Here is a 113,359-nt window from a genome sequence, read left to right as displayed (position 1 = left end):
GCACCAGCCGGGGCGCGGGACCGGGGGCCAGGTGGGCCTGCAATTCCTGGAAGGCCTGAGTGTGGCGGGCATGGGTCAGGATCGGCGCGGTCAGCCCCGCCACGCCCGTGGATGGGTCGATACCGGACATGAGATCAGGCGCAGCGACCCAGGCGTAACCGTATGATCCCAAGGTGATTTCCCCCGTGGCCGCGTGCGAAAACGGCGCGTTCTGCAAGGCGAGATCCAGCGCATTGGCGGCAAGCTCCGCATCCAGGGTGCGCGACAGATCGACGGTCAGCTCGACCGTGACGCGCGGATAGTCCTGCCTGAGCGCGCGCAGGAAATCATGCAGCCATGTCGTCGCGATCAGCTCGGTGACACCAAGGCGCAGCCGATCCTCGGCCAGGTCGGGCCGGGCGGCCACGTCCAGCACGCCCTCGACCGCGCGCAGGGATTTTCGCGCCTGTTCAAGGACATCCAGCCCGCGCGGTGTCATCTCGACCGATCCGGCATCGCGCGCCATCAGGCTGAAGCCGAGCGTGGTTTCCAGCGCCGCGATCCGGGCCGAGATATTGGGCTGCGTCGTGCCGAGATGCGCCGCCGCCTTGCGGAAACTGCCGAGATCAGCGACCCAGACGAGCGCCTCGAGCTGTTTGAGGGTGAGTGTGTTGGAGATCACCGCATCGCCTCAGATCACCCCGTCGGCACGCAGATCGGCGATGTCACCGGCCTCGTATCCCAGATCGGTCAGGATCGCGTCGGTGTCCTGGCCCAGGGCGGGCGGCGCGCGGTCCACATCCGGGGCGGCCCCGTCCATCTGGTATCCGGCGCGTGCGTTGGTGACGGTTTTGTCCACGCCGGGCGTCTCGGGAAAGGCGCGCAGGAAATCGCGGCCCCGCACCTGCTCCAGCGCCAGCGCCTCGGGGACGGTCAGGATCGGTCCGGCAGGAACGCCTGCCGCGTTCAACCGCGTCACCAGCGTTTCGACATCGAACGCCGCGAACCCGGCCTCGACTTCCTCGGTCAGCGCGGCGCGATTCTCCAGCCGGTCCTGCCGCCTGGCAAATCGCGGATTGCGCACCAGATCAGGCCGGTCGATCACGTCGCACAACGCCTCGAACTGTTCCTGCTTGTTGGCGGCGAGGTTGATCGGCGCGGTGGCGGTGCGGAACGCGCCCGAGGGGGCTGCGGTGAAATTGGCGTTGCCCATCGGCACCGGCACCTGCCCCGCGATGAGGTAATTCGACACCACCCACCCCATTGTCGCCAGCACCGAGTCGAGCATCGAGACGTCGATGAAGCTGCCCGCCTCGCCCCGCCCCGCCAGCGCCGCGTTGATCGCCATCGCCGCCGTCAGCCCGCCGATCGTGTCGGCCATGGGAAAACCCGCGCGCATCGGCGCGCTGTCGCCGTCGCCGGTGATCGACATCGCGCCGGACAGCCCTTGAATGATCTGGTCATAGGCGGGCAGATCGCGCATCGGGCCGGTCTGGCCAAAGCCCGATATGGCGCAGTAGATCAGCCGGGGGTTTTCCGCGCGCAGGGTCTCATAGCCCACGCCCAACCGGTCCATCACGCCGGGGCGGAAGTTTTCCACCAGCACATCGGCCCCGGCCACAAGGCGCTTCAGGATCGCCTTGCCACGCGCGTGCTTGAGGTTCAGCGTCAGCGACCGCTTGCCCGCGTTCTGCGCCAGGAATGACACGCCCATGAGACCCGCATTCAACGCCGGGTCGGCCCCAAGCTGGCGCGCCAGATCTCCCCGGCCCGGCACCTCGACCTTGATCACCTCGGCCCCCAGATAGGCCAGTTGCGCGCAGCAGAACGGCCCCGAAAGCACGTTGGTCAGGTCCAGCACGCGGATGCCTTTGAGGGGGGATTGCATGGGCACTCTCTCTCTCCTTCTCAGCCGCCGAAGACCGACCAGCCGGTGAAGCGCGCCAGCCGCTCCGCCGCGCGGGTGCCGACCTGGGAATTGCCATAGCGGTTCAGCCCGGGCGACCAGACCGCGATCGAGGCGCGGCCGGGGGCCACCATCAAGATGCCGCCACCCACGCCGCTCTTGCCGGGCAGGCCGACGCCGAAGGCGAATTCGCCCGAGCCGTCGTAATGCCCGCAGGTCATCATCAGCGCGTTGATCCGGCGCGCCCGTTCGGTCGAGATCATGCGCGGCGCGTCGGGTAGCCCTGCAAAGACGCGGCCCGCCCGCGCCAGTTGATCCGTGGTCATCGCAATGGCGCATTGGTGGTAATAGGTGCCAAGCGTCAGTTCCGGCGGGTTGAACAGGTTCTTGTGCGAGGCCAGGTAGTTGGCCAGCGCCACGTTGCGATAGCCGGTGCGCTCCTCCGACGCGGCGACGGCGGCGTCGATATGGATATCGGCATCCTCCGACGCTGCGCGCAGGAAGCCGATGATCTCGGACAGCGCCAGGTTCGGCATCCGCCCGTCCAGCAGCGCATCGGTGGTCACGATGGCGCCCGCGTTGATGAAGGGGTTGCGCGGGCGGCCCTGCTCGCGTTCCAGCAGCACGATGGAATCGAAGGAGGTGCCCGAAGGTTCCCGCCCCACCCGCCGCCAGAGCTGATCGCCGATCCGGCCCAACACGCAGGCCAGCGTGAAAACCTTGGAGACCGACTGGATCGAAAACCGCGTGTCATGCGCGCCTGCCGAGATCACCCGCCCGCCCGCAAGCGCCACCGAGATCCCGAACTGATCGGGTGCGACATCGGCAAGCTCGGGGATGTAGCCCGCCGGCGTGCCCCAATCGGCCTCGGCGCGCAGCTCGGCGTCGAGATCGGTCAGGAAATCCTGCAAGTCGTCATGGCTCGGGCCGTCCGTCATGGGCCGCACAATCGGGCGCTGGACGGCGAAACGCAAGCCATCCGTCAGGGGGCGTGACGTGGGGTCCAACTTGGGCTAGAGGCGGAATGGGGCAGCGAAAAGGGCGCGCGCGATGGGCTATTCTCTGGGGGTCGACACGGGCGGCACCTATACCGATGCGGTGGTGATCGACGCCGAAGCGCGGGCCGTATTAGGCTCGGCCAAGGCGCTGACCACGCGCGACGACCTGGCCATCGGCATCGGCGGCGCGGTCGATGCGGCGCTGGCGGCGGCGGGTGTGGGGCCGCAGGATATCGCGCTGGTCTCGCTCTCGACCACGCTGGCGACGAATGCGCTGGTCGAGGGCCAGGGCGGGCGCGTGGCGCTGGTGGCGATCGGCTTCACGGGCGCGGACCTTGCCCGCGCGGGCCTGGCAGAGGCCATGGGCGGCGATCCGGTCATCGTGATTGCGGGCGGGCACGGGGCTTCCGGCGGGGAAGCCGCGCCGCTGGACGAGGCGTTGCTTGCCTCGGAACTGCAGCGCCTCGGCAGCAGCATCGCGGGCTTTGCCGTCACCGCCCGCTTCGCCACCCGCAACCCGGCCCACGAGATGCGCGCGCGCGACATCATCGCCGCCGCGACCGGCCTGCCCGTGACCTGCGGCCATGAGTTATCGGCCAGGCTGAACGGCCCCAAACGGGCGCTGACGGCGGTGCTGAACGCGCGGCTCATCGGCAAGATCGCCACGCTGGTCGCGGCCTGCGAACGCCACCTGGCGGCGCGCGGCATCGCGGTGCCGCTGATGGTGGTGCGCGGCGACGGGGCGTTGATCTCGGCCCAGATGGTGCGCGAGCGGCCCATCGAGACCATCCTCTCCGGCCCCGCCGCCTCGCTGGTCGGCGCGCATTGGCTGACCGGCGAGCAGACCGCGCTGGTTTCCGATATCGGCGGCACTACGACCGATGTGGCGCTGCTGAAACACGGGCTGCCCGAAATCGACGCAGAGGGCGCGCTGGTCGGCGGCCACCGCACCATGGTCGAGGCGGTGGCGATGCGCACCACCGGGCTCGGCGGCGATAGCGAGGTGCATCTGCAGGATGAGGGGCTGGCTGGCGGGATGCGGCTGGGGCCGCGCCGGGTGCTGCCGCTGTGCCTCATTGCGATTGATCACCCCGACATGGTGCATGACGCGCTGGACCGGGCGCTGGCGCGCGACCAGCCTGGCGATCACGATGGGCGCTTCGTGATCCGGATGGCGGGGGCGGGTGACGGCCTGCCGCCCCGCGATGCGGCCTTGCTGGAGCGGATCACGGGCGCCCTGCCCTTGTCGGGCCTCCTGAAATCACGGCTGGAGATGCCCGCGCTCGACCGGCTGGTGGCCCGCGGCCTGGTGATGCTGGCGGGCGTGACGCCGACCGATGCGGCGCATGTCCTGGGGCTCTCTGGCGCCTGGGATGCCAGCGCCGCGCGCAAGGGCATCGCCCTGATGAACCGCAAGCGCGCCGGAAACGGCCTGCACCGCGCCCCGGACGCGGAAGGTTTCGCCCGGCTCGTCATCGACCAGGTGACCGCGCAGACCCGGGACACGCTGCTTGAGGCCGCCTTCGCCGAGGATCCCGGCTTCAGGGGCTCCGATCCGCGTAGCCTCGCCCATCATCCGCTGACCCGCGCGGGCCTTGCCCATCACGGCGGCATCATCGAGATGACAGCCCGGATAGGCGTGCCGGTGATCGGGCTCGGTGCCTCCGCGCCTACCTATTACCCGGCGGTGGGTGCGGCACTTGGCGCCCGCATGATCCTGCCCGCCCATGCCGGTGTCGCCAACGCGATCGGCGCGGTGGTCGGCCAGATCAGCCAGCGCGCCACCGGCACCGTCACCAGCGACGGCGCGGGCCGCTACACCGCGCATCTGGCAAGCGGCCCGGCCCTCTACCCGAGCGCCGAGGCCGCGCTGGCCGCCCTTGAAACCGCCCTGCGCCTGGACGCCCACGACGCCGCCATCCGGGCCGGGGCCGCGCATGTCACGCTGGCCACGACGCAGGAGATCAAGGGCGCAGAAGTCGAGGGCCGCGAGGTGTTCGTCGAGGCCACGCTGACCGTCACCGCCTCGGGCCGCCCGCGCATGGCGCACTGACCCCACCCCATCTTCTTGGTCCAAATACTCACCGGCGCACCGGCGGCCCCGACCACCCCGCCAACCATGGCGCGTCGCCCAAAAAAGAATCCGGCAAATCCGCCAGGATTTTCAATCTGGTAACGGGCGCGACAGTTACCCCTTGCGCCGGGGTCCGCCCATTCGCGCGCCGGGGTTGGCGGCCCCGGTCCGTGCCTTGTTCTTCTTCGAGGACGGCTTGCCCTTGGGCGGCGGCGGGCCTTTTGGCTTGGCCGCAGGCTTGGCCCCGCGCGGCTTGTGCTTGGTCACCACGCCTTCGGGCCGCGCCTCGGCGCGCGCCTTGTCCTTGTTTCGCGGCTTGCGCGGTTTCTCGGCCCCCGGCTTGGGCTTTTTCGGTTTCGATGCGGGCGCGTCGTTCCAGTCGACCGGCGTGGTGGTGCCATCGGGTTTCGCGGGGGCCGGATTGCGGGCGGGACGCTCGGGCTTGGGTCCGCGACCCATCTCGGGCGCGCCGTCCCGGCGGCTCAGTTTGGCGCCCTCCACGGTCATCTCCGGCCCGATCTCGGCCTCGAAGCCCGCCACGGCGCTTTGCCGGATCTCGATGAAACTTGTCTCGTGATGAATACGGATCGCGCCGATATCCTCTTTCGAGAGCCCCCCGGCCTTGCACAGCATCGGCAGCAGCCGGCGCGGCTCGGCCCCCACGGCCTGCCCGCCCTCCAGCGCATACCAGGCCGAGGGGCCGAAGGCCGCACGCGGGGCGGGTTTGGCATCGACCTCGCTCAGATCCTCGGGCGCGGAATGGCGGGCGTGGTAGAGGCGGAGGTAGGCGGCGGCAATCTGCTCGGGCGTGAAGGCTTCCATCAGCTTGGCGACCGGCGCGGCCTCGCTTTCGGTCACGCCTTGGATCCAGCTTTCATCGGCCAGCATCCGCGCCTCGTCGCGTTCCATCACCGCCTCGGCACCGGGGGCCTCGGCCCATTCGGCCATGAGCTTGGCGAATTTCAGGATGCGCTCGGCCTTCTTGCGCACCGCAGGCGGCACAATGAGGGCACTGACCCCCTTGCGTCCGGCCCGCCCCGTCCGGCCCGAACGATGCAAGAGCGTCTCGTGGTTCGAGGGCAGTTCGGCATGGACCACCAGGTCGAGATTGGGCAGGTCGATCCCCCGCGCGGCTACATCCGTCGCCACGCAGACGCGCGCGCGCCCGTCGCGCATCGCTTGCAGGGCGTGGGTGCGTTCCGATTGGCTGAGTTCCCCCGACAGCGCCACCACCGGAAAGCCCCGGTTCGATAGCCGCGTCGTCAGCCGGTTCACCATCGCGCGGGTATTGGCGAAGACGATGGCATTCGGCGCCTCGTAGTAGCGCAGCACGTTGATGATGGCGTTTTCCGCGTCACGGGCCGAGACAGAGAGCGCGCGGTATTCGATATCGGCATGCTGCTGTTTTTCGCCAGCGGTGGAGACGCGTTCCGCATCGCGCTGGTAGCTTTGCGCCAGCCGCGCGATGGCGGCGGGGACGGTGGCGGAAAACAGCAGCGTCTGGCGCGTCTCTGGGGCCTCGCCAAGGATGAATTCGAGGTCTTCGCGAAAGCCGAGGTCCAGCATCTCGTCGGCCTCGTCCAGCACCACGGCACGGATCGCAGAAAGGTCGATGGAGCCGCGCGTGATGTGGTCGCGCAAGCGGCCCGGTGTCGCCACCACGATATGCGCGCCGCGCGCCAGCGCCCGGCGTTCGTCGCGCATGTCCATGCCGCCGACGCAGGAGGCCAATTGCGCGTTCGCGCCCGCATAGAGCCAGGACAGTTCGCGCTTGACCTGCAAGGCCAGTTCCCGCGTCGGTGCGATGATCAGGGCCAGGGGTGCCGCGGCAGGGCCGAACGCCTCCTCCTCGCCCAGGACAGTGGGCGCGATGGCGAGGCCGAAGCCAAGCGTCTTGCCCGATCCGGTCTGCGCCGAGACCAGCATGTCGCGGCCCGTCAGGTCAGGCGCGGTCACCGCTTCCTGCACCGGGGTCAGGGTTTCGTAGCCGCGCGCGGCGATGGCGTCGTATAGGGCTTGTTTCACGGAAGGACTTCGTTTCAGGTCAGGGAGGGGCCAAGGGGCCGCTCCTATCCTGTCCGAGGGCCTTTGTATAGGGGCCTCGCGCGGGGGGTCAGGCCGCGCGCAGCCGTGCCCCCTCGGCGTCGAAATGATAGGCCTGCGCATCGTCGAAATCGAGGGTGATGGCGCTCTCGGGTTCGATCCGGTGCTGCCCGAAGAGGCGCACGGTGATCAGCGTCTCATCGGGCAGATGGGCCAGCACATTGGTGTCGCCGCCCAGGTTCTCGACATGGGTGACGGTGGCCCCGATACGGCCCCCATCGGCGATTTGCAGATGTTCGGGCCGGATGCCCAGGGTCTGCCCCGCCGGTCCGCCGACCAGCGGCGCGGCGAGGAAATTCATCGAGGGCGCGCCGAGAAATCCTGCGACGAACTGGTTGGCGGGGTTGTTGTAAAGCTCCATCGGGCTGCCCACCTGTTCCACCCGGCCATCGCGCAGCACGACGATCTTGTCGGCCAGCGTCATCGCCTCGGTCTGGTCATGGGTGACGTAGATCATCGAGGCTTCCAGCGTGCGGTGCAGGCGCGCGATCTCGACCCGCGTGTTCATGCGCAGAGCGGCATCGAGATTCGACAGCGGCTCATCGAAGAGGAAGAGCTTGGGCTTGCGCACCACGGCGCGGCCGATGGCGACGCGCTGGCGCTGGCCGCCGGACAGCTCGGATGGGCGGCGGTCGAGATAGTCGCCAAGCGACAGCATCCGGGCAGCCTCGGCCACCCGCGCGGCGATCTCGTCCTTGGGCTGGCGTTCCTGTTTCAGGCCGAGCGACATGTTGTCCCTGACCGAAAGATGCGGGTAGAGCGCGTAGCTTTGAAACACCATCGCGATGCCGCGCTTGGCGGGCGGCACGCTGTTGACCACGTCGCCCGCGATCTCGACGGTGCCGGAGGTTGCATCCTCCAGCCCCGCGATGACGCGCAGAAGCGTGGACTTGCCGCAGCCCGAGGGGCCGACGAAAACGACGAACTCGCCCTCCTCGACCTCCAGGCTGATATCCTTGAGGACATGCACCTCGCCAAAGCTCTTGTTCACGTTCTTCAGGGAAAGGGCTGTCATTGGGGCTGTTCCTCGAGGTCAATGGGCCGCCCTGTGCGGATGCTTTCATCGGCGGCAAGGCAGATGGCGAGCGATTGCACCGCGTCCTGCATATGGCGGGAAAGGTCGATATCCTCGGCAATGGCGCGCAGCATATAGGCCTGTTCGGCGGCGCAGAGCGCGTCATGGCCGGGCTCGTCCTCGGCCTCGATCAGGCGGTCGCCCGAGGGGCGGTGGACGAGGATGTTGCCCACCCTGGTGTGGCCGTCGACATCCGCCGAGGCGCCCGTGTTGCCCTCGACGATGGAGACCGCGCCATTGGGGCTGACGATATCCTTCACAAAGAAGGCGGTTTCCGACATCATCGGGCCCCATCCGGCCTCGTACCAGCCGATGCTGCCATCATTGAAGACAACCTGGAACTGGCCGTAATTATACATGTCGGCAGGGATCTCGTCGGTCAGGCGCAGGCCCATCCCGTTGACACGCACCGGAAGCGCATCGGTGATCTGGCACATGACATCGACGTAATGCACGCCGCAATCGACGATGGGCGAGGTTGTCTGCATGAGCGCCTTATGCGTCTCCCACTCAGCGCCCGTGGATTGCTGGTTGAGGTTGAGGCGGAAGACGAAGGGCCCGCCAAGGGCGCGCGCCTCGGCGATGAGGCGCTGCCAGCTTGGATGGTGGCGCAGGATGTAGCCGACGACCAGCTTCCTGCCGGTCTCCTTCGCCTTGTCGGTGACGCGCCTTGCGTCGGCAACCGTCATCGCCAGTGGCTTCTCGACAAAGACATGCGCGCCTGCCTCCATTGCCGCGATGGCGTAATCGACATGGGTGTCAGTATAGGTGGCGATGACGGCAAGGTCGGGTTTGGTCTCGGACAGCGCGGCGTGGAAATCGGTGAAGACCTTGTAGCCTTGCAGATCAGGGTGGCTGACCTTGCCGGAGCGGTTAACCAACCCGACGATCTGCGCCTCGGCGTGGGCGTGATGGGCCAGCGCGTGGCTGAGGCCCATATTGCCAAGACCTGCGATGAGAACCTTGGTCATTTGACTGCCCCCGAGGTGATGCCGCGGATCAGTTGCCGCGAGAAGATCACGTAGAGCACCATCACCGGCAGGATCGCCATGCTGAGCGCCGATAGCACCGCGTTCCAATCCGTCACGAACTGCCCGATGAAGACCTGGCTGCCCAGGGTCAGCGTCTTGGTCGCCTCGGCGGGGGCCAGGATGAGCGGAAACCACAGGTCGTTCCAGATCGGGATCATGTTGAACACCGCGACCGTCGCCATTGCGGGGCGCACCAGCGGCAGCACGAGGCGGAAGAAGATGGTGTATTCCGACAGCCCGTCGATGCGCCCCGCGTTCTTCAGGTCATCGCTGACCGTGCGCATGAATTCCGACAGGATGAAGACGGCCAGCGGCAACCCTTGCGCGGTATAGACCAGGATCAGCGCCCAGAGCGTGTTCACGAGGCCGGTCGCGACCATCATCTCCAATATCGCCACAGTGCCGATGCGAATGGGGATCATGATGCCGAGCGCAAGATACAGCCCCATCAGCGTGTTGCCCTTGAACCGGTATTCGGCCAGCGCGAAGGCCGCCATCGCGCCGAAGAGAAGCACGAAGAACAGCGAGGCCACCGTCACGATCATCGAGTTCTGGAAATAGAGGAAGAAGTCGCCCTGGTTGAAAACAGTCTGGTAACCGATGGTCGAAAAGCTCTCGGCATCCGGCACCGCCAGTGGCTCGCGGAATATCGCGCGGCGGGTCTTGAAGCTGTTGATCAGGATCACGACGACCGGGAAGAGCGCGATGATCGTGTAGGCGATCAGGATGCCATGCGCGGCGATCATGTTGACCGGGTTTCTGCGGGCCTTGTTCATGTCCCTGCCCTCCTCAGAACTGGTAGCGCCGCATCCGGGTCTGGATACCGAAGAGGTAAATGCAGACCCCGATGAGGATGATGGCGAACATGGCGCTGGCGATGGCCGAACCCATATGCGGATCGCCCAGTTGCAGCTGGAAGCCGAAGAAGGTGCGATACATGAAGGTGCCGAGGATGTCGGTCGAGAAATTCGGCCCCGCCAAGGCTCCTTGCGCGGCGTAGATCAGGTCAAACGCGTTGAAATTGCCCACGAAGGTCAGGATCGAGATGATCCCGATCGAGGGCAGGATCAGCGGCAGCTTGATTTTCCAGAACGCCGCCAGCCCGGTGACGCCGTCGCATTCGCCAGCCTCAAGTATCTCGTCGGGGATGGTCAGCAGCGCGGCATAGATCAGCATCATCGGGATGCCGACGAATTGCCAGACGGAGATCAGCGCCAGCGTGGTCAGCGAGGTTTCCTCCAGCCCCAGCCACGGCTGGTAGAAATCGCCCAGGCCGACCGCGTCCATCATCTCGGGCGCGATGCCCCAGATGGGCGACAGGATCAGTTTCCAGGCAAAGCCGACGATGACGAAGCTGAGGATGGTCGGCACGAAAATCGCGGTGCGGTAGAGCGTGGCGAAGCGCAGGGACGGATGGCTGAGGATCGCGGCCAGCAGGATGCCGATGGGGTTCTGCACCAGCATATGGATGATGAAGAACCAGAAATTGTTGGCCAGCGCGTTCCAGAAACTGGCCGACCAGCGCGGATCGCCAAAGAGGGTGCGGAAGTTCTCCAGCCCCGCAAAGACCCGCTCCTGGCCCACTTCCGTGTAGAGAGACAGGCGCAGCGTGTTGAACAGCGGGATGATCATGATCGCGGTGTAGACCAGCACGGCGGGGGCCAGGAACACCAGGATATGCCAACGGATGCGGGCGTTTTTCATCGGACCCTCCGGGGGTTTTGGTGTCCGGGCGCGAGAGACGCGCGCGCCCGGACGGTGAGCAACAGGGGGGAGGTGTTACTGCTGCGGCTCGTACCAGCTGGCCAGGCCCTCTTGCAGGCGGGCGGCGGCCTCTTCCGGGGTTTCGGTGCCACGGATCACCTGTGCCGATGCGTTCCAGGTGTCGTTTTCCAGGTTCGGCGTGCCGCGCGACAGGATCTGGTAGGTGGACCGGATCGTCGAGTCACATTGGTCCCGCCAGGAGACGAATTCCTGTGCCAGCGGATCCTCCTGCGCGATGTCGAAATCCGAAAGCGAGAAGAAGCCCGGCAACGCGTTGGAATAGATCGTCGCGAATTCCTCGGAGCCGACCCATTCCAGGAAAATCCGTGTTTCTTCGGGATGTTCCGTGTTGGCGTTCATGCCGATGGCGATGTCGGTGTGATCCGAGATATAGCATTCATCGCCCGCGTTCGGGACCGGCGGCGGGAAGGCGCCCATCTCGAAATCGGCCAGGTTGTTGAAGCCCGAGATCTCCCACGAGCCCGCCGGGTAGATCGCCGCGCGACCGAGGGTAAAGAGGTTCTGGCTATCGGGGTAGGTCTGTGCCTGATGGCCCCGGCCAAGGTAATCGCCCCAACGCGCCAACTGGCGGTAGGGTTCGACCCAGGGCTCATCGGTCAGCGATTGCTCGCCCGCGATCAGGGCCAGGCGACCTTCCTCGCCGCCCCAGTAGTTGGGGCCGATATTCTGGTAGCCCATGGTCGCGGCTTCCCATTGGTCGTTGGTGCCCATCGCCATCGGGATATAGCTGCCATCCTCCTGGAAGGCGTCCAGCACGGCAAAGAATTCGTCGACCGTTTCGGGCAGGTCGACGCCGACTTCCTCGAAGGCGTCGGCATTGTAGATGAAGCCGTGGATAACGCTTGCCATCGGCACGCAGAAGGTGGCCGAGCCATCGTCGGTCTGCCACGCCGATTGCGCCACGTCCGAGAAATTCTCCATCGCGTCCAGATCGGAGAGGTCTTGCAGGTGACCGGCCTCGTAAAGCGCCAGCGAGGCATCGAAGGGACGGCAGGTGATCAGGTCACCGGCCGAGCCTGCGTCAAGCTTGGAGTTCAGGACCGCGTTGTATTCCGCCGGGGCCGAGGGGGAAAACTCGATGCTGATGCCGGGATTCTCGGCCTCGAAGGCGGGGATGATCACGTCCTGCCAGAGCACGAGGTCGTCATTGCGCCAGCTTTCGATGGTCAGGGTCACATCCTGCGCCGACGCCGCCGTCGTCAGGATCGTGGTCGCCAGCAGGCTGGCAGTGAGTTTCTTCATGGACATGTGGTTCCTCCCTTTTTGTCCTGGTCTTGTCCCCGCCGCTTTGGTCAGGCGGGGATGTTCATGGCAATAAGCGCGGCGCGGATATGGCCGCGCGTCCGGTGCAAAAGCTCCTCGGCCCGCGCCGGGGTCGCGCCCGCCGCTTGCAGGATCGCGGGTTTGACCGCGCCGCCCGTGGCCGCCAGATGTTTCCGCGCCTCGGCCTCGGAGACCTTGGCGATACGGGCCACCATGCCGGCCGCGCGGCCCATCAGCTTGGCATTGTCGGCGCGGACATTCACCATCATCCCGTCATGCACATGGCCAAGCGCCACCCCCATGATCGTGGACATCATGTTGAGCGCCACCTTCTGCGCCGTGCCCGCCCCCATCCGGGTGGAGCCCGCGATCAGTTCGGGCGGGGTCGGCAGGCAGATGGCCACGCCGGCATGGGCGAAGAGCGGCACATCCGCGTTGTTGGCGATAGCGATGACACTCGCCCCGCGCGCCCTGGCGATTTCGGCAATGCGCAGCGCGTAAGGCGTGGTGCCGGAGGCGGAGAGGACGATGACGGCGTCCCTGGCGGTGATGATCCCGGCGGCGCGTGTGGCTTCGTCCTCATCATCCTCGGTCCCGCCGGGCATGGCCGCGTCCTGCGGCAGACCGCCCGCCATCAGGATCGAGACGGCATCCGGGTCGGTCCCATAGGTTCCGGCAAGCTCACAGGCATCGGCCATCGCCATCAGGCCGGAGGATCCGGCGGCGGCATAGATCAGCCGCCCGCCGCCCGCCAGCGTGTCGGCCATGACCTGACCGGCCTGCGCAATCTGTGTGGTGGCATGGGAGACGGCGGCCAGCGCCTCGGCCTGCGCCGAAAGCAGGTGACCGGCGATCACGTCACACGGCAACGCATCCAGCCCCTTGGCCTGATCGTGCAGATGCTCGGTCACTGGTGCCGTCATGGTGATTCCCCCTCCACATCAAAAACAATACCTTTCTAATACCTATCTGCCAAGAGGTTTTCTTTCTTCGCTGAAAAATCGCCCGTTCTCACCAGTATTCGCTGGATTTCCTCCTATAGGTATCGTATTGGTATTTTCATGACGACACATGACCCGGATATACTGATCGGTATCGACGGCGGCGGCACACAATGCCGCTTTGCGCTGCTGCACGATGGCGAGCGGATCGAGCATCGCGGCGGATCGGCCAATGTTCACAGCGATTTCGACCGGGCCGTGATCACCCTGAAAGACGGGCTGGCCGCATTGGCCGACAAGGCGGGGCTGGCCGATCTTCGCTCTGCACGGGCCTATCTGGGACTGGCCGGTGTCACCGGCCCCGAAGCTGCCTCCCGCGTCGCGGAGGCGCTGCCGATCCATCGCATCGCGGTCTCGGATGACCGGATCACGGCGGTCGTGGGCGCCTTGGGCGCGCGCGACGGCGCGGTGATGGGGATCGGCACCGGATCGTTCCTGGCCCGCCGCGCCGAGGGGCGGGTTCGGCTGATCGGGGGATGGGGGTTGGTCCTGGGCGATGAGGCGTCGGGCGCCTACCTGGGCCGCCGCGCCCTGCAACGCGCGCTGCATGTGCTGGACGGGCTGGCCGAGGCGACGCCCTTCACCGACGCGATCCATGCCCGATACGATTCGTCCCCCGTGGGGCTGTTGCGCTTCGCGCGCGATGCCAGTGCCGCCGAGTTCGCCACCCTCGCGCCGATGATCCTGGACGCCGCCCGCGCGGGCGACATCATCGCCTGGGAGATCCTGCGCGAAGGGGCGGACTATATCCTGCACGGGCTGAACCGTCTGGGCTGGACCCCAGGCGAGGTGCTCTGCCCTATCGGCGGTCTGGCCCCGCATTATGCCGGGTTCCTTCCCGCCGATGTTGCCGCCAGCTTTGCCGAGCCCGCAGGCAGCGCCCTGGACGGGGCCTTGACCCTGGCGGCGGGGGTGGAGACATGAGCATCGCCGACCACCTGCGCGCCATGCCGCGAAACGAGGCCGCCGCCGGACCGCGCTACGTGCAGTTGCGCGGGCGCATTGCCGAGGCCATCGAGACCGGCCTTTTGCCCCCCGGTGCCGCCCTGCCCCCCGAACGCGACATCGCCGCGCTGACCGACCTCAGCCGTGTCACCGTGCGCAAGGCAATTCAGGCGCTGGTCGAGGAAGGCCATGTCGTACAGCGGCAGGGCTCGGGCTCGTTCGTGACCGACCGCGGCGAAAGGGTGCAGCAATCGCTGTCGCACCTGACCTCGTTCTCCGAGGACATGACCCGGCGCGGCATGACGCCCACGGTGGTCTGGCTGGAACGCTCGGTCTGCCTGCCCTCGCCCGAGGAAACCATCGCGCTGGCCCTGCCCGCCAATGCCTCGGTCGCGCGCATTGCGCGGCTCAGGCTGGCCGATGACAGGCCCATGGCGATTGAAAAGGCGTCCCTGCCCGTCGATATCCTGCCCAACCCGGTGGCGGTCACCACGTCGCTTTACGAGGTGCTGGAACACGATGGCAACCGACCGGTGCGCGCGATCCAGAAGATCTCGGCCATCAACCTGGGCGAGGAGGATGCAGGGCTGCTCGGCGTCGAGCCTGGCGCGGCGGGGCTCAGGATCGAGCGGGTCTCCTACCTGCCCTCGGGCCGGGTGGTCGAGTTCACCAAATCCATCTATCGCGGCGATGCCTACGATTTCGTGGCCGAGCTGCGGCTTTGACAAACAGGAAAGATCAGACATGACCAGCCAGATGCGGCGCGAAATCCTCGAAATTCCGGAAGCGGTGGAACGGCTGCTGTCCCAGGGCGCGGACCCCATCGCGCGGATCGCGGCCGCCGCGCGCGAGGCCGACCCGGCCTATGCCGTGACCGTGGCGCGTGGCTCGTCCGACCATGCCTGCACCTTCCTGAAATACGCCTTCGAGCTGGAGCTTGGCCTGCCCGTCGCCTCCATTGGGCCCTCGGTGGCCTCGATCTACGGCGCGAAGCTGAACCTTGGCCGCTCGATCTGCCTTGCCGTCAGCCAGTCGGGCAAGAGCCCCGACATTGTCGCGATGACGAAATCGGCAGGCGAAAGCGGCGCGATGGCGGTGGCGGTGACGAATGATGCCACCTCGCTGCTGGCCGAGGTGGCAGCGCATTGCATCGACATCCAGGCCGGTCCCGAACGCAGCGTCGCGGCGACCAAGACCTTCATCACCTCGGCGATGGCCGGGCTGATGCTGCTGGCGGATTGGAAGGACGACGAGGCGCTGCGGCAGGGGTTGCGATCTGCCCCCGAAGCGTTCGCCAAGGCGGCGGAAGGCACCTGGCCCGAGCTGCGCGCGGCGATTGCCGAGAAACATTCCCTCTTCACCTTGGGGCGCGGGCCGTCCTGGGCGATCTCCAACGAGGCCGCGCTGAAATTCAAGGAAACCTGCCAGATCCATGCCGAAAGCTATTCGGCGGCCGAGGTGCTGCACGGGCCGGTCTCGATCGTCGATGACGGCTTTCCGGTGCTGCTTTTCGCCACCAATGACGCGGCCAAGCGCGCGGTTCTGGACGTGGCCGACCAACTGGTCGCCAAGGGCGCGCGGGCCTTCATCACCTCGGACCAGCCCTGCAAGGCGGAAAGCCTGAGTTTCGTGCGCACCGATCACGCGCTGACCGATGCGGTGTCGCTGATGGTGTCGTTCTATTCCATGGTCAACGAGGTCGCCGCCGACCGGGGCATCAACCCCGACGCGCCGCGCCACCTCAAGAAAGTGACGGAGACGGTATGACGTTGCGCGCTTATCTCGGGGCCGAGATTTTCGACGGCGGGGCCCGGGTCTCTGGCCAGGCGCTGCTGGTCGAGGGGGGGCGCATCGTCGGCATCGTGCCGGATGTGCCGGAAGGCGCCGAGGTCACGCGGCTGGAGGGCGGCGTGATCGCGCCGGGTCTGGTCGATCTTCAGGTCAATGGCGGCGGCGGGGTGATGTTCAACGATGACCCCTCGGTCGACACGCTGCGGGTCATGGCGCGCGCCCATATCGGGCTTGGCGCGACCGCGATCCTGCCGACGCTGATCACCGACACCCCCCCCCATAGCCGCGCCGCCATCGACGCGGTGGAGGCCGCGATTGCTCAGGGCGTGGCGGGGATTGCCGGTCTGCATCTGGAAGGGCCGCACCTGTCGGTTGCCCGCAAGGGCGCGCATGATCCAAGCCTCATCCGGGCGATGGGGGACGGCGATCTGGAGATGCTCTGTGCGGCGGCGGCGCGCCTGCCCGTGCTGAAGATGACGCTGGCCCCCGAAGCCGTGACGTCCGAGCAGATCCGGGCGCTGACCGGGGCGGGGGTGCTGGTCTCGCTTGGCCATAGCGATGCAGGGTTTGACGCCTGCGTCGCGGCGGTGGAGGCGGGCGCGGCTTGCGCCACGCATCTCTTCAACGCGATGAGCCAGCTTGGCAACCGTGAACCCGGCCTTGTCGGCGCGGTGCTGGCCGAGGGGCGCCTGTCGGCGGGGCTGATCGCCGATGGCGTGCATGTCCACCCTGCCACGATCCGCGCCGCGATGGCGGCGAAGACCGGGCCGGGGCGGATCTTTCTTGTCAGCGACGCGATGTCGGTGGCGGGGTCCGAGCAGCAGGCGTTCACGCTGAACGGGCGCGAGATCCGGCGCGCGGGCGGTCGGCTGACGCTGGAAAACGGCACGCTGGCGGGGGCCGATCTGGACCTGCCGACGGCCATTCACAACCTCTCCGCCTGGGGTATCTGCGACAGGGATCACGCGCTGGCCATGGCGACCTCGATCCCGGCGGAGCTGATCGGGGCGGGCGATTTCGGCCACCTGCGCCCCGGCGCGCGGGCCGATTTCATCCATCTTGCGACGGACGGTCTGCGGGCGGTATGGAAAGATGGCACCCGCATCGGACCAGGCTGACCGCCCGACCAAGCCATGAGGGCCTGCCACCCATGACCCCCTACCTCCTGATCGCCGCTTTCCTGGTCCTCTTCTCGACAGTGGCCAAGCGGCTGTCCTCGACGATCCTGACCGCGCCGATGGTGTTCCTGGGTCTCGGCGTGGCGCTGAACCTCGGTGGGCTGGTCCCCGAGGCCGCCACCGAACGCGCGCTGCATCTGATGGCCGAGATCACGCTGATCGTGCTGCTTTTCCTCGATGCGGCGCGGGTCGATCATGACGGGTTGAAGCATCACAGCGCCTGGCCGGTGCGGATGCTGGTGATCGGGATTCCGCTGTGCTTTGCCTTCGGCTGGGTCGCGGGCTGGCTGCTGTTGCCGGGTTGGCCCCTTGCCATGGTGGCGCTGATCGCCGCCATTCTGGTGCCGACCGATGCAGCACTTGGCGATGCGGTGATCAGCAACAGGGACGTGCCCGAACGCCACCGCCGCGCGCTGACGGTGGAAAGCGGGCTGAATGACGGGCTGGCCTTGCCGCTGGTCCTGATGATGGCCACCCTCGCCGCGCCTGCCGGGGCCGCGCCCGAGGGCGGATGGACGATATTCGCGGCAAGACAGGTGCTGCTCGGCCCGCTGGTGGGCGTCGGCATTGGCGCGATTGGCGGCTTGCTGCTGCTGAAAGCGCAGGCCGCGCGGGCCACCGACGATGTCCATGAGGGCATCGGCACGCTGGCGCTGGCGGCATGTTGCTATCTTGCGGCGGGGGCGGTCGGCGGCAACGGCTTCGTCGCGGCCTTCACCGGCGGCTTCGCCTTCGGCGCGGTGGTGCGCGGGGCCTGCGCCTTCGTCTACGAGTTCACCGAGAGCGAGGGCAAGCTGCTATCCTGGGGCGCGTTCCTTCTGTTGGGGGCCGTGCTGGTGCCTCAGGCGGCGGCCTCGCTGACCTTGCCGCATCTTGCGCTGATCCTCGTCAGCCTCTTCATCCTGCGGCCTGTCGCGATCTGGCTGTCGCTGACCGGCACCGACGCCGATCCCCTGACACGCGGCTTTTTCGGCTGGTTCGGGCCGAGGGGGCTGGCCACCGCGCTTTTCGCGCTGCTGGTTGTCGATGATTTGCAGGCAGACTGGGCCGAGGCGGTGCTGAACCTGGCGATCAACGCGGTCTGGATCAGCGCGCTGTTGCACGGGATGACGGCGGCCCCGCTGGCGCGCTGGTTCGGGCGGCGGACGGGTTAGGCCACGTCCTGCGCCACCAGCGCCAGCAACTCGCCGCGCGTGACATGGCCCCGGCAGGTATGGGCGAGGATGAAGCCATCCTGCGCGACCCGGACGGGGAGAGAGGGGCGCTCGGGCTCCATCACGAAATGGAACTGTCCGGCGATGTCGCCCTTGCGCACATCCTGCCCCGCGCTGACGGCCCGGTCGAAGATGCCCGCGCCCGGCGCGTAGAGCGACTGATGCGGCGAGGCGATCTCGACCCGGCGCGCATCTCTCAAAGGGGCCTCGCCCGCCAACAGGCCCAGATGGGTCAGCGCGCCGATCAGCCCCGCCTCGGTCGCGTCGGTGATGGCAGGGTCGACCCCGCCGCCGCCGCCAAGCTCGGTCGCGATCATCGGGATACCAGCGGCATCGGCAGCACCGTTGAGCGAACGGGCATCGTTATGACCCCCAAGCTCCCAGATCAGCGGCAGGCCGAAGGCGCGGGCGAGGTTCAGGTTGGCGGCGCGCAAGGCGGGATCGGCGGATTGGGTGGCCAGCGCGCAGGGCGCGAAGAACGACGCCTTGCCGCCCGAATGAAGGTCGATCGCCCCGTCGCAGCGGGTCAGGAGGTCGGCGATATGGGCCGCGATGATGGCGGTCGGCCCGCCCAGGGGATCGCCCGGAAAGGCGCGGTTGAGGTTGGCCCCGTCCAGCGGCGAGACGCGGGAAGACGCTTGCAGGGCGGGCGCGTTCAGCGCGGGCATCAAGATGACCTGACCGGAAAGGCTCTCGGGCGCGAGACGCGCGGCCAGTCGCATGATCGCCGAGGGCCCCTCGAACTCATCGCCATGGGTGCCGCCGGTGATCAGCACCACGGGGCCATCGCCGCCTTTCAGCGAAATGACCGGGATCGGGTGATACCCCAGCGGGTTGGAATTGTCGGAGTGCTTCAGCATCAGGTCGCCCACGTGGCGGCCCGTGGCGTCCAGATCGACGCTGGCGTGCAGGATACCGGGCTCAGCCAATCGGGGCCTCCCTGGGGGGGACGGGACGGAAGAGCCCGCCGATCTCGGCCTGGGCCACCCGTTCGGCGATAAAAACCGCGATCAGCGCGCCCGTCGAGACCGCCGCCGCAACGCCGAACCAGACGCCGATCTCGGAGAACCCCAGGACGCCCACGAAGACCCAGATGAAGAAGGCGACGCCAAAGCCCTGCCGGTAGAGGCTGATCCAGACGGTCCAGATCGGGCGTTTCATGGCCTGCAGGAACGAGGTGATGGCGAAGAGCAGCATGTAGATGGGCAAGATCACCCCATCGACGCGCAGATAGGCCACGCCCACCCGGATCACGTCCGGGTCATCGGTGAAGAAGCCCAGGATGAAGCGGCCGAAAATCCAAAGGACAGGTGCCGCGATCAGCGTCATGATGAGCCCGACCTTGAGGCAGAAGAACACGGCATCGCGCACGCCCTGCGCGTTTCCCGCGCCGAAATGCTGCGAGGCGATGGGCAGAAGCGCGCCGGTCACGCCGAGGACGGGCAGCAGAAGGATCTGCTCCAGCCGGATCGCCACACCGTAACCCGCGATGGCGTGTTCGCCGAAATCCTTGAGCGCGAATTGCACCACGAAGGCCGAGAGGATCATGATCATGAAGGACACCGCCGAGGGCAGCGCCTGCATCGCGATATCCTTGACCCGGCGCAGGCGCGGGCGGAAGTTGCGGGCGCGCAGGTTGGTTGTGGTGTCCAGCCGCAACACCTGCCGGATCATGTAGGCCATCACGCCGGTCTGGCTGACCACGGTCGAGACCGCCAGCCCGTCGAACCCCATGCCGCCCCAGACCCCCGGAATGCCATAGATGAACAGCGGGTTCAGCCCGATATTGGCGAAGAACGCCCACATCAGGGCCCGCCGCATCGACTGCCCGTCGCCATGCGCCTGCAAGATGCCGTTGCAGGCAAAGGCCAGCAGGAAGCCCGGCAGGGCCAGCGACAGCCACAGGAAATAGCGGATGCCCGCGTCGCGATATTCGCCGGGTTCCGAGACCAGCCGGATGATCGCGGGGCCATAGACGCTGCCTGCGAGCGCCAGGATCACCGAGGCCATCAGCCCGAAGCTGATGCCCTGCGCGATCAGCCTGCGGGCGCGGCGGCGATCCTTGGCCCCCAGCGCGTTGCCCACCAGCGCGCCCATCGCAGCCGACATGCCGATCCCCACCGACATCGAGATGAAGAAAGCCTGAAACCCCAGCGCGATACCAGCCTGCGCGGCGGTGGACAGAAGCCCCGCGAAATACATGTCGACGATGTTGTAGAGCGTGTTGAACAGCATCCCGATCGCGGCGGGAACGGCCAGCGCGCGGAAATGGCCCGACACCGGTCCGCTGGTCAGGTCACTGTTCAGGGGCGTTGCCATGGCGGGGCCTTTCAGGGGCGTTCGGCCTGCACGGTCAGGAATTCGAACTCGGGTGTGATCACCTCGACGAAGCCGTGGTTCAGCTCCGCATCGACGCTGAGGCTGTCGCCCGCGCGCAAGGTGAAGTGCTGCTTGCCATAGAGGTAGACCGCCTCGCCTGCCAGCGCCTGCACGAAAACGACACCGTGGCCGACATAGTTGGGCGGCGGGCCGCTGTCACGCAACAGAGTCACCCGGCGCGCCTGGAACCGCAGATCCTTGCGCGAATGCAGGGCCAGGTTGACATATTCATGGCGATGATTGTCGGTGATCCGGGTCGATTTCAGCCCCTCGCCACAACGCACCAGCGTGTAGTCGCTGTGTTGCGGGCGCGCCTCGCGGAAGAGCGTGGCAATCGGCACCTCCAGCGTGCGGGCCAGCGCCTCAAGCGTCGTGATCGAGGGCGAGACCAGCCCGTTCTCGATCCGGCTGACCATCGCCGCGGATATTCCCGCCCGTTCCGCCACCCAGCGCGCCGATTGGCCCCGGCTTTGCCGCAGGTCGCGCAGCGCGGCACCGATGCCGTCCTCGATGCGGGGGGGATGGGGCGCGGGCGCGGCCATCTCAGGGCTGGCCGCTGGCATAGTAGCCGACGACATCGCCATCGGTCCGGACGCCCAGCCCGTTCAGGAGCCGGTTGGCGTAGCAGAAATACCCGACGATCTGGTTGATCTCGAGGATCTCGCCATCGGTCCATCCGGCCTCGCGCAGGGCGGTGACATCGGTTTCGACCATCGTGCCGGGGTAGAGCGTCAGCTTTTCGGCATAGCGCAGCGCCGCCAGTTCCGCGCCCCTGAAGGCGTCATCGGGCTTATGCGCCTTGAGGGCGGATTCGATCCGGTCGGCGCGGACATCGTCGCCGATCAGGTGGCGCGCATTGGCCCAGTGATTGGCATAGGAATAGGCGCAGTCGTTCAGCGTCGAGACATAGGAGGCGATGACCTCCTGGAACCACATCGCCACGGTGTTGGTGTCGTCATGCAGGCAGGCGCGGTAGAGCGTGACATGCCCGTGCATGGTGGCAGGGCGCAGCGAATGGACGCGCATCACGTTATCGACCGTGCCATGCGGCGTGCGGGCGCGATCCAGCGCGGCCTCCAGCGCCGGGTCCGCGTCTTCATCGGGGATCATCTTAATCCAGGCTGACATCAACTCCTCCTTGATTCACCGCGCAAATGAGCCAAGTGGCCCCTTACCTACAGATTATTCTTGACGATTGTTGCGCGATACGCAAGTTTATTCAATGAGACGCAACACCCTTTAAGGGGGACAGGGCCTTGCACGACCCGCTGCCACGAGGAACCCGGACCCGGCCGCCCCTGGCGCAAAGGCCCCGCAGCCGCGCGTCACGGACCGGAAAAGCCTTTGCCGAATCCCCGATCTACTGCGCTAAATGGTGTCTCTCCACCCTCTTACGCCGCGAGATGGACCTTTCATGACCGACCGGACGCCGATCATCGAGGCCACCAATATGGACAAGTTCTACGGGGACTTCCATGCCCTCAAGGACGTCAATATCACGGTCCACAAGGGCGAGAAGATGGTCGTCTGCGGGCCGTCTGGCTCCGGCAAGTCGACGCTGATCCGCTGTTTCAACGGGCTGGAGTTTCACAATTCCGGCACGCTGGTGGTGGACGGGATCGAGGTTTACGAAGGTGCCAAGCAGATCCGTGCCTTGCGGCAGGAAGTTGGGATGGTGTTCCAGCAGTTCAACCTGTTCCCGCATCTCACGGTGCTGGAAAACCTGATGATCGGCCCGATGAAGGTGCGCGGGCTTGGCCGGACCAAGGCCGAGGAAACGGCGCGCAAATATCTTGACCGGGTGCATATCCCGGAACAGGCCGACAAGTATCCCTCCGCCCTGTCGGGCGGCCAGCAGCAGCGCGTGGCCATCGCCCGGTCGCTCTGCATGGAAACGCGGATCATGCTGTTCGACGAGCCCACATCGGCGCTGGACCCCGAGATGATCAACGAGGTTCTGGATGTGATGGTCGAGCTGGTCGATACCGGCATGACCATGGTCGTCGTCACGCATGAGATGGGCTTTGCCCGCAAGGTCGCCGACACGATGGTCTTCATGGAGGCGGGCCGGATCGTCGAAAGCTCGCCGCCCGAACAATTCTTCACCAACCCCTCCAGCGAACGGTGCCGCCTGTTCCTGGACCAGATCCTGGAGCATTGAGCGTGAGCGCCGCGCCGGACACCCATCAACCCAGGGGCGCGGCCCTGCGCCAGCCGCCCGCGATCCAGCGCTTCTTTGGCTCGACCATCGTTTCGGTGCTGATCTATGCCGCCGTGATGGCCGCGATCATCTATGGCTCGTTCACCGGCGCGCAGAACATGGGCTATAACTGGCAATGGCACCGGGTGCCGCAATTCCTGTGGACCTTCACCGATGACGGCATCGAGATGGGCGAGATGTTCTATGGGCTCGGCGTCACGATCCAGCTGTCGCTGACCGCCTTCGCGCTGGCCACGGCCATCGGCCTGCTGATCGCGCTTCTGCGCCTGTCCGGGCTAGTCGTGGGCTCGGCTGTCGCCATCGCCTTTCTGGAATTCATCCGCAACATCCCGCTTCTGGTGCTGCTCTACCTCTTCTACTACGTGCTCGGGCCGATCTTCGGGCTTGACCGCTACACCGCGTCGGTGCTGACGCTGGCGGTGTTCCATTCCGCGCTGATCTCGGAGATCCTGCGCGCGGGCATCAACGCGGTCGCCGTGGGCCAGTGGGAAGCCGCGAAATCCATCGGCATGACCACCGGGCAGACCTATCGCTATATCATCTTGCCGCAATCGGTGCGCTTCATGCTGCCGCCGATGACCGGCGAGGTCGTCCACCTGATCAAATCCTCGGCCATCGTCAGCGTCATCGCGGTGGCCGAGCTGACCACCATCGGGCGCAACATCATTTCCGACACGTTCATGAGCTTCGAGATCTGGTTCACCGTGGCGCTGGTCTACATGGCCGTGACCCTGATCCTGTCGGTGGGCGTGTCCTTCCTGGAGAAAAGATACGCGGTCGACCAGTAACCAGAAACCAGACCAAGAAACCTGCCAACAAGGAGAGAGACGACATGACATTGACACGCAGAGTATTCGGGGCCGCCCTGGGCGCGGTCGCCGCCATGGGCCTCGCCCTGCCCGCCAGCGCGCAAAGCGCGACGCAGGCCCTGTCCAGCGAAAGCGTCATCGAAAGCATCCAGGAGGAGGGCGTGATCCGCATCGGCCTGTCGCTCTTCGTGCCGTGGTCGATGCGCGACGTGAACGGCGAGCTGATCGGCTTCGAGCTGGATGTGGGCCGTCAACTGGCCGCGGATATGGGCGTCGAGGTCGAGTTCGTGCCGACCTCCTGGGACGGCATCATCCCCGCGCTTCTGGGCGGCAATTTCGACGTCATCATTTCCGGCATGTCGGTCACGCCGGCCCGGAACCTGACGGTGAACTTCACCGACCCCTACGCCTTCTCGGGCCTGGCGATCCTGGCCAATACGGAAATGACCGAGGGCATGAGCCTGGAGGATTACAACTCGCCCGACGTGATCTTTGCCGCCCGTCGCGGGGCCACGCCCGCCACGGTCATCGCGCGGCAATTCCCCGAGGCGCAGCTGCTGCTGTTCGACGAGGACGGCGCATCGGCGCAGGAAGTGCTGAACGGCAACGCCCACGCCACGATGGCCTCGCAGCCGACCCCGAACCGGGAGGCGAACCGCTACCCGGACGTCCTGACGGTGCCCTTCGATGAGCTCTACGATCCGCGCGGCGAGGCGTTTGCCTTGCGCAAGGGCGACCCCGATGCGCTGAACTTCTTCAACAACTGGATCGCGCAGCAATGGCGCTCGGGCTGGTTGCAGGAGCGCCATGATTACTGGTTCGCCGGTGACGAATGGGCAGACCAGGTCGCGCAGTAATCACCAAGACGGGGGGCGGGCCGCCGCCCCCTGATCAACCCGAAAGGCCAGCCCGCCCGTGACCAGCTTCCTCCGCAAACTGAAATGGCCCGACTACCTGATCCTGGCCGTGCTGATCGGGTTTTTCGGCTATATCTGGTTCACTATCGAGGGCACGCTGAACTATGCGTGGCGCTGGCACCTGATCCCCTCCTATATCGTCGGCTGGCATACGGGGCGCGAGGAATGGTTCGCCAATATCCTGCTGCGCGGCCTTGTCGCCACCATCCGCATCTCGATCTATGCCAGCGTGCTGGCGCTGATCCTGGGCACCATCCTGGGCATCGCGCGCTGTTCGACCAACCTGACCGTGCGGATGCTGGCGCGCACCTACCTGGAGCTTCTGCGCAACATCCCGCCCGTCGTGGTGGTCTTCATCTTCTTCTTCTTCCTCAGCCAGCAACTGATCGACGTCCTGAACCTCGAACGGTGGGCGCGCGGCATCGCGCGGCAGGAAAACAACGGCGTGTGGGAGTTCTTCTTCGGCGAGATGCGCCGCTTTCCCTCGCTCGTCTCGGGCGTCATCGTGCTGGCCTTGTTCGAGAGCGCCTTTGTCGGCGAGATCGTGCGCGCCGGCATCCAGTCGATCCCGCGCGGCCAGCGCGAGGCGGCGAAATCCATCGGCATGAGCCGGATGCAGGAGATGCGCTATATCGTGCTGCCGCAGGCGATGAAGCGGGTGATCCCGCCGCTCGCCAACCAGTTCATCACGCTGATCAAGGACAGCTCGATCATCTCGCTGATCTCGGTCTACGAGCTGACCTTCGCCACGGTGCAGCTTGTCGCCTCGTCGCGGCTGATCTTCGAAGCCTGGATCACCACGGCGGGCTTCTACTTCATCGTCTGTTTCGGCCTCAGCCGGTTGTTCGCCCGGCTGGAGCGCGGCAAGAAACGCGCCAGCTAGGCGGGCCTTGACGACACGGTGACGAAACGCACCCGGTCGCTGAGGATCTCCGCGAAGCCATGCGCCAGCTTGGCATCGAAGCTGAGCGTATCGCCCGGTCCCAGATCGAATATATCCCCGCCGCAGCGATAGCGCGCCTGCCCCTCCAGAAGGTGAATGAAGACGTGGCCCTCATGCTGATAGGTCGGCAGCCGCCCCGCCTGATCCCGCGCGATGGTGATCTCGGCCGCCTCGAACCGGCCGCCCGGTGATCCGTGCTTGCCGAGCAGCAGGTAATCATGCGCGTGGCCCTCGGTGATCCGGCGCGAGGGCAAGCCCCCGCCCGCCTTGACATGATGCACATCGGCGGGGGTGTCGCTGGCCGCCAGCAGCGCCATCACCGGCACCTGCAAGGCGCCCGCCAGCGCGGCAAGCGTCGAGAGCGACGGGGAGACCTGCCCCTTCTCGATCCGGCTGATCATAGGCGGCGAGACCCCGGCGCCCTCGGCCAGCGCGGTCACGGTCAAGCCCCGTTCACCGCGCAGCCGGTTCAGGGCGCGGCCCACGGCGATGTCGATCTCGGATTTCTCGGCCATGGCCTGCCTCACAGGGAATCACTTGACGCGTCTTTACTGAAAGTAAAACATATAACCATCATGCAAGACTACTCCCTTCTCTCCCTGCTCCGCCACGGGCTGAACAAACACCAGGGCTGGACCCGCGCCTGGCGCGCGCCGCCCTTGAAGCCTCGCTATGAGGTGGTGATCATCGGCGCGGGCGGGCATGGGCTGGCCACTGCCTATTACCTGGCCAAGGAGCACGGGATCACAGACGTCGCGGTGCTGGAACGCGGCTGGCTTGGCGGTGGCAATATCGCGCGCAATACCGTCACCATCCGGTCGAACTACATGCGCGATGCCTCGATCCCGTTCTACGTGAAATCGGTGGAACTCTATGAGGGTCTGACCAAGGCGCTGAACTTCAACATGATGCACTCCAAGCGCAGCATGGTCGATGTCGTCCAGACCTGGGGCAAGATGCGGGAGCTGCGCCGCCGTCAACTGGTGATGGATATCTACGGCTCCACCTATCAGCCGATCTCGACCGAGGAGGTCCGCCGCCGCATCCCCGCCCTGACGGGGGGCGGGCCCGATGCGCGCCTGCCGATCCTGGGCGGCATGGTCCATACCGACGCCGCCGTGAACCGCCATGACGCGGTCGCCTGGGGCTATGCCCGCGCCGCCGACGCGATGGGGGTCGAGATCCAGCAACAGACGCCGGTGCTATCGCTGATCCGGGGGCCGGATGGCAAGATCGAGGGGGTCGAGACCAATCGCGGCACCGTGCGCGCGGGCAAGGTCGTGGTCGCCGTCTCGGGCCATACCACGACGATCACCGAAACCGCCGGGCTGCGCCTGCCCCTGCGCACGATGAACCTGACGGCCTTCGTCTCGGAGCCGGTCAAGCCGCTGGTCGACGTGATCGTGAACTGCCCCGATAGCGGCTTCTACTTCAGCCAGTCCGACAAGGGCGAGATGGTCATCGGCGGCGCACCCGATCCCGGCCAGAGCTTTCGCCGCGACATCAAGCAAAACGTGTTCGAGGATACCGTGACCGCGATGCTGTCGCTTTTCCCGTCCTTCAAGCGGCTGAAACTGATGCGGCAATGGGGCGGGCACCTGGACATCGCGCAGGATGCCTCGCCGATCATGGATGAGACCGACATTCCCGGCCTTTTCGTCACCGCCGGTTGGTGGGGCGGCTACAAGGCCATTCCTGCGGGCGGCCTCACGCTGGCGCATCTGGTCGCCACCGGACGCCCGCATCCCCTGATGGCCGATTTCACGCTGAAACGCTTCCGTCACCTCGACTATGTGATGGAAACCGGCACCACAACGGCGAGGTAACGCAGTCCATGATGCTGATCCCCTGCCCCTTCTGCGGGCCGCGCAACGAGAGCGAATTCGCCTATGGCGGCCCGGTCAAACCCGACCGCCCCGACCCAAATGCCGTGACGGATGCACAATGGGTCGATTACCTGATGCAGGTGCCCAACCCGCTCGGGCCGGTCCATGAACGCTGGCACCACGCGCGCGGTTGTGGGGTTTGGCTGACGATCTGGCGCGACACGCGCACGCATGACATCACAGAGGCGCCGGATGCGTAACCGATTGCCCGATGGCGGCCGCATCGACCGCACGCGCCGCATCTCCTTCACCTTCAACGGACGCAGCCTGTCGGGGTTTCATGGCGACACGCTGGCCTCGGCGCTATTGGCCAACGGCATCCGCCTGACCGCGCGCAGTTTCAAATACCACCGCCCGCGCGGCATCGTCGGATCGGGCGTCGAGGAGCCCGGCACGCTGGTGGAACTGGAAGGCCGCGACGCCTCGGCCAACCGCCCCGCCACCACGGTGCCCTTGCGCGACGGGCTCAAGGCGCGCTCGGTCAATTGCTGGCCCTCGCCCGCGTTCGACCTTGGCGCGATGACGCAGATCGCCGCGCGCTTCCTGCCCGCGGGCTTCTATTACAAGACGTTCAAATGGCCGAACTGGCATCTATATGAGCCGTCGATCCGCCGTGCCGCGGGGTTGGCGGGCGCACCCGCCGCGCCGCCCGAAGGCCGGTTCGAGGCGCGCTTTGCCCATGCCGACCTGCTGGTCGTCGGGGCCGGGCCCGCAGGCCTGCGCGCCGCACTGGAGGCGGGCCGCGACGGTGCGCGGGTGATGCTGGTCGATGAGGGGATCGAGCCGGGCGGCAGCCTGCTCAACCGGCGGCTGGAGGTGGACGGAAAACCGGCGCTGGACTGGGTGGCGGAGACCGTCTCGGAGCTTGCCGCCCTGCCCAATGTCACCCATCTGCAAGACGCGACCGCCTGGGCCTATCGCGAGCACAATTACCTGATGGTGAACGAAAGCAGCCCCGGCCATGGCCTTCTGGAACGCAGCTGGCGCATCCGCGCGGCTCGCGTGATCCTTGCCACCGGCGCGATCGAGCGCACACTTGTCTTCGGCAATAACGACCGCCCCGGCGTGATGCTGGCCTCGGCCGCGCAGGCCTATGTGAACCGCTATGCCGTGACGCCGGGGCGCCGCGCGGTGATCTTCACCAATAACAGCAGCGCCTATGCCGTCGCCGCCGATCTGGCCGCAGCGGGCATCACGGTCGCCGCCATCATCGACAGCCGCGCCGAGGTGCCGCAGGAGACCCGCGAGTTTGTCCCCGGTATCGAGATCCTGCCCGCCCATGTTGTCACGCGGGCGCGCGGTCATCGTCGCTTGCGCGTCGTCGAGGTCGCACCTATCCAGGGCGGCCCCACCCGGCGCATCCAATGCGACCTTCTGGCCCAATCCGGCGGCTGGAACCCGGCGGTGCATCTCTGGTCGCAATCGCGCGGCACCCTGCGCTATGACGAGAAAATCGCCAGCTTCCTCCCCGACGCGCCTGTGCAATCCGTCCGTGCCATCGGTGCTGCGGCGGGCGACCTGACCCTGCCGGGCGAGGCCCCCTACAAGGTCCAGCCCCTGTGGCGTGTCGAAGCCGCCAAGGGCAAGGCGTTTCTCGATATCCAGAATGACGTGACCGTCGATGACGTGCACCTGGCCCTGCGCGAGGGCTATGGCAATGTGGAACATGTCAAGCGCTATACCACGGGCGGCATGGGCATCGACCAGGGCAAGACCGGCAATATCAACATCATCGGCACCGTGGCCCTGCAACAGGGCGCGCGGATGGAGGAGGTTGGCACCACCACGTTTCGCTCGCCCTATACGCCGGTCTCCTTCGGGGCCATCGCGGGGCAACGCGACGGCCCGGTCACCCTGCCCTATCGCCACACGCCCCTGACCGATTGGAACAAGGCCCGGGGCGCGGTGATGTATGAGGCCGGCGCGCGCTGGCAGCGGCCTGGCTATTTCCCGCGTCCCGACGAGAGCTTTCAGGACAGCGTCAACCGCGAGGCCCGCGTGGTGCGTGAAGGCGTCGGAATCTATGACGGATCGCCGCTTGGCACGTTCGAGATCAAAGGCCGCGATGTGGGCCGCTTCCTCGACCATCTCTACACCAACATCATGTCGGGGCTGCAACCGGGGCGCGGGCGCTACGGGCTGATGCTGACCGATGACGGGCTGATCTTCGACGATGGCGTCGTGTTGCGCCTGTCGGAGCATCGCTGGATCGTCTCGGCCTCCACCGGCCACGCGGCGGCGGTTCAGTCCCATATGGAGGAACTGGCGCAGACCCAATTCCCCGACTGGCAGATCTTCCTCACCGATGTGACCAGCCAATGGGCCAATGCCACGGTTTGCGGCCCGAAGGCGCGCGAGGTGATGATGGCGCTCGGCGGCGATATCGACCTCACGCGCAAGGCGCTGCCCTTCATGGGGTTCGCAGACGGCACCGTCGCGGGCCTGCCCGCCCGTGTCGTGCGCGTCAGCTTCACCGGCGAACTCTCGTTCGAGATCAACGTCGCCCCGCGCCACCTGCCCGAATTGTGGGAAAAGATCATGGCGGCAGGCGCATCCCACGGCATCCAGCCCGTCGGCTCCGAGGCCAACCACGTCTTGCGCGTCGAAAAGGCGTTCCTGTCGCTGGCGCATGAGGTCGACGGCACGGTCGATCCGCATGACCTGGGCCTGGGATGGGCGATGTCGAAGAAGAAGGCCGACTATATCGGCAAACGCTCGATCGCGCTGCGACGCGCGGGCGGGGCAGTGCGCCGCGAACTGGTGGGGTTCCTGCCCGAACCCGACCGCCAGGTGCCCGAGGGCGCGCCGCTGACACCGGGGGGCAAGACCCGCGCGACCGAGGGGCTGGTCACCGCCTGCGTCTGGAGCGTCGTGCAGGACCGCTGGATCGGCCTCGCGCTTTTGGAGAACGGCGCGTCACAGCATGGGGAAATGGCACATGTGCGGGTCAAGGACGAGGTTCTGCCGGTGCGCATCACCGCCCCCATCCATTACGATCCCGAGGGCGAAAGGCTGCGCGCATGAGCTATGATGTGGCGATCACGGACGGTCCAGTGCGCGCGATCTTCGACCTCAAGGGGCCGCAAGCCGCGCTGGCGGATTGGGCGGGCGACACCCTGCCCGGCTTTCCCGATGCTCCGAACCGACGGGTGCGGGAAGACGGCAAGACCCTCGCCCATATCGGCCCCGATCACTGGCTGCTGATCGCCGACCTGACCCGCGAGGAGGCCCTGACCGATGCCCTCAAACCCGCCGACGCGCCGCCCGAGATCAGCATCGTGCGGGTCTCGGATGTCTATGCCTGGGTCCGCATCACCGGCCCCGATGCCGCGCATGTCACCGCCACCGGCTGCCCGCTGGACCTTGAAACCTTCCCCGATGACGGGGCCGACTTCACCGAATTCTTCACCCAGAAGGCCCTGATCACGCGCGGCGGGCACGGCTTCGAGGTCGCCATCGACCGCAGCTATGCCCCCTGGATTACCGAGATGCTGGCCCGGATCACGCCCTGACCTGCACCATGCCGTCCCGCACGCGGGCCTCGAAGACCTTCATCGGGCGTGTCGCAGGCGCGGATACCGCCCGCCCGTCGCGCACATCGAACGCGCCCTGATGCAGCGGGCATTCGATGACATGGCCGTCGAAATACCCGTCACACAGGTCCGCACCGCCGTGATTGCACAAAGCCAGCGATACATGCACCCCCGAAGGCGTGTCGTAGACGGCCAGCTTGCGGGGCCCCAGATCCACCCGCGTGACCCAGTTCTCCTCAAGCTCCGTGACCGCGATCAGGTCGCGCCAGTCCCGGCTCATGCCTGCCTCGCGAAGATCTGGCGCAGGATGTCGCGATGCGCGCCGAGATAGCCGCCCTTCTCGACGAAGATGTGATCGCGCAGCTTCTCATGCAGCACGGGCAGGCGGTGGAACGGCACCGAGGCGACATAGTGATGCTCGGCGTGATAGTTCATGTTCCAGCACAGGAACCGCAATGGCAGCGACACCAGGCTGGTGCGCGTGTTCTCGTGCATCTGCGGCACCGTGGGGCGGCCCACATGTTCCGTCATGCGGATGAAGCGCATCACCGGTTCACCAAGCAGAAGCGGAATGAACCAGAGCCAGATCAGCCCCCACCAGCCCGTCAGCGCCATGCCCAGGATCACAGCCGCATAGAAGCCCAACATCATCCGCGCGTCGCGGTAGACGGCGGCGTGCTCGACCTTGGGGATGAAGCCCTTTTCCGTCTCGGAAAGCCGCCCCATCGCGTGGCGGAACACCTCGGTGAACTTGGTTTTCCAATATGGCAGCGCCGAGAGATACAGCAGATATTGCCAGATCGTTTCCGGCATCGGCACCTGTTCGGGATCCTGCCCCGTCACCTGCGTATAGGTGTGGTGATCGCAATGCTCGTAGCGAAAGAACCGGTGCGGAAGCAGGATGATATAGCCACAGACCTGCCCCACCAGGTCGTTCAGCCAGCGGGTGCGAAAGACCGTGTAATGCACGCATTCATGTTGCAGCGAGAAATGATGCACCAGCACCACGCCCTGCACGAACATCGCGGGCCAGATCAGCCAGCTGTTCCAGGCCAGCACCACCAGCGTCGTGGTCGTGGCCAGCAGCAGAAGCCAGAGCGCCAGATGCACCAGCCCCGGTCCGTTCGACCGCTGCATGAGCTCTTTCAACTCGGCGCGGGTCAGTTTCCCCTCGGCCAAAGCCTGCGTCAGAGGCGTGACAATCGCGTTTGTCATGTGAAGTCTCGTGAATTTGTGCTGGCGGGGGCGATCAGCCCTTCCAGGACCAGCGACCGGAGACGGGAGTGCTCCGCACCATGAGGGCACGCTCATCTGCGCCCTCATTGAGGTCTGATTAGCAAGTATCAGGCGATTCGATCAAGCCGTGGCCAACATCTGCGGCGCGGGATCGGGGCGAAAGCCGATATCGCGGGCGGGATGGGCAAAGAGGGCGGCGGCACAGGGGTATTGCGCCAGGATCGCCGCGCCACCCGGCAGGCGTTCGGCATGAAACACGCCGCGATCCCAGAAGGTCACGCCGTCGATCACGATGGTCGGATCGACGATGTTCCAGCTGATCTCGCCCGGCGCATAGGCCCCGCAGGTGTGAAAATGCAGGATGCGCGGATTGCCGAAAGCCGCGCCGCCCCATTTCTCGTAATTCTCGCGCATGTCCCAGGGAAAGCCGCAGCCGGGGTGGATGCCCGCGTGCCAGGAATGGATGAAGTTGCGGTCGATCCCGAATTTTTCCGACACCCGGTCGTAATGCGCATTGGCGCGGGCGACGTCGCTGGCCCCGCCCTCGAACCCGGTCAGGCGGCCTTGTTCAAACCGGGCGAAGACCTGCGCGTCGAACTCGACATTATAGTCGTCGTAATAGCGTGACCCGGTGCCGGTCAGGAACCCCGCCAGCGCGGCGCGGCCCGAGAACGTGTAGGCCGGGACCGGCGTGAAGACCGACATCGGAAAGCGCAGGATCGAGGTGTCGCCATCGGCCTCGAGGTTCATCTCGGGCCGACCGGTGATGTCGGTGCCTGCGGGGCAGGTCAGCCGGACATGGGTGGCGCGGTCCAGCACGCCGTTCACCGCGTCCTTGATCTCCAGGAACGCGTCGTGATGCCCATTGGCGAAGCCCGAGCCGAAAAGCTCGCGGTTCAGCGCGAAGCTGACGATGATCTTCTTGCCCTGCGGCATCTCGGAAAAGCGCAGCTGATCGCCGAGACGCGCCAGGAACAGCACGATATCGGCGGCCTCGAAGCGGTGCAGCAGATGCGCGGGCAAATGCGGGTTGTCGGGGTTGAAACCGACATCGACCGTATCGACATGCAGGCCAAGCCCCTCAGCCGCCGCTGCCACGCATGGCACGGCGTCTGCGTCGAAATAGCCGTAGCCGGGCGGCTCATAGGCAATCAGCAGCCGCTCACCGGGCTTGGCCTCGGCACAGTTGAGCAGCAGGTTGCGCGCGCCGCGTTCGGGCGTCATGTCGGTCATGGTCGTTCCTATCCTTGCGCCCGCCAGACTACCGCGCCGGTTGCATCACGACTATTTGAAACCTGTAATGGTTGGCATTAGACTGGCTAATATGATCCTCAACCTCCCCTTCTCCGCCCTGCGCGCCTTCGAGGCCGTCGTCCGCCAGGGCGGGTTTTCCGCCGCCGCCGATGAACTGGGCGTCAGCCAGAGCGCCATCAGCCAGCATGTGAAGGCGCTTGAGGAATGGCTGGGGCAAGACCTGCTGGTGCGCGGCGCGCGCGGCTCCTCGCCGACGCGCGAGGGCGAGGAACTGGCCCAGGCCATCGCCGCCGGTCTTGGCCGCATCTCGGATGTCTGCGCCCGGCTGCGCGACCGCACCCGCGCCGACAAGACCATTGTGATCAGTTGCTTGCCGGGCTTTGCCTTCACCTGGCTGTTCCCGCGCCTGTTGCGCTTCGACCTGGCCCATCCCGACCTCTCGATCTCCGTTGCGACCGATACCGGGCAGGTGCCGTTCTCTGCCGTCGATGCCGATATCGGGATTCGCTACGGCCTTGGCCAGCACCCCGATGCGGAGGTCGATCTGCTGCTGAACGAGCGGCTCTTTCCCGTTTGCGCCCCCGCCCTTCTCAGCCGCCCGCATCCGCTGCGCCGCATCGAGGATCTGGCCCATCACACGCTGCTGGAGAATGAAACCCTGACCTTCGGCGACAAGAACCCGACCTGGAGCTACTGGGCTGCCAGGGTCGGCGTGAGCCTGCCTGTGGGCGCGCGCTCGCGCCGGTTCGGGCAGGCCAACATGGTCACGCAAGCCGCGATCGAGGGCGTCGGCGTGGCACTTGGGCGCGAACCGTTGGTCATCGACGCGCTCTGTGATGGACGCCTCGTGCGGCCCTTCCCGCAGATCACGGATTCGCCCTTGTCCTACTGGCTTGTCCGCCGCAAGGGCGGCGATGACAGCCCCAAGATCCGCGAGTTCCTGGCCTGGATCAAATCCGAGGCCGAGACGCAGCCCGAGATCCCCGGCCCCGTTTCCTGATTAGCCAGCCTAATGCCACGCATAACCGATCCGGCATGGCGTTGGGCGGCGCATCGGCGCATACTCGGCGCAACCGGAACAAGAGGGGCGAGGCTTGCGGATGTTTCTGAGGAATTGCTGGTATGTCGCGGCGTGGAGCAAGGATGTGGGCCGCGAATTGCAGGCCGAGACCTTCCTGGGCGAGAATATCGTGTTCTACCGGCAGGAGGATGGCACGCCCGTCGCGCTGGAAAACGCCTGCCCGCATCGCAAGCTGCCGCTCTCGGATGGCAACCTGATCGGCGACACGGTCGAATGCGGCTATCACGGGCTCAAGTTCGACTGCACCGGCATCTGTATCGACAGCCCCACGCAGCGCGGCATGACCCCGCGCCGCGCGGTGGTGAAATCCTACCCCGTCGTGGACCGCTACCGCCTGCTCTGGATCTGGATGGGCGACCCCGCGCTGGCCGATCCCGACACGATCTTCGAGGTCGAGAATTACGACGATCCCACCTGGGGCCTCACCGATGGCGGGGTGATGGATGTCGATTGCAACTACCTCTGGGTCTGCGACAACCTGCTCGATCCCAGCCATGTCGCCTGGGTCCATGTCACCAGCTTCGCCGGCGCGGGCACGGATGAGGAACCGCTGGATGTGAACAAGACCGACCGTGGCGTGATCGTCTCGCGGTGGATCTTCGGGCAACCGCCCTCGCCCTATTACGCCAGGCTGGTGCGCTTCGAGGGCATGTGCGACCGGCTGCAACATTACGAGATGTGCCGCCCCGCCATCGGCCTCAACAAATCGGTCTACACGCCGGTCGGAACCGGTGGCTATGACAGCGCGCCGGTCGATGAGACCTTCACCAACATCTCCTACAATTTCATGACGCCGATCACCGAGGACAAGACGCGCTATTTCTGGTTCCAGCACCGCAGCGACCATGCCGGGGACGAGGACATCTCGCGCTACATGAATGACGGCGCGCGGATGGCGTTTCTGGAAGACAAGGCGATCCTGGAAAAGGTCCATGTGGGCATGAAACACGCGGTCACGCCGCATATCGACCTTGGCCTCGACAAGGGGGCCAAGCTGTTCCGGCAGGGACTCGACCGCGCCATCCAGGCGGAGGCGACCGAGACCGTGGTGTGAAGATGGGCCGGAGGTCCGCCGCCGGCCCGCCCCTGTCATGCCCCGTGGATCACCGGAAACCGCCCGCCGCGAAACGGCGCGCCGGGGGCGAGGCTGTCATCATGCAGCCATTCAGTGACGGAATCGCGCGGCTCATAGGTGGCCCCCTCCACCGCGAACCGGATCGCATAGCCGCGCCTGCGCCGGGTCGTGGTCCGGTTGCCCATCGCCGAATGCACCGTCATGCCGTCGAAGGCCAGCGCATCGCCGGGGTTCATATGCGCGAAATGCAGCATGTCATACCGGTCCCGGTCGGCCTCGAAATCGGGCATGTCGATATAGTCGGGGTTGCCCTCTTCCATGTAATGCAGGAACGCGCCCTTCTGATCGGTCTTGAAGGGCCGGTATTTCGCCCCCCAGGCGTGGCTGCCGCGCACGAATTCCAGCGCGCCGTTGTCGGGGTCCACCTCGTCCAGCGCGATCCACATCGTCATGATCGGCCCCGCGACCGGCCAATAAGGCTGATCCGTGTGCCAGCCGGTCTGGGTCTTGGTGTCCGGCTCCTTCACGAAAAGCTGGTCATAGATCAGCGAGGTCCAGGGCGAGCCCGCAACCTCCGCGACCCGCGCGCCGATATCCGAGGTCAGGCAGTAATCCTGGAAGGTTCCGGGCCTCTCGCGCATGTTCTTGTAGGCGAAATACCTCTCGCCGCGCTTGATTTCCTCGTCCACCGCCGCGCGCAGCTTTTCCAGCCAGTCGGGCGTCAGGACGTTTTGCAAGAGGACGACGCCATCGCGCGCGTATGCCTCCTGCACCGGGGTCGGTGTCGTTCGGTCTTTCATGGTCATTCTCCTGTTGTCTGATCGGGTGAAGGATCAGAAGCCGGGAGAGCTGCGGCAATTGACGATGAAACAGGGCCAGGACGACCGGGCCGACCACGATCCGGTCAGGCGTCTGTGGAATTGCTGGACACGGGTCGGCATGGCTGCCCCTTCCTGACAGGATGACTTTGCCAGCGCACCGCGATTATGTCTATTCTTTTACGGACAGCAGGAGGGCCGTTCATGCAGACCATCGAAGACTTGCCCGAACTGGATTTTGACAGCGCTGACTACCAGCGCGCGCCGTTCGAAACACTGGCCGGGTGGGCCCGGAACTGGCAGGTGGCGCGCAGCGCGCGGGGGGTGGAAATCCTCGATTACGACCTCTGCCGCCAGGCCATCCTCGACCGCCAGCTTGGCACCGGGCATCCCAAGCTGATGAACGTGCTTGGCCTGCCCGAGGGCCGCCCGCTGGACTACAAGCGCAACTCGATCTCGTTTCACAATCGCGGGCCAAGACGGCGCGACCTGCGCCTGCCCGTCACCCGCCTGATGGGGCCGGAGGGGACCGAGCGGTTTCGCGGCGACATCGAAAAGGTGGTCGACCGGGTGATCGACGCCATCCCGCGCGACCAATCGGTCGACCTGATCGGCGCGCTCTGCGACCCCACCCCGTCTGCCGTCTATTGCTACTGGATCGGCGCACCCTTCGAGGAGGCCGCCTTCGTCGCCCGCACCTCGCATTCGGTGCAGAAGGTCCATACCCGAAACCCCGCGCACCGGCAGGAGATTCTCGACGCCTTCGAGGCGCTGATAGATTTCGTCGATGCCCGCATCGCGGACCGCCGCGCCAGCCCCGCCGATGATCTTCTGTCAGACCTGATCGCCGCCGAGAAGGCCGGACATCTGGACGCCGACGACCTGCGCAACTGGGTCATCAAGCTGGCCGAGGCCAATACCGACAATTCCTCGCACCAGATCGGCATCGCGGTGATCGAGCTTGCCACCCGGCCCGGGATCTGGGCGCGCCTGCACCGTGATCCAGCGCTGGTCCCCGCCGCCGTGCGTGAGGTCATGCGCTACCGCCCGCGCAGCATTTCCACGTCGCGCGAGGCGATGGAGGATATGCAGATCGCGGATGTCGCCATCCCACGCGGCACGCCGGTCTTCGCCAATATCGGGGCCACGCATTGGGACGGGCGCTACTACGCCAACCCGGAGCGGTTCGATATCGACCGGACCGAGGAACCGCCGCACCTGAATTTCGGCGGCGGCATCTTTTCGTGCATCGGGCGCTACGCGGTGACGATGGAGGTGGAGCAGGTCATCACCCGCCTTGCCCGCGACTTTCCCGACCTGACGGTCGAGGATTACGGCTACACCCATTCGCCGATGTTCACGCTGGTCTCACACCTGACGGCGCGCCTGACCTGAGATCCCCGTCTCGGGCAGGCGCAAATCCGGCAGCGCGCCCGCCCCGCCGATCCGGCCCACGGCGATGGACCCGCAGCGATTGGCCTGGGCCAGCGCCTCGGCCATCTCCGCCCCGTCGAGCCAGGCGGCCAGAAAGCCCGCGTTGAACGCATCGCCCGCGCCGGTGGTATCCACTGGCGTCGTGGGGATCGCCGCCGCCTCGATCCGCGCGCCCTCCGCGCCGATCAGCGTCGCGCCCTCCGCCCCGCGCTTGATGACGCTCATCAGGCGCGGCGCGACCGCGATGCCGCTTGCCGCCAGCGCCTCCATTTCCGCCGCGTTCGGCAGGAAGATGTCGACCGAGGCGATCACCTCCGCCGTCCCGGGATCCGCCAGCGCGCGAGCGTCCCAACTGCAATCGAGCGAGACCGACATGGCCCGCGCCCGCGCCCTGGCAATCAATTCGGGATGCTCCAGCGCCGTGGTCAGTTCGCCGATATGCAGGTGCCTTGCGGGTGGCAGGTCAGCCCCCGCAAGCGCCGCGCCGACGCGCCGGGTGATGAAGCTCCGGTCGCCGCCCCGGGCCAGCGCCACCGTGATCTGCGGATCGCCCGCACCGGCCGCGCTGCAATGCGAGCGCACCCGGTTCTGCGCCATCTCGCGCGTCACGCAATCGGCGAACGGGGGCGCGGGCAACACCCCCATCAGCCCCGCCTGCCCCCCGAGCGCCGACAGATAGGCCGCCGTGATATAGGCCCCGCCGCCAGCCCGCAGCGCCAGCGCTTCCGCGAAGACCTCGCGCCCCGGTTCGGGCGGACCGTCGAGGCCGGAAAACACCAGGTCGCAATAGATGCGGCCCGCACAGATGACGGTCTGCCCGCTCACGCGATCACCGCGCCCGTCTCGGCATCGAAGACGTGCATCTGCGCGGGATCGGCGCTCAGGCGCACATGATCCCCGGCCTTGGGCGGGTTGCGTCCCGGCCCCGTGGCGATGATCTCGCGCCCCGCCAATGTCACGTAGAGCAGCGTCTCCGCGCCCAGCGGCTCGGCCACCGATACCTCGCCCTCAAAGAGCGTATCGCCCTCCGTTGCCAGGTGCAGATCCTCGGGCCGCACGCCCAACTTGACCGCGCGCCCCTCGGCCACCTTGACCTGCGTCAGAGGCACCGACCCGCCGCCCGTCAGCGAAACAGCGCCGTCTTCGACCGTCCCCTCCAGGAGGTTCATCGACGGCGCGCCGATGAATTGCGCAACGAAGGTGTTGGCGGGCTTGTGATAGACTTCGTCGGGCGTGCCGACCTGCTGGATATGGCCGTCCTTCATGATCACGATCCGGTCGGCCATGGTCATGGCTTCGACCTGGTCATGGGTGACAAAAATGATCGTGTTGCCGACGCGGCGGTGCAGTTTCTTGATCTCCAGCCGCATCTGGGTGCGCAATTGCGCGTCAAGGTTGCTGAGCGGCTCATCAAAGAGGAACACCGCCGGATCGCGCACCATGGCACGCCCGATGGCGACCCTCTGGCGCTGCCCGCCACTGAGCTGCGCGGGCTTGCGCGCCAGCAGATCGGTCATGCCCAGGATACCCGCCACCTCGTCGATGCGGGCCTCCTTCTCGGGTTTCGACAGCTTCGACGACCGCAGCCCAAAGCCGATATTCTTGCGCACCGTCATATGCGGATAGATCGCGTAATTCTGGAACACCATGGCGATGTCGCGTTCCTTGGGCTCCAGGTTGTTGACCACCCGGCCCCCGATCTCGATCTCGCCCGAGGTCACCTCCTCCAGCCCCGCGATCATCCTGAGCGTGGTGGACTTGCCGCAGCCGGACGGGCCGACAAAGACGACAAACTCCCCATCGGCCACATCGAGGTTGATCGAGTGCAGCACTTGCGTCTTGTCATAGCTCTTGACCAGGTTGCGCAGGGCGAGGTCGGACATCAGGCGGGCTCCGTCAATTGGGTAAAGGCTGTGGTCAGCGCGGTTTCGGCATCTCGGCGGCGGGTCTGGATGGCGGCCAGATCGGCGCGCAACCCGTCCAGCCCGGCGGCATATCCCTCAAGTGCGGCATTCATCGGCGCGGGCGCGGGCCCGCCGAACCGGTCGCGCCGGGCGATGAAGCCGTCAAGCGAGGTGGCCTGCGCGAATTCCTCCTCGGAGAGGCCCGGATCGCGCCCCGTCTCGGCCCGGAAGGCGGCGGCGAAATCGCCGTATCCCGCCCCCAGGGTGCAGCCCTCGGCGATGACAGCCCGCGCCGTTTTCGCCGCGACCTCATGCGCCTGCCGGAAAGACAGCCCCTCAACCCGGACCAGCGTATCGGCCAGTTCCGTGACGGTGACGCAGGCCGCATCGGCATTGGCGCGCACCCGGCCCTCGTCGATCCTGCACGCGGGCAGGAACGCGGTCAGCAGCGCGATGACCCGCCCGCCCGAGGCAAAGGCGTCATAGCCCGCCGCCTGCACCTCGCCCTCGCTATCGTTCATGTCGGTGAAGGGCGTGTTGTGCATCGTGCCCAGCATCGTCTCGCACCGCCCCACGGTGACGCTGGCCAGGTGGCGCATATGCTCGATCGGCACCGGGTTGCGCTTTTGCGGCATGATCGAGCTGATCTGGACCAGCGAATTGGGCACATGCAGCTGGCCAACCTCGAAGGCGGACCAGAAGGCCATGTCCTGGATCACCCGGCCCAGATGCAGGAAGGGCAGTTTCAGGGCCGAATAAAGCCCGGTGATGTAATCGACCGAGGCGATGCAGCCATAGGAGTTCTGTTTCGGCGCGGCAAAGCCCAAAAGCTCCGCGACCCGCGCCCGGTCGATGGGAAAGCCCGAGGTGGTGATCGCGGCGGCCCCCATCGGGCAGAGATCCAGCGCGCCCGCCTCCCGCGCCAACCGCGCGATGTCAGAGAGCAGCACCTCGATTGCGGCGGCAAGGTAATGGCCGAAGGTCGACGGTTGCGCCGGCTGGCCATGGGTATAGGCGACGATGGCGGTATCGCGGTCTTCCCGCGCCTTCGCGATCAGCGCCTCGGCCAGGCCCGTCATCCCCTCCAGCATCGCCGCGACGCGGGTCTGCAAGGTCAGCTTGAACACGGTATGATCCATGTCGTTGCGCGAGCGCGCGGTGTGCAGCATGCCGCCCAGATCCGGCCCCAGGCGCCGCTTCAACTCGGCCTCGACATAGAAGAAATAATCCTCGTGCTCGCCGGTATAGCTGAGCGTCTCGAGATCGGTCTCCGCCTCGATGTCGCGCAGCGCGCCCGCGATCCGGCCGCTTTCCGTCGCGCCCAGAATGCCGGTCTCGGTCAGCATCACCAGATGTGCCCGGTTGATCGCCGCCATGTGCCCTGCGAAATGGGTCTTCACCCCCTCGAAGAGCGGCGCCAGAACCGTGTCGCGATAGGTCGGGTCGGGGAAGGTGGAACTGTCGGTCATTCTCTTGCACCGATAGCGCCCGCGGCAGGGGTCGGATTCGAGTATTTGGACCAAGAAGATGAGGCAATTTTAGTCGAATTTTCCGCATCTTCTTGGCAAAAATACTCACGGCGGAACGGTGGATCCTGGCGCACAATCATCCCTTGAGACCTGCCATCGCCACGCCCTGGATGATGAAACGCTGGAAGATCAGGAACACGATCAGTGTCGGCAGGGTCGAGATCGCCGCCCCCGTCATGATCAGCTCCCATTGCACATCGGCCTCGTCCCCGAACGAGGACAGCCCCACCGGCAGCGTGTAGAGCGCGGCGTCGGTGGTCACAATGAGCGGCCACAGGAACGCCGTCCAGTTGCCCAGGAAGACGAAGATCGCCAAGGCCGCCAGCGCCGGCTTGACCATCGGCAGCGCGACCGACCAGTAGATCTGGAACTCGTTCAGCCCGTCGATGCGCGCGGCCTCGATGAAATCGTCCGGCACGGTCTGGAAGAATTGCCGCATCAGGAAGACGCCGAAGGCGGTCATCAGGCCGGGGAACATGATGCCCCAATAGCTGTCCAGCCAGCCGAAGCTCTGGCTCATGATATACCACGGGATCACCAGCATCTCGGTCGGGATCATCAGCGTCGACAGGATCGCGATGAAGACGATCTGGCGCCCGCGAAACGTGAATTTGCACAGCGTGTAGCCGACGAGGCTGTCGAAGAAGAGGTTCGAGACCGTGGTCAGCACCGCGATGATCAGCGAGTTGATGAACCAGCCGAAGAAACGGCCATCTTCGAGCACATAGGCGTAGTTCTCCAGATGCGGCTCCTCGGGGATGAGGCCCACATTATAGACCTCATACGGCCATTTCAGCGAGGTGGACAGCATGTAGGCGATCGGCATGATCATCGCGATGCCGCCCGCGAAGAGCAAGAGCCAGCGGATCGTCTGGCCGAGGCTTCGGCGCTGCTTGGCGCGGGTGCCCTCCAGCAGGGCGGCGGAGGTGGCGCGGATCTGGGTGTCGGTGGCGGTCATCTCAGCTGTCCCTCAGGATGCGCAGCTGGATCAGGCTCACGACCAGCAGGATCAGGAACAGAACCACCGTCTGCGCCGCGGCATAGCCCATGTCGAAGCTGCGGAACGCGGTCTCGTAGATCATCAGGACCAGCGGTTTGGTCGAGTTGAGCGGCCCGCCGGGATTGTTCGTGGTCATGTTGAAGACATGGTCGAAGATGCGCAAGAACCCGATCGAGGAGAAGACGACGATGAAGACGATGGTGGGCCGCAGAAGCGGGATCGTGATCTCCCACAGCACCGTCCATTTCGACACGCCGTCGATCTCGGCGGCCTCGTAATAGCTGCGCGGGATGGCGCGCAAACCGGCCATGAAGATGATCACCTGGAACCCCAGTCCGGCCCAGACGGCGGGCGCCAGGATCGACGGCAGCGCGTTGGTGGTGGAATTCAGGAACTCCACCTGCCCAATGCCGACCGAGGCCAGCATGTTGTTGAACAGGCCGATGGGCACGCCCTGGTAGAACCAGCGCCAGACCCAGGCCATGGCCACGGCGGAGGTCATGAAAGGCAGGAAATAGAGCGCCCGCAGGAAGCCATGCGCAAAGCGGACCTTGTCGAGGTGATAGGCGATGAAAAAGCTGATCACCAGGCTGATGGGCGTGCCGATCAGCAGGTATTTGAACGTGTTCCAGAACACCTGCCAGAACACCGGATCGCTGAACAGCACCCGGTAATTGGCCAGCCCCGCCCATTCGCGGTCACCCAGCAGGTTCCAGCTCTGGAAACTCAGCACCATCGCGTTGCCGGTTGGGTAGAACCGGATCACCACGTAGAAGATGATGGGCACGGCCAGGAAACCCCAGGCCCAGAGGGTGCGTTTTTGGCGAATGGAGAGGGCGCGGTAGAAGGACATCGGGTCTGGCCTGACGAGGTCTGCGGGGAATGTGTCCGGCCCGCCGGGGACGTGGCGGGCCGGGGAAGTTGTCTGCCGTTACTCGCCGTAATAGGCGTCGAGCAAGTCCTGCTCGGCCGCGGCGGCCTGGGCCAGGCTTTCCGCCGGATCCTGGCCTTGCAGGTTGATGCGCTCCAGCATCTCGACCAGGATCTGCCGCTGCGCGGATTCATCGGCGAAGATGGTGGTGTTGGCGTATTCCAGGCCACGGATGAAGGGGCCGTAGACGGGATGCTCGGCGTTCTCGTCGATCATGCCGACCGATTCGCGCGCGGGCAGTTCGCCGACCGTGTCCAGCCAGATCTGCATCGCCTCGGGCGAGGTGATGTAATCCATGAACAGGACCGCCGCGTCATATTCTTCGCCCTCGGCGCGGCTGGTGATCGCGTTCACCCAGTAGGAGGAATAGTTCGACCGCGTGCCATCGGGCCCTGCCGGCAGTTCCGTCACGCCCCAATCCAGGCCGCGCGTGCCTTCCAGCGCGCCGATGCGGAACGAGCCGTCGATATGCATGCCCGCGCGTCCGGCGCGGAAGGCGGCCTGCGGCTCGTCCATGAAGCCCGCATCCGTCACGCCATGCTCGGCCGAGAGGCCATGGTAGAAGTTGAGCGCCGCAAGCCCGGCCTCGGAATCGTAAGCCACGTTGCGGTAGCCGTCGGTGTAGGGTTCCCCGCCGAACTGGCGCACCAGAACCTCGCGCCACCAATGGTGGTCCTGCGCGGTCATGCCCGAGGTCAGGCCCACCTGGGTGATGTTGCCCGCGCCATCGCGTTCGGTCAGGGCGGCCGCGATCTCGACCATTTCATCCAGCGTCTCGGGCGGACCGTCGATGTCGGCGGCCTCGAAGAGGCGGTTGTTGTAGAAGAGCGCCAGGCTGCGCACCGCGGTCGGCAGCGCGTAATACTGGCCGTCACGTTCCATGGCCTGCACCATCGGGAAGAATTCCGCGTTGATCTCGTCGGGCGGGAAGGCCTCGACCGGCAGCGGCTGGATCAGCTCGGCCTCGATATAGTCATTCAGCCAGCCATAGAAGAGCTGCACCACATCCGGGCCTTCGCCCGCCGGGATCGCAACGGCGGTCCGGGTGCGGTAATCGGCATAGGGGAAGGTCGTCATGTTGACGGTGATGTCGGGGTTCGCGGCCTCGAAGTTTTCGATCAGCTGCTCCATCGCGGTGACGCGGGCTTCGAAGAAATACTGCCAGTATTCAATGGTCACTTGGGCCTGCGCGGGGGCGGCGGCGATCATCGCGGCGGTGCTGAGTGTGGCCCCAAGGGCGGCGTGGCGGAGGTTCCGTATCATGGTGGTCTAGGCTCCCTGTCTGGTGGTGGCCGGTGATGGCCCACTCGCCCTCTCGTGTCTCCTCGGGGCGCGAATCCAAAATTAACTCAATCAAGTTGAATTAACAAGCGCCCTGCGGTAGCTCTGATTTCACCATGAGTCTGATCCCCCCGCCCCCTGCCGGGTCGAACGCCCTGCGCAGCCGCGCCTATAACCGGTCGCTGGTGCTGCGCCATGTCCGCGCCACCGGGGCCAGCGGGCGGGCGCAGATCGCGCGCGAAAGCGGGCTGTCGACGCAGGCCGTCAGCAATATCATCGCAGACCTGGTCGCCGAGGGCTGGCTGGTCGAGGCCGGGAAACTCAGCCAGGGCCGGGGCCTGCCCGCGATGCAATACGCGCTGGATGCGCGCGCGGGGCTGGCGCTCGGCGTCGAGGTGCGGCCCGAGGCGCTACTGGTCGCGATCAGCGATCTGGACGGGCGGATCCTCTTCTCGCACCGCGACCGGCTGACCGATGCCGCCCCTGCGACGGTTTGCGAAAAACTGCGTCAGATCAAGGAGATGGCGGTGGCCGAAACCGGGGCCGATAGGCTCATCGGTGCGGGTGTCGTGATGCCGGGGCCGTTCGGGGTGACGGGCCTCTCGGGGGCCGCCTCCGACCTGCCGGGTTGGGCCGAGGAGGACGCGTTGGCGCGTCTGGCCCAGGCGCTCGACCTGCCCGTCATCATCGAGAACGACGCCAGCGCGGCGGCCATGGCCGAGATGGTCTCGGGCCACGGCCAGGGGCTTGGCAGTTTCGCCTGCCTCTATTTCGGCACCGGCATCGGGCTTGGCGTGATCGCCGAGCGCAGCCTGTTGCGCGGCGCGCGCGGCAATGCCGGTGAGATCGGCCAGATCGCGGTTCCCCATCGCGGGCAATTCGTGGCGCTGGAACAGATCGCCAGCCGCTTCGCCCTGCGCGACCGGCTGGCCGCGACCGGCGAAGAGGCCGAAACCTCCGCCGCGTTGGAGGCGCTGTTTCTTGCGCGGAACCCGGTGCTGATGGACTGGCTGGAGGATGCAGGCCAGGCCCTCTCGCACGCCGTCCTGACCGTCGAAAACCTCTACGATCCCGACACTGTCATCGCGGGCGGCGCCCTGCCCGAGCCGCTTCTCAAGGCGCTTCTGGCCCGCGTGGCCCTGTCCGACCGGTCCGTCGCCAACCGCCCCGGTCGCGCCCATCCGCGCCTCATTTGCGGCACCTGCGGGCCCCTCACCGCCACGCAAGGCGCCGCCGCGCTCATTATCAACCACGCCTTCACCCCGCGCATGGCCGCGGAGATCTGACCCCCCAAGACCCCGAGGCCCCCATGCCGCTGACCCAACCCGACCGCATCGCCCGTGACCTGGCCCAGCCCCTGATGCTGACCCTCTGGCGCGCGCTGCAACCGCTGAGATCCGTCACCACCTTCATGAATACCGGCGCGCATCCGGATGACGAGACCTCGACCATGCTGGCCGCGCTCACCTTCCGCGACGGGGTGAACCTGTCCTATATCTGCGCCAATCGCGGCGAGGGCGGGCAGAACGATATCGGCAGCGAGGTGACCGAGGATCTGGGCACCCTGCGCACCGCCGAGATGGAGCGCGCCGCGGATGTGCTGGATATGCGTCTCTACTGGCTTTCGGAGAGCCCCGGGGACAGCATCTTCGATTTCGGCTTCTCCAAATCGGGCGTCGAGACCATGGGCAAATGGGGCCGCGCGCGCACCCTCGCCCGTTTCGTCGATCTCGTGCGGACGGACAGACCGGACATCATCTGCCCCACCTTCCTCGACATTCCCGGCCAGCACGGCCACCACCGCGCCATGACCGAGGCCGCGCATCTGGTGATGGACCTCGCCGCCGATCCCGGCTTTGACGGCTCCGATCTGCCGCCCTGGCAGGTCGCCAAGCTCTACCTGCCCGCCTGGTCCGGCGCCGGCGGCTCCTATGATGACGAGCTGCCGCCGCCCAAGGAAACCCTGCGCATCGGCGGCGAGGGGCACGAACCTGTTTCCGGCTGGCCCTGGCCCCGCATCGGCCAGCACTCGCGCTGGTTCCACAAGACGCAAGGCATGGGCCATTGGACCGGGGCTGCCCCGCATCCCGGCTGGCCGCTGCACCTGGTGCGCTCCGAGGTCGGTGCGGATCGCAGTGCAGTCACCGATGGCCTGCCGATGCGCCTGGACGATCTTGGCGACGGCCCCGACCTGAAAGCCGCGAGCCGGGCCATCGACGCCGCGCTCTCTGCTTTCCCTGACCGTGCCGCCGTGCAATCCAACGCGCTCGACGCTCACGCCGCGATCACTGCCGCGCTGGACACCATCATCCCGGAGCATCACCACCGCCTGACCCGCAAACAGGCGCAACTCGCCCGCGTCATCCGTATCGCGGCCAACACGGACGCCCGCGGCTGGCTGGCCGACGACGTGCTGATTCCCGGCCAAACCACAGCCTTGCATCTCGAATACAACCCACAAGCCGGGGCCACCCTCAGCCCCGACCTGCCCGAGGGCTGGAGCGGCGATGCCAGCCACATCACCGCAGGCCCAGACGCGCCCCCCTCGGACCCCTATCCCGACCGGCACGACCCGCTGCACCCGGCCCGCCCGCGCCTTGCCGTCACCGTCGCGGGAACCCGGTCCTACCTGCCGCTGGAGGTGCCGCCGCTGGTCCTGCCCACCGCCCGCGCGACCCTCTCGCGCGATGCCGTGGTGCTGAACCTCGCCGCGCCGGATCGCGGCGTCACGCTGGACCTGACCGCCCGCACCGAAGGCACCCCCGGTTTCGACCTGCCGCCCGGCTGGGGCCAGACCTGGGACGGCAACCGGGTGCGGATCACCGCGCCCGACGACCTCGCCCCCGGCCTCTACGATCTGCCCCTCACCCTCGACGGCAGGCCCGCGCAGACCACGCATCTCTTCCGTTACGACCATATCGCCCCGCGCCTGCGCAGCTTTCCGACCCGCCTGCGCATCCGCGCCCTGACGGTCACGCTTCCCGAGGCCCGCATCGCCTATATCGGCGGCGGCAATGACCGTGTGGGCGACTGGCTGGCCGCCCTTGGCTGCGATGTCACCGCCCTGACGCCCGCGCACCTCGCCGCCTCCGCCCCCTTCGCGGGGTTCGACACGGTGCTGGTCGGCGTCTTCGCCTTCCGCTTCCGCCCCGACCTGCTGGACACCCTGCCCGCGCTGCACGAATGGACCCGCGCGGGCGGCAACCTGGTCACGCTCTACCATCGCCCCGGCGACAACTGGGATCCCGACGCCACGCCCCCCGAACGCCTGCAAATCGGCTCGCCTTCGCTGCGCTGGCGCGTCACCGACGAGGCCGCCGAGGTCACGCATCTCACCCCCGACCACCCCCTCCTGACCACGCCCAACCGCATCGGCGCGCAGGATTGGAACGGGTGGCACAAGGAACGCGGGCTCTATTTCGCGAAGTCCTGGGATGAGGTCTATACCCCCCTCCTCTCCATGGCCGACCCCGACGAGGCCCCGCACAAGGGCGCGCTGCTGTCCGCGCGGATCGGCCAGGGCCGCCACACCCATTGCGCCCTCATCGTGCATCACCAGATGGAGAAACTGACGCCGGGGGCCTTCCGCCTGATGGCGAACCTCTTGCACTCGACCGATTGAGATTTGGCAAAACGCGCCCCGGTGCTACCCTTGCGCAGAAACCGGGAGGGAGCACATGAGCGAAGAAACCACATCCGCCGTCGATCTCGACGCCGCCGAGGCCGAGGTCGACCTGCCCGAGATCGGCGACCGCACCCGCTATGACGCGCTGATGCAGGTCATTCGCAACCGCGTCACGGTGCGCAAGTTCGACGCGGGCTACGTCGTGCCCGAGGCGCATTACGACCTGATCCTGGAGGCCGCCCGCCACGGACCATCAGGCGCCAACGCGCAGCCCTGGCAATATATCGTGGTGCGCGACGCGGGCGTGAAACAACAGATCACCGATTATTTCGTCGCCGAACAGCGGTTCCGCGCCAAGGCCAGGATGAAGTTCCCGACGCCGGATTATCGTGGCCTCGCCACCGCGCCGGGGTTCATCGTGGTCTGTTCCGACATGCGCTGGATCAACGCCTTCCCGGTGCTGAATGACGGCTCCGACCTCGACCGGATGTACAAGGAAAACGCCGAGCGCATCTTGCTGCAATCCGTCGCCGCCTCGACCATGTCGGCGCATCTGGCCGCCGCGGCGCTTGGCTACAACGTCTGGTGGGTCACCGCCATCGGCCAGGAGGAGGCGCAGGAGGCGATGCGGCCCCTGCTGGGCATCCCCGAGGAAATCTCGGTCCTCGACATCTTCCTCTTCGGCCCGCCCGCCGCCGCGCCCTACAAGCGCTGGCGCCGCCCGATGGAGGAAATCCGGCACTGGGACCGCTACGACCGCGACCAGTTCATCAGCGATGCGGAACTGGAGGAGTGGATCAAGACGCGGCGGCACCGGGTGATGTACAAGGATGCGTCGAAGATTGATTGAGGTGGTTGCCCGCACCTCCCGGCCAGCGACGGGCCGCGGATCGGCGATCCAACATCTGTTCCGAGTGATTTATGCCTGCCAAATTACTCCACCACTCAATCGTTGCACCAAGATCAGCCAAATCGCCGGTCCGGGGGGCGGCCCGTCGATGGTCGGGCGGCTGTGCCGCTATTCCGACTTGGCGCGCAAGACACACCTCACGTATTCACCGACCCGCCATCCACCGCCACCGTCTGCCCGGTCATGAAATCGCTCTCGTCCGAGCACAGGAAGACCAGCGCGCCCACCAGGTCCTCGGGCAGCCCGTCCCTCGGGATCGCGCGGCTGGCCAGAACCTTGGCCCGCGTCGCCTCGACATGGTCCGGGTTCGCCAGGATGCTGTCCGACAGCGTCAGACCGGGGGCAAGGTTGTTCACGCAGACGCCCGATGGCCCCAATTCCCGCGACAGGGCCCGCGTCATCGCCTGCACCGCGCCCTTGGAGGAGACGTAATGCAGCATCCCCCCCATCCCTTTCTTGACTGTTCCGGACGTGATGTTGACGATCTTGCCCGCCCCCGCCGCCTCCATCACCGGGGCGGTGGCGCGGATCATCTTGTAGGTGCCGGTCACGTTCACCGCCATCACGCGGTCCCAGGTCTCAAGGTCGATTGCGTCATAGCGCGCCACGGGCAGGCTGGCATAGAGCGCGGCGTTGTTGACCAGGATGTCGATGCGCCCGAACGCCTCCTGGCAGGCGCGGGCCACCTCGTCCGCCGCTTGCGTGATGTCGGCCCGCATCGCCCGCGCGCCCGCCGCCTCTGCCGCGCCGATATCGGCGATATCCACCGCCAGCACCCGCGCGCCTTCCGCCAGCAGCGCGCGCACGAAAACCAGCCCCAGCCCCCTGGCCCCGCCGGTCACGATCGCCGCCTTGCCGCTCAGCCGCCCGGTCATTCCGCCCGCCCCAGATCGCGCGAGAACAGCTCGCCGTAATTCATCGTCGCGTGGCTGTGCTCGCGCATCATCGCCTCGGCGCGGCCCGCATCGCGTTTGCGCAGGGCGTCCAGGATGATGACATGCTGCGAATGGCCCACTGTCAGGCGCATCCGCTCGCGCCTTGGGTCCGTCGCCTCGAAAGACAGCGCGCCGAGGGCGGCGAAGGGCAGCATCGCGATGCGCTCGAAGGCATGCGCGATCAGGTCGTTGCCGCAGGCCCGCATGATGGTCTCGTGAAACAGCACATTGGCCTCGTGATAGGTCTCGAAATGCTCGGTCACCGGCGCGTCGCCCTCTAGCATCGCCTGCGTCACGGCGATGGAACGGCAGAGCGCGGCGTCTGTCTCGGCATTGAGCCCCCGCTCGGCCAGCGTCTTGGCGGCCAGCGATTCCAGCGCCGCCTTGACCGCGATGGCATTGGCCACGTCGGATTGCGAGATCGAGCGCACGGTGTAGCCGCGCCCCTTGCGCTTTTCGATCAGCCCCTCGGCCTCAAGCGCTGCCAAAGCCGTGCGCGCGGGCGTGCGCGACACCGCAAGCTCGCCGGCCACCGCAACCTCGCTGATCTTCTCACCGGGGGCGCGCGCGCCGCTGAGGATCTGACGCCGGACGACGGCAAGGACATGTTGACCGCTGGAGGACATGAACCCGATATTTGTATTCGAAATCGTGCTTGTCGAGCGGTTTCTTGGACTATCCCCAAGTTTAGGGTTTATTTTGTATCCATAATTGGGTCTCCTATCCGTTAACGACTCATGCCCCCCTGGGGCGCGGGTCCAGGCTTTGGGAGGAGCCATCCAATGACCCTGACCATGGGCGACAGCCCGGTCGAGACCCATCTTTTCGTGAATGGCGAGGCGCGGCCCGCAACCGGGAACCGCCGCTACGCGCTGCACAACCCGGCCCGCCCCGAGGAGCTGGTCGGCCATGCCGCCGCCGGATCGCCCGAGGATGTGGACGCGGCGGTGCGGGCCGCCCATGCCGCCTACCCGTCTTGGGCCGCGCTCAGCTATGCCGAGCGGGCCGACCATCTGACCCGGATCGCCGACGCGCTGACGGCGGATGCGGAGGATCTCGCCGCCCGCGCCCGCCTCTTCTGCCGCGAACATGGCAAGATCCTCAAGGAATGCCAGCTGGAGATGGCCCGCCTCGGCGACCGCTTCCGCCTCACCGCCTCCTATGCGGACCGTCTTGCGACGGATGAACACCTCACCGGCCCGCCTTTCGACACCATCATCACCCGCCAGCCGCGCGGGGTGGCCGCCCTGATCGTGCCGTGGAACTGGCCGCTCTCCATCCTCGGCGCAAAGCTGCCGCAGGCGCTGATGGCGGGCAACACGGTGGTGGTGAAGCCAAGCAGCAACTCGGCCCTCGCGCCCACCCTGACCCTGCATCTGATGGCCAAACTCCTGCCTCCCGGCGTGATCAATGTCGTCACCGGGGCCGCGTCCGAGATCGGCGATGCGCTGGTCACGCACCCTCTGGTGCGTTTCGTGAATTTCACCGGCTCCGACACCGTGGGCCGTCACATCATGGCGCAGGCGGCCCGGAACCTCACGCCGGTCACGCTGGAACTGGGCGGCAATGACGCCGCGATCATCTGCGCTGACGCCATGCTGGATGCCGACGCCTTCCAGCGCATGTATCTGGGGGCCTTCATGTCGACGGGCCAGATCTGCATGGCGCTGAAGCGGCTCTACGTGCATCGGTCCCGCTATGACGAGGTGGTCGAGGGGCTCAGCGCCGCCTGTGACCGCATAGTGGTCGGCGACGGGCTTCTGGACGAGACCCGTATGGGCCCGCTCAACAACGCCAAACAGCTAAAAACCGTCACCGGCCTGATCGAGGAGGCGCGCAGCAAAGGGGCCGACCTGCGCGAGTTGGGCCAGGTGCCCGACCCCGACCTCTACGCCAGGGGGTATTTCCAGAAACCCGTGCTGGCGCTGGACCCCGACCCGGCCCTCAAACTTGTCACCGAGGAGCAATTCGGCCCCGCCCTGCCGATCCTGCCCTTCGAGACTGAGGACGAGGCCATCGCGAAGGCCAATGACAGCCGCTTCGGCCTCTGCTCCTCCGTCTGGACCGAGGATCGCGACCGCGCCACCGCTTTGGCCCGGCGGCTGGACGCGGGATACACCTATCTCAACGCCCACGGCCCCACCGCGCAGGACAGCCGCGGGCCGTTCGGCGGCGTCAAGCAGTCGGGGCTCGGGCGCAACCTCGGATACGAGGGCATCATCCAGTTTCAATCCAGCCATTCCATCAGCGGGCCGGCCAGTTGGCTGTTCCCGAATTAGCAACCAAATGGGGAGACCAGGACAATGAATTACAAGGGTTTACTTGCCGCCGCGGCCGTCGCCGCATCGACGCTTCCGGTGCAGGGGGAGGAGCTGAGCCTGGCCTATTTCATGGGGCCGCGCCACCCGATGAATGCCGCCGTCTTCACGCCCTTCGCCGAACGCCTGGCCGAGTTGTCGGGCGGCGAACTGACCGTCGAGATGTTCCCCGGCGGCGCGCTCAACTCGGTGCCGCCGCAGCAATACTCCATCCTTCTGGACGGTGTCGCCGATATCGTCTTCGCGCTGCCGGGCTATACCGGCGACGTGTTTCCGATGACCAATGTGGTGACCCTGCCCGATGTCTGCGACAGCGCGCTGGACTGCACCGAGGCGCTGTTGCGCGCCCGTGACCTGATCGAGCAGGAATACCAGGCCCGCGTGCTGGCGGTCTGGGCCAACAGCCCGCCGATCCTGATCACCCGCGACACGCCCGTGCGCACGATGGAGGATATCGAGGGGCTCCTGGTGCGCGTCACCGCCGTGCAGGACGCGCCCTTTGCCGAGGCCGTGGGCGCCTCTGCCGTGGCCCAACCGGTCAGCGTGATCAACCAGAACCTCACCAATGGCGTGATCGACGGCATTTCCATCGGAGCCTCGGCCATCGGCTCGTTCAACCTGCATGAACCGGGCAATTACCTGACCACCTATTTCCCCGGCTCAGGGTCCGCCTTCGTGCTGCTGATGAACCAGGAGGTCTATGACGGCCTCTCGGACGAGGAACGCGCCTGGGTCGACGAGGCCGCCAATGACGAGCTGTCGCTTTCGGGCGGGCGCGCCTTCGACGCCGCCGCCGCGCGCGGCATCGAGATCGCGCGCGAGGCCGGGGTCGAGATCATCGACCTGACCGATGAGGAACGCGCCCGCTGGCAAGACGCCTATGCCACCGCACTCGAGGAGGCCCGCGCCGAGGTCGTCGGCGGCACCACCGTCGGCGCGGTCATGGACCGGATGATGGGCCAGTAAGCGTGACGCGAGCGACGCCCAAACCCCTTCTCTGGGCGGATCGGCAGCTCGGCCGCCTGGCCGGGCTGCTGGCCGTGGCGGGCGGGCTGGCCATCGTCGCCCTGATGGTCATCACGCTGGCCGCCGTGATCTCGCGCTACATCTTCCGCGACCCGATTTTCGGGACCGAGGATCTCTCGCAGATGGTCCTGGTCCTCGTCGCGGGCGCCGCCGTCGCCTATGGCGCCCGCCACCAGTCCCATGTCAGCGTCAACCTGCTCGGCACGCTCGGCGGGCGGCGCCTGACCCGGATCACCGACCTGATCATGCGCGCGCTGACGCTGTTCATCCTTGTGCTGGCTGTCTACGCCCTGACCAAGAAGGCCTGCGGGTCCGAGCGCGCCTGCATCACGGCGAATTTCTCGATCGAACATCGCCCCTTCTACTACTACCTCGCCGTCGCCATGGCGCTCTATGCCGCCACCACGGCGCTGCACCTTGTCATCGGGCTCTTTCATTTCACCGGCGACGACCCCAACGAAATGGCGGACTGACCCGATGGAAGACAGCCTGATCGCGCTCCTGGGGTTTCTCAGCCTCTTCATCCTCCTCGCCATCCGCATGCCGGTGGGCATCGCCCTGATGCTGGTGGGCACCGCGGGCATCTGGTTCATCCGCGAACGCGCCGCGATCCCGAAACTGGGCGGCGAGATCTTCAACGAGGCGTCGAACTACCCGCTGACCATCATCCCGCTCTTCGTGCTGATGGGAAACCTCGCCGGGGCCTCGGGGATGAGCCGCGACCTCTATGCCGCGGCACATTCCTGGGTCGGGCACATGAAGGGCGGGCTGGCCTCGGCCTCTGTCGTGGGCTGCGCGGGGTTCTCGGCGCTCTCGGGCTCGTCGCTGGCCGCCGCCCTCACCATGGGCCGCGTCGCCCTGCCGGAAATGGAGCGCTACAAATACGAGGGCGGGCTGGCCGCAGGCTCCATCGCGGCGGGCGGCACGCTCGGTATCCTCATTCCGCCCTCCGCCGGGTTCGTGATCTACGCCATCCTGACCGAGGAGAGCATCGGCCGCCTCTTCATGGCCGGTGTCCTGCCCGGGCTGATGCTGACCGCGCTTTTCATCCTGGCGATCTGGATCACCGTCCTGCGCCACCCTGACCGCGCGCCGGGAGGCACCGACAAGGCCCCGCTGGCCACACGGCTTCGGATGCTGGCCCGCGCGGGCTGGATCATCGGCATCATCCTTTTGACCATCGGTGGCATCTATTCCGGCGTCTTTTCCGCCATCGAGGCGGCGGGCATCGGCGCTACCCTCGCCTTTGTCGTCACCATCATTCGCGGCAAGCTGACCCGTGCCAACCTTGTCGAGGTCTTCGCCAGCACGCTCAAATCCTCCGGCACCGTCTTCCTGATCCTCTTCGGGGCCTTCGTCTTCAAGAGCTTCATCGGCTTTTCCGGCGTCACCAACGACCTTGCCGACTGGGTGCAGGCGCAGGGCTATACCGGCATGCAGGTCGTCATCGCCTTCATCGCAATCTTCGTCATTCTCGGCATGTTCATGGACGGCTTCGCCATCCTCGTGCTCACCGTGCCGCTGGTCCAGCCGATCATCGAGCCCCTGGGCATCGACATGGTCTGGTTCGGCGTCCTCATGGTCATCGCGCTTGAGATGGGCCTGATCTCGCCCCCCGTCGGCGTCAATGTCTTCGTGGTCAAGGGCATCGCGCCCAATGTGCCGCTCAACACCATCTTCCGCGGCATCTGGCCGTTCTGGTTCGCCATGCTGGCCGCGGTCATCCTCATCCTCATCTTTCCGCAAATAGCCTTGCTGCTGCCCGACACGATGTTCGGCTAGCGCCCCCAGACAAGGAGGTCTTCGTCATGCAACTTGGTGACAACATCATCGCCGCCAGCGGCCAGCCACCGTTCTTCAAGGTCTCCAACGCGGGTGCCGTGGGCCTTCCCGCGCCCGAAATCCGCAGGGGCGATGCGGTGCGGGCCATGGTCCGCTCGCTCTCGGGCTTCCAGAAGGAGGCGCTGGTGCTCTCGGCGCGCACCGGCACGATGTGGCGGCTGGTCTCGGATGAGGGCGCCTACCTCAACGGCCACGACGCCGCGCCCTGCCCGCTGGCCTTCCTGACCGTCGGCATGATCTCCAGCTACATGAACGAGATCACAGCGCTGGCGGATCGTGAGGGGGTGCGCTTGCGCAACCTGCGCCTGATCCAGAACAATTTCTACACGATGCAAGGCTCGATGCGGCAGCGCACGATGACCGGCGGCGCGCTGCCCGTGGAGCTGGAGGTGCAGGTCGAGACCGACGCCGATGACGCCAAGCTCTCCGGGCTTCTGTCGAACGCCATCCATGCCTCGCCCCTGAACGGGCTGATGCGGGGCAAACTGCCGAGCCTCTTTACGCTTTCCAAGAATGGCCAGCAGATCCACACCGGCGAGGCGCAGGCGCTTGATGCGCCCGTCGTCGGCCTGCCAGACGGCGCGGAGCCGGAGGCCGAGAACACCGACCTGACCCTGGTCGCCCGCGAGGGCATGTCGCCCGGGAAATCCGTTGCCAAGGGCACGGCGGGCGCGGCCAGCAGCCTCACCGATCACCAGGACCGCACCCTGAATCCGGCGGCGATCTGCACCCTGCGTGAAGACGGGTTGAAGGAGATCGAACAACATCTCTACAGCCCGCACGGCTCCATCTTCCGGTTCCTGTCGGATGAGGGCAAGGACGCCCGCGCCCCCGATGCGGTCAGCTACATCTCCGCCGGGATCGCGTTTTGCTTCATGACCCAATTCGGCCGCATGGCCTCGATGGAGAAGCTGGACCTGCCGAAATACGCCATCGTGCAGGACACCCATTTCTCGCTCGGCGGGGCCTCGGGCGGCACCGGAAAGGCAGGCGAGGCCAACCCGGTCGAAACCCATGTCCACCTGACCACAGATGAGTCCGACGACATCGCCCGCGACATGCTGGACGTGTCGGAAAAGACCTGCTTCCTGCACGCCTTCTGCCGCACCGACCTGAAGACGAAACTGAAGGTGACGCGGATATAGGGCGCCCATCCCTTCGAAGGGATGGTCAAGTGCCTTCGAAGGCACTTTGCGCCGCGCCTGATATGGTCCGAAAAGTTGACAAACCTGTCAGGAAAAACTGACAAAGCTGTCAGGAATTCCCCGCCCCGACCGCCCGCATGAGGATCTCGGCCGCCTCTCCCGCCTCCCCCGCCCAGGCCACATAGCCATCCGGGCGCACGAGGATCGCGCGCGCGCCGTAATCGCAGCGCTCCCCCTCGTACCTGTCCCTGATCACGGCCAGGGGAACCCCCGCCGCCTCGGCGGCACCGGCAAAGTCCTCCCCCATCAAGCCATTGAAATCAAAGAGAGTAAATGCCGCCCCGTCCAACGCCTGATAGGTCGTCCGCCCGTCCGACAGCGCGCGTGGGGCCAGATGATGCCCGGCGCGCGCGGTAAACTGATGATCCCCCTTCGCCGCCGGTCGCCCCGGTCCGCCAACCAGCGGCGAGCCCTCGTAATGCGGCTCATAGGTGAAAACCTCGGTCGATCCGACATTGCGCGCGGCCCATTCACGGGCGAAGGCTTCCGCATCATCCTCAGGGTCGTAAGTCCTTAAAAACGCGCGGTCTTCTTCGATGAACCGCTCGATGAAATCATCCCTGAGCGAGGCGAAGACCGGCCTGCGTTCGGCGTCATAACTGTCCAGCAACCCGTCGCCGCCCCACCCCTCCAGCACCGCGCCCAGTTTCCAGCCGAGATTCCGCGCATCCTCGAACCCGGTATTGATCCCGTAGCCACCATAGGGCGGGTGGCTGTGGCAGGCATCGCCTGCGATCAGAACCCGGCCCGCGCGGTAGCTTTCGGCCAGCACAAAGCGCAGATCCCAGAAACCTACATAATTGATATCAAGCGCAAATTCCTGGCCCGCCGCCTCATGCAGCATGGCCGCGAAATCGGTGTTTTCCGCCGTTGCCTCCACCGCGACGGGGGCATGATAGAACCATGTCCTATCGCCATCGACGCGGCCCAGAAACTTCCAGTAGCCCTCCAATTCGGGGCTGAGCGCGTAGTAGAAGGATTTCTCCTCATAGCGCTCCCCAAGCAGGCGGTGCAGTTCCGGCGATTGGAACACCAGCAGCACCATCTTGCGGTCATGGTCCTTGACCTCCTGCCCGATCCCCGCCGCCTCGCGCGTGGCCGAGTGGCTGCCATCGCTCCCGACCGCATAGCGGCCCCGGAGACTGCGCCTCACCTCGCCTTTATATTCAACGATATCAACGACCACGCCCTCGGCATCCTGCGCCAAGGCATCAAAGCGCCAGCCATAGAACAGCTCGACCGAGGGCAGGTCAGCTACCCTCTCGCGCAGCACGCGCTCGGTGCAATATTGCGGCATCCGGTCGACGCTCTGGCCGTAATAGGTCCCGACGGATTCACGCGGCAGCCAGTTATAGGCGTGTTCGCCCAGCAGCGTCCCGTAGGTCACCAATCCGCCATTCGCGACACCCCTCGGCACGATGCGCGCGGCGCGCAATTCCCGCTCGCACCCCCAATGGTCGATGATTTCCAGCGTCCGCTGCGTCAGGTTCTGCCCCTTGGGCACAGGATGCAAGGCGCGGTAGCGCTCCACCACCGCCACCGAATGCCCGCGCTGGCCCAGGTCGATGGCCAGCCCAAGACCCACCGGCCCGCCGCCGATGATCACCACGTCATGCGTCATCTCCATGGCTCAGATCATCCCCGGTTCCAGATAAATATGTTTGGTTTCAAGGAAATCGGCCAATCCCTCCAGCCCGTGCAACCGCCCGAGGCCGGATTTTCCAAAGCCTCCGGTTTCCCCTTCCGCGAACAAACGCAGATGCGAGTTGACCCAGACCGTGCCCGCCCGGATCGCCCGGCTGACCCGCATCGCGCGCCCCACATCGCGGGTGAAGACCGAGGCCGCCAACCCGTAGAGCGTGGCGTTCGCGCGGGCCACCGCCTCTGCCTCATCGGCGAAGCGTTCGACGCAGACGATGGGGCCGAACAGTTCCTCCTGCACCAGCGCGGATTGCAGATTGTCGATGCGGAAGAGCGTCGGGGTCAGGAACGCGCCCTGGTCCAGCCTGCCGCCCTTCAAGAGCATCTCGCCTTCATCGCCGGCCTGCTCGATCAGCCCCGCGATCCGCGCCTGCGCGTCGGCGTCGATCAGGCTTCCCATCTGGCTGTCGGGGTCGCTGCCCGGCCCGGTTCGTATTGATTTGAAAGCGGAAATCGCCTTGGCCTCGAAGTCCTCCGCGACACTCTCATGCACCAGGAACCGCGCGGCGGCGACGCAAATCTGCCCGGCCATGTTCAGCGCGCCATGGGTCAGTTCCTTGACCGCCAAATCCAGGTCGGCATCCTCGAAGATCACCGCGGGCGCCTTGCCGCCAAGCTCAAGCCCGACCCGCTTCAGTGTCGGGGCCGCGCCCGCCATGATGGCGCTGCCGGTGCGCGACGACCCGGTGAAGGAGATCACGTCGACATTTTCCGAGGCGACCAGCGCCTGCCCCACCTCGATCCCGTTCTCATTGACCGAGTTGATCACGCCCGCAGGCAAGGACGGCGCGCCCACAAGCGCCTCGATGATGCGGGCATGGGTCAGCGGCACCTGGCCCGCAGGCTTGATGACCGCGGTGCAACCCGCCGCCAACGCCGGGGCCAGCGAACGCATCAGCAGCGTCACTGGCGCGTTCCACGGCACGATCACGGCGGCCACGCCCACGGCCTCGCGGTGAAAGAGCGACATCTGCCCCGGCATCACCTCCTGCATCGTGCCGCGAATGCCGCGCGCCAGCCCCGCGTAATAGCGCGTCTCGGAAATCGCGCCCATGGTCTCGCCCATGGCTTCCGCGCGCAGCTTGCCGTTTTCCGCCACGCAGAGCGCCACGATCTCGTCCTTGGCCGCCTCCAGCCGGTCGGCCATCTCGAACATCGCCTTGGACCGCAGCCGGGGGTTATGCGCCCAATCCGTGGTAAAGAAGGTGTCGCGGGCCACCGCGCAGGCCTCATCCGTCAGGGCCGCCGAACCGGGGTGAAACTGCCCCACCGCGCTGAAATCGGCGGGGTTCGTGCTGGTCCCCAGATCGCCCGCCCCCTCGCGCCAGGTGCCGCCGATATAGTGCCGTGCCGGGTCGATCTGCATGTATCTCACTCCCTCTTTCCCCGGTGGTCAGCCGGTCCGATCCAAGTTCAGCCCGTCCGAAAGCCGCGCCATGATCCGCGCCGCCGCCGCGATGATCGCCTCTGCCAGGTCAGCAGGGACAATCCGCGCGTAATCCTCCGCCTCCATCGAGACGCAGAGCGAGGCGAGCGGGCGGGCGCCTTCGTCCAGAACCGGCGCGGCGGTGCCGACGATACCGCGTGTCACCTCGCCATGCGCCACGGCCACGCCATCGCGGCGCACCTGCCGCAGGTCGGCCTCGTGATCCAGGAACCGCTGTTGCTGCCGTTTCGGCAGATGCGCGATGATCGCGCGCGATGCCGCCCCGCGCGCCAACGGCATGGGCCGCCCGCGCGGGTAGCTGGTGCGCGCGGCAATGTCGCGGCTGGACGATGCGACGCAGAGCAGCCGCTCACCATACCACTCCGCCAGAAAGGCGGTGCCGGGAAAGCGTGCGGCAAGGTCGTGCAACTCCGCCTCCGCCCCCGCAATCAGCCGGTCGGATTTGCGCATCAGGAAATCCAGCTCCACCACGCGCGGGCCGATGGCAAAGCCGCCGCCCGGCACCGCGGCCAGGAACCCCGCCGCGCGCAAGGTCTTGAGATAGCGGTAGAGCGTCGGTCGGGTATAGCCGGTTGCGGCCATCATCGCCTGCGGCGTCCAGACCAACCGATCCTCGGAAAAGAGGTCGAGGATCGCCAATACCCGGTCTCCGCTTGCCTGTGACATCCGACCCAAAAATCTCAAATAACAAGATTCCGTCCAATATTGATTGCCCTTTCCCTTTTGACAAGCCAATTTGTCGGCAGGAGCGGAACAGGATAGCAGATGAACACCGACCCCATAGCCATCACGCTGGCCGTTCTGGGTATTCTCATCGGCGGCGTGCTGAAGGGGGCGACCGGGGCAGGCGCGCCGATTGTGGCGGTGCCGATGCTGGCCGTTGTCTTCGACGTGCCGACCGCGGTGACGATCTTTACCGTGCCGAACCTCCTGTCCAATATCTGGCAGGCCTGGGCCTATCGCGGCGCGCGGCTGCCCTGGGGCTTTACCGCCCGCTTCGCGATTGCCGGGCTGGTCGGCGCCGGACTTGGCACCGTGATCCTCGCCCGCCTTCTGCCCGATACGCTGCTGCTTCTGGTGGCGGTGGTGGTGTTCCTCTATGTCGGGTTCCGCCTGGTCAAACCCGATTGGGCGCTGGCCTATGCGCGCGCCTTGCCACTTGCCGCCCCCATCGGATTCCTGGGCGGCATCCTGCAAGGCGCGGTCGGTGTGTCGGCGCCGATCTCGGTCACGTTCCTGAATGCGCTCAAGCTGGAGCGGGCGGTCTTCATCTCGACCATCGCGGTCTTCTTCACCGCCATGTCGCTGTCGCAACTGCCGTTGCAGATCCAGTACGGGCTAATGACCTGGAACCGCTTCGCGCTTGGCCTCGGCACGCTGGCCCTCATCGTGGCGGCGATGCCGCTCGGGGCGTATCTTGCGCGGCGGATCAGCCGCGATGTGTTCGACAAATGTATCCTCGGGCTCCTCCTGATCATCGCCGTCCGGCTGGTGATCTCGGCGCTGTAGCTAAAGCAGCCATTCCACCGGCAGCCAGCCGATCACCCTGAGCACCACACGCCTGGCAAAGGTCGTGCCGGGCTCATCCCGCGTCACCTCGCCGCTTTCAGGGTCGATCCAGACCGTCTTGAGCCCGTCCATCTCGACCCGCCAGGCCAGCCCGTCCAATTCCCGGTCGAAGGCGTCATGCAGGTTTCCTGCAAACGCCGCGCTTTCGATCAGCAGGCCCATCTCGGTGTTCAGCATGGTCGAGCGCGGGTCGAAATTGAACGAGCCGACGAAGATGCGCTTGCCATCGACGGCGAAGGTCTTGGCATGCAGGCTGGCCCCCGACGAGCCGAACCGCCCGAGCGTATCCGCGGGCGTCCTGGACGCGGATTTGCGGCGCAATTCGTAGAGTTTCACGCCCCGGCGCAGCAGCGTGCCGCGCTTCGACGTGTATCCGGCATGGACCGGCAGCACATCCGTCGCCTCCAGCGAATTGGTCAGCATCCGCACTGATACGCCACGCTTGCGCAGCGCCTTGAAGGCCCGCGCGCCCGCACGTCCCGGCACGAAATAGGGCGAGATGCCGTCGAACCGGCTTTCGATCCGGGCCACGGCTTTCAGCAGCCGCGCCGACAGCAGGTCCTCGCGCCGTGCCGCGCCTTCGCCCTTGGCCGGTGAATCGCTGATCAGCGCGGCCTCGGTCCATTCCAGGTCCAGGTCGCCCGCCGACAGACGGGTGACGATCTCGGAGCCTTCGAGGATCTCCAGGTATTCTTCAAGCTGCGGGTCGTCGGCATAGTGCGCCAGCCCGTCCTCGATGGCCCCGTCGCGCCGCGCCTGTCCCAGGATCGGCCCGACCGGATGAACGCAAGGCGCGGCCCAATAGCGGTCGAAATCCGCCGAGACCTCGGGCACGACCCGGCCAACCGCCAGCGCATCCAGATCGACATAGAGCGCGGCGGGGCCGGTGCCGAAATATCCGTCGCCGATATTGCGCCCGCCTAGGATGGTGACGCGCCCGTCGATGGTGAAGGACTTGTTGTGCATCCGGCGGTTGAGGCGGAAGAAATCGAAGGCATAGGAGGCCAGCTTGAAGCGGCGCAGGTTGAACGGGTTGTAGAGCCGGACCTCGGCATTGGGATGCGCGTCCAACTCGGCCAGTTCCGCGTCCAGCCGCGATGTGCCGTTATCGTCCAGCAAAAGCCGCACCCGAACGCCGCGTTCGGCGGCACGCGCCAAGGCGTCCAGCAGCAGGTAGCCGGTCAGGTCGTCATGCCAGATATAGTATTGCGCGTCGATCGAGGCGGTCGCGGCATCGGCCAGCATGATCCGCGCGGCGAAGGCATCGGCCCCGTCGCGCAGCATGGCGATCCCGGTCTTGCCCTCCTGCCCCCTGGCGCGCACGCGCAAGGTCGCGGCCAGCGGGCCGACATCCGCCGGGTCCAGCGCGGTGCTGTCTATCCGGTCCTGCACCCTGGGCAGGGCAAAGACGATCCGCGCCGCGACGATGGCCAGTCCCACCCACAGCAGCAGCCCGATCAGCAGCTTGATCAGCGTCGCGATCATGGGTCGGGCCTGTAGGCGCCCATCACCCGGTCGGCCATCAGGATCGCGATGGGACGTGTGGCATCAAAGGCAGATAGGACAATGGCCAGCATCGAGGTCAGCGGCACAGCCAGCAGCGCCCCCGCCACCCCCCAGAGCGAGGACCACACCGCCAGGGCCACCAGCACCACGAAGGGGCTGAGGTTGACGCGCCGCCCGATCAGGCGCGGCTCGATCACGTTGCCGACGCTGACCTGCGCGATGGTCAGCAGGACGGCCAGGATGATGGTGCGGCTGAGCTCGCCGAATTGCACCACCGAGAGCAGCACCGGCAGCGCCACACCGACCAGCGAGCCGACGTATGGAATATAGTTGAGCAGCCCGATCAGCAGCGCCCAGAAGAGCGGGAAATCGACATCCATCGCCCAGAGGATCACAAACGAGATCGACCCGAGCAGGACATTGATCAGCGTCTTGACGGCCAGGTAATCGCCGATCCGTTCGTTGACATCGCGGATGATGGCGGCGGTGCGCTCGGCGTCGCGCGGATCGGGCAACGCGGTGAAGAGCTTGTTGGCGAAGCCCGCCCGTTCAGCCATCAGGAAGGCCGAATAGATGATGATCAGGAACACGGCCGAGCCGATCCCGGTGACGTTCAGGAAGGCCGTGTTGATGACCCCCTGCACCGAGAACCGGCCAAAGGTCGCATCGCGGATCGCGGGCCAGTCGGGGCGGTCGTCGACGCCGATGAACTCGGCCATCTGCGCCACCAGCCGCTCGATATTGGCCTGGTAGCGCGGGGCCTGGGCCAGGATCTCGCTGATCGTGCCGACCACCACGCCGGTCAGCGCGAAAAGGGCCGCGGTGAAGGCCAGCAACACCAGAAACCGCCGCAGCGCGGCGGGCAGGCGGCCGATCACCGGCAGACGGCCAAGCGCCTCGGACAGGTTGACCAGGACATAGACCACGATCACGGCGGCCAGGATCGGCAGCAGCACCGGCTGGCCGACCTTCAGCAGATAACCCGCCAGCACCACCATGAGCATGGCGTTGACCAGGGTAGAAAGCGTGTTGGGCCCCGTCATGCGACCGCCCCGCGCGGCAAGGCGGATGACGGGCTTTGGCACGGGCTGTCGATCCGGGTCATCGCAGGGTCCTCTGTCTGTCGGCGGGCCGGGGGTCGTCGCGCCACTTTAGGACGAATCCCGCAACCTGGAACAGGGCCTTGTGACGCGCGGGTCAAGCCAGACCCGGTCGCGGCGCCTATCCCGGCCTCACCTGTCCTTTTCGACATGTCCGAGATCAAACGTCCGGAAAACCGTGCGCGGAACCCTCCTTGCAAGGGCCATCTTCAAACAATCGCGCGCAGTCCTGCACAGTTTTGCCCCATTCCATGCGTAAAAATTCGAAGGCGAAGAACAGGACAGTTGGAGAGACGCGATGAACAAACTCTGGTATACGGCAGCCGCGGTGGTCCTTACGGTCGCGGCGATCAAGACCGTCCTCGTTTCGCAGCTTTTCCTGACGCCCGAGCAGCGCGATCTTGTCACCCTCTCGGGCCTCTTCGCCGGGTTCGCGGTTCTGACCGCCTGCGTGGCCCATATCACCTTCATCCGGATCAAGGCGCATTTCGACGGCCAGCGCAGATCGCGCGCCACCCTCGGCGCGGATGACCCGGCCTCGAAGGAGGTCATCCTTCAGCATTACGCCGCCGAATGGGGCCTGTCACAGGCCGAGGCGGAGGTGGCGCTCTTCGTGGTCAAGGGCTTCTCGAACGGCGAAATCGCGGAAATGCGTGGCTGTGCCGTTGCAACGGTGAAGTCGCAGCTTGGCAAGATCTACCAGAAATCGGGGCTTGAGACACGGTATCAGCTGATCGGCTATGTCACGGACGAGGTTTGCGCGGTGGCGCAGGAGGCCGGACAGGCCGCACCGCAGCCCTCGGCCCGTCCCCTGTTCAAACTGGGCGAGATGAAAGCGCTGGCGGGCAAATCCGGCAGTGCGGCGGCGGCCAATCTCATGCCCGAACAGCGGGCCACCGCAGGCGGGCGTTGATCGCGCGCCACTCTCCTTCCGTTACCTGAACCGACAGGGTCCGCGTCCATGACACGGGCCCTTTTCGCTGGCCGCGCTCATTGCACCAACTGCACCACCTCGCAGTGATGGCCGGTCAGCGTCAGCTCCCCTGCCCCAAGCTCCAGCCCCGCCGCTTGAAGCGCGCCGTCCAGCACGCCATCGACCGGTGCCGCCAGGGTCGACAGCAGCCGGTCGGGCAGGAGCGCCAGCACGCCGTCCACCACCGGTCCGACAACTGCACCGAGCAGTCCGGCATGGCCCGGCTTCACGCGGATCTCGGTATTTGCGGGCGAGAGCAGCCCGTTGATCCCGGTCTGCAAGAGGTCGCCCGAGCCGAACCCGCGCGTCAGGTCGCCGGTCTCCAGGTCGCGGCGGGTAAAGAGGATCTCCTCGGTCCGCGACTGCCCCACCCGCGCCACGCTGCGCGCCTGCAAGGTCAGGAGGCCGACCTCTATATCCGGCAGCAGCGGCAGGTCGATGGAGATCGAGAGGTCCAGGATGTCGGCAAAGCCAAGATCGGCGGGGTCGAGCGGGGCGGAGGAGCCGAATTCCAACGCATCGAATTCGCCCAGGTAGAGCGCCGCGACCGAGCTGCCCGCCAGCGGCGACAGGGGCGTTTGCGCGGTGTCGAAAGCGGCGACGATGTCATCGGGACTGACCCCGCCACAAGCCAGGTCGGTCAGCGTCGCGGTCGCCCCGGCCAGCTCGACATAGATCGGCAGCGTGAGGCGCGTGGCGCTGACACCGGCGCCGAGCGTGCCCAGAAGGTCGGGCGCAAGGTCCAGGTCGGCACGCGCGCGCATGGCGGAGCTGTGCAGGGTCGTGCCGGTCTCGCCCATCTCGATCCAGCCCGATTGCGCCGGGGGTTCTTGCATCATCACCTCGAGGTCGAGCGCGACAAGACCGACCACGGCGATATCGGTCTCGACGCTCAGCGGCACGTCGCGGGTGACGCTGTCGGCCATGGCCAGCACCACGTCGAGCGCCGAGACCGGCAGCGCCTCCATGAACCCGGTCAGGGTCAGGCCAAGATCGGGGTCGGCGGCCGAGAGAAGGTCGCCCACCTCCAGCGCCAGTCCGGGCGGCAGGGCGGCCAGGTCGCCCAGATGGCTGGCAATACCGGGCGGCAGGACGTCGGAAAGCGCGGCGATGACACTGTTCGCGGGGACCGTTTCGTCCAGGATTGTGACCGGGTTAAGCGTCTCGAACCCGATCCGGGCGGCCAGCGCGGCGCGCAAGTCGCCAAAGGACAGCTCCGCATCCGCCAGAACCTGGTATTGATAGGCCGAAAGCTCCAGATCGACGCCGAAAGCCTGTGAAAGCTGCCCGTTCAGCGCCCCCGGCGCCACACGTAGCAACCGCCCGCCAAGCGAGAAACTGGCCGCACCCGTCCGGGTCGCGGTGGCATGTCCCTCTACGGTGACGGAATTCTCCTCGGTCAGCACACTGGCGAAGTAGATGGGCGCGTCGGCCCCGAGGCTGAGCGAGACGGCATTCACGCCGGGCGCGTTCTGGTCGAGCGGGATGAAGCGCTCCTCGCGCGGGATCGCGGGATTGCGCAGGAAACGGCCATATTGCACCTCGCGCAGGGCATCCGCACCCAACCCGTTGCCCGCCAGCATCGCCCCCATCCGCGCATCGCCATCGCGCAGATCGGCGGCGGTGCCCAGGGCCACAAGGTCGCTTTGGGTCTGCAACCGCGCCCGGTCGCGGTAGAGCGAGGCGATATCGACGCCGATGGCCACGAAGGCGAAGAGCACCGTCAGGCACAGCGCCACGATGATCACGACGCCGCCGCATTCGTCACGGCGGAACCGGGTGAGGGCATCAATAGGCAAGATAGGCCTCCGATCTCAGCACGGACATGTCCAGCCCCAGAAACCCGTTCGCCAGCGACAGCATGGAGCCGTCGAGGTCATAGGCAATCGCCACGGTGATATTCGCATCGCCCGTCTGCGACAGGGTCAGGGTCGGGCGGATCGCGTCTTGCACCAGCAGCGGGTAATGCGTGGCGGCCTCGTCCAGATAGGCCTGCGCCAGGTCGCGGCGTTCGCCTTGCGTCAGCCCGGCGACACTGGCGCGCGCGGTGCTGCCCGCAAGCTGGTTCACCGAATGGCTGAGCGCCATGGCATAGCCCACCACGACGATCCCGAAAAGCATCGCGAAGAGAAGCGGCGCGATGATGGCAAACTCGACCGCGACGGCGCCGGACTCGTTGCTCCGCCAGTGGCGGAGGGAACGGCGGAGAACCCTGCGCATCGTTCACCCCCCCGCGATGATGTTGTCGAGGATGGACAGGACGGCGGGGCCGACCAGCACGATGAAGACGGCGGGCATGATGCAGAAAATGAGCGGCACGGTCATGATCACCGGCAGGCGCGCGGCCTTCTCCTCGACCCTGAGCAGGCGATCGCTGCGCAGCTCCACCATCAGGGTGCGCATGGCGCGCGAAAACGGCGTGCCATAGGTGTCGGACTGGTCCAGCGTCTGCGTGAAGACACCGATTTCGGGCAGCGGCACGCGGGCGGCCAGCGCCTGATAGGCGGCGCGGCGGTCGTTGGTCATGCGCATCTCGGCCACCATCTGCAACGCCTCGCGCGCAAGCTCGGGATGGGCGGCCTCAAGCTCTCCCGCCACGCGGTGCAGGGCGGGTTGCGGCCCCAGGCCGGCCTCGCTGGTGATGACCAGCAGTTCCAGCAGGTCAGCGACACCCAAGCGGATCCGCGCCAGCCGCTTCTTGCGGATCACGTCGACCGCGATATCCACGCCCTTGGAGATCGCCAGCGCGATGGCCAGCACGGTCGCCAGCGGCACAAGCAGGCCCAATCCGGCCCGCCCGGTGGTCAGCACCCAGGCCGCGCCGACCAGCACCGTGCCAAGCGGCAGGAGGGTCTTCAGGAACGCATAGATCAGCACCGCGTCGCGGCCCCGGAACCCCGCCGCCTGCAAGTCCTCGGCGGTGGCCCTGGCCTCGCCGCCCAGAATGGCCGAGACCCTCTCGCCGCTCTGCGCCGCCATCCTGAGCAGGGCGCGTCCGATCCTCTCATGCAGCGGGCCGCCGCGCCGGGCCTCGGGTGCGGGGGCGGTGCCGCAGGCGCGCGCGATCCGGGCCGCGCGCTGCGATTTCACCCGCGCATCGGCCATCAGTCCGGCGGCGGCCAGGAAGCTGACGGACAGGCCGATGAAGGCCATCCAGAACATGTAGATTTCGGGGTCGGTCATCATGCGTCCTCCGGTGCCGAGAAAATCAAACATCGAGCTTGCCCATCCGCACCATCATGAAAATGCCAAGTGCGATGCTGCAAATGCCGGTGATCAGCATCGCCCGCCCGCGCGGATCGCTGAAGAGCGGATCCAGATAGGCCGCGTTCAGTAGAAAGATCACCAGCCCGACGGCAAAGGGCAGCGAGGCCAGGATGATGGCGCTGGCCCGTGCCTCGGAGGACAGCGCGCGCGCCTTCTGCTTCAGCTTGCGGCGTTCGCGCAACTGCGCCGAAAGGTTCTCGATCGTCTCGATCAGGTTGCCGCCGGTTTCCGATTGCAGCGCGGTGGCGACGCCGAAGAAATGCGCCTCGGCCGTCGGCATCCGCGCGGCGAGATCGGCGAAGGCATCGGCCAGCGTGGTGCCCATCTTGATCTGATCGCGGCAGCGCGCCAGTTCACCGCGCACCGGGTCGGGGGCGTTTTCCACCACGATGGAGAGGCTGTCGGCGACCGGTCGCCCCGCCTTGAGCCCCCGCGCGAAGACGTCCAGCGCATCGGGCAGACCGGCGGTGAAGGCGGCTATCCGCCTGGCCCGCTTGAAGCGCAGCACCAGCAACAACAGAGCCGCAGGGCCCGCCACGGCCATCGCGACGGCCTGCACAAGGGGCAGCTGCAAGAGCAGCACGAAGATCGCGTAAAGCGCCAGCACCGCAATGCCGATCTGGGTCAGAACCTCACCGGCGGAAACCGTCATGCCCGCGCGGGCCAGCGCCTCGTCGAGGCGGGCCAGGTTGCGCCCCACTGGGTCACCGGGCCGGGCCGCGCGGCTACGCCGTTGACGGGGCTTGGTGGCGGTTGGAATGGTGTCAGGCCGGTGGCCGGAAAGTGCCCGCGCGACACGGGCGCGATGCGCGCGGCGGCGGCGGTCGCTGAGGACGAGGCCCGCCAGCACCAGCAGGGCAAGCGTGGCAGACCCCGCGATCAGAACAAGCAATTCCTGCGACATGGCCTCAGCCCTCCAATATCCGGTCAAGCTCATCCGCCAGACCGTATTCTGCGGCGCGACTGGCGAAGTCGGGGCGGTAGCCCGAGAACTCGAACCCGCCGCGCACCTCCGCCCGCGTGCTGTCGGGATCGGTGCGGAAGCGGAAGATTTCCTGTAGCATGATGGCGTCACCGGCTATCCCCGCGATCTCCGAGATCGAGGTGATGCGGCGGCGTCCGTCGCGCATCCGGCTGACCTGAACCACCAGGTGAACGGCATCGGTCAACTGGCGCCGGATCACCGCCGTTCCCGCCGAAAAGCCCGCCAGCGCCGCCATGCTTTCCACCCGTGTCAGCGCCTCGCGCGGGGAATTGGCGTGCAGCGTCGACATCGAGCCGTCATGGCCGGTGTTCATCGCCTGCATCAGGTCCAGCACCTCGTCGCCGCGTATCTCGCCAATGATGATCCGGTCGGGCCGCATCCTGAGCGCATTGCGCACCAGTGTGCGCATGGTGACCTCGCCGGTGCCCTCCACGTTGGGGGGGCGGGTCTCAAAGCGCACGACATGGGGCTGTTGCAGGCGCAGTTCGGCGGCATCCTCGATGGTGACGACACGCTCGCCCGCCGGGATGAATTGCGAGAGCGCATTCAACAGCGTCGTCTTGCCCGACCCGGTGCCGCCCGAGATCAGCACATTGAGGCGCAGGACCGAGGCCAGACCCAGGAACGCCGCCATCTGCGCCGAGAGGCTGCCGCCCTGCACCAGCGCGTCCAGGCGAACCGGGTTCTTGGGAAATTTGCGGATGGTGATGGTCGGCCCGTCAATCGCCAGCGGCGGCACCGCGACATTGACCCGGCTGCCATCCTTCAGGCGTGCATCGACCATCGGCTGCGCCTCGTCGATGCGGCGGCCTACTTCGGCCACGATGCGGGACGCGACGCTGAAGACATGCGCGTTGTCGCGAAAACGCACGGGCGTCAGTTCCAGCTTGCCGCCGCGCTCCACATAGACCTGGGCGGGGCCGTTGACCATGATATCGGTGATGTCCTCGTCGGCCAGCAGGCGTTCAAGCGGGCCGAGGCCGAGCATGTCGGCCAGCACGGAGGCGACAAGATCGGCAATCTCGCGCCCGTTGAGTTGCAGCTTGCGCGCCTCGGTCAGGGCGGTGATGGCCTCGCGGATCGAGGCCTCCTGCTCTTCCCGCGACTGTCGGGCCAGGTCGGTAAAATCCATCTGCTTCGACAGCGCCTGCGTGACCTCCGAGGCCAGGTGCAACATCGGCGCGGGGTCCATCGCCTCGGGGGCGGGCTCCGGGGCGGCGGGCTGCGCGACAAGATGCAGACGGCGGGCGGGCCGGTCAGGGGTGGGTGCCTTGGCCGCGGGGGCCGCGGCCCGCGTTTCGGGCGGCGCCGCGCCCTCATCCTCTAGCGCCGCCGTGGCGCGGGTCAGGATCTCGCGTTGCAGGGCCAACGGCCAGAGACCGCCGGATTGCTCCACGACATAGGTGATCGCGGCATTGGCGCGGTCCTGGGGCCCGAGCGTCTCGGCGTCGATCTGGCGGGCCAGCAGCAAGACCTGTTCCAGCGCGCGGGCGAGCGAGGGTTGTTCCATATGCAGGGTCATGCACGCGCCCTGCGCAGGAGGCCCCGACGCTGTTTCGCGGCCGCCGGGGTCGAAGGCGAGGACAGCGCGGACCAAAGCCCGGACACCGCCCGCACATAGCCCGACCGGGGCGCGTGCTGTGCCAGCGGTCTGCCCGCCCGATGGGCGCGCAGCATGGCCTTGTCGTCGCGCGGCAGGATATGGGCGATCTCGGTCCCGAAGGCCTGTGCCAGATCCTTGCTGGGCAGCCCGGCATCCCGGCGCAGCTCGGACAGGACCGGAATGACCCGAAGATCCGGCGCATCCTCGCGCAGGCGGGCCATCAGGCGGCTTGCGGCGTGAATGCCGCCATATCCGCCGGGGACGACCAGCACCAATGCGTGCAACTGGCGCACCATGTCGGGGCGGCGCAGGATCAGCGCGCGCGGCGCATCCAGCACGGTGGTTGGGAAACTGGCCGAGAGGCGCGGCAGAAGCCGGGTCAGCCCGCCCTCCAGCGCGTCGGCATCCGGCACTGCGCGGCCATGGCCGGAATAGAGCGAGAAATTGGGGGTGATGCGGTCCATGGTGGCCTTGAGGAAGGTCTCATCGACGCGGTCGGGGGCGGCAAGCGCCTCGCGGAAGCCCGGTGTGGTGTCACGGTTGAGGTCACAGGCGACCGACCCGAAGGCCAGATCGCCATCGACCAGCGCGGTGGCCCGTTCACCCCCCCGCGCGGTTGCCGAGATCCAGGCCAGGTTCTGTGCCAGAAGGCTGGCCCCGACGCCGCCATTGCTGCCGGTGACGGCGATGCGCAGGGCGGGATCGCTGACAGGTTCGGGATCGTTCGCGGTTTCCTCGGACAACACGCGGATGATGTCGGCCACGTCAACGGGATAGGCGAAATATTCCAGCGCGCCGGCTTGCCTTATGGCGCGATAGGTGCCGATATCGTCCTGCATTCCGAAGACGATGACGCGCGCGCCGCTGCGGTGGATCTCGGTCACGCTTTCACAGGCCATCGGCAGGGGCAGGTTGCCGATCTCGGTCAGCACGGTGCCGCCGCGCTGGTCCGCGCCGCAAAGCCGCGCGGCCCCGCTGACGCCACCGCCATGCAAGACAGGTTCCGCGCCGCCCGAATTGGCGGCGAAGGCGCGCACCACGTCCGCGCCCTGCTCGGTGCAGACATAGGCGGTGACGGGGTCGGTTGGGGAAGGGGTGGCCTGTGCCATGGGTCGTCTCCGCGATAGGGTCTGGGGTGAGGTGGGGTGGATCGGACAGGCGCGCGGGGCGGGGGTGGCCAGAGAACCCGGCCCCTGCCCCCGCGCGCCGCCCGCAGGACCGGCGATTACTGTGCCGGGGGTTCCTCGCCGCCCTCTGCCGGGGCCTCGATGCCCGAATCCGACAGGGCCGTGCTGACCGTGGTGAAGCCCGAATTGGTCTGCCCGCCGAGCGTGGCAACCGTGCCGACGATGGCAGCGGCGATGAGGGCCGCGAAGAGGCCGTATTCGATGGCGGTAGCGCCGGAGTCGTCCTTGGTGAAGCGCGCGGTGAGGGTCTTGAGGTTGAAAGTCGTCATGTCATGTCTCCTGCGAAGGGTGTTGGTGGACGACCGATGTAGCCGTCCGATGACCTGACATTGCCCCGAGTGGGGGCCGGAAAAAATCGGCCGAGGGTCTGAATCCGGTGCCCCCCGACCGAGGTCTGAACGGTATCAGACCGGGGTATGATGCAGGTCTAAGGTATTGAAAATAGATGAATTTATCATACGGGAATTCCGGGGCGCGGAGATTGCGGCACAACTGTGTTTCCGCAATGTTCCGGCCATGGCGCCGGGTTGTCAGCCATGGTGCATGGAGCGAGGGCCGTCAGAGTGCCGCGACTCGGCCATCAGGCAGGTGAAACGCCGCGCGGGACCACGCCGCGCACGCGCACGCCACATTTTTATCGGATGGAATCGTCGCGGAAGTGTCCGCTCAGGTCACCACATCGGGCTCCGTCCGACCGATGATCGCGCTCATGTCGCTGATCTCCTGCGCCGCCTCGCGCACCGGGGCCAGCGCCTCTTGCGGGTCCAGGTCGGTGCGGCCATCGGTGCCGGAATATTGCTCCAGGTAGAGGCGCAGGGTCGCCCCTTGCGTGCCAGTGCCCGACAGCCGGAACACGGCGCGCCCGCCGCCTTCAAAGGCGATGCGCAGGCCCTGCCCCTCGCTGAAAGACCCATCGACCGGATCGAGATAGGAGAACTCATCCGCCCCCGCGACCGTCAGGTCGGCAAAGCGCCTCGCCGCCAGCCCGTCCAGCCGGTCGCGCAGCCCGTCCATCAGGCGGGTGGCCTGATCGGTCGCGACATCCTCGTAATCGTAGCGCGAATAGTAGTCGCGCCCGAATTCCTGCCAGTGCCGCGTCACGATCTCGGCGACCGATTGCTTGCGCGCGGCCAGGATGTTCAGCCACAGCAGCACCGCCCACAGCCCGTCCTTCTCGCGCACATGGTCCGAGCCGGTGCCGGCGCTTTCCTCGCCGCAGATCGTGACCTTGCCCGCATCCAGCAGGTTGCCGAAGAACTTCCATCCCGTGGGCGTCTCATAGGCCGCAATGCCCAGTTTCGCGGCCACCCGGTCGGCGGCGGCACTGGTCGGCATGGAGCGCGCGATCCCCGCAAGGCCACCCGCATAGGCCGGGGCGAGATGCGCGTTGGCCGCCAGGATCGCCAGGCTGTCCGATGGCGTCACATAGGCCCCGCGCCCGACGATCATGTTGCGGTCGCCGTCCCCGTCCGAGGCCGCGCCCAGATCGGGGGCATCCGCGCCCATCATCAGGTCCATCAGCGGCTTGGCCCAGATCGGGTTGGGGTCGGGGTGGCCCTTGCCGAAATCCTCCAGCGGCGTCCCGTTCACGACGGTGCCAGTGGGCGCACCCAACGCGCCTTCCAGGATCGCCGTGGCATAGGGCCCGGTCACCGCGTGCATGGCGTCGAAACACATGGTGAAGCCGCCCGCGAACAGCGACCGGATGGCGTCGAAATCAAAGAGCCGCTGCATCAGCGCCTGGTAGCTTTCGACCGGATCGACAACGCGGATGCGCATGTCGTCCAGCGTGGTCTCGCCGATCCGGCCCAGGTCGATATCCCCGGCCTCGGCGATCCGGTATTCGGTGATGGTCGTCGTCGCCTCATACATGCGCGCGGTCAGCTTTTCGGGCGCGGGCCCGCCATTGGCGGCGTTGAACTTGACGCCGAAATCCTCGTCGATGCCGCCGGGATTATGGCTGGCCGACAGGATGAAGCCGCCATCGGTCTTGTTCTCGCGGATGAGGTTGGACGCGGCGGGGGTCGAGAGGATCCCGCCCTGCCCCACGATCACCTCGGCCACGCCATTGCCCGCCGCCATCTTGAGGATGGTCTGGATCGCGGCGCGGTTGAAGTAGCGCCCGTCGCCGCCCACCACCAGCCGCTTGCCCGCACCGCCGCCAATGGCGTCGATCGTCGCTTGGATGAAATTCTCCAGGTAGGGCGTCTGCATGAACACCTGCGTCTTCTTGCGCAGGCCGGATGTGCCGGGCTTCTGCCCGTCGATCGGGGTCGTGGGAATGGTCTTGATCGTCATCGGCTGGTCCCTCCTTGAGGTTGCGCGCGCCCGGCCCCGCGCATGATCGACGCGATGTCTCGCAATCGCGGGTCGCGGGCCAGGTCGTCCAGGTCCACATCGTATTTTCGACGCCAGTTCGGGTGCGCGTCAATCGTGCCGGGCAGGTTCTGCGCCTCGACCGCCTCCAGCACATCGTCAAGCTGCACCGCGACCAGGGCGGCGGGGGCGTGGGCCAGAAGCGCGTGGATGCTGGTGGCGAGGTCGCCCGCGTGCGGCATCCGGTCCAATTCGGCCTGCCTCTGGCGATTGATCTCGTCCGCCCGGTCCGCGTCGATCCATCCCAGGTCACGCCACCAGTCCACATCGCGCCCGCCTGCGTAGCCGCGCAGGGTCGGCGTGTCATGGGTGGCGAAACAGGCCAGCACTTCCGCCGCGCCATCGCCGGGGGTGCGGAAATTGCCCTCGTGGTCCTTCTCGTATTGCAGCACCGAATAGCCGTAGAACCCGTGCCCCCGCATGGTCTCGCGAAAGCCCTCGGGCACCAGCCCCAGATCCTCGCCGATGACGGCGCAGGCAAGGCGCGCGGCCTCGATCTTGATCACCGCCAGAAGCGCCTCGAAAGGTTGGCGGATATAGCCGCCGGGGCTGCCATCGTCGGGGATCCAGAAACTGCGGTTGAGGCCAAGGACATGGTCGATGCGGATCACCCCCGCATGGCGCATGGTCGCGGCCAGGATGCGGCGCAGGGGGGCATAGCGCCGCGCGCGCAATTTGCGGGGCGCGAAGGCCGCGAGGGACCAGTTCTGCCCCTCGGGGCTGAGGTGATCGGGCGGCGCACCGATCGAGACGCCCTGTGCGATGGCGTCACGCTCGCACCAGGCCTCGGCCCCGTCACGGCGCGGGCCCACGGCGAGGTCGAGGTAGAGGCCAAGGGGCATCCCGGCCGCTTTCGCGCGGGCCTGTGCCTCGGCCAACTGGCCGTCGGCGCGCCATTGCAGCCAGGCATGGAAGGTCTCGCGCGCAGGCTCCGGCGGGCCGGGATCATCCGGCCAGCGCGTCCAGTCGGGGCCATGGACCTCGCTCAGCGCCTCGAACCGGACAAAGCGGGCAAGATCCGCCCCGCCTGCCTGCCGGAAAGCGTCGAACCCGGAATCGCCCTGAAACACCGCGAACATGGCTTCCAGCGCGGCGGAATGGGCGGGCTTGTGGGCGGCGTAATCGACATGCTCGGCCGCGCGGATGGCCTGAAACCCATCCGCGCCGTTCAGCGCGATATGGCTGGTGTTGAGGTAACCCCGATGCGACGGCGAATAGGGGCTGATCGCGGTCCGGTCGGCGAACCCCATGCTGTGGATCGGGTTGATGCCGAGGAACCCGGCCCCCTGCCCGCCTGCGATCTCGGCCATGCGCGCGAGGTCGTCGAAATCGCCAAGCCCCGCATTTCTGTCCGACCGCAGCCCGTAGAGCGCGCAGTTGAGGCCCCAGAGGCGGGTTTGTCCGGTCAGGTCTTCTATCGACGGCAGGCGCGACGGCGCGGCCAGCACCGTCACCTCCTCGATCCGGCCTGAGGCCTCGGCGCGCAGGACGTATATATCGGGGGCCAACGACGGCAGGGTGATGTGATCGGCGGGCAGCCCCTCGGCCACCACCTCGTCATCCCCCGCGCGCAACGCCCATGTCGCGCCGAGGCCAAAGCCAAGATGTGCCTCCGCCCCCGCCTCGATGATCACCTCCTCGGGGAACCAGCGATCCTGGCCCGCTTGGCGCAGCGCTGCCAGGCTGTCGCGGATCGCGGCGGGCGAGGACACATCCACCCCATCCGCCGCCAAGAGCGCGCGTTGGGTCTCGGGCGAGGTGATCCGCTGCCCCCCGTGCAGGTCGTGATAGGCGGGCAGGATCCCGCACAGATCGGCCAGCGCGGCGAGGTCGGGGTCGGTGCTCATGGTGCTTTCGCCAGGATGAAGGCCACGACGCTGTCGCCCGCGACTTGCGCCGTATCGCGCGCGATCCGGGCGTCCTGCTCCAGCCGGTCGGTGTCCACCGCGCGGTGCCATGCGGACCCCTCGGGCGCGTCCGGCAGCATAACCTCGCCCGCTGCATCACCCCGGTTAAAGACCAGGAACGCGGCGCCCGCCTCCCCCTCGGGCGCATCCGCCGCGCCGCGCAGGATCAGGCACAGGTTGTCCAGCCCCGGATCGCGCCAGGGCAGCGGCCCGCCGTCGAAATCGCGCCATTCGACATCCGCCAGCCCATCTGCCCTGGTGTCGCCATGCAGGAACCGGGTCTGCCGAAGCACCGGGTTGGCGCGACGGAATGCGGACAGATGCGCGACGAAGCCCTGCAAGCCCCGGTCGGCGCGGTCCCAATCCAGCCAGCCGGTCTCGTTATCCTGGCAATAGGCGTTGTTGTTGCCGCCCTGGCTATTGCCGATTTCGTCGCCCGCCAGCAGCATCGGCGTGCCTTGCGACAGGAACAGCGTCGCCAGCAGATTGCGCTGACGCCGGGCGCGGCGGGCGATGATCTGCGGGTCACCGGTCTCACCCTCGACCCCGCAATTGTCGCTGTAATTGCTGTTATGCCCGTCGCGGTTCTTCTCGGTATTGGCCTCGTTATGGCGGCGGGAATAGCGCGTCAGGTCGGCCAACGTGAACCCGTCATGGGCCGAGACGAAATTCACCGAAGACGTTGCGCGCCGTCCGTCCCGGTCGAAGCGATCCGCCGATCCCAGAAGCCGCGCGGCGAGCTCCTGCGCGCTGTGCGGATCATTGCGCCAATAGCGCCGGACCGTATCGCGGTAGCTGTCGTTCCATTCCGCGAACTCATGCGGGAACTGGCCAAGCTGGTAGCCCCCCGGCCCGATATCCCAGGGCTCGGCGATCATCCGCACCTCGGCCAGCACCGGATCCTGGCGCAGCGCATCGAAGAACCCGCCGCGCGGGTCGAAGCCGTGATCCTCGCGCCCCATCGTGGTGGCAAGGTCGAAGCGGAAGCCATCGACGCCCATGCATTCCACCCAGAAGCGCAGGCTGTCCAGCACCATGCGAAGCACATAGGGGTGCGCGACATTCAGCGTGTTGCCGCAGCCGGTATCGTTGACGTAATGGCGCGGCTGCCCCGCCATGAGGCGATAGTAGGAGGCATTGTCGAGGCCCCGGTAACACAGCGTCGGCCCGAACTCGTCCCCTTCTGCGGTGTGGTTATAGACCACGTCGAGGATCACCTCGATGCCGGCTGCGTGAAACCGGTCGACCATACGGCGGAATCCGATCAGCCCCTCGGGTCCGAAATAGCGCGGCTCGGGCGCGAAGAAGCCGAGCGAGTTGTAGCCCCAGTAATTGCGCAGCCCCCGCTCGGTCAGGAAGCGGTCGTCGAGGAAAGAGTGAACCGGCAGAAGCTCCACCGCCCGCACGCCGAGCGCGCTCAGATGCTCCAGCATCTCCGCGCTGGCCAGCCCCTCATAGGTGCCGCGCAGGTCGCCCGCCACGCCCGGGTGCGTCTGCGTCAGACCCTTGGGATGCGCTTCATAGATCAGGTCGCGGTCGGAAGGTGTATGCCGCCCTGCCGCCAGCCCCTGGAAAAGCGCCGGGTCGGAGACGACGGATTTCGCGACGAAGGGCGCGGAGTTGCGCGGGTCGAAGGACAGATCGCCTTCGCCCTCGACAAATCCCGATGTCGCCGGGTCATTCGTCCAGGTGCCGCGCAATTCCCGCGTGTAGGGGTCCATCAGCAGCTTGTTGGCGTTGAACCTGTGGCCCCGCTCGGGCGCGTATGCCCCATGCGCGCGGTAGCCATAGACGGTGCCCACGGGCAGGCCCGCAAGATACCCGTGCCAGACCGGGCCGGTGCGTTCGGGCAGGACGATCCGCGCGCGTTCCTCCTTGCCGTCCTCGGAGAACAGGCACAGCTCCATCTTGTCGGCATGGGCCGAGAACACGGCGAAATTCACGCCTGCCCCATCGTGATGCGCGCCGAGCCGAGTCGGGCGTCCGCCTGTCAGTTGATAGCTCATGCCCCGGCCTCTACCCCATCGCCGCGCGGTAGACATCCAGATACTCCGCCGCCGAACGGTCCCACCCGACCGGGTGGCGCATCGCGCGGCGCATCATGCCCTGCCAAACCTTCCGCTCCCGATAGAGGGCACAGGTCCGGCCGATCGCATGGCCAAGCATCGTGGCGCTTCCCGGCGGGAACTGGACCCCGGTGGCGCAGCCCGCCTGCAATCCGGCGTCATTGGCGTCGATCACCGTGTCGGCCAGCCCGCCCGTCCGCGCCACCACCGGCAGGGTACCGTAGCGCAGCCCGTAAAGCTGGGTCAGGCCGCAAGGCTCGAACCGCGAGGGGATCAAGATCGCGTCGCTGCCGCCCTGCATGAGGTGCGAGAGCGCCTCGTCATAGCCGATGATCGTCCCGACCGAGCCCTTGAACCGGCTGGCCGCGCCGACAAATCCGCGCTCCAGCCCCGGCTCACCACTGCCCAGAAGCGCCAGCTTCGCGCCCTGCCCGACCAGCCCCGGAAGACAGTCCAGCAACAGGTCCAGCCCCTTTTGTGCCGTCAACCGGCTGATGACGCAGAAAAGCGGGCCGCGGCCTTCGGTCAGGTCAAAGCGCCGCATCACCTCGGCCCGGTTCCGCGCCTTGCCCTTGAGGCTGCGGGTGGAATAGGGCGCGATCAGGTCGGGGTCGGTGTCGGGGCTCCAGGCGTCGAGGTCGATGCCGTTGAGGATGCCCGTGAGATCGCCCGCCCGCGCGCGCAGGATGCCATCCATGCCCATGCCGAACTCGGGCGTCATCAGCTCGGCGGCATAGGTCGGGCTGACCGTCGTGATCCGATCCGACAATTGCAGCGCCGCTTTCAGAAAGCTGATCTGCCCGTAATATTCGATGCCCTCTTGCGTGAAGAGCGCCGATTTCAGCCGCAGCGCATCCAGCCGGTCGGCCCCGAACACGCCCTGAAAGGCGATGTTGTGGATCGTCGTGACCACCGGCGTCCTGTCGCCCGCCTGCCGCAGATAGGCCGGGACCAGCCCCGCCTGCCAATCGTGGGCGTGGATCAGATCGGGCTGCCAGCCATCCAAGCCTTGCTGCGCGACCTGCGCGCCCGCAAAAGAGAGCGCGCCAAAGCGCAGGTCATTGTCGGGCCAGTCCTTGCCATCGGGGCCCAGGTAGATATTGCCGGGCCGGTCAAAGAGGTGCGGCGCGTCCAGAAGCAGCAGGTCCAGCCCCTCGGCCTTTACCGCCACGATGCGCCCCGCGCCGCCGAAGAAATCGTCGAAGCGCATCACCGGTGTGCCCTTCGCCACCAGCCGCGCCAGCGCCGGGTAGGCCGGGATCAGCACCCGCACCTCCGCGCCCACGCCCGCCAGCGCCTTGGGCACCGCGCCGATCACATCGGCCAGCCCGCCGGTCTTGACGAAAGGCGCGCATTCGGACGCGACGAAGAGGAGCCGCATCTCAGCCCTCCAGCCGGTCGATCATCGGTTGCGTGATCAGGCAGATGCCGTTTCCGGTGCGGCGGAAGCGGCGCGCATCCTCCTCGGCATCCTGGCCCACGACGAGGCCCTCGGGGATGACGACGCCCCGGTCGATCACGACGTTTTTCAGATGCGCGTTGCGCTTGATCTCGGCATAGGGCATGGCGACCACCGCCTCCAGTTCCGAATAGGAATGGGTGCGCACGCCGGTAAACAGCAGGCAGCGATCCAGCCGTGAGCCGGAAATGATGCAGCCCCCCGACACCATCGAGGAGACCGCGTGGCCGCGCCGCCCCTCCTCGTCATGGATGAATTTCGCGGGCGCGGTCAGTTCCGAATAGGTCCAGATCGGCCATTCATTGTCGTATAGGTCCAGTTCCGGCCTGAAATCGGTCAGATCGACATTGGCCTGCCAAAAGGCGTCGATGGTGCCGACATCGCGCCAGTAGGGTTTTTCCTCCAACCCGCTGCGCACGCAGGAGCGGCTGAACGGATGCGCGATGGCCTTGCCCGACTTGACGATCCCCGGAATGATGTCGCCGCCGAAATCGTGGTTCGACCCCGGATCCTGCGCGTCCCTTTCCAGCAGGTCGCAGAGGTATTCGGTCTCGAACACGTAGATCCCCATGCTGGCCAGCGCCATATCCGGGTGCCCCGGCATCGCGGGCGGGTCGGCGGGCTTTTCCACGAAGGCATGGATGCGGTCGCTGTCATCCACATCCATCACGCCGAACCCCGTCGCCTCCATGCGCGGCACCTCGATGCAGCCCACGGTCACATCCGCGCCGCTGTCGACGTGATGCTTCAGCATCTTGGCGTAGTCCTGCTTGTAGATGTGATCGCCCGCCAGGATGATGATGTATTTCGGCCCGTAGCCGCGGATGATCTCGATATTCTGGGTCACGGCATCGGCGGTGCCCTTGTACCAGTTCTCGTTGTTCATCTGCTGCGAGGCGGGCAGGATATCCAGCGATTCATTGCGCTCGGCCCGGAAGAAACTCCAGCCGCGTTGCAGGTGGCGAATGAGGGAATGAGCCTTGTATTGCGTCGCCACCCCGATGCGGCGGATGCCCGAATTGACGGCGTTCGAGAGGGCAAAGTCGATGATCCGGCTCTTGCCGCCGAAATACATCGCCGGTTTGGCGCGCCTGTCGGTCAACTCGTAAAGCCTGCTGCCGCGCCCGCCTGCCAGAACGAAGGCCATGCTCTGCTGCGCCAGCCTGTGCGGTTCCGTATCCATTGCCGTCTCCCTCCCCTGTTGATTGTCTGTCAGCCCTGATCCAGTTCGAAAAAGAGCGTCGAAAGCGGCGGAATCGTCAGCGCGATGGATTGCGCCCGCCCCGAGGCCGCGATGGGTTCGCTCTCGACCCCGCCCAGATTGCCACGATCGCCGCCACCATAGCACGCGGCGTCTGTGTTCAGCCGCTCGATCCAGCGGCCCGCCTGCGGCACGCCGATGCGACGGGCCGAGCGTTCCACCGGCGTGAAGTTGCACACCACCAGAACCGGGGCCGCGCCGTCCTGCCCCTTGCGCAGCCAGGCATAGAGCGATTCCTCCGCCGCGCCCTCCTCGATCCATTCGAAGCCCTCGGGCTTGCAATCGAGCTGATGGAGCGCGGGCGTATCCCGGTAGAGCCTGTTCAGATCACGCACCAGCCGCTGTACGCCCTCATGCCGCGGCTGGTCCAGCAAATGCCAATCGAGGCTGGAATCATGGTTCCACTCACGCGCTTGCGCAAACTCGCAGCCCATGAAAAGCAGCTTCTTGCCCGGATGGCCCCACATGAAACCGTAATAGGCGCGCAGGTTGCCGAAGGCGTCCGACCCGCCCATCTTGGCCAGCATCGCGCCCTTGCCATGGACCACTTCGTCATGGCTGATCGGCAGCACGAAGTTTTCCGAGAACGCGTAATGCAGGCCGAAAGTCATCTTGTGGTGGTGGTATTTGCGGTGAACCGGATCCTCTTGCATGTAGGAGAGCGTGTCGTTCATCCAGCCCATGTTCCACTTGAACCCGAACCCCAAGCCGCCTGTGTCCGCCGGGCCGCTGACCTGCGGGAAGGCGGTGGATTCCTCGGCCACCGTCATGATGCCCGGAGATTCGCCATAGGCCACCGTGTTGGTGCGCTGCAGGAAGCTGATGGCCTCAAGGTTCTCGCGCCCGCCATGGATGTTGGGCACCCATTCGCCCGATTTGCGCGAATAATCGCGGTAGAGCATCGAGGCGACCGCATCGACGCGCAGCCCGTCGATGTGATGTTCCTTCAGCCAGTAAAGCGCATTGGCCAGCAGGAAGTTGGACACCTCGGCCCGCCCGTAATTATAGACCAGCGTGTTCCAGTCCGGGTGAAACCCCTCGCGCCGGTCGGCATGTTCGTATAGCGCGGTGCCGTCGAAGCGGCCGAGCCCATGCGCGTCGTCGGGGAAATGCCCCGGCACCCAATCCAGGATCAGGCCCAGACCGGCCCCGTGGCAGGCATCGACGAAGGCGCGAAACTCCTGCAAGGTGCCATGCCGGATGGTCGGCGCGTAGAGGCCCACGGGCTGATAGCCCCACGAGCCGTCAAAGGGAAACTCGGACACCGGCATCAGCTCGATATGGGTGAAGCCCATATCCTTGGCATAGCCCACCAGTTGCCGCGCGTGTTCGTGATAGGAGAGCGGCCTGTTGCCCTCTTCGGTCACGCGCCGCCACGATCCCAGATGCACCTCGTAGATGGAGATCGGGCGGTCGATGCGCTGCGCCCCGGCGCGCGTGGTCATCCAGTCGGCGTCCGACCAGTCATACCCCTCAAGCCGCCGCACGACCGAGGCCGTGGCGGGTGGATGCTCGGCCCCGAAGCCGAACGGGTCGGCCTTTTGCGGCAGCAATCGCCCGACCGCGTCCAGAAGCTCATACTTGTAAGGCTCGCCTTCGCCCAAACCGGGAATGAAAATCTCCCACACGCCGGTCTGGCCGCGCCTGCGCATCAGGGTACGCCGACCGTCCCAGGCGTTGAAATCGCCCACCAGCGAGACCCGCCGCGCATTGGGCGCCCAGACCGCGAAATGGGTGCCCTCCACGCCCTCATGCGTGATCACATGCGCCCCGAGCATCCGCCACAGGTTCAGATGCGCGCCTTCGGAGAACAGGTGCTCATCCAGCGGGCCCAGGACGGGGCCAAAGCGATAGGGGTCATCGACCTCCCAGGTATCGGCGCCCCTGCTGATCCGCAGCCGGTAGGCAAAGGCCCGCTTGCGCCGCGTGGCGATGCCCGCGAACAGGCCCCGCGCATCGGCCACGGGGGCAAGCGACAGAACCTTGCGGCCCGATTTCGCGTCCAGGACGTCAATCGCGTCAGCCTCGGGGTGGAAGGCGCGGATCGAGGGATGGCCGTCCAGCATATGCTGGCCGAGCACGGCGAAGGGATCGGCATGGGTTGCCGCAACGATCTGCCCGGCATCCTCTGCGCTGATCACGTCTGCCATCGCGTCCCCTTTCCTAATGCGCCACGGATGTCGCGCCCCAGATGTCGCGCGCATAGCCCCGGATCGTGCGGTCGGACGAGAACCAGCCCATCCCGGCGGTGTTCGCCGCCGCCATCCTGGTCCAGCGGGCGCGGTCCCTGTAGACCGTATCGACCTCACGCTGTGTGTCAAAATAGGCGTCGAAATCGCAACTCACGAGGAAATAATCATGTTCCCAGAGATTGTGCAGGATATCCCCGTAGCGATGCGTGTCCCCGCCCGAGAACACGCCCTCCGCGATCTGGCCCAACACGCGCATCAGGCGCGGGCTGGCCTCGATGGCCTCGCGGGCATAGCCGGGCTGCGCGCGGCGCGCGCGCACGTCTTCCGCCGTCAGACCGAAGAGGAAGAAGTTTTCCGGCCCGACATGGTCGCGAATCTCCACATTGGCCCCGTCGAGCGTGCCGATGGTCGGGCTGCCGTTGAGCGAAAGCTTCATGTTGCCGGTGCCCGACGCTTCCTTGCCTGCCGTCGAAATCTGCTCTGACAGGTCCGATGCCGGGATCAGGATCTCGGCCATCGAGACGTTGTAGTTCTCGGGGAAGACCACCTGCAACAACTCGCGCGTCACCGGGTCAGTGTTGATCGTCGCGGCCACGTCATTGATCAGCCGGATGATGGATTTCGCCAGCGCGTAGCCCGGTGCCGCCTTGCCGCCGAAGATCTTGACGCGCGGGGTCCAGTCCCCGTTCGGATTGTCGCGGATCTCGTTCCAGAGCGCGATGGTCTCCAGGATATTCATGTGCTGGCGCTTGTATTCATGGATGCGCTTGATCTGGATGTCGAACATCGCGGCGGGGTCCAGAACGGTGCCGTGCCGGTCCTTGAGCCACGCCGCCAGCCGCGCCTTGTTCGCGGCCTTGGCGGCATCGAACCGGTCGAGGAACCCGGTATCGTCCAGATGCGGCTTCAGCTCCTGCAAGCGCTCCAGATCGTCCTGCCAGCCGCTGCCGATGGTGTCGGTGATCAACGCCCGCAGGGCCGGGTTGCACGACTGCAGCCAGCGGCGCGGCGTGATGCCGTTGGTCTGGTTGATGATCCGGCCCGGATAGGCGGCGTCGAGATCGGCGAACACCGTCTGCTTCACCAGGTCGGAATGCAGCGCCGAGACGCCGTTGACCTTATGCGCCATGATGAAGGCCAGTTCGCCCATGTTAACATTGCCATGGTCGAGGATGCGAATGTCACTGCCGGTTTCCGCCAGATGCCGGTTCTGGATCTCGATGATGATCTGGTGATGACGCGGCAGGATGCGCTGAAAGAGGCCCTCGGGCCAGCGCTCCAGCGCTTCGGGCAACAGCGTGTGATTGGTGTAACCCAGGCAGGCGCGCGCCGTATCAATCGCCGCGCCCATCTCGACCCCGTGATGATCGACCAGCAGCCGCACAAGCTCCGGCCCGGCAATCGCGGGATGCGTGTCATTCAATTGGATCGCCACCAGCGACGCCAGGTCGTCCAGCCTGTGCCCTTCGGACAGGAAGCGGCGGATGAGGTCCTTGATCGAGGCGGCGGTAAAGAAATACTCCTGCTTCAGGCGCAGTTCCTTGCCTTCCTCGGTGGTGTCGTCGGGGTAGAGGACGCGGGAGATCGTCCGCGCCAGCCGCTCGGGCGCGTTGGCCGCGACGTAGTCGCCCCGGTTGAAACTCTCCAGATCAAACAGCTTGATGGGCTTCGCCGCCCACAGCCTGAGCGTATTGGCCCACCGCCCCTGCCAGCCTACCACCGGCGTGTCATAGGCCGAGGCCAGCACGGTCTCCGCCGGGTGCCAGACCGCGCGCCCGTCTTCATCGGCCACATGGCCGCCGAAATGGATCTTGTAGGCCACCTCGGGCCGCTCGAACTCCCAGGCGTGGCGCTGCGCCAGCCAGCCCTCGGCGGTCTCGACCTGCTGGCCGTTCTCGAAATGCTGCTCGAAAAGGCCGTGTTCATAGCGGATACCATAGCCATAGGCCGGAATCGCCAGCGTCGACAGGCTGTCCATGAAACAGGCCGCCAGGCGCCCCAGCCCGCCATTGCCAAGGGCGGCGTCGGGTTCATCGGCCATGACGCTTGCGTAATCCTGCCCCAGATCGGCCAGCGCCTCGCGCACCACGCCCTCAAGGTCCAGGTTGATCGTCACATCCTCGATCAGCCGCCCGATCAGGAACTCCATCGACAGGTAATAGACCCGCTTGTGCTGCCCCTCATAGGTGGCGCGGGTCGAGGCGAACCATGGGGCCACCACCCGGTCGCGCAGGGCCAGCGACAGCGACATGCGCCAGTCATAGAGGCTGGCATGGGCCGCGTCCTTGCCAAGCGACAGGTTCAGGTGGCGGGAAATCTCACCTGCCAGTTGCGTGGCGGTGATATGGGTGTCGTTCGGTTTCAGCATCGCGCGGTCTCGTAGCATGTTGGGCAGGGCAACCGGTGCGGTCACCTCGCGGGTCAGGGCACCCGTTCCGACCTTGATACAGAACTCGGACAAGAAATGTTAGCGCTAAACTAACATATTCCGCAGGGCGCGCGTCGAAAGACCCTACAGCACGTTGCGGCCAGGTTGAATGGGATTATCTCGGAACGGGCCTAGCCCTCGCGCGTCGCGGCCCAGACCATGCCACGGCGCAGGATCTCGGTGACCTGGCTGGTCTTGAGGTCGTCCAGCTCATGTCCGATGGAGCAATAGAAAACCCGGCCCTTGTCCCATCGGCGCTTCCAGACGACGGGGATGACGGTACCCTCGATCCACCACAGGTGATCGCCCGAGAAGGTGGTCGTCGCCAGCACCTCGTTCGAGGGGTCGACCAGCATGTAATATTGCTCGGATCGCAGGCGGAAACTGCCGATGCCTTGCATGATCGGATCGGCGGGGCGGGTGACGGTCACGTCATAGTCGATGTAATCCTCGCGCGGTTGCAGATTGTCGGGCCAGCCGGGGGGATGCGCCACGAACTGCCCGCCGATGAGGAAGTGATAGGTCGGCCGGTCGCGGAAGGCGTCACCCATATGGCCGTGCCAGCCGGCAATCCCGCGCCCCTCGCCGATCAGTTGCAGCAGGCCGTCCTCCTGCGGCTTGGTCATGTTGCCGAACTCTTCCTGGTGGCCCGACCGCGCCGAGGACCAGATCGGCACGATCAGGTCGACATCTTGCAGTTTCCCGGGCGTGGCCAGCGGCTCCAGCGTGTCGTGGATATCGACCTCGAAGCCGTTGTCGCGTAGCAGAGCGGCGCACCAATCGCTGAACTCGGTGGGCGTGTGCCCCTCCCAACCGCCGACGAAAAGGGCTGCTTTCATTGTCTTTGCTCCCGCATGTAGCTGAGGATCGCGGCCATGTCGCGGGCGGCGAAACCCTGCTCGATGGCCTGTTCCAGGATGGCTTGCGTGACCTGCGATTGCGGCAGGGCCACGCCAAGCCCGCGTGCCAGGTCGCCCGCGACGCGCAGGTCTTTCTCCGCCAATGCGACGGTGAAGGTCACGTCATGGCCCGCCTCGTCCAGGTAGAGCGGCCTGCGATATGTCAGCATCGGCGCGGCGGCGGCGCTGGCCTCGATCACGTCGAAGGCGGCGTCAGGCGCGATGCCTGCCGCCTCGGCCAATGTCATCGCCTCGGCCAGGGTCTGGTTCAAACCGTGGATCAGCATGTTGACCGCCAGTTTCATCACCGCGCCCGCACCGGGTTTGCCCAGGCAGATGGTCTTCTTGCCCATCGCGTCGAAAAGCGGCTGCAGTTCGGCCAGCGTGGCGGCGTCACAGCCCGCCATGATCAGCAATTGCGCCTCAGTGGCGGCCTGTGTCGCGCCCGAGACCGGCGCATCAATCACGCGTTTATCCGTCGCCGCTGCCAATGCCCGCAGATGATCGGGTCCAAGCGTCCCCATCTCGACGAAGACCTGCGCGCGCCGGCCCGCGAACAGGCCCTCCGGCCCCAGATGCACCACCTGCGATGACGCATCGTCGGCCAACATTGTCACCACGACATCCACCGCATCGGCCAGCGTCTTGGGGGTCCGCGCCATATCGGTCCGATGCGCGGCGGCGAAGCCTTCCGCCTTTTCCGCGCTGCGGTTCCACACCGTAACATCGTGGCCCGCCGCGACGAGGTTTTCCGCCATGCGCACGCCCATGCGCCCCAGCCCTGCAAAGCCCACGCGCATGTCAGGCCACCTTGCCGTTTTCGATCCCCGATATGGCCTGGATCAGGCTGTCCTCGGTCACCTCCTCGGCGTCGAAAATGCGCATGACGCGGCCCTGGTACATGGCGACGATGCGGTCCGACACATGCAGCACCTCGGGCATTTCCGACGAGATCACGATCACCGCAAAGCCCCGCGCCGCCAGATCGCGCAAGAGGTTGTGGATCTCGGATTTTGAGCCCACGTCGATACCGCGCGTCGGTTCATCCACGATCAGTACCTCGGGCCGCATCGCCAGCCATTTGCCGATCACGATCTTCTGCTGGTTGCCGCCCGACAGGTTGCCGACCGCGCTGCGCCAGCTTGGCGTCTTGATCTCCAGCCGGTCGCGATACTGGTCGAAAATCGCCACCTCGGCCCCGTCCGAGACGAAGGGCCCCGCCACAAGGTCGCTGACCTGCGGCAAGGTGATGTTGTCGCGGCAGTTCATGCCAAGCACCAACCCCTGTTCCTTGCGGCTTTCGGGCACCAGCGAGATGCCGTGCCGGATCGCCTCGATGGGCGAATGGATGCGCAACTCCTCATCCTTGAGGAAGATCTTGCCGGCCGAGGGCGTGCGCAGGCCGAACAGAGTCTCGGCGATCTCGGTCCGGCCCGCGCCGACAAGGCCGTAGAACCCCACCACCTCGCCCTGGCGCACGTCAAAGCTGATATCCTGGAACAGGCTGCCGCAGGACAGCCCCTCGACCCGAAGCGCGGTCTTGCCGACCTCGCCGCGCGCGGTGCGGCGGCTGAGGTCCAGGCTGCGCCCGATCATCATCTGGGTGATCTCGTCCTCGTTCGTCTCGGACGTGACCAGCGTGCCGCGATATTCCCCGTCGCGCAGGACCGAGATGCGGTCGGTGATCTTGAATATCTCCTCCATCCGGTGCGAGATGTAGACGATGCCGACGCCTTCCGCCTGAAGCCCCGCGATGACCTCGAAGAGCACGACTTTTTCCGCATCGGTCAAGGATGCGGTGGGTTCGTCGAAGATCACCACCTTGGCGTCAACGGTCAGCGCGCGGGCGATCTCGACCATCTGCTGATTGGCAATCGACAGGTCGCCGACGCGGGTGCGGGCGGTGAAACCGACCTTGAGACGCTTGAGGATCTCGTCGGTATTCGCATAGAGCGTCGCCCAATCGACGCGGCCAAGGCTCTTGCGCGGCAACTCGCCCAGGTAGACGTTTTCGGCCACCGACAGTTCTTCGGCCAGGCTCAGTTCCTGGTGGATGAACATGACCCCGCGCGCCTTGGCATGGAGCGGCGTTGTCATGACGGCTTCGGCCTCCTCGACGAAAATGCGGCCCTCGTCGGGTTGGTGGATGCCGCCCAGAACCTTCATCAGGGTGGATTTCCCGGCGCCGTTCTCGCCCATCAGGGCGTGGACCTCACCGGGGAAGACCTCGAAGCTGACATCGTCCAGCGCCCGGACGCCGGGGAAGGTCTTGACGATGTTTTCCAGCCGCAGGGCGGGTTTTCGATCCGTGTTCATACCTTCAACTCCTCCTGGCCCTTGCGATTGAGCTGGCGATCAAGGAACAGCACCGCGATCAGGATGGACCCGATCACAAGGTTGACGGTCTCGGTATCGGCCCCGATATGGCCCAGGCCCTTGCGCAGAAGCTGGATCGCGATGACGCCGCCGAAGGTGCCGATGATCGAGCCCGAGCCCCCCGTCAGCTTGGTGCCGCCAAGCACCACGGCGGTGATGGCCCACAGCTCGAACAGCATCCCGTCATTGGGGTTCACCGAGCCGCTGGCCGAATAGAAGGCCACGGCGGACAGGGCTGCCAGCGTGCCGATGATGACGAAATTGATCAGCATATGCGGCCCGACGCGCAGGCCCGCATTGACCGCCGCCTCGCGGTTGTTGCCGATGGCATAGGCATTGCGGCCATGCACCGTGCGCGTCATGATCAGCCAGGCGACGACCACGACCGCGATCAGGACCAGCGCCGGTGTCTCGACTCCGAGCGCGTCCCATTCCGCGATATCGACCATGGTCCAGTTCAGGTGAAAGGTCGGGTTCTCGCCGTTATACATGAAGACCAGCCCGCGAAACCCGAGCATCGAACCAAGCGTGACGATGAAGGCATCGACCCCGGTTTTCCACACGATGATCCCGTTGATGAAGCCAAGCACCGCACCGGTCAGCAGCGCCAGCAGCCAGGCCACCGGAATGGCCCAATCCCCCAGCCCCGCCATGATCGGCCAGTTCATCGAATCCAGCATCACCACGGCGGACAGCGCGAAGGTCGCGCCGACGCTGAGGTCGATATTGCCGTTGATCATGATAATCGTCATGCCGACCGCGATGATCCCGATGGGGGCCGATTGCTTGAGAAGCAGCAGCATGTTGTCGAAATCCATGAAGGCGCTTTCCGACAGCGACCAGAAGGATCCCGCGACCGAGAAGAAGACCAGCTCCAGCACGATGAAGCCCCAGATCGCGCCGCCCTTGATCAGGTCCGTTGTGTTCATGCGTTGCATCGGTGTTCCCCTTCAGGCGATCGGCGACCAGAGACGGCCGCGCTTGGCCGCGATATCCAGCCAGACCGCCAGGATGATGATGATCCAGGTCACGACGAACTGGACGTAGAACTCCAGCCCGGCCAGCAGCAGGCCGTTCTGGATGAAGCCGAGGATCAGCACGCCGATCACGGTCTTGAAGACGGTTCCCGAACCGCCAAGCAGCGAGGCACCGCCCAGGATGACGGCGGCCAGCACCTCAAGCTCCAGCCCCTGCCCCACGGTGTTCTGCGCGCCCATGGTGCGGCTGGCCTGGATCAGACCCGCCGTGGCGACGCAGAAGGAGGAGATCAGGTAGGTGAAGAACACGACCCGCGCGCGCGGAATGCCGGAGAAGGTCGCCGCGACCTCGTTGCCACCGACGGCATAGACCTTGCGCCCGAATGGCGTCTTGGCCAAGAGGATCGCCAGAACGGCGGCAAGCCCCGCAAAGATCAAGACCGGGATCGGAATGCCAAGCGCGGTGCCGCGCCCGAAGATGCCGAACCAGGTCGCTTCCTGGTTGGCAATATCCATGTTCTGCCCGCCCGAATAGGTCAGCGTCAGCCCGTGAATGGCCGACAGCATCCCGAGTGTCACGATCAGTGAATTCAGCCTGAGATAGCCGACAAGGAAGCCGTTGAGCGCCCCGATCGCCATGGTCATCGCGAACATCGCGGGGATCGCCAGCGCCGGTCCGAAGGCGGGGTTCTCATGCAGGTCCAGCACCACGATGGCCGAGAACGACATAAGCGAGCCGACCGAGAGGTCAAGATTGCCGCCGATCACAACGAAGGTCACGCCAAGCGCCATGACCCCCAGGATGGCCGAGGAGCGCACGACGCCAAAGACGTTCTCGACACTGATGAAACGGGCGTTCCAGAGGGAAAATCCGATCATGAAGAGGATGAAGGCGACAAGGATACCCTGCCGCGCCAGCACCCCCGCGAATTTCCCAAGCCGGTCGTTCTTCATGTTGTCCCCTCCCTCACCGCGATCGCGCGGCCCGTCAATTCTGCGCCTCAGACCAGCGTCATGCCACCGTCGATCATCACGATCTGGCCGGTCATGTAGTCGCTTTCCGGCGAGGCGAGGAATGTCGTCGTGCCGGTGATATCGGCGGGCGTCGCGACGCGGCCCTTGAGGATATCGGCGGCAAATTCCTCCATCGCCTGGCCGGGGCGTTCGGCGGCCCCGATCTGCATCAGGTCGCGGTCGACCTCCTCCCACATCTCGGTCGCGACCACGCCGGGGGCAAATCCCGTTACCGTTATGTCATGGCGCGCCAGGTCGCGGGCCGCCGATTGCGTCAGCGACACCACCGCCCATTTCGAGGCACAATAGGGCGCGACATTGTCAAAGCCCTGTCGGCTGGCGATCGAGGCGGTGTTGACGATCTTGCCGCCACGCCCCTGGGCGATCATCTGGCGGGCGGCCTCCTGCATTCCGATCAGGCAGCCGAGCCCGTTGATCCCCATTATGAAATTCCAGTTCTCCTCGGTCACGTCGAGGAAATTCATCGGCTTGTTGACGCCGGCATTGTTGAACATGACGTCCAGCCTGCCGAAGGCATCCACCGTCTTGTCGATCATCGCGCGGACCTGGCTGCGGTCGCTGACATCCACCGTGGCGGTGATGGCGCGGTCCCGATCCGCGATTGCATCCAGCTTTTCCGCGTTGCGATCCGCAAAGCAAACTTCCGCTCCTTCGTCCAGCAGGGCCAGTCCGATGGCCTTGCCGATGCCTTGCGCGGCACCGGTGACGATACATGCACGCCCCGAGACACGGCCCATGACGCCCTCCTGACTTGTAACGAAAAACAACTGTTGGATGGCGCGAGGCCCGGTCGCCCGGACCCCGCCCAGGGAGAAAGAGATCAGAAGACCGGACGGTCGAATTCTTCCATGTTCTCCTGCGTGATCTTCGGCGTATCGAAGTAGTTCAGGAACGGCACCTCTTCGCCGTTCAGGATCGCCAGCGCCGTGGCCAGCGCGGCCTCGGCATCGTCGACCGGCGACTGGTAGATCGAGCCCCAGTATTCGCCACGCCCCATCGCGTCATAGCCGACCGCGAAGTTGGTCGCGCCCACGAAGGTGATGCCGTCACGGCCCGCCGCAATCGCGGCATTCATCGCGCCGACACCCATGTTGTCATCGCCGGAATAGACCCCGTCGATGTCGTCATACTGGACCAGGAACGCCTCCATCACGCGCTGCGAATCCTCGCGGTTCCAGTTGCCGGGCTGCGTTTCCAGCAGGGTCACGTTCGGGCAGACTTCGGGCAGGCGATCCTCGAAGCCCTGCGCCCGCTCGATGGCGGTGGTGTAGCCAGGCTGGCCCGAGATCTGCACGATCTGCGCCTCGTCCTCGATGCCGAGCTCGGTGAAGCGGTCGCACATGATTTCCGCCGCGCGCGAGCCCTGGGTGATGTTGTCGGGCCCCGAGAAGGAGGCGACGAAGGGAAAGCCCGGCTCGGCGATGTTGGAATTGGTCACGATGACCGGAATGTCGGCCTCAGACGCCTCGCGCACGGCGGGGATCACGGCCTGGCCATTGGTCGGCCAGATGATGATGGCATCGACCTCCTGCTGGATCAGATCCTGCATCTGGGCGATCTGGCGGGCCACGTCACCGCCTGCGTCCAGGACCACGACCTCCACATTCGGGTTGGCCTCCGCGGCGGCGATGAACGCCTCTTCATAGGTGGTCTGGTAGCTGTCGACACCCACGTTGTTCTGCGTGATGCCGATGCGGAATGTCTCCTGCGCCGACACGGTGCCCGCAAGGGCGAGCCCGGCCAGTGCCGTGGTACCTGCAAGCAGGGCTTTGTTCAATCTGGTCATCCTGAATCCTCCGTTGGACAAGACCTTACATTGCGGCTGCCACAGTCCAAATCGGGAATCGTCCCCTCCCCGGCAGCCGAATGAGGGACAGTGTTTCCCTTTGCCCGGATCGCATCGCCCATAAAGATGTTCATTTTGATTATCCTAATGGTCATAATGGACATCTGTGCTGTTCAATCCGACCATCCGATCCCGCACAACAGAAGGAACGCCGCATGAGCGACGCGAAGCGAGGGCCGCGCGGGCCCGCTGATCCACGAGGGACGCCCGGCAAGGCAATGGGAAATATTCAAAGTGAATATATGGCGGGAAGCAAGATGGTAGCGACTACTGCGCCCTCTCGTGAACCGCTCGAGATCGGTCAGGCGCTTGAATTCGTTGAGGAATTCATGGCCGAAGTCGATTCGGCCCTGGATATCGGCGCGCCCAACCCGCATCTCAACATGGCCATCCACCTGGTGCGCAACCACCTGGAGGGGCGCATTTCGACCGCCTCCTCGGCCATCGCCGCCTCGGGCACGCCCTATGCCACCGCGCGCCGCAAACTGGCCGAGATGCAGGAGGCGGGCCTGGTCGAACAGCGTCCCCGGACCCGCACCGGCAAGAGCTTCTCGCTGCATCCCAGTGCCAAGCTGATGCAGGACTGGTCGCAGCTTTCCGACCGCATCCTGCGCATGGCGCGGCAGCGGATCGGTGTCGGCCCGAACGCCGCCAAGGGGGCGGAATACTATTTCGGCGGTTCCTACCAGGAGGGTCGCTCGATCCAGCCGCCGCAGGTTCTGCCCGAACCGCTGGCCCTGCCGGGGGGCCTGCGCATCCTGGTGCATGGCGATCCGACCTTCATGGTGATGGAGAGCCTCAAGCGCCAGTTCGAGCAGGTCGTCGGCACCAAGATCAGCCAGCGCGCCTTTTCCATCGACCGGCTGCACGAGGAATCCCTGCGCAACGGCGACCGAGCCGTCAGCCGCTATGACATCATCGCCGTCGATCTGCCCTGGGTGGGCGAGTTCGTGACGCGCGGGATCCTGTCGCCGTTGGACGAGGTGCTTGATATCGACGCGCTCGATCCCGGCGACTTTCACACCGCCGGCTGGCGCGCGGCGCATTGGGCGGGGCGGCCCTATGGCGTTCCCAGCCAAACGACACCGGAATTGCTGTTCTACCGCACCGACCTCTTTGCCGAGGCGGGGCTGTCGCCGCCCGCCACCACGGATGCGGTGCTGAAGGCCGCGAAGACCTTCCACAACCCGCAGAGGGGCCGCTACGGCATTGCCTGGAACGCGGCGCGCGGCACGGCGCTTGGCCATACCTTCATGATGACCTGCGCCGATTTCGGTCAGCCGATCTTCAACCTGCCCCCGATCGCGGGCGGGATCGATGCCGATCATCTGGATCGCGACGACCTGGTGCCGACGCTGGACACGCCGCGCGCGCTGGAGGCCGCCGAATACCTGATGGCGCTGCTGGAGTTCTCGCCGCCCGACATCCTGTCGATGTCCTGGTATGAACGCGTCCGCCCCTACGCGGCGGGCAAGATCGCGATGGCCTATGGCTACACGCTTCTGGCCCCCTATTTCGAGCTGGACGAGACCTCGCCCGCGCATGGGCGCACCGGCTACCTGCCGCACCCGGCAGGGCCGTCGGGCCGCCCGATCGCGCCGGTGGGCGGCTATGTCCTGTGCATTCCCGCGAATCTCAGCGAGGAGCGCAAGCGCGAGGCGGGCAAGGCGCTGATCGCCTTCACTTCGCCCGAGGCGCAAAAGCTCTACGTCCAGAACGGCAGCCGCACCGCGCCGCGCTATTCGGTGGGCGCCGACCCCGATGTGCGCCGCCTCTCGCCCATATTCGAGGCCGTCGATGCCATGTCCTGGCGCGATGAGCTGCAATTCTGGCCGCGCCCGCCGGTGCCCCGGATCAACGAGCTGATCGCGCTGTGCGGTCACGAGCTTCACGACATGCTGCGCGGCGTCACCAAGCCCCGCGACACTCTGGCCCGCCTGCAACGCGGGGCCGAGAAAATCATGCAAGACCAGAAAGCCTAGTAGGAGAGAGAGCCATGGACCCCAATCGCCTGAAGGGCAAGAACATCCTGATCACCGGGGCCGCGCGCGGCATGGGGCAGGCGAATGCCGAGTGCTTTGCGGCGCAGGGGGCCAATATCTGCATCGGCGATCTGGACCATGAGGCCGCACAGGCCGTCGCGGACCACATCAACAGCGCAGGCAACGGGCGTGCCATCGCGGTCAAGATGGACGTGACCAAGCGCGCGGACAATGCCGCCGCCGTCGCCGCCTGCGTCGATGCTTTCGGCTCGATCAATGTGGGCCTCTTCAATGCCGGCCTCAACAAGCCCCGGTTCTTCATGGATATCGACGAAGACAACTGGGACATGATCATGAACGTCAACACAAAGGCGATGTGGCTGGGAATGCAGGAGACCGCCCGCCAGATGATCAAGCAGGGCCCGATGGAGGATCACCCCTACAAGATCATCAACGTCGGCTCCATCGCGTCGCGCAAGCCGCTGGTCGATGTGACGGTTTACTGCACGTCGAAATACGGCTGCCTCGCGCTTACGCATTGCGGCGCGCTGGCGCTGTCGGAACACAACATCACCGTCAACGGCTATGCGCCCGGCGTGGTGGTGACGCCGCTTTGGGAACAGCTCGACAAGGACCTGGTCGATATCGGCTTCAAGGAGAAGGAAGGCCAGGCCTACGAGGATATCGTGCGCGATGCGCTGCAGATCAAGCGCGTCTCCTACCCCGACGACATCACCGGCACCGCGTCGTTCCTGGCCAGCCACGACAGCGACTACATGACCGGCCAGATGATCCACATAGATGGCGGCTGGTGCATCCAGTAACCGCCGCCTGCCCCCCAATCACGCCGATGCGCCCCCCGCGCAACCGAAGGAGTTTGCCTCATGTCCCGTGCTCTCATGCCCAACCTGCTGACCCCGCAGGATCTCGAACCCAACTGGCGGTGGGAGGGGCGCATCCCCGCCTGGGGCCACACATCCGTCGATTTTGAACGCCGGATCGACCATGACCGTCTGCGCCGCTACCGTCTGGCGCGCACGCGGCAGGCGTTGCAGGCGTCGAACGCGGGCACATTGCTGCTCTTCGATGTCAACAACATCCGCTATGTCAGCGCGACCAAGATCGGCGAATGGGAACGCGACAAGATGTGCCGCTTCTGCCTGCTGACCGGCGACGACGCGCCTTACGTATGGGATTTCGGCTCGGCCGCAATGCATCACAAGAAGTTCTCGGACTGGCTGGTGCCCGATCATTGCCGCGCCGGGGTGGTGGGGATGCGCGGGACCATCCCGCCCGAATTTGGCCTGATGCGCAAATATGCCAAGGAGATCGCGGGGCTGATCAAGGATGCGGGCATGGCCGACATGCCGGTGGGCGTCGACTATGCCGAAACCGCGATGTTCGAGGCGCTGAAGGCCGAGGGGATCAACGTCATCGACGGCCAGCAGATCATGCTGGCGGCGCGCGAGATCAAGAACTGGGACGAGATCCAGCTGCTGACCCAGGCGGCCTCCATGGTCGATGGCGTCTACCACATGATCTATGAGGAGCTGAAACCCGGCATCCGCGAAAACGACATCGTCGCGCTCAGCAACAAGATGCTCTACGAGATGGGCAGCGATGACGTCGAGGCGATCAACGCCATTTCCGGCGAGCGCTGCAACCCGCATCCGCACAATTTCACCGACCGCTATTTCCGCCCCGGCGACCAGGCGTTCTTCGATATTCTCCAGTCCTACCAGGGCTATCGCACCTGCTATTACCGGACCTTCAATATCGGCCGGGCCACGCCGGCGCAGAACGACGCCTATGTGAAGGCGCGCGAATGGATCGACGCCTCGATCTCGATGATCAAGCCGGGCGTCTCGACCGACAAGGTGGCAGAGGTCTGGCCCAAGGCCGAGGAATTCGGCTTTCCCGACGAGGCCTCGGCCTTCGGGTTGCAGTTCGGCCACGGGCTTGGGCTGGCGCTGCATGAACGCCCCATCATCAGCCGCGCGGTCAGCCTGGACCACCCGATGGAGATCCAGACCGGCATGGTCTTCGCGCTGGAGACCTATTGCCCGGCGGCGGACGGCTATTCGGCGGCGCGCATCGAGGAAGAGGTCGTCGTGACGGAAACCGGCTGCGAGGTGATCAGCCTTTTCCCCGCCGAGGACCTGCCGATCGCCAATCGGTACTGATCCCTGACGGGATCCGCGGGGGGCTGTCTGCCCCCCGCACCCCCCGAAGGTATTTTTGGCAAAATGAAAGGGGCACTTGCCCGAAGAGGATGCGTCAGATGGCCGACACCAAACACAACAGCGAAGACTACCTGCGCATGTATTCCCAGATGGTGCGCATCCGGGCCTTCGAGGACAATGCCAACCAGCTCTACCTCTCGGCCAAGATGCCGGGATTGACGCATATGTATTCCGGCGAGGAAGCCGTCGCCGTGGGCATCTGCGAGGCGCTGACCGACAATGACCGCATCACCTCGACCCATCGCGGCCACGGCCATTGCGTCGCCAAGGGGGCGGATTTCAAGGCGATGTTCTGCGAGCTTCTGGGCAAGGAAGAGGGTTATTGCCGGGGCAAGGGCGGCTCGATGCATATCGCCGACCAGAGCCACGGCAACCTTGGTGCCAATGCCATCGTGGGCGGGTCCATGGGGATCGCCACCGGCTCGGCCCTGCGCGCCAAGATGCAAGGCTCGGACGATGTGACCGTCTGCTTCTTCGGCGATGGCGCAACGGCGCAGGGGTTGCTTTACGAGGTCATGAACATGGCGGCGCTCTGGTCGCTGCCGGTCATCTATGCCTGCGAGAACAACGGCTATTCGGAATACACCAAGACCGAGGAGATTGCCGCAGGCTCCATCACCGCGCGGGCCGAGGCCTTCGGGATCGAGGCACACAGCATCGACGGGCAGGACGTGCTGGCAGTCAACGACCTGACGCAAAAGCTGGTCGCGCGGGCGCGCAAGGGTGAAGGGCCGTTCTTCATCGAACTCAAGACCTACCGCTATCACGGCCACCATGTCGGCGACATCAACCGCGCCTATTACCGCGACAAGGAGGAGGAGGCGATCTGGAAGGAAGGCCGCGACCCGATCATCAATTTCGGCAAATGGCTGGAGGGTGAGGGCGTCGCGTCGCCGGAGGAGTTGAAAGCCATCGAGGACGAGATCCGCGCCGAAGCCAAGGCGGCCGTCGAGTACGCGCTGGAGGCCGCCTATCCCGATGCGTCCGAGGTCGACATGCACGTCTATGCCGCCACCGATCCCGCCACCCTGCGTCCCGATGCCTGAGGAGAGCCCGATGCGAGAGATTACCCTGTCCAAGGCCGTGAACGAGGCGCTTGCCGAGGAAATGCGCCGCGACGAGACCGTGTTCATCATCGGTGAGGACGTGGCCGAGGCCGGAACCCCCTTCAAGGTGCTGTCCGGTCTTGTCGAGGAGTTTGGCACGGCCCGCGTGATCGACACGCCGATCGCCGAACCCGGATTCATGGGCCTGGCCGTCGGCGCCGCCATGACGGGCGCGCGGCCCGTCGTGGACCTGATGTTCGGCGATTTCATCTTCCTGATCATGGACCAGCTCTGCAACCAGGCCGCCAAGACGCATTACATGTCGGGCGGCAAGCTGAACGTGCCGCTGGTCCTGCGCACCAATCTTGGGGCCACCCGGCGCTCGGCGGCGCAGCACAGCCAGAGCTTGCACGCGCTGGTCGCCCATATTCCGGGGCTGAAGGTCGCCCTGCCCTCCTCGGCTTACGAGGCCAAGGGGCTGATGAAGACCGCGATCCGCGACAACAACCCGGTCGTCATCTTCGAAGACAAGCTGATGTATAACGACAAGGCCCCGGTGCCGGAGGAGGAATACCTGATCCCCTTCGGCGAGGCCAATATCCTGCGCGAGGGCAAGGATATCACGCTCATCGGCACCTCCTCGATGGTGCAGGTCTGCGAGAGGGCGGCGGAACTGCTGGAGGCCGAGGGGATCAGCGCCGAGGTGATCGACCCGCGCACCATCGTGCCGCTGGACGAGGAGACGCTCCTGGCTTCTGCCCGCAAGACGGCCCGCGTGATCGTGGTCGATGAGGGGCATCAGAGCTTTGGCGTGACCAGTGAAATCGCCTCGCGGATCAACGAAAAGGCGTTCTATCATCTCGACGCGCCCGTGATGCGGATGGGGGCGATGGACGTCCCCGTGCCGTTCAGCCCGGCGCTGGAGGATCTGACCGTGCCGACCCCCGAAGGCGTCGCCGACATGGCCCGCAAGCTGGTGGCGGGGGAGATGATCCATGCCGCATGAGGTGATCATGCCCGCGCTCGGCATGGCGCAGGAAACCGGCCTGCTGGTGCGCTGGCTCAAGTCACCGGGCGATGCGGTGGCAGTGGGCGATCTGCTCTTCGAGGTCGAGACCGACAAATCCACCATGGAGGTGGAGGCCCCCGGCGACGGCTTCCTGACCGACCTGCGCGCCGAGGCCGGGGCGGAGGTGCCGGTGGGCGACGTGATCGCGCTGATCTCGGAGACGGCGGAGGGCACTGGCGCGGCACCAGAGGCGAAGGCCGGTGCCGCCGCGACCGATGAAGTGCCTGAGCCCGCTCCCGCCGCGAACGACACCGACCTTCCAGATGGGGCCGAGGTCATCATGCCCGCGCTTGGCATGGCGCAGGATGCGGGGTTGATCGTGGCCTGGCACAAGGGGCTTGGCGAGGCCGTGGCCTCGGGCGATGTGCTCTTCGAGGTGGAGACCGACAAGGCGACCATGGAGGTCGAGGCGGGCCATGACGGCTATGTCGCGGCGCTGCTGGCGGAAGCAGGCGAAGAGGCCCCGGTGGGCGACGTGATCGCCATCATCTCGGCATCCGCCCCCGACGCGCCCGTGCAGCGCAGCCTGGCTGGCAAGACGCAAGAGGCGAGGACGCCCGAGAGGGCGGAGGAGCCGGCCCCGACACCTGATCCCGAGCCGAAGACAGGCAAAACGCCCGTGCCGAAACCCGCAATGAACGGGCGCATCCTCGCCTCGCCCAAGGCCAGACGGCTGGCGCGGGAACAGGGTCTGGACCTGGAGCGCTTGGTGCAGGCAGGCTATGAGCAGCCCTTCCATGCCGCCGATATCGAGACGCTCAAGACCCTGCCCGCCGCTGGCCAATCGGGCCTGCGCATCACCGCCCAGATCCCGGCCCGTGGTTTCACCGCCCTCCTGACCTGGATCGAGGCCGAGACCGGCACCGCGCCGGACCCTGCCGCCATCCTCGCCGCCATGGCCGGGGCGGCGCTGCGGCGCGCCATGGCAGCCGACGGCCTGACCATTGCCACCGAGACAGACGGCCAGACCCGCAGCTTCCCCGATCCAGACCGCGCCGGTCTGGGCGCGGCACAGGAAGGCGACGCCCCGCCCACGCTCCTCATCCGCGACCTGACCGGAACCCGGCTCACCTCGATCAGCAACACCACCGCGACCCCACAGCTCTGCATCGGCGGCGCACAAACCCTGACCCTCACCCTTGACTGCGCGCCCGATCACCTGTCGGCTGAGGCAGCGCAGGATTTCATGACCGATCTTGCCGGGCGGCTGGCCGAGCCGCTTCGCCATTTACTCTGACGGAAAGGACGATCCCATGACCAAGGGGAACATCAATTTCGACGCATTGCACAGTGACCTCTACATCAACGGCCAGTGGCGGGACGGCGCCGAAAAGGCCCGGTTCGACGTCATCAATCCCGCCAATGAGGAGGTCATCGCCTCGGTCGCCTCGGCCGAGATCGCGGATGCCGATGCAGCCCTCGATGCCGCCGAGGCCGCGATGGCCGATTGGGCCGCGCGCACCCCGCGCGAACGCTCGGAAGTGTTGCGCAAGGCGTGGGAGCTGATGAGTGCGCGGCTGGAGGATTTCGCGCGGCTGATCACGCTGGAGAACGGCAAGGCCCGGACCGATGCGATGGGCGAGGCGGGCTATGCCGCCGAATTCTTCCGCTGGTTCGCCGAGGAAGCCGTGCGCGCCGATGGCCTGATCACGCATGCGCCAGCCTCGGGCGCGCGCATCATGGTGCAGCACAAGCCCGCAGGGTTGGCCGTGCTGGTCACGCCCTGGAACTACCCCGCCGCGATGGGCACCCGCAAGATCGCGCCTGCCCTGGCGGCGGGCTGCGGCGTGATCATCAAACCGGCCTCGGAAACGCCGCTGACCATGCTGGCGCTGATGCCTCTGCTGGAGGAGGCGGGCGTGCCTGCGGGCCTGGTGAATGTGTTGCCCTCGCGGCGCACCGGCGCGCTTGTCGATCACATGCTGCATGATCCGCGCGTCCGCGTTGTCAGCTTCACAGGCTCCACCGGGGTGGGCCGCAAGCTGCTGAAATCCGCCGCCGACCAGGTGCTGAAACCGGCGATGGAGCTTGGCGGCAACGCGCCCTGCATCATCTTCGACGACGCCGATATGGACGTCGCGCTTGAGGGCACGATGCTGGCCAAGATGCGCAACCTGGGCGAGGCCTGCACCGCCGCCAACCGCATCTATGTGCATGAGGATGTGGCCGAGGAGTTCACCCGCCGCCTGGTCGAGCGGATGCAGGCGCTCAAGGTGGGCGATGGCTTGGACGAGGGCGTCGATGTGGGCCCGCTGGTCAATGCCGACACCCGCGACAAGGTGGCCGCGTTCGTGGCCGATGCCGTCGCCAAGGGCGCGAAGATCGAATGTGGCGGCGAAGCGATTGACGGCAAGGGCTATTTCTACCCGCCGACGGTGCTGTCGAACGTGCCGGAAAACGCCGATTGCGTGCAGGACGAGATCTTCGGCCCCGTGGCCGCGATCCAGAGTTTCCGTGACCAGGATGACGTCATCAAACGCGCCAATGACACCGAATACGGCCTTGTCGCCTATGTGTTCTCGGGCGATTTCAAGCGCGCGTTGCAGGTCTGCGAGCGGCTCGATTACGGCATGGTCGGTCTCAATCGCGGGCTGGTCAGCGACCCGGCAGCCCCGTTTGGCGGCACCAAGCAATCGGGCCTGGGCCGTGAAGGCGGCCATGAAGGGATGTTGGAATTCATGGAAACCCAGTATATCTCGGCCAGTTGGTGAGGGCGCGGTGATGGAGATCAAGGCAAGCCCGAGCACGCGCAAACACGCCGCCGACAAGGGCGTCGACCTGGAGAAGCTGGCCCGCGACACGGGCCGGACCACCCTGGGGCGCGAGGATGTGGACGGCATGAAGGGCAGCGCCCCCGCCCCCGATGCGCAGCGCTATTGGGATGTGGATCACGCCGCATACGGCCCGATCAGCGAAGAGCCCCTGCCCCGCATGGCCCGCATCGCCGCCGCCAATCTGGGGGCTGCGAACGCGATGATCCCGCAGGTCACGCATCACGACCGCGCCGATATGCGCGCAGTCAATGCCTTTCGCGCCAGCGTCCGCGATGAAGCCCGCGCGCGCGGCACCAAGCTGACCGCGCTGGCCTTTCATGTCATGGCGCTGGCCCGCTGCCTGCGCGCCTATCCCCGGTTCAATGCGTCTCTGTCGCCGGACGGGCAGACCCTTATCCTCAAGGATTACGCCCATATCGGCATTGCCGTGGACACGCCCCACGGGCTGATGGTGCCGGTGATCCGCGATGCCGACCGCAAGGGGCTGTGGCAGATCGCCGAGGACATCACCGATCTGGCCGCCAAGGCGCAGGCGCGCAAGCTTGGTGGCGGCGAGATGGGCGGCGCCTCGATGACGATCTCGAATCTCGGCGGCATCGGCGGTATCGGCTTTACCCCCATCGTGAACCCGCCCGAACTGGCGATCCTGGGCCTGACCCGCTCTGATACCGTGCCGGTCTGGGACGGCGAGGCGTGGCAGCCGGTGCCGATGGTGCCGCTCGACCTCAGCTATGATCACCGGGTGATCAACGGGGCAGACGCGGCGCGGTTCCTGGCGCGCTACGCCGCGCTGATCGCCGACCCCTGGCGGATGCTGCTGCCCGTTGGGGTGTGACATTTCCGGGCGGTCGGGTCATGCTGCGCGCAAGCAGCCGAAGGACCGCCCGATATGAGTGACGCCGACACGATCCGCCAATGGTGGCGGACCTCGATCATCGACATGGAACCGGGCCGCATCGCCTTTCGCGGGCATGCGGTCGAAGACCTGATCGGCAATGTCTCGTTTCCACAGATGATCTGGCTGATGACGCGCGGCGGCCTGCCGAGCGCGCAGGAAGCCGCCCTTCTTGAGGCCGCGCTGGTCGCGGGCGTGGACCACGGACCACAGGCGCCCTCCATCGCCGCCGCGCGGATGGCCGCGACCTGTGGCGTCGGGCTGAACAACGTGATGGCCACGGCGGTCAACATGCTTGGCGATGTGCATGGCGGCGCAGGCGAACAATGCGCCGAGCTTTACTACGACATTGCTGCGCGCGATGCGCCCCTCGATCAGGCCGTGCAGGAGGGGCTGGCGGCATGGCGGAGCAAATACGGCAAGATCGTCTCGGGCTTCGGCCACCGCTTTCACAAGCCCGTCGATCCGCGCGCGCCGCGCCTCATGGCCCTGGTGCGGGGGGCGGCGTCGGCGGGCACTGTCTCGGGCCGGTTTGCCGAGATCGGCGAGGCCGTGCAGCAAGAGATCGGCCAGCAGCGCGGCACGCCGATCGCGATGAATATCGACGGGGCGACCGCCGTGATCTTCTGCGAGCTTGGCTTTCCCCCGCCGTTGGCGCGCGGCCTCTTCTGCCTGTCGCGATCCGTGGGCGCGCTGGCGCATGGGTGGGAGCAGATGCAGCAGGGCGGGCGCAACAAGGGGCCGATGCCGCCGGCGTTCCTGCCGCACTACGAGGGAGACCCGGAGTGACCCCGCCCGAGCGTGGCTTTCCACCCGCCGAGTTCGCCGCCCGCACCGACCGCGCGCAGGCCCTGATGGCGCGCGAGGGTCTGGCCGGGCTGCTTCTGACCACCGAGGCCGATCTGCGCTATTTCAGCGGTTTTCACACGCTGTTCTGGCAATCGCCCACCCGGCCCTGGTTCCTCTTCGTCCCCGCCGCAGGCAAACCCGTCGCCATCATCCCCGAGATCGGGGCCGACCTGATGCACCGCACATGGCTGGACGATATCCGCACCTGGAGCGCGCCTGCCCCGGATGATGACGGGATCAGCCTGCTGACGGAGCTACTGGCCCCGCTGGCCGGGAAAGCCGCCCGGATCGGCGTGATGATGGGCCATGAGACGCATCTGCGGATGCCGCTTGCCGATTGGGAGCGGCTGATCGCGGGCCTGCCGGGGCTGCGGATCGCGGATGCGACCGGATTGGTGCAGGGGCTGCGCATGGTCAAATCGCCCGTCGAGATCGACAAGATCGCCCATATCTGCGCCATCGGCTCGGCCAGTTTCGCGCGGGTGCCCGACCTGGTCGCCGAGGGGATGCCGTTGGAGGAGGTCTTCCGCGCCTTCCGCCGCGAGGCGCTGGCGCAGGGGGCCGATGACGCGCCCTATCTGGTCGGCGGAGCGGACCGGGGCGGCTACCGCGACGTGATCTCGCCGCCGACGCGCAAGCCTCTACAGAGGGGCGATATCCTGATGCTGGATACCGGCCTGACCTGGGATGGGTATTTCTGCGATTTCGACCGCAACTGGGCAGTGGGCCACGCAGATGACACCGCACGGCGCGCCTATGACGTGCTGTGGCGCGCGACCGAGGCCGGGATCGCCGCCGCCCGCTCCGGCGCCACCTGCCGCGACCTCTTTCACGCCATGTCGGCGGTGATCGCCGAGATGGACGCCAGCGGCGGCGATATCGGGCGGCTTGGCCACGGCCTGGGGATGCAACTGACCGAGCAACCCTCGCATGCGGCCTTCGACACGACCGAGTTGCGCGAAAACATGGTGCTGACGCTGGAGCCGTCGCTGTCCTATGGCGACGGCCTGATGATGGTGCATGAGGAGGATATCGTCGTCACGCCCGAGGGGGGCCGCTTGCTGACCGCCCGTGCCGCGCCCGACCTGCCGGTGATCTGATCCGAACCGACCGGCGCTATCCGCCCGGCCCGCAATCTATGCTGCGCGCGGGCGGCGGCGGGGCGAACCCGAGCGCGGTGTTGAGGTTCCTCAGCGCGGTGCGCACACCTTCCTCGATCACCGGATGATAGAAGGGGCGGTCAAGGATCTCCTCGACCGTCAGATGATCCGCGATGACCCAGGACAGGAGGTGCCCGATATGCTCGGCCGCGGGGCCAAACATCTCGGCACCAAGCAAGAGGCCCGTCTTCTCACAGCCATAGACGCGCAACAGGCCCTGATTGACCCGCATCACGCGGGCGCGGCCCTGGTCCTCGAACGAGACCGACCCGATCCGGAACGCCGCATCCCGCGCGGTCAGGTCGGCATGGCTTTCGCCCGCGACGGCAATCTGCGGGTCCGAGAAGACGATGCTCAACGGCACCCGCCGCGTCTTGCGGTAGCTTTCGGGGAAATGCGCCGCGTTCTCGCCCGCAATCCGGCCCTCGTCCGCGGCCTCGTGCAACAGCGGCAGATCCGCCGCCGCATCGCCAGCGATATAGATCGGGCAGTCGCCCGCGCGCATGGATTGGCGGTCATAGTGGGGAATGCCGTGGTCGTTCACCTCCACCGTCGTGTTCTCCAGCCCGAGCCTATCGAGATTGGGGCGCCTGCCCGTCGCGGCAAGAATGTAGTCAAATCGCTCCTCGCCGCGCTTGCCGCCCGCTGTCCATGTCACGACGATCTCGTCGCCGTCGCGGTCGATCTCGGTCTCGGCGTTCCAGAGCGCCGGGAACCCGGCCCCGAGCACCTCTTGCGCGCAGGCCCGCATGTCGGGGTCGGTGATCGCGCCGACATTGTCGCCAAGCTCGAACAGGCGCACCCGCACCCCGAGCCGGTGCAGCGCCTGGCCCAGTTCCAGCCCGATCACGCCCGCACCGAACACGGCGACGGAGGCGGGCAGATCCTCCCGGTCGAACAGGTCGTCATTGGTGATCAGCCGGTCGCCCGCGACCTCGAACGGCTCGGGGATATGGGGCCGCGAGCCGGTGGCAATCACCGTGGCGCGGGCGGTCAGCTTGGAGCCATCCTCCAGCACCAGGGTATTGTTGTCGGCAAAGCGCGCGTTCTGGCGGATGATGTTGGACTGATCGAACCCCTCCAGCGCATCGCGGACGAAGCCGACGAAGCGGTCGCGTTCCTCGCGCACCCGTTTCATCACCGCGCGGCCATCGACGCCGACATCGCCCACCTCAAGACCGAAAGGACCAGCCTGCTGCGCCGCGTGGCGGGCATTGGCGGCAGCGATCAGCAGTTTCGACGGCATGCAGCCCACCCGCGCGCAGGTGGTGCCAAGCGTGCCGCCGTCGATCAGCGCGACCCGGCCCGTGTATTTCCGCGCCTGCCGGTAGGCCGTCATGCCCGCGGTGCCAGCCCCCAGGATCGCCACGTCAAGATCATGCTCGCTCATCGCGTCCCCTCCTCCTCTTTCACAAACCCCGCGTATTCGGCGCGCAGCCGCGCCAGCTTGGGGTCGATATAGCGGGTGCAGAACGCGTTGCCCGCGTTGCGCGCGGCGTAGGCGTGATAGCGCGGATCGGACGCGTCGAAGCCCCTGAAAGGAAGAACGCGGGTGACGTAAGCTTGTTCCTCCCGCGTGCTGATACGGGCGAGGATACCCCGCACGGCGCGGGCCTGATCGGCGGAGAAGGTGTAGACCGCGCTGCGGTATTTGCCGCGCATCTTGTGGTTGGAGGCGCTGGAATGGGTGCGCAGATGGATCTCGACCAGCACGTCGAGCGGGATCGCGTCGGGGTCGTAGCGCATCAAGACCGCCTCGGACGGCGCATCGTCGGGCGGGTCGGATCGGATGAAGCCCTGCCGCAGTTCGGTGACACCGCGAAGCGCTGCAAAGACCGCCTCGGTGCACCAATGACAGCCGCCGCCGAACCCGATGGCCGGCGGCGGGGTTTCTGTATCCATCAAGGGCAACGCCTGCCCCGCTACTCCGCCGCGTCGCGCCGGGGCAGCACCCAGTCGGGGCGCGGATAGTGGCAGGTATAGCCGTTCGGCACCCGTTCCAGGTAATCCTGGTGCATCGGCTCGGCCTCCCAGAAATCGCCGACGGGCTCGACTTCGGTCACCACCTTGCCGGGCCAGTGCCCCGAGGCCTCGACATCGGCGATGGTGTCCAGCGCGACCTGTTTCTGCTCCTCGTCGGTATAATAGATCGCCGAGCGGTAGCTGCGCCCGCGATCATTGCCCTGGCGGTCACGCGTGGTCGGGTCATGGATCTGGAAGAAGAATTCCAGGATCTGGCGATAGCTGATGCGCGCGGGGTCGTAGATGATCTCGATCCCCTCGGCATGGTCGCCGTGGTTGCCATAGGTCGCATTGGGCACGTCGCCGCCGGTATAGCCGACACGCGTCGCCTCGACCCCGTCGAGCTTGCGGATCAGGTCCTGCATGCCCCAGAAACAGCCCCCGGCCAGAACAGCGCGGTCACTCATGATATGTCCTCCACTTGGGTCAGGTAATCGCCATAGCCTTCGGCCGCCATCTCGTCTCGATGGATGAAGCGCAGGCTGGCGGAATTGATGCAATAGCGCAGCCCGCCGGTCTCGCGCGGGCCGTCGGGAAAGACATGGCCCAGATGGCTGTCGCCATGGGCGCTGCGCACTTCGGTGCGGGTCATGCCGTGGCTGTCGTCGCGCAATTCGTTGACATGGGCGGGCTCGATCGGCTTCGTGAAGGACGGCCAGCCGCAGCCGGAGTCGAACTTGGCCGAGGACGCGAACAGAGGCTCGCCCGAGACGATGTCGACATAGATCCCCGGCGCGTGATTATCGAGGTATTCCCCGGTGCCGGGCCGCTCGGTCCCGTTTTGTTGCGTGACGCGGTATTGCTCGGGCGTCAGCGACGCGATGGCCTTTTCGGTTTTCTGATACGTCATGGCATGTCCCCTTCGATATCTTGCACTTGCGTTACCGGTTAGATGGGGCCAAACCATGCGGCTTGCCAATAGCCGATCACGCCCATGTCAACTGGCCGACCAGTCTTCAAGCGCCGCGACCGCCTGCTTGCCGATGCCGCGCGGGGTTGTGCCCTCCAACGGGCAGGCCCGCGTGAGGCGGTCGGCAATGTCACCGATATGGAAGCCGTCGGGCCGGTCCAGCGCGTCCAGTTCCTCCCATCTCAGCGGCACCGCGATGGCGGCACCGGGGCGGGCGCGCAGCGAATAGGGCGCGATGGCCGTTGCCCCGCGTTCATTGCGCAGCCAGTCGATGAAGACGCGCCCCTCGCGTTTCGATTTCGACATCGTCGCGGTGTATCTGTCGGGCGCGCGGTCGGCGAGGATCCGGGCCAGCGTGCGGGCGAAATACTTGACCGTGTCCCAACCCGAGATGCGCCGCAGCGGCACGATGACATGCACGCCCTTGCCGCCAGTCACCATCGGCACGCAGTTCAGTCCGCAGGCCACAAGCCCCTCGCGCACCTCCTGCGCGGCGGATTTCACATCGGCAAAATCCAACCCCTCATCGGGATCGAGATCGAAGACCATGCGGTCGGGCCGCTCTATCCTGTCGCGCGCGGCCCCCCAGATGTGAAACTCCAGTGTGCCCATTTGCGCCGCGCCGATCAGCCCCTCCTTCGTCGAGACATAGATGTAATCCTCGGTCTCGCCGTCCTTTTCCTCGATCGGCATGGATTTGACTCCGTCCGGGAAGCCCTTGCCGGCATGTTTCTGGAAAAAGCACTCGCCCGAGATGCCGTCAGGGCAGCGCAGCAGCGACAAGGGCCGGTCGCCCGCATGGACCAGCATCCGGTCGGCCAGTTTCGCATAGTAGTCTGCCACGTCGCCCTTTGTCAGGCCCGCCTCCGGGTAGACCTCGCGGCCCGTGCTGGAGACGCGGACGCCGCCGATCTCGCGCGCGCCGCCATCTTCCTCGCGCGTCTCTGTCTCGGCTTCCGCCTTTGCACTCACCTCTTCGGCCTCCTTGTCCTCGCGCAGGCCCTGGTAGACGCCGTGGCGGATCCGGCCTTCGCTGGTAAATTCGGTATATTCGGCCTCGACGACCAGCTTGGGCGTCACCCATTTTGCACCCTTTGCCTCGGCAGGCAACTCGCCGTCAAAGGGCGCGGTCTTGCGCGCCAGCGGCTTCAGCGCGGCGTGCAGGCTCTCCAGATCCTCCTCGTCGAATCCGGCGCCGACCCGACCGCGATAGATCAGGTCGCCGCCCTCATAACTGCCCAGAATCAAGGAGGAAAACGGACGGCCCGCCTTGTCCGAGGGCGACCAGCCCGCGACCACGAACTCGGCCCGGCGGACGCATTTCGACTTGATCCAGGCGCGCCCCCGCCCGCCGCGATAGGGCGCGTCGAGACGCTTCGAGACGATCCCCTCGCCGCCCGCCTCGCACATCGCCTTGAGCGCGGCGCGGCCCTCGCCCTCGATCACCGGGCTGAGGCGCAGGGGGCCGCGTGGGGCCAAGCCCTCGAACAGGTCTTCCAGCGCCGCACGCCGGTCTGAAAGCGGCTTTCCGGTCAGGTCGTCGCCGTCCCGCACAAGGCAGTCGAAGGCGTAGAAGGTCAGCGGATCGCCCGATTTCAGCGCCTTTTGCAGGGTCGAGAAATCGCCGCCCCCGCCGCCCGCGATCACCTCGCCGTCGATCAGCGCCGATCCGCAGTCCAGCGCCGCCACCGCGTCGCAGAGCGCGCCGAAGCGGTCCGACCAGTCCTTGCCGTTGCGCGAATAGAGCCGCACACCGCCCTTGCCGACCGCGATGACACAGCGGTAGCCGTCGAATTTGGCCTCATGCTGCCAGTCCGCGCCCTCGGGCGGGGCATCCTTGAGCGTGGCAAGCTGGACCTTGCGAAACCTCGGGCGTTTCTTGTCGTGATCGGCGGGGTTGTGGATCGCGTGATCGTGGGCGATCGCCCGCATCCCGCGCCCGGTGGTGACGCTGGTGCGGTGCTTGTTGGTCAGCGCATCGGCGCTGCGCCCCGCGAAGTCGTCGCGTTCCTTGATCAAGAGCCAGTTCTCGCGCTTGTCGCCGTCGGTCTTCATCCGCACCAGCGCCCAACCGCCCTTCATCCGCGCGCCGTGCAGGCGGAAATGCAGCTTGCCTTTCTTGAGCCCCTCCCCGGGATCGTGCAGAGGCTCCCACCAGCCGCTATCCCACAGCATCACGGTGCCGCCGCCATATTCCTCCTCCGGGATGGTGCCCTCGAACCCGCCATAGGAAACGGGGTGATCCTCGGTGCGGACCGAGAGGCGCTTTTCGGACGGGTCGTCGGAGGGGCCCTTGGTCACCGCCCAGGACAGCAGCACGCCGTTCCATTCCAGCCGGAAATCGTAGTGCAGGCGGCTGGCGTCGTGTTTCTGAACTACGAAGGACAGCCGGTCGCCGCCCGCCTCGACCAGCTCCGCGCGCGGCTCGGGCGTCACGTCGAAATCGCGCTTCTTCTCATATGCGTCCAGCGATCTCATGAGGCTTTCTTCTACCTGCCCTTGCTCTGCTTGGGGCTTTTCTTCGGCGCATCCATCAGGTCGATGACATTCTCGCCCTCTGGGCGGTCTTCCTCGTCGGTCCCCGGCAGGATGTATTCGGCGTCGTCGGAGTCATCGCCTTTCGTGATATCGTCGCGTCCAACCGGGATCGAGACCAGCGACAGCCTGAACTGCCCTTTCCAGATCGCCCTCAATGCCATGGCTCATGATCCTTCCGCCGTCCCGGTCCACTGACTGAACGTCAAACGCCCGCGGCGGGTTCCGGGCCAGCAGGTGGCGTAAGGGCGGTCAGACGTGCAAGTCGCCCTCCAGAACGACCGGGTCATCGTCCAGATAGAGGGACGCCCCGCGCGGGCAGAGGCCCAGATGGGCGCGGCTGCGGTTACTGCCTCCGAAGGCGACATCGTCATTGCTGCCAAGCTGCACCTGGACCGTGCCACGAAAGCTCTCGATATCTGCCCCGCCGCCTCCGGTATCGGGGGTCTGCGCGATGGGTTGCGTCCAGAGCGCGCGGGGGTCCACGCCCGACGCGGCCCGCAAGGGCTTCGAGGCCGCCGCCCCGGTCAAACGCCAGGGCGTGCCCGAGGATGCCGCCAACCTGGTCCTGTTCCTGGCCTGTGACGATTCCGCCTTCATCACCGGGGCCAATATCGACATCAATGGCGGAATGCTGTTTTCGTGAAACCCGGACCCTGAAACTAACGGAAGGCATGTCGAGATGCGCGTTCTGGCGATTGGCGAATGCATGGCCGAGCTTGCCCCGGCAGAGGCTCCGGGCAATTACCGCCTGGGCTTTGCGGGCGATACGTTCAACACCGCCTGGTATCTGGCCCGGCTACGCGCGGATATGGCGGTCTCGTTCCAGACCGCGATCGGGACGGATGCCATTTCGCGGCAACTGCGCGAGGCCGTCGCGGGCTGCGGGATCGGCACCGATCATATCCGCACTGTCCCTGACCGAACCGTCGGCCTCTACCTGATCACGCTGACCGATGGCGAGCGAAGTTTCTCCTATTGGCGCGACCACTCCGCCGCGCGGCTGCTGGCCGATGACGCGGCGGCGCTGGCCCGTGCGATGGAGGAGGCCGATCTGGTCTATTTTTCGGGCATTACCCTTGCCATCCTCGCCCCCGAGGCGCGCAAGACCCTGCTCGATGCCCTGCGGACCGCGCGCGCGGCGGGCAAGCGCATCGCGTTTGATCCCAACCTCCGCCCCCGGCTCTGGTCCGACATGGGAGAGATGACCGAGACGATCATGCAAGGGGCCGCCGTCTGCGACATCGCCCTGCCCTCCTTCGAGGACGAGGCCCGCTGGTTCGACGATGCCGACCCTGAGGCCACGACCGACCGCTACACCGCTGCAGGGGCCGAAACCGTGGTGGTCAAGAACGGGTCCGATCCGGTGCATTACAGACAAGGCGACGCGCAGGGCACGTATCCGGTGCCGCCGCTCTCCTCCGTCATCGACACCACGGCGGCAGGCGACAGTTTCAATGCCGCGATCCTGGCCGGGATCGCCGATGACAGCCCGATGGAGGCCAGCATCGCCCGCGCCTGCCGCCTTGCCGGACAGGTCGTGCAGGGACGCGGCGCCCTGGTGCCAGTCGATCCGGCGCGGGTGGATGGTTGAGGTGGTATAGGGCCTGAAGGCCAAGAACCATGGCCCGGCGTCGTCGGTCACGGTCCCAGCGCAGCCTTCCGCGCCGCCGGGCTCGAGGTCGTCGGCATGGTCGGCAGAACCGGCCATGAAACCGACGGGGTCGCCGCCGAGCTTGCCAATCACCCAGGCGCTCGATCATGCGTAAGTGACACATCCGCGCTGTTCGCTATCGCCTTCGGAAACTACAAGAAAATCCGGTCGCAGCCGGATGGGGAGAACGCTTTCGCGGGGGCAAGAGGCGGTGCTGCTAGACGAATTCGAACCAGTCTCAGCTAGGACAGTGACGCTGCCGCTTTTGCAGCGCAAAGGCCGCGCCACTCGACGAGAGCGGCGGCTCGGTTCAGCTTGAAGTGGGGCCGGCTGGAGAGACTGCGTTCCTGGTTGAAGTGGTTGGTAACCGAGGCGTGCACGGAGGCGAATTTCTGCAAACTTCGCATGCGCCGGAACAGGGATCATGTAGAAAGACCACGGATCAGCCGGGCCAACGCCTCGGGATCATAACCGAGTTGATCGGCGACATTGTCATTCCGCTTGAACAGGAAATCAGCAAAGCCGCCGTCAAGCATTTCCCACGCTTCCAACACGATTACGGCTCGTTGGGAGAGAAGCTCGGCGGTTTGGGGCTTGCTGGCGGCGACCGTGTCCGAGTGATGAACCAGGAGCTCGCGGACGTCATGTTCACCGACGCGTCAGACGCGCCACAACGCCTCGGCGCGGAGACATCTGCTCTCTCCGACAATCTCAAATGGGCACTCGAGGTAAAGCGTGCGTTGGACAATGGCCTTGATGGAACCCTGCGCGAACTTCAGTCGCACCGCCAAGATATCGAAGCGCTCCCGGATACAGGCGTGCCGGGTGAACTGCGAAACGAGCTAAGCGAAGACCTGTCGGCACTCTCCGAGCGCCTCAAGACCGAGGATTTCTTCAAGCATAGCGCGGACTTCAGCTCCTTGCTCACGCACGTCAAAGGCCGCGTCCGTGAGGCGGTGATCTCGCTTTCAGACCAGCAAAAACTACGCATCAAGGAAGGTGCGGAAGAGCTTCAACGCGTGCCTGAATGGGGAGAGTTGACCCAGGAAGAGCGCGGCAGCGCCATCGGCCAGCTGGACGGTCTTGAACTGACGGCGTCCCACGACCTTGCGGGCCTGCGCAAGCTGCTTGCCCGTGACTATGACATCAGCAGCACGATTGACGAGCTCCGGCGCTCGATTCAACGACAAGGCCAGGAACGCATCCGCCAGCGGATCGAGGACGAGCGCGCTGAAAAGGGCAAGAAGGGCCCGGCCAAGTTCGAGCAGGCGATTTCTGTGCCCACAAAAATGACAACGGCTGCCGACCTGGATGCCCTCATCCTCAAACTCAACGAGATCAAAGCCCAGCTCGCGCTTTACGACGAGATCGAAGTCTCATTCAGCTTCGGCAGTGAGGAGTAAGGATGGCGTTTGATCAGTCCACCCGCAACCGCCTCCAGCGCTTCGTCACCGATGCCCGCCGCACGCTGGAAGAGGAATTCACCCGTCAACTCCAGAACGATTACGGGCTGGATCCGATTTCCGGCACGGCCTCCTGGACCTGTCACGATAGTGTCCCGGGAAATGGTGTAACTTTGCTCTTCGGCCTTGGCTCGGCCGCAGTTACAGGGCGGCGATTGTCGC

Annotated in this window: 101 protein-coding genes (1 of these 101 cut by a window edge); 41 read left to right on the top strand and 60 right to left on the bottom strand. The window is 66.2% G+C overall.

Annotation, left to right across the window (positions count from 1 at the left end; all coding sequences use genetic code 11):
* The 3 genes in view from HNS34_RS00505 to HNS34_RS00495 are tightly spaced (at most 20 nt apart) and all read right to left on the bottom strand, a layout consistent with a single transcriptional unit that may run on beyond the window.
* Window positions 1–661, bottom strand: the 5' portion of a protein-coding gene (locus HNS34_RS00505; RefSeq protein WP_328700441.1) for a LysR family transcriptional regulator. The gene continues 248 nt to the left of window position 1, outside the view; the window shows 661 of its 909 coding nt (coding positions 1–661); it begins with the start codon at window positions 659–661; its stop codon lies beyond the left edge, outside the window.
* 9 nt (window positions 662–670) lie between these two features.
* The gene (locus HNS34_RS00500) at window positions 671–1,867 is read right to left on the bottom strand and encodes a CaiB/BaiF CoA transferase family protein (protein ID WP_172316926.1); all 1,197 of its coding nucleotides are present in this window, start codon (window positions 1,865–1,867) and stop codon (window positions 671–673) included.
* Window positions 1,868–1,887: 20 nt separating this feature from the next.
* Window positions 1,888–2,823, bottom strand: coding sequence for a glutaminase (locus tag HNS34_RS00495; RefSeq protein ID WP_172316924.1), 936 nt, complete (start codon window positions 2,821–2,823; stop codon window positions 1,888–1,890).
* Window positions 2,824–2,935: 112 nt separating this feature from the next.
* Between HNS34_RS00495 and HNS34_RS00490 the strand changes: the two genes are divergently transcribed.
* Window positions 2,936–4,936: a hydantoinase/oxoprolinase family protein gene (locus HNS34_RS00490; RefSeq protein ID WP_172316922.1), complete on the top strand. Its 2,001-nt coding sequence runs from the start codon at window positions 2,936–2,938 to the stop codon at window positions 4,934–4,936.
* A 135-nt stretch (window positions 4,937–5,071) separates the two neighbouring features.
* Here HNS34_RS00490 and HNS34_RS00485 read toward each other — a convergent pair whose 3' ends face one another.
* From HNS34_RS00485 to HNS34_RS00455, 7 genes are all read right to left on the bottom strand, one after another.
* Entirely contained in the window at window positions 5,072–6,982 is a 1,911-nt protein-coding gene (locus HNS34_RS00485; RefSeq protein ID WP_172316920.1) for a DEAD/DEAH box helicase, read from the bottom strand.
* 88 nt (window positions 6,983–7,070) lie between these two features.
* On the bottom strand, window positions 7,071–8,075 hold the full coding sequence (locus HNS34_RS00480) for an ABC transporter ATP-binding protein (RefSeq protein ID WP_172316918.1): 1,005 nt from the start codon (window positions 8,073–8,075) through the stop codon (window positions 7,071–7,073).
* Window positions 8,072–9,106: a Gfo/Idh/MocA family protein gene (locus tag HNS34_RS00475; RefSeq protein WP_172316916.1), complete on the bottom strand. Its 1,035-nt coding sequence runs from the start codon at window positions 9,104–9,106 to the stop codon at window positions 8,072–8,074. Before HNS34_RS00475 ends, HNS34_RS00480 begins: the two co-directional genes overlap by 4 nt.
* Window positions 9,103–9,942: a carbohydrate ABC transporter permease gene (locus HNS34_RS00470; RefSeq protein WP_172316914.1), complete on the bottom strand. Its 840-nt coding sequence runs from the start codon at window positions 9,940–9,942 to the stop codon at window positions 9,103–9,105. Before HNS34_RS00470 ends, HNS34_RS00475 begins: the two co-directional genes overlap by 4 nt.
* A 13-nt stretch (window positions 9,943–9,955) precedes the next feature.
* Window positions 9,956–10,870 carry a carbohydrate ABC transporter permease gene (locus tag HNS34_RS00465; RefSeq protein WP_172316912.1) on the bottom strand — a complete coding sequence of 305 codons (915 nt, stop codon included), beginning with the start codon at window positions 10,868–10,870 and terminating at the stop codon, window positions 9,956–9,958.
* Between the two features lie 75 nt (window positions 10,871–10,945).
* Complete coding sequence (locus HNS34_RS00460) at window positions 10,946–12,199, bottom strand: ABC transporter substrate-binding protein (RefSeq protein WP_172316910.1); 1,254 nt, start codon at window positions 12,197–12,199, stop codon at window positions 10,946–10,948.
* Between the two features lie 44 nt (window positions 12,200–12,243).
* Window positions 12,244–13,137, bottom strand: coding sequence for an N-acetylmuramic acid 6-phosphate etherase (locus tag HNS34_RS00455; protein ID WP_172316908.1), 894 nt, complete (start codon window positions 13,135–13,137; stop codon window positions 12,244–12,246).
* 138 nt (window positions 13,138–13,275) lie between these two features.
* Between HNS34_RS00455 and HNS34_RS00450 the strand changes: the two genes are divergently transcribed.
* Genes HNS34_RS00450 through HNS34_RS00430 form a run of 5 tightly spaced genes read left to right on the top strand, consistent with a single transcriptional unit; the run spans window position 13,276 to window position 18,283 of the window.
* On the top strand, window positions 13,276–14,139 hold the full coding sequence (locus tag HNS34_RS00450) for a glucosamine kinase nucleotide-binding domain-containing protein (protein ID WP_214647383.1): 864 nt from the start codon (window positions 13,276–13,278) through the stop codon (window positions 14,137–14,139).
* The gene (locus HNS34_RS00445; RefSeq protein ID WP_172316906.1) at window positions 14,136–14,885 is read left to right on the top strand and encodes a GntR family transcriptional regulator; all 750 of its coding nucleotides are present in this window, start codon (window positions 14,136–14,138) and stop codon (window positions 14,883–14,885) included. Before HNS34_RS00450 ends, HNS34_RS00445 begins: the two co-directional genes overlap by 4 nt.
* Before the next feature lie 19 nt (window positions 14,886–14,904).
* Entirely contained in the window at window positions 14,905–15,927 is a 1,023-nt protein-coding gene (locus HNS34_RS00440) for an SIS domain-containing protein (RefSeq protein WP_172316904.1), read from the top strand.
* Window positions 15,924–17,069 carry an N-acetylglucosamine-6-phosphate deacetylase gene (gene nagA / locus HNS34_RS00435; protein ID WP_172316902.1) on the top strand — a complete coding sequence of 382 codons (1,146 nt, stop codon included), beginning with the start codon at window positions 15,924–15,926 and terminating at the stop codon, window positions 17,067–17,069. Before HNS34_RS00440 ends, nagA begins: the two co-directional genes overlap by 4 nt.
* A gap of 32 nt (window positions 17,070–17,101) precedes the next feature.
* Window positions 17,102–18,283, top strand: a complete 1,182-nt coding sequence (locus HNS34_RS00430) for a cation:proton antiporter domain-containing protein (RefSeq protein ID WP_172316901.1) — start codon at window positions 17,102–17,104, stop codon at window positions 18,281–18,283.
* On the opposite strand, the gene HNS34_RS00425 is transcribed toward HNS34_RS00430, so the two are convergent.
* The 4 genes from HNS34_RS00425 to HNS34_RS00410 are packed head-to-tail and all read right to left on the bottom strand — an operon-like array spanning window position 18,280 to window position 21,850.
* Complete coding sequence (locus HNS34_RS00425; protein ID WP_235952576.1) at window positions 18,280–19,272, bottom strand: succinylglutamate desuccinylase/aspartoacylase family protein; 993 nt, start codon at window positions 19,270–19,272, stop codon at window positions 18,280–18,282. The two genes, HNS34_RS00430 and HNS34_RS00425, sit on opposite strands and share 4 nt — an antisense overlap.
* The gene (locus HNS34_RS00420) at window positions 19,265–20,662 is read right to left on the bottom strand and encodes an MATE family efflux transporter (RefSeq protein ID WP_172316899.1); all 1,398 of its coding nucleotides are present in this window, start codon (window positions 20,660–20,662) and stop codon (window positions 19,265–19,267) included. Before HNS34_RS00420 ends, HNS34_RS00425 begins: the two co-directional genes overlap by 8 nt.
* Window positions 20,663–20,673: 11 nt before the next feature.
* Window positions 20,674–21,264, bottom strand: a complete 591-nt coding sequence (locus HNS34_RS00415; RefSeq protein WP_172316897.1) for a helix-turn-helix domain-containing protein — start codon at window positions 21,262–21,264, stop codon at window positions 20,674–20,676.
* Between the two features lies 1 nt (window position 21,265).
* Window positions 21,266–21,850, bottom strand: coding sequence for a peroxidase-related enzyme (locus tag HNS34_RS00410; protein ID WP_172316895.1), 585 nt, complete (start codon window positions 21,848–21,850; stop codon window positions 21,266–21,268).
* Window positions 21,851–22,136: 286 nt separating this feature from the next.
* Here HNS34_RS00410 and HNS34_RS00405 point away from each other — a divergent pair, with 286 nt between their 5' ends.
* From HNS34_RS00405 to HNS34_RS00390, 4 genes are read left to right on the top strand one after another with little or no spacing between them, the layout of a single operon-like run.
* Complete coding sequence (locus tag HNS34_RS00405) at window positions 22,137–22,883, top strand: amino acid ABC transporter ATP-binding protein (protein ID WP_172316893.1); 747 nt, start codon at window positions 22,137–22,139, stop codon at window positions 22,881–22,883.
* Window positions 22,884–22,885: 2 nt separating this feature from the next.
* Window positions 22,886–23,731 carry an amino acid ABC transporter permease gene (locus tag HNS34_RS00400; protein ID WP_328700439.1) on the top strand — a complete coding sequence of 282 codons (846 nt, stop codon included), beginning with the start codon at window positions 22,886–22,888 and terminating at the stop codon, window positions 23,729–23,731.
* 44 nt (window positions 23,732–23,775) lie between these two features.
* On the top strand, window positions 23,776–24,609 hold the full coding sequence (locus HNS34_RS00395; RefSeq protein ID WP_172316891.1) for a transporter substrate-binding domain-containing protein: 834 nt from the start codon (window positions 23,776–23,778) through the stop codon (window positions 24,607–24,609).
* 58 nt (window positions 24,610–24,667) lie between these two features.
* Window positions 24,668–25,552, top strand: a complete 885-nt coding sequence (locus tag HNS34_RS00390; protein WP_172316889.1) for an amino acid ABC transporter permease — start codon at window positions 24,668–24,670, stop codon at window positions 25,550–25,552.
* Here HNS34_RS00390 and HNS34_RS00385 read toward each other — a convergent pair.
* The gene (locus tag HNS34_RS00385) at window positions 25,549–26,127 is read right to left on the bottom strand and encodes a helix-turn-helix domain-containing protein (RefSeq protein ID WP_172316887.1); all 579 of its coding nucleotides are present in this window, start codon (window positions 26,125–26,127) and stop codon (window positions 25,549–25,551) included. The two genes, HNS34_RS00390 and HNS34_RS00385, sit on opposite strands and share 4 nt — an antisense overlap.
* A 60-nt stretch (window positions 26,128–26,187) precedes the next feature.
* Here HNS34_RS00385 and HNS34_RS00380 point away from each other — a divergent pair, with 60 nt between their 5' ends.
* Genes HNS34_RS00380 through HNS34_RS00365 form a run of 4 tightly spaced genes read left to right on the top strand, consistent with a single transcriptional unit; the run spans window position 26,188 to window position 31,010 of the window.
* Complete coding sequence (locus HNS34_RS00380) at window positions 26,188–27,438, top strand: FAD-dependent oxidoreductase (RefSeq protein WP_172316885.1); 1,251 nt, start codon at window positions 26,188–26,190, stop codon at window positions 27,436–27,438.
* Between the two features lie 8 nt (window positions 27,439–27,446).
* Complete coding sequence (locus tag HNS34_RS00375) at window positions 27,447–27,698, top strand: sarcosine oxidase subunit delta (RefSeq protein ID WP_172316884.1); 252 nt, start codon at window positions 27,447–27,449, stop codon at window positions 27,696–27,698.
* Window positions 27,691–30,522, top strand: coding sequence for a 2Fe-2S iron-sulfur cluster-binding protein (locus HNS34_RS00370; RefSeq protein ID WP_172316882.1), 2,832 nt, complete (start codon window positions 27,691–27,693; stop codon window positions 30,520–30,522). Before HNS34_RS00375 ends, HNS34_RS00370 begins: the two co-directional genes overlap by 8 nt.
* Window positions 30,519–31,010 carry an aminomethyltransferase family protein gene (locus tag HNS34_RS00365; RefSeq protein ID WP_172316880.1) on the top strand — a complete coding sequence of 164 codons (492 nt, stop codon included), beginning with the start codon at window positions 30,519–30,521 and terminating at the stop codon, window positions 31,008–31,010. Before HNS34_RS00370 ends, HNS34_RS00365 begins: the two co-directional genes overlap by 4 nt.
* On the opposite strand, the gene HNS34_RS00360 is transcribed toward HNS34_RS00365, so the two are convergent.
* The 3 genes from HNS34_RS00360 to HNS34_RS00350 form a co-directional block, all read right to left on the bottom strand.
* Window positions 31,000–31,311 (bottom strand): non-heme iron oxygenase ferredoxin subunit, encoded by a 312-nt coding sequence (locus tag HNS34_RS00360; RefSeq protein ID WP_172316879.1) that lies wholly within the window; start codon window positions 31,309–31,311, stop codon window positions 31,000–31,002. The genes HNS34_RS00365 and HNS34_RS00360 overlap by 11 nt on opposite strands.
* Window positions 31,308–32,246, bottom strand: coding sequence for a fatty acid desaturase family protein (locus HNS34_RS00355; RefSeq protein ID WP_172316877.1), 939 nt, complete (start codon window positions 32,244–32,246; stop codon window positions 31,308–31,310). The genes HNS34_RS00360 and HNS34_RS00355 overlap by 4 nt, the downstream gene beginning before the upstream one ends.
* 141 nt (window positions 32,247–32,387) lie before the next feature.
* Window positions 32,388–33,500: a hypothetical protein gene (locus HNS34_RS00350; RefSeq protein WP_172316875.1), complete on the bottom strand. Its 1,113-nt coding sequence runs from the start codon at window positions 33,498–33,500 to the stop codon at window positions 32,388–32,390.
* A gap of 91 nt (window positions 33,501–33,591) precedes the next feature.
* On the opposite strand from HNS34_RS00350, the gene HNS34_RS00345 reads away from it, so the two are divergent.
* Window positions 33,592–34,521: a LysR substrate-binding domain-containing protein gene (locus tag HNS34_RS00345; RefSeq protein WP_172316873.1), complete on the top strand. Its 930-nt coding sequence runs from the start codon at window positions 33,592–33,594 to the stop codon at window positions 34,519–34,521.
* A 100-nt stretch (window positions 34,522–34,621) separates the two neighbouring features.
* A complete protein-coding gene (locus HNS34_RS00340) occupies window positions 34,622–35,656 on the top strand; it encodes an aromatic ring-hydroxylating oxygenase subunit alpha (protein WP_172316871.1) in 1,035 nt (344 codons plus the stop codon).
* A 35-nt stretch (window positions 35,657–35,691) separates the two neighbouring features.
* Here HNS34_RS00340 and HNS34_RS00335 read toward each other — a convergent pair whose 3' ends face one another.
* A complete protein-coding gene (locus tag HNS34_RS00335) occupies window positions 35,692–36,477 on the bottom strand; it encodes a phytanoyl-CoA dioxygenase family protein (RefSeq protein ID WP_172316869.1) in 786 nt (261 codons plus the stop codon).
* Window positions 36,478–36,699: 222 nt separating this feature from the next.
* Between HNS34_RS00335 and HNS34_RS00330 the strand changes: the two genes are divergently transcribed.
* Window positions 36,700–37,890, top strand: coding sequence for a cytochrome P450 (locus HNS34_RS00330; RefSeq protein ID WP_172316867.1), 1,191 nt, complete (start codon window positions 36,700–36,702; stop codon window positions 37,888–37,890).
* Here the strand turns inward: HNS34_RS00330 and HNS34_RS00325 are convergent.
* From HNS34_RS00325 to HNS34_RS00300, 6 genes are all read right to left on the bottom strand, one after another.
* Window positions 37,864–38,754 carry a carbohydrate kinase family protein gene (locus tag HNS34_RS00325; protein ID WP_172316865.1) on the bottom strand — a complete coding sequence of 297 codons (891 nt, stop codon included), beginning with the start codon at window positions 38,752–38,754 and terminating at the stop codon, window positions 37,864–37,866. The two genes, HNS34_RS00330 and HNS34_RS00325, sit on opposite strands and share 27 nt — an antisense overlap.
* Window positions 38,751–39,812 carry an ABC transporter ATP-binding protein gene (locus tag HNS34_RS00320; RefSeq protein WP_172316863.1) on the bottom strand — a complete coding sequence of 354 codons (1,062 nt, stop codon included), beginning with the start codon at window positions 39,810–39,812 and terminating at the stop codon, window positions 38,751–38,753. The genes HNS34_RS00325 and HNS34_RS00320 overlap by 4 nt, the downstream gene beginning before the upstream one ends.
* Window positions 39,812–41,302: an argininosuccinate lyase gene (gene argH / locus HNS34_RS00315; protein ID WP_172316861.1), complete on the bottom strand. Its 1,491-nt coding sequence runs from the start codon at window positions 41,300–41,302 to the stop codon at window positions 39,812–39,814. The genes HNS34_RS00320 and argH overlap by 1 nt, the downstream gene beginning before the upstream one ends.
* Window positions 41,303–41,438: 136 nt before the next feature.
* Window positions 41,439–42,320 carry a carbohydrate ABC transporter permease gene (locus HNS34_RS00310; RefSeq protein ID WP_172316859.1) on the bottom strand — a complete coding sequence of 294 codons (882 nt, stop codon included), beginning with the start codon at window positions 42,318–42,320 and terminating at the stop codon, window positions 41,439–41,441.
* A 1-nt stretch (window position 42,321) separates the two neighbouring features.
* Window positions 42,322–43,215 carry a carbohydrate ABC transporter permease gene (locus tag HNS34_RS00305; protein ID WP_172316857.1) on the bottom strand — a complete coding sequence of 298 codons (894 nt, stop codon included), beginning with the start codon at window positions 43,213–43,215 and terminating at the stop codon, window positions 42,322–42,324.
* A gap of 78 nt (window positions 43,216–43,293) precedes the next feature.
* Complete coding sequence (locus HNS34_RS00300; protein WP_172316855.1) at window positions 43,294–44,556, bottom strand: sugar ABC transporter substrate-binding protein; 1,263 nt, start codon at window positions 44,554–44,556, stop codon at window positions 43,294–43,296.
* 134 nt (window positions 44,557–44,690) lie between these two features.
* Here HNS34_RS00300 and HNS34_RS00295 point away from each other — a divergent pair, with 134 nt between their 5' ends.
* Genes HNS34_RS00295 through HNS34_RS00285 form a run of 3 tightly spaced genes read left to right on the top strand, consistent with a single transcriptional unit; the run spans window position 44,691 to window position 49,049 of the window.
* Window positions 44,691–45,860: an ROK family transcriptional regulator gene (locus HNS34_RS00295; protein ID WP_172316853.1), complete on the top strand. Its 1,170-nt coding sequence runs from the start codon at window positions 44,691–44,693 to the stop codon at window positions 45,858–45,860.
* Window positions 45,861–45,883: 23 nt separating this feature from the next.
* Window positions 45,884–48,196, top strand: a complete 2,313-nt coding sequence (locus HNS34_RS00290) for a PIG-L family deacetylase (RefSeq protein WP_172316851.1) — start codon at window positions 45,884–45,886, stop codon at window positions 48,194–48,196.
* A 55-nt stretch (window positions 48,197–48,251) separates the two neighbouring features.
* On the top strand, window positions 48,252–49,049 hold the full coding sequence (locus HNS34_RS00285; RefSeq protein WP_172316849.1) for a nitroreductase family protein: 798 nt from the start codon (window positions 48,252–48,254) through the stop codon (window positions 49,047–49,049).
* A 197-nt stretch (window positions 49,050–49,246) separates the two neighbouring features.
* Here HNS34_RS00285 and HNS34_RS00280 read toward each other — a convergent pair whose 3' ends face one another.
* Entirely contained in the window at window positions 49,247–49,984 is a 738-nt protein-coding gene (locus tag HNS34_RS00280) for an SDR family NAD(P)-dependent oxidoreductase (RefSeq protein ID WP_172316847.1), read from the bottom strand.
* A complete protein-coding gene (locus tag HNS34_RS00275; protein WP_172316845.1) occupies window positions 49,981–50,670 on the bottom strand; it encodes a GntR family transcriptional regulator in 690 nt (229 codons plus the stop codon). The genes HNS34_RS00280 and HNS34_RS00275 overlap by 4 nt, the downstream gene beginning before the upstream one ends.
* A 156-nt stretch (window positions 50,671–50,826) precedes the next feature.
* Between HNS34_RS00275 and HNS34_RS00270 the strand changes: the two genes are divergently transcribed.
* Genes HNS34_RS00270 through HNS34_RS00250 form a run of 5 tightly spaced genes read left to right on the top strand, consistent with a single transcriptional unit; the run spans window position 50,827 to window position 56,375 of the window.
* Window positions 50,827–52,323: an aldehyde dehydrogenase family protein gene (locus HNS34_RS00270; protein ID WP_235952575.1), complete on the top strand. Its 1,497-nt coding sequence runs from the start codon at window positions 50,827–50,829 to the stop codon at window positions 52,321–52,323.
* A gap of 24 nt (window positions 52,324–52,347) precedes the next feature.
* The gene (locus tag HNS34_RS00265) at window positions 52,348–53,328 is read left to right on the top strand and encodes a TRAP transporter substrate-binding protein (protein WP_172316843.1); all 981 of its coding nucleotides are present in this window, start codon (window positions 52,348–52,350) and stop codon (window positions 53,326–53,328) included.
* A 2-nt stretch (window positions 53,329–53,330) separates the two neighbouring features.
* Entirely contained in the window at window positions 53,331–53,861 is a 531-nt protein-coding gene (locus tag HNS34_RS00260; protein WP_172316841.1) for a TRAP transporter small permease, read from the top strand.
* A gap of 4 nt (window positions 53,862–53,865) precedes the next feature.
* Window positions 53,866–55,170, top strand: a complete 1,305-nt coding sequence (locus HNS34_RS00255) for a TRAP transporter large permease (RefSeq protein ID WP_172316839.1) — start codon at window positions 53,866–53,868, stop codon at window positions 55,168–55,170.
* Between the two features lie 26 nt (window positions 55,171–55,196).
* Window positions 55,197–56,375: an OsmC family protein gene (locus tag HNS34_RS00250; protein WP_172316837.1), complete on the top strand. Its 1,179-nt coding sequence runs from the start codon at window positions 55,197–55,199 to the stop codon at window positions 56,373–56,375.
* A 109-nt stretch (window positions 56,376–56,484) separates the two neighbouring features.
* Here the strand turns inward: HNS34_RS00250 and HNS34_RS00245 are convergent, their stop codons facing one another.
* From HNS34_RS00245 to HNS34_RS00235, 3 genes are read right to left on the bottom strand one after another with little or no spacing between them, the layout of a single operon-like run.
* Window positions 56,485–58,062, bottom strand: coding sequence for an FAD-dependent oxidoreductase (locus HNS34_RS00245; protein ID WP_172316835.1), 1,578 nt, complete (start codon window positions 58,060–58,062; stop codon window positions 56,485–56,487).
* A gap of 3 nt (window positions 58,063–58,065) precedes the next feature.
* A complete protein-coding gene (locus HNS34_RS00240) occupies window positions 58,066–59,502 on the bottom strand; it encodes an aldehyde dehydrogenase family protein (protein ID WP_172316833.1) in 1,437 nt (478 codons plus the stop codon).
* A 27-nt stretch (window positions 59,503–59,529) separates the two neighbouring features.
* The gene (locus HNS34_RS00235; protein WP_172316831.1) at window positions 59,530–60,249 is read right to left on the bottom strand and encodes an IclR family transcriptional regulator; all 720 of its coding nucleotides are present in this window, start codon (window positions 60,247–60,249) and stop codon (window positions 59,530–59,532) included.
* A gap of 99 nt (window positions 60,250–60,348) precedes the next feature.
* On the opposite strand from HNS34_RS00235, the gene HNS34_RS00230 reads away from it, so the two are divergent.
* A complete protein-coding gene (locus HNS34_RS00230) occupies window positions 60,349–61,092 on the top strand; it encodes a sulfite exporter TauE/SafE family protein (protein ID WP_172316829.1) in 744 nt (247 codons plus the stop codon).
* On the opposite strand, the gene HNS34_RS00225 is transcribed toward HNS34_RS00230, so the two are convergent.
* Together HNS34_RS00225 and HNS34_RS00220 are read right to left on the bottom strand one after the other, a co-directional pair.
* Window positions 61,093–62,637 carry a phospholipase D family protein gene (locus HNS34_RS00225; RefSeq protein ID WP_172316827.1) on the bottom strand — a complete coding sequence of 515 codons (1,545 nt, stop codon included), beginning with the start codon at window positions 62,635–62,637 and terminating at the stop codon, window positions 61,093–61,095. It lies immediately after the preceding gene.
* Window positions 62,634–63,701, bottom strand: coding sequence for an AI-2E family transporter (locus HNS34_RS00220; RefSeq protein ID WP_172316825.1), 1,068 nt, complete (start codon window positions 63,699–63,701; stop codon window positions 62,634–62,636). The genes HNS34_RS00225 and HNS34_RS00220 overlap by 4 nt, the downstream gene beginning before the upstream one ends.
* Before the next feature lie 355 nt (window positions 63,702–64,056).
* Between HNS34_RS00220 and HNS34_RS00215 the strand changes: the two genes are divergently transcribed.
* Window positions 64,057–64,671, top strand: a complete 615-nt coding sequence (locus HNS34_RS00215) for a helix-turn-helix transcriptional regulator (protein WP_172316824.1) — start codon at window positions 64,057–64,059, stop codon at window positions 64,669–64,671.
* Between the two features lie 77 nt (window positions 64,672–64,748).
* On the opposite strand, the gene HNS34_RS00210 is transcribed toward HNS34_RS00215, so the two are convergent.
* From HNS34_RS00210 to HNS34_RS00110, 21 genes are all read right to left on the bottom strand, one after another.
* A complete protein-coding gene (locus tag HNS34_RS00210) occupies window positions 64,749–66,530 on the bottom strand; it encodes a pilus assembly protein TadG-related protein (protein ID WP_172316822.1) in 1,782 nt (593 codons plus the stop codon).
* Window positions 66,520–66,951 (bottom strand): TadE/TadG family type IV pilus assembly protein, encoded by a 432-nt coding sequence (locus HNS34_RS00205; protein WP_172316820.1) that lies wholly within the window; start codon window positions 66,949–66,951, stop codon window positions 66,520–66,522. The genes HNS34_RS00210 and HNS34_RS00205 overlap by 11 nt, the downstream gene beginning before the upstream one ends.
* Window positions 66,952–66,954: 3 nt before the next feature.
* Window positions 66,955–67,947: a type II secretion system F family protein gene (locus HNS34_RS00200; RefSeq protein ID WP_172316818.1), complete on the bottom strand. Its 993-nt coding sequence runs from the start codon at window positions 67,945–67,947 to the stop codon at window positions 66,955–66,957.
* A complete protein-coding gene (locus HNS34_RS00195) occupies window positions 67,940–68,902 on the bottom strand; it encodes a type II secretion system F family protein (protein WP_172316816.1) in 963 nt (320 codons plus the stop codon). The genes HNS34_RS00200 and HNS34_RS00195 overlap by 8 nt, the downstream gene beginning before the upstream one ends.
* 4 nt (window positions 68,903–68,906) lie before the next feature.
* A complete protein-coding gene (locus HNS34_RS00190; RefSeq protein WP_235952574.1) occupies window positions 68,907–70,505 on the bottom strand; it encodes a TadA family conjugal transfer-associated ATPase in 1,599 nt (532 codons plus the stop codon).
* The gene (locus HNS34_RS00185; RefSeq protein WP_172316814.1) at window positions 70,502–71,695 is read right to left on the bottom strand and encodes a CpaE/TadZ family protein; all 1,194 of its coding nucleotides are present in this window, start codon (window positions 71,693–71,695) and stop codon (window positions 70,502–70,504) included. Before HNS34_RS00185 ends, HNS34_RS00190 begins: the two co-directional genes overlap by 4 nt.
* Before the next feature lie 116 nt (window positions 71,696–71,811).
* A complete protein-coding gene (locus HNS34_RS00180) occupies window positions 71,812–72,042 on the bottom strand; it encodes a Flp family type IVb pilin (protein ID WP_172316812.1) in 231 nt (76 codons plus the stop codon).
* A 397-nt stretch (window positions 72,043–72,439) separates the two neighbouring features.
* Window positions 72,440–74,071, bottom strand: coding sequence for an alpha-D-glucose phosphate-specific phosphoglucomutase (locus HNS34_RS00175; RefSeq protein WP_172316810.1), 1,632 nt, complete (start codon window positions 74,069–74,071; stop codon window positions 72,440–72,442).
* Window positions 74,068–75,996: a 4-alpha-glucanotransferase gene (malQ, locus tag HNS34_RS00170; RefSeq protein ID WP_172316808.1), complete on the bottom strand. Its 1,929-nt coding sequence runs from the start codon at window positions 75,994–75,996 to the stop codon at window positions 74,068–74,070. The genes HNS34_RS00175 and malQ overlap by 4 nt, the downstream gene beginning before the upstream one ends.
* Window positions 75,993–78,062: a glycogen debranching protein GlgX gene (glgX, locus tag HNS34_RS00165; protein ID WP_172316806.1), complete on the bottom strand. Its 2,070-nt coding sequence runs from the start codon at window positions 78,060–78,062 to the stop codon at window positions 75,993–75,995. Before glgX ends, malQ begins: the two co-directional genes overlap by 4 nt.
* 10 nt (window positions 78,063–78,072) lie before the next feature.
* On the bottom strand, window positions 78,073–79,503 hold the full coding sequence (gene glgA, locus HNS34_RS00160; protein WP_172316804.1) for a glycogen synthase GlgA: 1,431 nt from the start codon (window positions 79,501–79,503) through the stop codon (window positions 78,073–78,075).
* Window position 79,504: 1 nt separating this feature from the next.
* The gene (gene glgC / locus HNS34_RS00155; RefSeq protein WP_172316802.1) at window positions 79,505–80,764 is read right to left on the bottom strand and encodes a glucose-1-phosphate adenylyltransferase; all 1,260 of its coding nucleotides are present in this window, start codon (window positions 80,762–80,764) and stop codon (window positions 79,505–79,507) included.
* A gap of 29 nt (window positions 80,765–80,793) precedes the next feature.
* Complete coding sequence (glgB, locus tag HNS34_RS00150) at window positions 80,794–82,992, bottom strand: 1,4-alpha-glucan branching protein GlgB (protein ID WP_172316800.1); 2,199 nt, start codon at window positions 82,990–82,992, stop codon at window positions 80,794–80,796.
* A 13-nt stretch (window positions 82,993–83,005) separates the two neighbouring features.
* Window positions 83,006–85,402 carry a glycogen/starch/alpha-glucan phosphorylase gene (locus HNS34_RS00145; RefSeq protein ID WP_214647400.1) on the bottom strand — a complete coding sequence of 799 codons (2,397 nt, stop codon included), beginning with the start codon at window positions 85,400–85,402 and terminating at the stop codon, window positions 83,006–83,008.
* A gap of 191 nt (window positions 85,403–85,593) precedes the next feature.
* Window positions 85,594–86,301, bottom strand: a complete 708-nt coding sequence (locus HNS34_RS00140) for a ThuA domain-containing protein (RefSeq protein WP_172316798.1) — start codon at window positions 86,299–86,301, stop codon at window positions 85,594–85,596.
* Entirely contained in the window at window positions 86,298–87,161 is an 864-nt protein-coding gene (locus tag HNS34_RS00135; protein WP_172316796.1) for an NAD(P)-dependent oxidoreductase, read from the bottom strand. Before HNS34_RS00135 ends, HNS34_RS00140 begins: the two co-directional genes overlap by 4 nt.
* Window position 87,162: 1 nt before the next feature.
* Window positions 87,163–88,677: a sugar ABC transporter ATP-binding protein gene (locus HNS34_RS00130; RefSeq protein ID WP_172316794.1), complete on the bottom strand. Its 1,515-nt coding sequence runs from the start codon at window positions 88,675–88,677 to the stop codon at window positions 87,163–87,165.
* Entirely contained in the window at window positions 88,674–89,666 is a 993-nt protein-coding gene (locus tag HNS34_RS00125) for an ABC transporter permease (protein WP_407925840.1), read from the bottom strand. Before HNS34_RS00125 ends, HNS34_RS00130 begins: the two co-directional genes overlap by 4 nt.
* Window positions 89,667–89,687: 21 nt before the next feature.
* Complete coding sequence (locus tag HNS34_RS00120) at window positions 89,688–90,668, bottom strand: ABC transporter permease (RefSeq protein ID WP_172316790.1); 981 nt, start codon at window positions 90,666–90,668, stop codon at window positions 89,688–89,690.
* Window positions 90,669–90,715: 47 nt separating this feature from the next.
* Complete coding sequence (locus tag HNS34_RS00115; RefSeq protein WP_172316788.1) at window positions 90,716–91,486, bottom strand: SDR family NAD(P)-dependent oxidoreductase; 771 nt, start codon at window positions 91,484–91,486, stop codon at window positions 90,716–90,718.
* Between the two features lie 83 nt (window positions 91,487–91,569).
* Window positions 91,570–92,535: a sugar ABC transporter substrate-binding protein gene (locus HNS34_RS00110; RefSeq protein WP_172316786.1), complete on the bottom strand. Its 966-nt coding sequence runs from the start codon at window positions 92,533–92,535 to the stop codon at window positions 91,570–91,572.
* A 317-nt stretch (window positions 92,536–92,852) separates the two neighbouring features.
* Here HNS34_RS00110 and HNS34_RS00105 point away from each other — a divergent pair, with 317 nt between their 5' ends.
* The 10 genes from HNS34_RS00105 to HNS34_RS00060 all read left to right on the top strand — a co-directional run bounded on the left by HNS34_RS00105 (window position 92,853) and on the right by HNS34_RS00060 (window position 104,553).
* Complete coding sequence (locus tag HNS34_RS00105; protein ID WP_235952573.1) at window positions 92,853–94,577, top strand: ABC transporter substrate-binding protein; 1,725 nt, start codon at window positions 92,853–92,855, stop codon at window positions 94,575–94,577.
* Between the two features lie 14 nt (window positions 94,578–94,591).
* Window positions 94,592–95,401, top strand: coding sequence for an SDR family NAD(P)-dependent oxidoreductase (locus HNS34_RS00100; protein WP_172316782.1), 810 nt, complete (start codon window positions 94,592–94,594; stop codon window positions 95,399–95,401).
* 60 nt (window positions 95,402–95,461) lie between these two features.
* Window positions 95,462–96,760: a M24 family metallopeptidase gene (locus HNS34_RS00095; protein WP_172316780.1), complete on the top strand. Its 1,299-nt coding sequence runs from the start codon at window positions 95,462–95,464 to the stop codon at window positions 96,758–96,760.
* Window positions 96,761–96,858: 98 nt separating this feature from the next.
* Complete coding sequence (locus HNS34_RS00090; protein WP_172316778.1) at window positions 96,859–97,866, top strand: thiamine pyrophosphate-dependent dehydrogenase E1 component subunit alpha; 1,008 nt, start codon at window positions 96,859–96,861, stop codon at window positions 97,864–97,866.
* 10 nt (window positions 97,867–97,876) lie between these two features.
* Window positions 97,877–98,872 carry an alpha-ketoacid dehydrogenase subunit beta gene (locus tag HNS34_RS00085; protein WP_172316776.1) on the top strand — a complete coding sequence of 332 codons (996 nt, stop codon included), beginning with the start codon at window positions 97,877–97,879 and terminating at the stop codon, window positions 98,870–98,872.
* The gene (locus tag HNS34_RS00080; RefSeq protein ID WP_172316774.1) at window positions 98,862–100,172 is read left to right on the top strand and encodes a biotin/lipoyl-containing protein; all 1,311 of its coding nucleotides are present in this window, start codon (window positions 98,862–98,864) and stop codon (window positions 100,170–100,172) included. Before HNS34_RS00085 ends, HNS34_RS00080 begins: the two co-directional genes overlap by 11 nt.
* 16 nt (window positions 100,173–100,188) lie before the next feature.
* Entirely contained in the window at window positions 100,189–101,646 is a 1,458-nt protein-coding gene (locus HNS34_RS00075) for an NAD-dependent succinate-semialdehyde dehydrogenase (protein WP_172316772.1), read from the top strand.
* Between the two features lie 10 nt (window positions 101,647–101,656).
* The gene (locus HNS34_RS00070) at window positions 101,657–102,544 is read left to right on the top strand and encodes a 2-oxo acid dehydrogenase subunit E2 (RefSeq protein ID WP_235952572.1); all 888 of its coding nucleotides are present in this window, start codon (window positions 101,657–101,659) and stop codon (window positions 102,542–102,544) included.
* Between the two features lie 54 nt (window positions 102,545–102,598).
* Window positions 102,599–103,393 (top strand): citryl-CoA lyase, encoded by a 795-nt coding sequence (locus HNS34_RS00065; protein WP_172316768.1) that lies wholly within the window; start codon window positions 102,599–102,601, stop codon window positions 103,391–103,393.
* Complete coding sequence (locus HNS34_RS00060; protein WP_172316766.1) at window positions 103,390–104,553, top strand: M24 family metallopeptidase; 1,164 nt, start codon at window positions 103,390–103,392, stop codon at window positions 104,551–104,553. The genes HNS34_RS00065 and HNS34_RS00060 overlap by 4 nt, the downstream gene beginning before the upstream one ends.
* 16 nt (window positions 104,554–104,569) lie before the next feature.
* Here the strand turns inward: HNS34_RS00060 and HNS34_RS00055 are convergent, their stop codons facing one another.
* The 7 genes from HNS34_RS00055 to HNS34_RS00025 form a co-directional block, all read right to left on the bottom strand.
* Window positions 104,570–106,003 carry a dihydrolipoyl dehydrogenase gene (locus HNS34_RS00055; RefSeq protein WP_172316764.1) on the bottom strand — a complete coding sequence of 478 codons (1,434 nt, stop codon included), beginning with the start codon at window positions 106,001–106,003 and terminating at the stop codon, window positions 104,570–104,572.
* Entirely contained in the window at window positions 106,000–106,515 is a 516-nt protein-coding gene (locus HNS34_RS00050; protein ID WP_172316762.1) for a peptide-methionine (S)-S-oxide reductase, read from the bottom strand. The genes HNS34_RS00055 and HNS34_RS00050 overlap by 4 nt, the downstream gene beginning before the upstream one ends.
* Window positions 106,516–106,535: 20 nt before the next feature.
* The gene (msrA, locus tag HNS34_RS00045) at window positions 106,536–107,042 is read right to left on the bottom strand and encodes a peptide-methionine (S)-S-oxide reductase MsrA (protein ID WP_172316760.1); all 507 of its coding nucleotides are present in this window, start codon (window positions 107,040–107,042) and stop codon (window positions 106,536–106,538) included.
* Window positions 107,039–107,485: a peptide-methionine (R)-S-oxide reductase MsrB gene (msrB, locus tag HNS34_RS00040; protein WP_172316758.1), complete on the bottom strand. Its 447-nt coding sequence runs from the start codon at window positions 107,483–107,485 to the stop codon at window positions 107,039–107,041. The genes msrA and msrB overlap by 4 nt, the downstream gene beginning before the upstream one ends.
* Window positions 107,486–107,572: 87 nt before the next feature.
* Window positions 107,573–110,023, bottom strand: coding sequence for a DNA ligase D (ligD, locus tag HNS34_RS00035; RefSeq protein WP_172316756.1), 2,451 nt, complete (start codon window positions 110,021–110,023; stop codon window positions 107,573–107,575).
* 11 nt (window positions 110,024–110,034) lie between these two features.
* Window positions 110,035–110,244, bottom strand: a complete 210-nt coding sequence (locus HNS34_RS00030; RefSeq protein ID WP_172316754.1) for a hypothetical protein — start codon at window positions 110,242–110,244, stop codon at window positions 110,035–110,037.
* An 88-nt stretch (window positions 110,245–110,332) separates the two neighbouring features.
* Entirely contained in the window at window positions 110,333–110,566 is a 234-nt protein-coding gene (locus HNS34_RS00025) for a 2,5-dihydroxypyridine 5,6-dioxygenase NicX family protein (RefSeq protein ID WP_172316752.1), read from the bottom strand.
* Here HNS34_RS00025 and HNS34_RS00020 point away from each other — a divergent pair.
* From HNS34_RS00020 to HNS34_RS00005, 4 genes are all read left to right on the top strand, one after another.
* Entirely contained in the window at window positions 110,535–110,726 is a 192-nt protein-coding gene (locus HNS34_RS00020; RefSeq protein ID WP_235952571.1) for an SDR family oxidoreductase, read from the top strand. The genes HNS34_RS00025 and HNS34_RS00020 overlap by 32 nt on opposite strands.
* A 36-nt stretch (window positions 110,727–110,762) precedes the next feature.
* Window positions 110,763–111,674 carry a sugar kinase gene (locus HNS34_RS00015; RefSeq protein WP_172316750.1) on the top strand — a complete coding sequence of 304 codons (912 nt, stop codon included), beginning with the start codon at window positions 110,763–110,765 and terminating at the stop codon, window positions 111,672–111,674.
* A 536-nt stretch (window positions 111,675–112,210) separates the two neighbouring features.
* Window positions 112,211–113,137 (top strand): hypothetical protein, encoded by a 927-nt coding sequence (locus HNS34_RS00010; RefSeq protein ID WP_214647381.1) that lies wholly within the window; start codon window positions 112,211–112,213, stop codon window positions 113,135–113,137.
* Window positions 113,138–113,139: 2 nt separating this feature from the next.
* Window positions 113,140–113,359, top strand: a 220-nt coding sequence (locus HNS34_RS00005) for a hypothetical protein (RefSeq protein WP_172316746.1), incomplete at its 3' end; no start/stop codon positions are given.

The organism is Alterinioella nitratireducens (assembly GCF_013155465.1).
Taxonomy (GTDB): Bacteria; Pseudomonadota; Alphaproteobacteria; order Rhodobacterales; family Rhodobacteraceae; genus Alterinioella; species Alterinioella nitratireducens.
This window is presented reverse-complemented; position numbering and strand designations above follow the sequence as displayed.

What these genes read in the sequence shown, in the direction of transcription:
- HNS34_RS00235 (WP_172316831.1), bottom strand. Translation starts at nt 60,249, where the DNA reads ATGTCACAGGCAAGCGGAGACCGGGTATTGGCGATCCTCGACCTCTTT.
- HNS34_RS00300 (WP_172316855.1), bottom strand. Translation starts at nt 44,556, where the DNA reads ATGATACGGAACCTCCGCCACGCCGCCCTTGGGGCCACACTCAGCACC.
- HNS34_RS00245 (WP_172316835.1), bottom strand. Translation starts at nt 58,062, where the DNA reads ATGGAGATGACGCATGACGTGGTGATCATCGGCGGCGGGCCGGTGGGT.
- HNS34_RS00230 (WP_172316829.1), top strand. Translation starts at nt 60,349, where the DNA reads ATGAACACCGACCCCATAGCCATCACGCTGGCCGTTCTGGGTATTCTC.
- HNS34_RS00090 (WP_172316778.1), top strand. Translation starts at nt 96,859, where the DNA reads ATGGCCGACACCAAACACAACAGCGAAGACTACCTGCGCATGTATTCC.
- HNS34_RS00225 (WP_172316827.1), bottom strand. Translation starts at nt 62,637, where the DNA reads ATGATCGCGACGCTGATCAAGCTGCTGATCGGGCTGCTGCTGTGGGTG.
- msrA (WP_172316760.1), bottom strand. Translation starts at nt 107,042, where the DNA reads ATGAGTGACCGCGCTGTTCTGGCCGGGGGCTGTTTCTGGGGCATGCAG.
- HNS34_RS00070 (WP_235952572.1), top strand. Translation starts at nt 101,657, where the DNA reads ATGGAGATCAAGGCAAGCCCGAGCACGCGCAAACACGCCGCCGACAAG.
- HNS34_RS00270 (WP_235952575.1), top strand. Translation starts at nt 50,827, where the DNA reads ATGACCCTGACCATGGGCGACAGCCCGGTCGAGACCCATCTTTTCGTG.
- HNS34_RS00185 (WP_172316814.1), bottom strand. Translation starts at nt 71,695, where the DNA reads ATGGCACAGGCCACCCCTTCCCCAACCGACCCCGTCACCGCCTATGTC.
- HNS34_RS00410 (WP_172316895.1), bottom strand. Translation starts at nt 21,850, where the DNA reads ATGTCAGCCTGGATTAAGATGATCCCCGATGAAGACGCGGACCCGGCG.
- HNS34_RS00265 (WP_172316843.1), top strand. Translation starts at nt 52,348, where the DNA reads ATGAATTACAAGGGTTTACTTGCCGCCGCGGCCGTCGCCGCATCGACG.
- HNS34_RS00450 (WP_214647383.1), top strand. Translation starts at nt 13,276, where the DNA reads ATGACGACACATGACCCGGATATACTGATCGGTATCGACGGCGGCGGC.
- HNS34_RS00055 (WP_172316764.1), bottom strand. Translation starts at nt 106,003, where the DNA reads ATGAGCGAGCATGATCTTGACGTGGCGATCCTGGGGGCTGGCACCGCG.
- HNS34_RS00360 (WP_172316879.1), bottom strand. Translation starts at nt 31,311, where the DNA reads ATGAGCCGGGACTGGCGCGACCTGATCGCGGTCACGGAGCTTGAGGAG.
- HNS34_RS00475 (WP_172316916.1), bottom strand. Translation starts at nt 9,106, where the DNA reads ATGACCAAGGTTCTCATCGCAGGTCTTGGCAATATGGGCCTCAGCCAC.
- HNS34_RS00275 (WP_172316845.1), bottom strand. Translation starts at nt 50,670, where the DNA reads ATGTCCTCCAGCGGTCAACATGTCCTTGCCGTCGTCCGGCGTCAGATC.
- glgC (WP_172316802.1), bottom strand. Translation starts at nt 80,764, where the DNA reads ATGGATACGGAACCGCACAGGCTGGCGCAGCAGAGCATGGCCTTCGTT.
- HNS34_RS00370 (WP_172316882.1), top strand. Translation starts at nt 27,691, where the DNA reads ATGCGTAACCGATTGCCCGATGGCGGCCGCATCGACCGCACGCGCCGC.
- HNS34_RS00020 (WP_235952571.1), top strand. Translation starts at nt 110,535, where the DNA reads ATGGGTTGCGTCCAGAGCGCGCGGGGGTCCACGCCCGACGCGGCCCGC.
- HNS34_RS00195 (WP_172316816.1), bottom strand. Translation starts at nt 68,902, where the DNA reads ATGTCGCAGGAATTGCTTGTTCTGATCGCGGGGTCTGCCACGCTTGCC.
- HNS34_RS00375 (WP_172316884.1), top strand. Translation starts at nt 27,447, where the DNA reads ATGATGCTGATCCCCTGCCCCTTCTGCGGGCCGCGCAACGAGAGCGAA.
- HNS34_RS00250 (WP_172316837.1), top strand. Translation starts at nt 55,197, where the DNA reads ATGCAACTTGGTGACAACATCATCGCCGCCAGCGGCCAGCCACCGTTC.
- msrB (WP_172316758.1), bottom strand. Translation starts at nt 107,485, where the DNA reads ATGACGTATCAGAAAACCGAAAAGGCCATCGCGTCGCTGACGCCCGAG.
- HNS34_RS00240 (WP_172316833.1), bottom strand. Translation starts at nt 59,502, where the DNA reads ATGCAGATCGACCCGGCACGGCACTATATCGGCGGCACCTGGCGCGAG.
- HNS34_RS00455 (WP_172316908.1), bottom strand. Translation starts at nt 13,137, where the DNA reads ATGACGGCACCAGTGACCGAGCATCTGCACGATCAGGCCAAGGGGCTG.
- HNS34_RS00405 (WP_172316893.1), top strand. Translation starts at nt 22,137, where the DNA reads ATGACCGACCGGACGCCGATCATCGAGGCCACCAATATGGACAAGTTC.
- HNS34_RS00365 (WP_172316880.1), top strand. Translation starts at nt 30,519, where the DNA reads ATGAGCTATGATGTGGCGATCACGGACGGTCCAGTGCGCGCGATCTTC.
- HNS34_RS00120 (WP_172316790.1), bottom strand. Translation starts at nt 90,668, where the DNA reads ATGAAGAACGACCGGCTTGGGAAATTCGCGGGGGTGCTGGCGCGGCAG.
- HNS34_RS00290 (WP_172316851.1), top strand. Translation starts at nt 45,884, where the DNA reads ATGCCGCTGACCCAACCCGACCGCATCGCCCGTGACCTGGCCCAGCCC.
- HNS34_RS00285 (WP_172316849.1), top strand. Translation starts at nt 48,252, where the DNA reads ATGAGCGAAGAAACCACATCCGCCGTCGATCTCGACGCCGCCGAGGCC.
- argH (WP_172316861.1), bottom strand. Translation starts at nt 41,302, where the DNA reads ATGACCGACAGTTCCACCTTCCCCGACCCGACCTATCGCGACACGGTT.
- HNS34_RS00330 (WP_172316867.1), top strand. Translation starts at nt 36,700, where the DNA reads ATGCAGACCATCGAAGACTTGCCCGAACTGGATTTTGACAGCGCTGAC.
- HNS34_RS00460 (WP_172316910.1), bottom strand. Translation starts at nt 12,199, where the DNA reads ATGTCCATGAAGAAACTCACTGCCAGCCTGCTGGCGACCACGATCCTG.
- HNS34_RS00445 (WP_172316906.1), top strand. Translation starts at nt 14,136, where the DNA reads ATGAGCATCGCCGACCACCTGCGCGCCATGCCGCGAAACGAGGCCGCC.
- HNS34_RS00355 (WP_172316877.1), bottom strand. Translation starts at nt 32,246, where the DNA reads ATGACAAACGCGATTGTCACGCCTCTGACGCAGGCTTTGGCCGAGGGG.
- HNS34_RS00135 (WP_172316796.1), bottom strand. Translation starts at nt 87,161, where the DNA reads ATGCGCGTGGGCTTTGCAGGGCTGGGGCGCATGGGCGTGCGCATGGCG.
- HNS34_RS00145 (WP_214647400.1), bottom strand. Translation starts at nt 85,402, where the DNA reads ATGCTGAAACCGAACGACACCCATATCACCGCCACGCAACTGGCAGGT.
- HNS34_RS00500 (WP_172316926.1), bottom strand. Translation starts at nt 1,867, where the DNA reads ATGCAATCCCCCCTCAAAGGCATCCGCGTGCTGGACCTGACCAACGTG.
- HNS34_RS00065 (WP_172316768.1), top strand. Translation starts at nt 102,599, where the DNA reads ATGAGTGACGCCGACACGATCCGCCAATGGTGGCGGACCTCGATCATC.
- HNS34_RS00415 (WP_172316897.1), bottom strand. Translation starts at nt 21,264, where the DNA reads ATGGCCGCGCCCGCGCCCCATCCCCCCCGCATCGAGGACGGCATCGGT.
- HNS34_RS00395 (WP_172316891.1), top strand. Translation starts at nt 23,776, where the DNA reads ATGACATTGACACGCAGAGTATTCGGGGCCGCCCTGGGCGCGGTCGCC.
- HNS34_RS00080 (WP_172316774.1), top strand. Translation starts at nt 98,862, where the DNA reads ATGCCGCATGAGGTGATCATGCCCGCGCTCGGCATGGCGCAGGAAACC.
- HNS34_RS00130 (WP_172316794.1), bottom strand. Translation starts at nt 88,677, where the DNA reads ATGAACACGGATCGAAAACCCGCCCTGCGGCTGGAAAACATCGTCAAG.
- HNS34_RS00280 (WP_172316847.1), bottom strand. Translation starts at nt 49,984, where the DNA reads ATGACCGGGCGGCTGAGCGGCAAGGCGGCGATCGTGACCGGCGGGGCC.
- HNS34_RS00075 (WP_172316772.1), top strand. Translation starts at nt 100,189, where the DNA reads ATGACCAAGGGGAACATCAATTTCGACGCATTGCACAGTGACCTCTAC.
- HNS34_RS00480 (WP_172316918.1), bottom strand. Translation starts at nt 8,075, where the DNA reads ATGACAGCCCTTTCCCTGAAGAACGTGAACAAGAGCTTTGGCGAGGTG.
- HNS34_RS00255 (WP_172316839.1), top strand. Translation starts at nt 53,866, where the DNA reads ATGGAAGACAGCCTGATCGCGCTCCTGGGGTTTCTCAGCCTCTTCATC.
- HNS34_RS00335 (WP_172316869.1), bottom strand. Translation starts at nt 36,477, where the DNA reads ATGAAAGACCGAACGACACCGACCCCGGTGCAGGAGGCATACGCGCGC.
- HNS34_RS00125 (WP_407925840.1), bottom strand. Translation starts at nt 89,666, where the DNA reads ATGAACACAACGGACCTGATCAAGGGCGGCGCGATCTGGGGCTTCATC.
- HNS34_RS00380 (WP_172316885.1), top strand. Translation starts at nt 26,188, where the DNA reads ATGCAAGACTACTCCCTTCTCTCCCTGCTCCGCCACGGGCTGAACAAA.
- HNS34_RS00175 (WP_172316810.1), bottom strand. Translation starts at nt 74,071, where the DNA reads ATGACGATCAAGACCATTCCCACGACCCCGATCGACGGGCAGAAGCCC.
- HNS34_RS00030 (WP_172316754.1), bottom strand. Translation starts at nt 110,244, where the DNA reads ATGGCATTGAGGGCGATCTGGAAAGGGCAGTTCAGGCTGTCGCTGGTC.
- HNS34_RS00320 (WP_172316863.1), bottom strand. Translation starts at nt 39,812, where the DNA reads ATGTCCGACCTCGCCCTGCGCAACCTGGTCAAGAGCTATGACAAGACG.
- HNS34_RS00385 (WP_172316887.1), bottom strand. Translation starts at nt 26,127, where the DNA reads ATGGCCGAGAAATCCGAGATCGACATCGCCGTGGGCCGCGCCCTGAAC.
- HNS34_RS00110 (WP_172316786.1), bottom strand. Translation starts at nt 92,535, where the DNA reads ATGACCAGATTGAACAAAGCCCTGCTTGCAGGTACCACGGCACTGGCC.
- glgA (WP_172316804.1), bottom strand. Translation starts at nt 79,503, where the DNA reads ATGCGGCTCCTCTTCGTCGCGTCCGAATGCGCGCCTTTCGTCAAGACC.
- HNS34_RS00470 (WP_172316914.1), bottom strand. Translation starts at nt 9,942, where the DNA reads ATGAACAAGGCCCGCAGAAACCCGGTCAACATGATCGCCGCGCATGGC.
- HNS34_RS00200 (WP_172316818.1), bottom strand. Translation starts at nt 67,947, where the DNA reads ATGTTTGATTTTCTCGGCACCGGAGGACGCATGATGACCGACCCCGAA.
- HNS34_RS00205 (WP_172316820.1), bottom strand. Translation starts at nt 66,951, where the DNA reads ATGCGCAGGGTTCTCCGCCGTTCCCTCCGCCACTGGCGGAGCAACGAG.
- ligD (WP_172316756.1), bottom strand. Translation starts at nt 110,023, where the DNA reads ATGAGATCGCTGGACGCATATGAGAAGAAGCGCGATTTCGACGTGACG.
- HNS34_RS00140 (WP_172316798.1), bottom strand. Translation starts at nt 86,301, where the DNA reads ATGAAAGCAGCCCTTTTCGTCGGCGGTTGGGAGGGGCACACGCCCACC.
- nagA (WP_172316902.1), top strand. Translation starts at nt 15,924, where the DNA reads ATGACGTTGCGCGCTTATCTCGGGGCCGAGATTTTCGACGGCGGGGCC.
- HNS34_RS00190 (WP_235952574.1), bottom strand. Translation starts at nt 70,505, where the DNA reads ATGACCCTGCATATGGAACAACCCTCGCTCGCCCGCGCGCTGGAACAG.
- HNS34_RS00085 (WP_172316776.1), top strand. Translation starts at nt 97,877, where the DNA reads ATGCGAGAGATTACCCTGTCCAAGGCCGTGAACGAGGCGCTTGCCGAG.
- glgB (WP_172316800.1), bottom strand. Translation starts at nt 82,992, where the DNA reads ATGGCAGACGTGATCAGCGCAGAGGATGCCGGGCAGATCGTTGCGGCA.
- HNS34_RS00350 (WP_172316875.1), bottom strand. Translation starts at nt 33,500, where the DNA reads ATGACCGACATGACGCCCGAACGCGGCGCGCGCAACCTGCTGCTCAAC.
- HNS34_RS00440 (WP_172316904.1), top strand. Translation starts at nt 14,905, where the DNA reads ATGACCAGCCAGATGCGGCGCGAAATCCTCGAAATTCCGGAAGCGGTG.
- HNS34_RS00295 (WP_172316853.1), top strand. Translation starts at nt 44,691, where the DNA reads ATGAGTCTGATCCCCCCGCCCCCTGCCGGGTCGAACGCCCTGCGCAGC.
- HNS34_RS00015 (WP_172316750.1), top strand. Translation starts at nt 110,763, where the DNA reads ATGCGCGTTCTGGCGATTGGCGAATGCATGGCCGAGCTTGCCCCGGCA.
- HNS34_RS00420 (WP_172316899.1), bottom strand. Translation starts at nt 20,662, where the DNA reads ATGGCAACGCCCCTGAACAGTGACCTGACCAGCGGACCGGTGTCGGGC.
- HNS34_RS00345 (WP_172316873.1), top strand. Translation starts at nt 33,592, where the DNA reads ATGATCCTCAACCTCCCCTTCTCCGCCCTGCGCGCCTTCGAGGCCGTC.
- HNS34_RS00305 (WP_172316857.1), bottom strand. Translation starts at nt 43,215, where the DNA reads ATGTCCTTCTACCGCGCCCTCTCCATTCGCCAAAAACGCACCCTCTGG.
- HNS34_RS00115 (WP_172316788.1), bottom strand. Translation starts at nt 91,486, where the DNA reads ATGGGCCGTGTCTCGGGGCGTGCATGTATCGTCACCGGTGCCGCGCAA.
- HNS34_RS00495 (WP_172316924.1), bottom strand. Translation starts at nt 2,823, where the DNA reads ATGACGGACGGCCCGAGCCATGACGACTTGCAGGATTTCCTGACCGAT.
- HNS34_RS00430 (WP_172316901.1), top strand. Translation starts at nt 17,102, where the DNA reads ATGACCCCCTACCTCCTGATCGCCGCTTTCCTGGTCCTCTTCTCGACA.
- HNS34_RS00310 (WP_172316859.1), bottom strand. Translation starts at nt 42,320, where the DNA reads ATGACCGCCACCGACACCCAGATCCGCGCCACCTCCGCCGCCCTGCTG.
- HNS34_RS00095 (WP_172316780.1), top strand. Translation starts at nt 95,462, where the DNA reads ATGTCCCGTGCTCTCATGCCCAACCTGCTGACCCCGCAGGATCTCGAA.
- HNS34_RS00220 (WP_172316825.1), bottom strand. Translation starts at nt 63,701, where the DNA reads ATGACGGGGCCCAACACGCTTTCTACCCTGGTCAACGCCATGCTCATG.
- HNS34_RS00050 (WP_172316762.1), bottom strand. Translation starts at nt 106,515, where the DNA reads ATGGATACAGAAACCCCGCCGCCGGCCATCGGGTTCGGCGGCGGCTGT.
- HNS34_RS00100 (WP_172316782.1), top strand. Translation starts at nt 94,592, where the DNA reads ATGGACCCCAATCGCCTGAAGGGCAAGAACATCCTGATCACCGGGGCC.
- HNS34_RS00105 (WP_235952573.1), top strand. Translation starts at nt 92,853, where the DNA reads ATGGTAGCGACTACTGCGCCCTCTCGTGAACCGCTCGAGATCGGTCAG.
- HNS34_RS00215 (WP_172316824.1), top strand. Translation starts at nt 64,057, where the DNA reads ATGAACAAACTCTGGTATACGGCAGCCGCGGTGGTCCTTACGGTCGCG.
- HNS34_RS00490 (WP_172316922.1), top strand. Translation starts at nt 2,936, where the DNA reads ATGGGCTATTCTCTGGGGGTCGACACGGGCGGCACCTATACCGATGCG.
- HNS34_RS00180 (WP_172316812.1), bottom strand. Translation starts at nt 72,042, where the DNA reads ATGACGACTTTCAACCTCAAGACCCTCACCGCGCGCTTCACCAAGGAC.
- glgX (WP_172316806.1), bottom strand. Translation starts at nt 78,062, where the DNA reads ATGAGCTATCAACTGACAGGCGGACGCCCGACTCGGCTCGGCGCGCAT.
- HNS34_RS00465 (WP_172316912.1), bottom strand. Translation starts at nt 10,870, where the DNA reads ATGAAAAACGCCCGCATCCGTTGGCATATCCTGGTGTTCCTGGCCCCC.
- HNS34_RS00340 (WP_172316871.1), top strand. Translation starts at nt 34,622, where the DNA reads ATGTTTCTGAGGAATTGCTGGTATGTCGCGGCGTGGAGCAAGGATGTG.
- malQ (WP_172316808.1), bottom strand. Translation starts at nt 75,996, where the DNA reads ATGAGCACCGACCCCGACCTCGCCGCGCTGGCCGATCTGTGCGGGATC.